Raw genomic sequence first — 90,467 nt, forward strand, 5'->3', positions numbered from 1 at the left:
GGCCGCGTTCGCCGGGTCGGCCTGGGCCCGCTTCAGGAGCAGCAGCCCGTCGACGACGTCCTCGCCGGAAGCGGTCAACCACGGCTGACGGGTACTGTCCGCCACCACCTGCGGGGTGGCCGTCCCGAGCGTGGCGACCGCCCGGTCGAAGGCGGCCGTGGCGGCGGCCTGGTAGCGGGCCTTCCTCGCCGGGTCGGTCGTCATCGCGGCCTCGCCGGTGAAGCCGATCCCGTCGGCCGTGTTGCGGACCAGGGCGTCGCCGTCTACCGGGAGGTCGGTGTCGAGCTGGACGGTGTGCTCCTGGTTCGGGTACTGCGGGGCCGTGATCACCGGGAAGGCGACCCAGCAGTACTTGTGCGGGGTGCCGTCCTTGTCCCAGTAGGTCCAGCAGAAGACGAGCAGCGGGTTGACTCCGCTGGTGCCGCCGGCGACGGCCGGGCTGGGGGCGAGGGCGACGCCGGCCATCGAGGCCAGCAGGGCGACCATGACGACGAGGCGCTGGGTGAGCTTCATGGATTCCTCCGTGAGAAGTTGTTGGGACCAGCTTCCGGACGGGGGTTCCGGTGGGCTCTCGGTGAGGTCAGGGTGGGGTGTCGTGGGGGCGACACGGCATTGCCGGGCTCCGGTGCCCGACCGGCCGACGCGGCACTTCCCCGATCCGGATGCCGGATACTGGGCAGGTGCCAGTCGTGGAAGCCACGGTCGTCGTTCCGGTACCGCCGGAGCTGGCCTTCGCCGTGTCCCAGACCACGGCACCGGTGCGCTACCGCTGGGACCGGTTCATCAGCGAGCAGCACTTCCTCGACGGGGCGACCAGACCCGACAGAGGGGTACGGACGTTCACCCGGTCGCGGCTCGGCGCGTCGATGGTCAGCGAGTACGTGTCCTACCAACCGCCGAGCCACGTGGGCATGAAGATGGTCCGCGGGCCGTGGTTCTTCGAGGTCTTCGCTGGTGGGTGGCGGTTCGCGGCGGCCGGGGAGCCGGGGCACACGCTGGCCACGTGGCGCTACAACTTCCGGTGCCGACCGGCGTTCCTCCGCCCGGTCGCCGAGCGGATCGGCACGTGGCTGCTGGGGCGGGAGATCCGTCGCCGGATCGCGGGCTACGCGCTCGGCTGCGCGGATCCGGTGGTGCTCGCCGCGGCTGGGCAGTCCCTGGGCGACGGTCCCCCGGATCCGTGACATGGCGACGGCCCCCGACCAGGGACTGGTCGGGGGCCGTCGGATGGGGACTAGTTCACGCCGAAGTAGTAGCTCACGGGTTCGGACAACGTGCCGTCCGCGGTGCGGCTGCGGACGACCAGCTCGTGGAAGTTGGATCCGGCCGGGGTCCAACTGAAGCTGGCGTTACCGTCCGGTCCGGCCTGCACCGTCACCTCCTCGCCGCCGTCGAAGCTGTACACGTACGCCGTGACGTTCGGCAGGAGCGACGTGAGGGTGAACGTGCCGGATACGCCGGCCCCGCCCGACCACTGCGACTCCGGGTACTCGGCGGAGGTCACGACCGGGAGCCCGCCCACCAGGAAGGAGTACGTCACGGACGGGGTGACCACCTCGCCCACCTGGCTGTAGACCTCCACCTGGTGCTCGCCCGGCGTCGTCGGGGTCAGCGACAGGGTGGTCACGCCGTTCGGACCGGCCTGGACGGTCTGCCAGGGCCCGTAGTCCACCCGGTACTGGTGCGACGTCACGTCGGGGCGGCCCGCCGTGATGGTGAACGTGCCGGCCTTGCCGGGCCAGCCGCTCTCGCCCTCGGTCGGATAGTCGGTCGAGGAGACCGTCGGCACCCCGGTGTTCACCGCGACCATGTACGACGTCCAGCCGGAGTGCGCGCCCGTGGCCGAGTAGCTCATCACGTGGAAGGACTGGTAGCCGGCCTGGGTGGGGGCCCAGGTCACGGTGGCGGTGCCGTCCGGGCCCGCGGCCACGGTCTGCGGGTGCGCGGGGTCGGAACCGTAGCGGTACTCCGTCACGCCCGGCATGGTGGGCGTGAAGGTGAACGTCCCCTGCTTGCCCGGGTAGCCGGTCCACACGTGCTCCGGGTAGTCCGGCGACGTGACCAACGGGCTGAGGTCGCGGACCGTGAACGTGTAGCTCTTGGCGTCCGACAGCGTCCCGTCGGCGGTACGGCTGCGCACGCTCAGCGTGTACCAGCCGCCGACCATCGGCGTGACGCTCGCCGAACCGGTCCCGTCCGGTGCCGCCGCCACCGTCTGCTCGGCACCGTTGTTCAGCGTGTACACGTAGGCCGTCACGTTCGGCATCTTCGGCTGGAACGTGAACACGCCCGTGATGCCCGGCCCGCCGGCGTTGTCGGACTCCGGATAGACCGTCGAGGTCACCTTGGGCGCGGTCGGCACGGTGAAGGCGAACGCACGCGGCGGCGAGAACACCCCGGCGGCGTTGCGGCTGCGCACGTTCAGCACGTTCTCGCCCCCGCGCACCGGGGTGACGTTGGCCTTGGTCGTGCCGGTCGGCGCGGCTGCGACGGTCTGGGCCGGGCCGTCGTTGAGCCGGTACTCGTAGTCGACGACCCCGGCCACGTCGGACCAGAACTCGAACTCGCTGGAGATGCCGACCCCGCCCTTGACCGGGTCGCGGAAGTCCTGGGACCACACGCCCGGCCGGGTCTCGGTGACATAGAAGCGGTACCCCGGGAAGTGCCCGTCCCAGGACTGGTTGCCCGCCCGGTCCACGGCCGTCACCATCAGGGTGTGCCCGGAGCCGGCGGTCGGGGTGAGCGTGACCGAGGCCGACCCGCCCGGCCCGGTGGGCAGCAGCGTGCCCGACGTCTCGGCCTGCTCGGGGAAGTAGGTCCGGTACTCGTACCGGACGATGTCGGTGTCGCCGTCCGGGGTGAACGTGAAGGTGCCCGGGATCCCGGGGCCACCGGTGCCCGGCCACTGGTCCATCGTGTACACCGTCGCGCTCTTCAGCGGCGGCTTCGGCGCGGTGTTGTCCACCGTGAAGTAGCAGGGCGAGGTCCACGCCGACTCGTCGGTACCGTCGAAGGACTGCACCGCCCAGGCATAGGTGCGCCCGTCGGTGAACGCCTCCCGCGCGAAGGTCACCCGCACCGGACTGGTACCGCTGGCGTCGCCCCACGGGTTCTCCCGCACGACGCGTTGCGCCGGGGCGTCCACCGGCCACACCGCGAACCGGCCGGTGATGGTGCCCCAGCCGCCGATGTCGGTGTCGGTCACCTTGGCCTCGAAGTCCAGGCCATAGGAGGAGATCGAGTAGTAGTCGCCCGGCGCCGCGCTCGCGCAGTGGCCGTTGTTGTTGGCCTTCCCCGCCGTCGGCGTACCCGGCGGCGTGTTGTACGCCACCTCGATGCCGACCGTCGGCGCGACGAACCGGCCCGTCCGGGGATCGCCCTCGTGCGACGTGGCGGTCCGCAACTCCAGGGTGATCTTGCCGGCACCGGACGCGACGGCCGCGCGCAACCGGTCGGAGATGTCCCAGGTGACCCGGCCGGCCGGGCAGCCCTCGGCGGCGGTCGGCGCGCCGAGGCGCTCCCGCTCGGCCGGCCGCTTCGCCCAGGTGGTCCTGGTGGAGATCGGGTCGGTGACCCACAGCTCGGTACGACGCGCCTGCTGGCAGTCGGGGACCTTGGTCTCCTCCGCGACGAGGGTCGCCGAGATGGTCCGCAGCCCGCGCAAAGCGACAAGATCATAGGTGAAGTACGACCGGGTCAGGTGATAGCCGGACGAGTCCATCCGGGCGCCGACCGGCGCGTTCCCGGTCGGGTTGTAATGACTGGTGACCGGCGTGACGGCGTCGACGTACGCCCAGGCGGCCGGCGTCACCGTCGTGGTGCGCGGCGGCGCGGGGTCCGCGGACGCAGGCCCGGCGACACCGGTCACGGCGCCAGCGACGGCGATCGCGAGCACCGTACTTCGGGTCAGCAAGGACCGACCCACCGAAAAGCGAGAGGGAGGCACAGCTTTGCTCCTAGAGCGAGCGGGGAGGGGTTGGTTCAACGACGCCGGGCGCCGGATCCGGCCACCCGCGCGGTCGGGCCCCGTTCCCCGTCCGAGCCAGTAGCCGGTCCACAGTAGATGCGGACGTCGTCACACACCAGCCGCTGACGGACGGGGCCGGTGAGGGGCGCGTCCGTGGGGAGGTGCGAGCGGAGCCTCCCACAGACGCCGGCCCGGAGTCCACAGGGAAGTGGGCCGGGCAGCGCGTCGAGCACGGCGCGCTGCCCGGTGCCGGGTGTGGTGGTCGAGCCGGTGCCCGGGGCTAGTAGATGACGTCGAAGTAGCTGTCCGCCTCATTCCAGCTGGTCGACGTGCCCGCCGGGCAGTAGGCGGTCGACTTGCCGACCGTGAGGGTCACGCCGTAACGGACCGTGTAGCCCGGCTTCGTGTCGTAGAAGCACCGCACCGCGGCCCGAACCTGTCCGATGTGGTCGGTGTAGCACCGGATGTAGAACGTGTCGTAGGTGACGTACCCCTGAACGCACCCGCTCACCGACTCCGACGGGTACGCCTGCGCCGCCGTCGCCGGCAGCGTGACCAGCCCTACCGCCGCCACGCCGCAGACCATCGCCGTCCGCAGCGCCCGCTTCGCCTTACTCGCCATCGAGTACCTCCCTGGAGGTGCGCACCCTGCGCACCGATGCGGTGATCCTCTTCGGGAGTGGTTTGGCAGCGGTATGTGACTGGTATTTCCCCTGCTCAGAGGTGGTGCGCGGGCGTGGGAGCAGGCACCACCGAACGCGGCGTTCTACATCCGGCCAAGAAGGGGAAGCACCAGGACCACGGTCGCCACCAGGCTGGCAAGGACCGCGACCCTCCAGGTGAGCCAGGCCCCGGCGGTGCCCCGCCCGTGGTGGGTGCGCCTGACCATGTGCCGGCCGGCCCTGACCGGGCAGCGCTCGGCCCACCAGTCCCCCGACCGTCCGCCGGCGAGATCGATGACCAGCGCGGCCTCCGTGTCGCTGAGGACAGGTCGGCCATCGACGCAACAACGACACGTCACGGGTACCACTCGCCACGCCGGCAGGACGTGGAACTCCCTGGTCGGACCGTCGAGGGTGATCACGACAGCCACGCGTTCTCGCAGATCAGCTCCGTGAACGCGGCCAGCATGTCGGGCTGTTCGAGGTCGACCGGCAGGTAGCCGTGCAGGACCATGAGCCGGTCGACGCCCGCCCGGTTCATGAGCGTGCGGCAACCGGGCGGGGCGTCGGGTCCCGGGGCGTAACCGGATCTGCCGTCCTCGTCGACGAACAGCACCGCGTCGACGTCGGTCGGCCCGTAGCTGTCGAGGAAGCCGATGATCCGGTTGCCGAGTTCCTTGCTCTGCGCCGGGGAAGCCTTGAACATGGGTGTCAGCCCTTCGGGGATAGAGGAGGCCGGGCTGAGCCCTGGACAAGCTCCCGGCCTTCTTGCCTTGTGTCGCGTGGTCAGTCGGTCTCGGGGGCCTCACTGTCACCGGACTCGACCGGCTCGCCGTTCGGCTGCGTGTCGAGCACGTCAGCGAACAGCCTCAAGAAGTCACTCATGTCATCACCTCCTTTGCATCGCGGTGGATTCGACGCTCAGACGCAGCACTTCGGGCTTTGATGACGGCCACGGCGTAACGGTTGGCCGATCACCTTTAGTAGCTTCCGGGATACCCTGTGCGGAGGACTAGATGGACTCGGTTGACAGCCGAGGGAGTCAACCCCTGTGGAGCCGACATGGCATTGGAAGAGTTTGGTACGGCCCTCCGCCGCATGCGCGACTCCGCTGGCCTGTCCCAGAGCCAGCTTCTCGCCAGCGGGGTGCACTACACGAAGAGCTACCTCAGCAAGGTGGAAACTGGCGCTCGGCAACCGACAGCTGACTTCGCCCGCGCCTGCGACATCGCGCTCGACGCTGGTGGAACGCTGATTCTGCTGGCCGAGTTGGCCTCGGTGGCCGCGTCGCGTGCCCAGAAGCCGCACGCCGACATTCCCGACTGGGACGAACTCCTCCAACAACTCGACCACCGATGGCATGCGCTGGTCCGGGTGGACAACACCGACGGGCCGCACTCGGCGCTGCACGGCGTGCGACAGCAGCTCAACCTGGTGGCCCGCCTACTCCAACAGGCCAACGGGGCGCGACGCCAGGAGGTACTGGCCATCGCCGCGCGGTACGCCGAGTCAGCGGCATGGCTGTGTGAGGATCTAGGAGACCTTCCCGCAGCTCGCAGCTATGTGCACCAGTCCATGGAATGGGCGCTCGAAGCTGACGACAGGCCGATGCTGGCGTGGGCCATGTTCCGCCGCGCCCAGCAGGCGACGACGACCGGCGACGCGGCATCGGTGCTCGGGCTTATCCAGGCAGTACTGCGGCAAGGCGACCTGCCTGACGCGATGCGGGCAGCAGCACTGCAACAATCCGCTGCCGGGCACGCCCTGGCCGGGAACGAACGGGCCTGCCACGCCGCATTGGATGAAGCCCACCGCTGGGCCGCGACACCGGACCACAACGGAGATGCGGGGGGCGGGCATGGCTCGTTCTGCACTCCGAGCTACCTGGAGGTGCAGCGCGGCATCACATGGTTGAGCCTTGGCAATCCCGAGCGGTCGGCCGTCTCGATCGAAGCCGCGTTGCCGGGCCTGCCGGAGTCGTACCAGCGTGACCGCGGTTTTGCCCTGGCCCGGCTCGCCGAAGGTCAGGCCGCCTCGCGCCAATGGGAACGCAGTGCCGACACTGCAATGGCGGCGCTCCAAGTCGCCCGCACCACGGGGTCGTACCGGTCAATGGCTGCCGTTCGCCGGGTCGGCCACTCGCTCGTCGAGATGCGGGGCGCCGTGCCCGAAGTTCGGGCTTTCCTTGCGGTACTCGTGGATGGAACGACCGGTGCAGGGGGCTGAGGCGATGCGGCGGGCGATCGAACTGTCAGCCCGTGGACTGGGTACGACCAGTCCGAATCCGCCAGTGGGTTGCGTAATCCTCAATGCCGACGGGGCAGTTGTCGGTGAAGGCTTCCATGTCAGGAAGGGCGAGCCGCATGCCGAGGTCCATGCCCTCCGAGCAGCTGGGGAATCCGCCCGAGGTGGCACCGCGTACGTGACGCTGGAGCCCTGCAACCATTTCGGGCGCACTCCTCCGTGCCACCAGGCACTCATCGACGCGGGTATCGAACGGGTACACATCTCCGTCATTGACCCCACGTCGCGGGGGGAAGGCGGGGCGGCACGCTTGAGGGCAGCGGGCCTGGCCATCACGATGGGATTGCTGGAAGCGGAGACGTTGGAGGTGCTGGGCCCATGGCTGCACGCCCTTCAGCACAACCGCCCGCATGTCACGTGGAGTCGCGTTGGCATGAGCCGGGCTGAGTCAGCGAAGTGGGACGCGATCCTGACCATCGACGGCAAACTGACCGAGGGGATTCCCGGTGGGCACGGGGAGGGCGTGTTCAGTCTCGACGGCATCGACACTTCACTCAAGCCTGCAGAGTTGCTGACAGCTCTTTACGCCGGTGGCGTGCGGCGTCTGCTTCTCGACGGAGACGCAGCCTTCGTGGAGCCCTTCCTGGCTGCCGGCCTGGTCGACGCCCAGACTCCCGGAACCCAGAGCTGAAGGGGTAACTAGCTGATGGGCCCTCGCATGAACCGCGCACAGCACACAAGCGTGGCCAGCTCCACCAGCTCTTCCACCACCAAGAAGATCAATTGATCTCGATCTGATGAAACTTTCCCTACGAGATCAAGGGCGACCTTCGGTCGCCGCGCCGCCCCAGGCGGCACGGCCCCGCTTGCACCTTCGGCACCGCGTAGCCGACCGCCCAGACGGCGCACGACGAAGCCCCCAGATCCGCTGTGAGTTGTAACGGCAGATCCGGGGGCTTGCTGGTTGCTGGGTGTCGCTGTCTTCTCAAAACCGACTGGGGTGGTCCCTCGCGTGCCCGCTCCGACTAGCGTCCCGACCATCGAGAGCAGCTCACGGAGTAGGGGGTCGACCGTTGTGGTTGCTGGGCCTGGCATGTTCGCCGCTGAAGTTCGGAACGCCGGCCGGCGCATGGTAATGGATCGAGGTCACCCACTGGCGATATCCGGCACGGTGGCATACTCGGTCAATGTTTAATTCGGCATTGTCCTCTTGGGAACACTATTCAGCCCTATGGTCCCCGATGCTCGCCGAGCATGACCCTCGCCACAATCTGGGCGCTGAGGTCGGGACAAGGCTGCGCCAGCTCAATCGCATCATCCAAGGCATACAGCGGGATATGGCAGTCATCCAAGGCCCCCCAGTTGTCCAAGAGGCGATGATGCAGAAACATCTTGAGCGCCACACGCGCCTAACGCGGGGCGCAATTACAATCGAAGAATATACCGAGGAGATCTTGAAGGATACGGATCCCGAAGCAGACGCGGCTTTTGCTGACGCGACTGAGTCCGTGCAGCTACTCACAGAGTCGTTCTACCTCTTTGCGTGGAGACTTGTTGTGGTCCTGACTGGAAACAAGCCAGAGTTTAAGTTTCCCATGCTTGAAAAATTCAAGGACAAGTCGCTTGGGGTCTTGATTGTCCGGAACCATTTGATCGAGCACCCGGAAACACAAGGGCAAAATTTCACCCAAGGCACGCTGATTAGCGACGACGGTCCAGTCTTGCGTACCAACACCGCAATTTTCGGCGCAGACGGCAGTGTTCGTTCCACGGGCGACACGGTCGATGTTGGGTTGTACGTCAATGCGAATCAGTTGCGGGATGAACTGGTTGGCAAGTTTGACCGCGCGGCGGCAACTTTGGAGGCGCAGAGGGCATAGCGTTTCGTGGTGCCAGAGTTGGGTTCGGGTGAGCCCGAGATCGATCAGGACGGTCCCGCGTATCGGTAGCGCGCCCAGCCGCGCGCGCGTACGAAGGAGTCGAGGACGTACCAGTGCCGCTCGGCGGCCCGGTCATCGTCGGCTTCGGCAGATGATGACCAGAACCGCCCGACCTTCGGGGGCGGATCTCCGTCGCTGAAGGTGGTAACGGTTCCCGTATTTCCGTCATACGGGCCGCCGACGTACTCGGCCTCGCACTTCTCGATCATGCCGGCCTCGTGCTTCTTCGGGGGACTTGGCTCCGTGCATCGTGCGTTCCACGTGCAACAGCGGAAGGCGATCAAGGGTGCGACGGGGTCACCAAAGGTCACTACCGAGGCGTCAGATTCATGCCCTGACCTGTGGAAATTCCGGCGGGGAAGGGGTGCGCCTGGTAGGGGTCGAACCTACGACCAACCGCTTAAAGGCGGAGGATCGCCGCGATGACCAGGGGTCACCTACTTACCAAAATGCGGGCAGACCTTCCCGGGCACCCACGGACTTGAGTTCCGCCGGCGGTAGCGGTCATAGAAACCCTTGGACCATGCGTACTGACCAGTTGTATACCAGGTCAAGTGGGGATGACGAGCCTGAAGTTCGTCCAATGCAAGTGTTCCAAGACCTGAGTACTGCCACTCAGGTGAGAATGAGATCTTGTAAAGCAAGCCTGTGCCACAAAGCTGACAAACCCCATACTTCACCTCGCCAAGGTCGCGCTCCTCATCTCCGTCGATGATGAAGTGAAACGTCTCAGCCTCAACATCGACCTTATACGGCTTACTTGGCCCAGGTTTCGCTTGGGAGATCGTGCGGTGCCGCGCCGAACTTGCTGCATCAAACAGCTCCCAGACAAACTCAATGTCTAAGCGCGAAACATCAACCTCACCCCAGCCATCGATCTCGGCGGCCGGCTGACCCAGGAGCTGTTTCACTTCGTCCTTCCACGCCCGAGTGAAGGCGTCTGGACGCAGGTGCGCGTCGTCTTGCGCCGCAAGAGTCTTCCTAAAGGCTTCTCTGACCAACGCCTGTGCAGCAGCCCTGCACATCCGGCCATCAAAGTCGTCGCCACGCGGCGCAGCGAGCCAGGCAACGAACGCACGGAGTCGGCCAACTACCTTCACTGACGGATGATCGGGAACGGGTTCATAGAGCAACTTCGACAGCATGCGGCAAGTATCTCTCACCCCGAACGCGCACAGAAGGCGTGAGGTTCGAACCCACGAAGGATTCCTATGCTGGCGTGCGAGGCCAGCCCTGACTGACCCGCTTGAGTCGATCTTTGGGGAGTCTGTGGGGAATGGGAGTGCCGCTTGGGGAGTCCCTGGGGAGTCAAACGTCGCCCAGCAACGCCCACTGTCGACCACGAATACCGTGAATACAGCCAGCTCACAGCCTTGATCCAAGGCCCTGAACTGGGAGGCGGCGGACGAGTCGGCCTGTACGCCGGGTTCTGTAGCGAGCCGAAGCCCCCTGGCGGCCATCCATCTACGCCCACCGTCACCGATGGGCTCTAGCGGTCTACCCGCGAACTCGGGCGGGCCGCCCTCAAACGCTCGCGCAGATCCGAAGATCCTTTTGACCTTGCTCCGGGTGGGGTTTACCTAGCCGCCCCGGTCACCCGGGGCGCTGGTGGGCTCTTACCCCACCGTTTCACCCTTACCTCGGCCGAAGCCGTGGCGGTCTGTTCTCTGTGGCACTGTCCCGCGGGTCACCCCGGGTTGCCGTTAACAACCACCCTGCCCTGTGGAGCCCGGACGTTCCTCGGGTCCCTCGAAAGGGACACGCGACCGCCCGGCCGACTCGTCCGCCGTACCCCTAGCCTAGTGGATATGAAGATCCCCTTGCCGAGCAGCGCCGACGTCGGGCAGATCGAGGTGTGGGTCACGTCGCGGCCGCTCAGGGAGCTGGTCAGGGCGTTCGGCGGCGCCTGGCCGACCGGTTCGCTGGCGAAGATCCTCTCCGATCTCGACGTGTTCTCCCAGGGCGTGTGGGACTTCCGCGCCGGCCAGGAGCGCCACCTCGCCCGGGCCAAGGAGTTCGACCCGGCGCTGTCCGCCCTGGTCACAGCCTCGTGCCGAGCCCTGGGCCTGGTAGACGAAGAGTCTCCCAAAAACCAGACTTACACCCACATTCTGGTACTCGGTGGCCTCATCCGGGCCTGCATCCAACGCCCGGAGTACGCGGCCCGGCTCAGCGCCCGGGTCTCCGCCGACCATGTCACCGCCCTCGGCAGCTTCCGCCCCCTGACCGACATCGAGAAGTCCCTCGGCCTCCGCCTGGGCCTGGGCACCCCGCAGACAGAGTTCGAGGCCATGGACGCCGGCATGCGCCTGGCCTTCCACCTCACCACTGCCACGGAGACCACCGCCCACGCCCACCGCTACACCGCAGCCCCACCCAGCCAGGCCCTCCCCGCACCAACGTCGTCTCCCGCGACGCAGCCAGCCCCGGCGACCCACACCATCCTCGCCGCCCCCTCCAGCACCCCCGGCCGCCGCGCCAACACCGCCGACACCTACCGCTACTGGGCCGAGAACTACTCCCCCACCGGCAGACTTCTCCTGGTGACCTCCACCGCGTACGTCCCCTTCCAGCACTGCGACGCTCTCCGCGTCCTCGGCCTGGAGTACGGCTGCGAGATCGACACCGTGGGGCTCGCGCCCACCGCGCTCCCGTTCACCCCGGCGAACTACCTCCAGGAGGTCCGCTCGGCGATCCGCTCGATGCGCGCCCTGCACGCGGTGCTGACGGGATGAACGTCCCCCTCCTCCTCACGGCCGGGCTGGCCGCCGGGGCGGTCAACGCGATCGCGGGCGGCGGTTCGCTGATCACGTTCCCCGCGCTGATCGCGGCCGGGCTGTCCCCCGTCACCGCGAACGTGTCGAACTCGATCGCGGCCACCGGCGGCTACCTAGCGAGCGTCGCCGGCAGCTGGAAGGACCTGGACCGGAAGAAGGCAGCCCGGCTCATCCCCACCGCCCTGGCCGGGGCGGCTGTCGGCTGCGCGGTGTTGCTCAACACCCCGGCGGCGGCGTTCGAGGCGGTCGTGCCGTTCCTGGTGCTGGCGGCGAGCCTGGCTCTGCTCGTACCCAAAAAGGAAGCCCGGGAGACGCACCCGGCGGTCCTGCACCTCACGGTCTTCGGGCTTTCCACCTATGCGGGGTACTTCGGCGCGGCCGTCGGCGTCATGCTCCTCGCCGGCCTGTCGCTGACCCTCGCCGACAAGCTGACCAGCATCAACGCGCTGAAGAACGTCATCTCGGCCACGACCGGCCTGGCGACGGCGGCCATCTTCGGCGTCTTCGCCTCACCCAACTGGGGCGCGGTCGCCCTCCTGCTCCCGGCCACGATCATCGGCGGCTACCTCGGCGCCCGCCTGGCCCGCAGGGTCCCGGCCAAGGTCCTCCGCGCCTGCGTCGTCCTCTTCGGCATCACGATCGCCGCCTGGCTCCTCTTCCGCTGACAACCACCCTGGGCGGACGCACAGGACATGCGACCGGACCTGGCCGCCGACCCGACGCCGACTGCGTCCACGCCCGGCGCTCACCAGGTGCCGAAGCCCACCGGAGACATGGGAAACCCGACCGCAGGGCCGGGCCGCCCCGCGGTCGGGTTAGACGCCGACCGGTCATGACCCTCACAGCTCACCCCGAGCGGCCCAGCCATGACCGGCCAAAACCTATGACCTCCGGTTCCCACCCTCCCCGTTGATCAACGCGGTCAGCGCGTCCGGCTTGGAGTCCTCCACGACCGGCCGCACATCCCCCTCGTCCGACGTGTAGTCCGTCGGATGCGTGTGGTCGATGCCGCTCGGCGTCCCCAGCGCCCGGAACAGCAACGTCGCCAGCACCACGACCAACAGGTTGGCCGCGACAGCCACCAGCCCCACGTACACCGTCATCTTGGTGTCGAAGCCGAACTTCGCCAACGGGAACGCAGACCCGCCGAAGTGCTTCTTCGTACCCGCCGCGTTCGGGATCTGGTAGAGCATCCACAGCCCGAACCCGAGCCCGACCGCCCAGCCCGCGAGCAGCGCCCACCGGTGCAACCAGCGGGTATAGAGGCCGATGGCCACGGCCGGCAGCGTCTGGAGGATGATCACGCCGCCGATGAGCTGGAGGTCGATGGAGAACTGGGGGTCGAGGAGCAGGATGCACAGGACCGCGCCGATCTTGACGACCAGCGAGGTTATCTTGCTGACGTTCGCCTCCTGCTTGGGCGTGGCCGTCCTGTGCAGGAACTCCTTGTAGATGTTGCGGGTGAACAGGTTCGCGGCCGCGATGGACATGATGGCGGCCGGGACCAGGGCGCCGATGCCGATCGCGGCGAACGCGATGCCGACGAACCAGTCGGGGAACAGCTTGTCGAACAGCTGCGGGACGATCGTGTTCGTGTCGGTGCCGATCGGGGTGACCTTGGCGGCGATGGCCATGAAGCCGAGCAGGGCGATCAGGCCGAGCAGCAGGCTGTAGGCGGGCAGGGCCGACATGTTCCGCTTGATGACGTCGCGGTTCTTGCTCGCGAGCACCCCTGTGACCGAGTGCGGATACAGGAACAGAGCCAGAGCCGAGCCGAACGCCAGGGTGACGTACTGGAGCTGGTTGTTCGCGTTCAGCAGGGTGCCGTCGGCGGGGTTCGGCGACTTGGTGAACTTGGCGTCCGCCGCGTCGAAGATGCTCCCCCAGCCGCCGAGCTTGTACGGGATGTACAGCACGGCCACGATGATCACGACGTAGATCAGGGTGTCCTTGACGAAGGCGATCAGCGCCGGAGCGCGCAGGCCCGACTTGTAGGTGTAGGCCGCCAGGATGCCGAACGCGACGATGATCGGCCAGTGCCCGGTCACGCCCATCGACTTGAGTACGGCCTCGATGCCGACGAGCTGGAGGGCGATGTAGGGCATGGTGGCGACGATGCCGGTGACCGCGATGACCAGGGCCAGCACCGGGGAGCCGAACCGGCCGCGCACGAAGTCGGCCGGGGTGACGTAGCCGTGCCGGTGCGAGACGGACCAGAGCCGGATCAGGACCAGGAACACGAGCGGATAGACCACGACGGTGTACGGGACCGCGAAGAAGCCCATCGCGCCCGCGCCGAAGACCAGGGCGGGCACCGCCACGAAGGTGTACGCCGTGTACAGGTCACCGCCGATCAGGAACCAGCTGACCCAGGAGCCGAAGTTGCGCCCGCCCAGGCCCCACTCGTCGAGGTGTTCCATGGTCTGCGGGCGGCGCCACCGGGCGGCCACGAAGCCCATGCCACTGACCAGGAGGAACAGGACGGCGAAGATGATCAGTTGTGTCCACTTGATGGTCATGATCTCTTACCCATCCGGTACACCAGGGTCGTGCCGGAGACGCCGACAATGATGAAGGCGAGCTGGAGCCAGTAGAACCGGGGAAAGCCGAAGAGGCGCGGCGAGTCCGCGTTGAAGACGAAGGTAAGCAGTGGGAGAACGATCGGGACCAGCAGCAGCCAGTTCCACGGACTTCGATCGCTGCGCCGGGGCGCGGTGTCGGGGGCGGGCATCCTGGCTCCTTGTGTGACCTGGATCATGTGCCCGCGCACAGTAACCCCTATCAGCCGTTCGGGGGAGCCCCCGACGCGCCGAACGGCTGCCTCCGCGCGCCGAACGGTCGACCCGTCACCGCGTGTATTCCGACGCGGGGTAGGAATAACCGTCGGTGACCGACGAAAAGGGGCCGCCCGTGTGGGCAGCCCCTCGCGTCGGGGTCGGTCAGAGGTGGGTCAGGTGGGACGTGTCGTTGACCAGGCGGACCGAGACGCCGCCGTCGCGCCACGAGTCGACCAGGGACACCCCGGCCGGGTCCAGGTGCAGCTGGTGCAGGAACCCGGGGCCGCCGTCGAGCGCCTCGCGCAGCGCCACCTTGATCGGGCTGACGTGGCTGACCACGACGATCGTCTTTCCGGAGTACCTGTCCCGGAGCCTGGCCACCGCGCCGCGTACCCGCTCGGCGACCTGGTCGAACGACTCACCGCCGGGCGGGGCCAGCGACGTGTCGCCCAGCCACGCGGTCAGCTCGGCCGGCCACTGGGCGGACACCTCCCCGAAGGTGAGGCCCTCCCAGGTGCCGAAGTCGCACTCGATGAGGTCGGGTTCGAGGACCGGCTTGCGGGCGTAGCGGGCCGCGATGGCCTCCGCCGTCTGCCGGGTGCGGGTCAGGGGCGAGCAGACGATGGCGGCGACGTCGTCGGCGATCAGGCCCACTCTGCCGGCTGCGGCTTTCGCCTGGGCCTGGCCCCGGTCGGTGAGGGGTACGTCGCCCCGGCCCGAGTACCGCTTCTCCGCCGTGCGGGGCGTCTCGCCGTGCCGGACCAGGATGAGCCGGGTCGGGGCCTCCGCGCGGGGCACCCAGCCTCCGGGGGCCGGCGCCTCGGCGGCCGGCGCGTCGGACTCGGTGGCCCCGTTGCGCGACACCGGCTTCCCGTCCATCGCGCTGTTCGCCAACGCGTCCGCCCGCGCGTTCTCCGCCCGCGGAATCCACTGGTACGTGACCCGCTCGAACCCCCGGGCCAACGCGGCGGCCTCCCGCGCGAGCGGCTTGAGCCCCTCGTGCTTGATCTGCCACCGCCCGGACATCTGCTCCACGACGAGCTTGGAGTCCATCCGCACGTCGACCTGCCGGGCCCCGAGCTCGCCGGCGGCCCGCAGCCCGGCGATCAGCCCGGAGTACTCGGCCACGTTGTTGGTCGCGATGCCGAGCACGTCGGCCCGTTCCGCGAGCACCGCACCGGTCGCCGGGTCGAGGACGACCGCGCCGTACCCGGCGGGTCCCGGGTTGCCCCGCGAGCCGCCGTCCGCCTCGACCACGACCCGGGCGGTCACAGGCCGGACTCGCCCGTCCGGACCAGGATCCGCCGGCACTCCTCGCACCGGACGACCTCGTCGGGCTTGGTGGCGCGGACCTCGGCGAGCGCGCCGCCGGACAGTTCCAGGCGGCAGCCCTCGCAGCGGCGCTGGCGGAGCATGGCCGCGCCGATACCGCCGCTGGAGTCGCGGATCTTCTCGTACAGGGCGAGGAAGTCGGCCGGCAGGTTCAGCACGATCGGGCCGCGGGACTCGCGGCGGCGGTCCTCCTCGGCGGCGATCTCGGCGAGGGCCTTGTCGCGGCTGGCCTCGGCGGCGTTCTTCGCGGCGGTGAGCGCCTCGACCCGGCCGGCGATGCCCGCGACGACGGCGGCGGCCGACTCGCGCTTCTCCATCAACTCCAGCTCGGAGTCCTCCAGCTCGCCCTGCCGGCGGCCGAGGGAGACGAGTTCGTGCTGGAGGGCCTCGAGTTCCTTGCCGGTGCCCTGGCCGGAGTCGAGCCGGGCCTGGTTGCGCTGGGCGCGCTGGCGGACCTGGTCGATATCGCCCTCGTACCGCTTGATGTCGCGGTCCAGGTCGTCGACCTCGGCCTGGGCGTTGGCCCGCTCGTCGACGATCTGGCGGAGGTCGTTGTCGATCTTGACCAGCTCGGCGTGCTCGGGCAGGTTCTTCCGCCGGTGCGCGAGCTGGTTGAGGGCAGTGTCGACCGCCTGCAGATCAAGCACACGGAGCTGTACGAACGGGTCGACCTTCACTGGCTGGGCTCCTCAAACGTTCCACGGGTCGGTCACGGCGTCAGACACGACGGTATCTACTCCGGCCTCATCTCGCATCCGGCGGGCCAGGTCGTCGAGCCACGGGCGCTCGGTGGCCCAGTGGGCCGCGTCCAGCAGGGCCGGGCCGCCGGCCGCCAGGTGTTCGCTGGCGGGGTGGTGGCGCAGGTCGGAGGTGAGGAAGGCGTCGACACCGGCCGAGGTGGCCGCCATCAGGTAACTGTCCCCCGCGCCGCCGGAGACCGCAACCGTGCGGACAATCCGGTCAGGGTCGCCACCGGCGCGAACGCCCCAGGAGGTGGTGGGGAGCACACAGTTGGCGTGTTCGGCGAACTCGGCGAGCGTCATGTCCTCGGACAGTTCCCCGATCCGGCCGATCCCGCGTCCCCCGCCGGCCGCCGCGCCGGTCGCCGGAACCAGGGGGCGCAGATCGGTCATGCCGAGCCGGTCGGCGAGCGCGTCGGAGACGCCGGGGTTGGCGACGTCGCCGTTGGTGTGCACGACGTGCAGGGCGACGCCGGCGCGGATCAGGTCGCGGATCATCCGGCCCTTGAAGGTGGTCGCCGCGACGCTGGACACGCCCCGGAGCAGCAGGGGGTGGTGGGCGACGATGAGCTGGGCCCCGGCGTCGATGGCCTCCGCGATGGTCTCGGGCACGCAGTCGACGGTGAGGTGGACGCGGTGCACGAAGTACTCGGGGTCGCCGACGACCAGCCCCACCCTGTCCCAGTCCTCGGCCCAGGCCGGCGGATACCACGTGTCGAGGAGTGCGAGGAGGTCCGAGAGGTTCACCGCGGCGAGGCTACCGGGTCCTCACGCCGCCGATAACGCGGCTCGCCGGGGTAGCCCCTCCAGCGCCATGTGCCAGGGGAACGCGTCGACGAGGTGCGCGCCGTGCCGAGGCTCGTGCGGCCGGTGCCCGGGGGTGTCCCACAGCACCCGCACCCCCCAGCTCTCCAGGCGGCGCAGGCTCTCCCCGAACGCGGGGTGCGCGGCGTGCGCCCGGTTGGAGAAGGGCATCGTGACGATCGGCAGCCCGAGCCCGATGGCCTCCACGATCAGGCCGAGCGCCAGGGTGTCGCAGATCCCGGCGGCCCACTTGTTGATCGTGTTGACGGTGGCGGGGGCGACGATCACCGCGTCGGGCTCGGGGAGTACGTCGGGGTCGTCGGGGTTCTTGTAGGTGCTGCGTACCGGGTGCCCGGTCTGGAGTACCAGCGCGTCGGTGTCGATGAACTTGGTGCCGTCGGGGGTGGCCACCACGCACACGTCCCAGCCGTCGGCCTGGGCCAGCTCGACGAGCCGGCCCACCCCGGCGGCGAGGGGTGAGCCGCACGCGATGACGTAGAGGGTCTTCACGCCGCCACTCCCATGTGGTCCACGAGCTCGACGAGCTGGGTGGGGACGTTGCCCCGGTTGCGTCGGACGACCTCGCTGGCGACCTCCTGGGCCTGCGGGCGGCACAGCACCTCGGAGGGGGCCAGTTCGTTGGCCTCCAGGAGCATGGTGGCCGCGCTGTCCAGGGCCCCGTACTGGGTGTGCCCCCGGGCGAGGTCGATCAGGTGGTTGGCGCGGCGCTCGGTGAGCAGCCCCTCGAACTTGGTCATGTCGATGCTGGCGTGCACCTGGGCGGCGAGCTTGCCCTCGCCCATCTCGACGGCGGCGGCGGCCCGGTGCAGCTTGACGTTGGTGGGGCCGAAGCTGGTCCAGTACCGGTTGTCGTCGTGCCCTAACAGCGCCGCGGTCTCCTCGGCCTGGTCGAGCAGTTCCTTGACGGCGGCGTTGTCCCCGAGGTGCGCGGCGGCCATGGCGCCCTGGAGGAGCAGGATGCCGAAGACGCTGAGCCGGTCCGGGGTGGCCTCCGCCTCGGTGGACGGCGCGAGGTGGTTGGCGACGGACACGTTGAGTTCGAGGGCCGGCTGGTGCCGGCCCAGTGAGCGCAACGCGTTGGCCACCCGCATGGAGGCGATGCCGGTGAGCAGCGGGTCGCCGGCGCGCTGGGCGACGTTGATGGCCCGGTCGGCGGCGAGCCAGCACAGTTCGTGCTCGCCGAGTTTGCGCAGCGCCGACGAGGAGATCATGTACACCTGGGCGAGCAGGGAGGCGGCCTGGCTCTCCTCGGCCCGGCCCCGGTACGCGCGGTCGGCGGCCTGGGCGTCGTTGATCAGGCGGGGCAGCAGCCGGGCCAGGATGCCGTACCGCACGTGCTGGAAGGTGTTCCAGGCGTGGTTGACGGACTTCTCCAGCTCGCCGACCGGTGGCGGTTCGCCGAACCCGACGGGGCTGAGGAACGGGCTGATGCTGTCGTAGCACTCCAGGGACGAGCGGATCTCCTCGACCTCGACCTGGTCGATGCAGTTGGCGCTGTCCGGCTTGCGGGCCGGGTCCTTGCCCATCAGGAGCTGGACGTCGACCTGGAGGACCTCGGCGATGTCGTACAGGACGGAGAACTTGTCCAGCCTGCGCACCCCCCGTTCCACCTTGTCGACCCAGCTCTTCGACTTGCCCAGCCGGTCCGCGAACACTTGTTGGGACAAGTTGCGGCGGAGGCGCCAGTACGCCACCCGACGTCCGATGGGCAGCTCATCCACGGCCATCTCTTTGCCTCCTCGTCCAGAGATCGCACACTGTGTCTGTTGCGCTACGCAGAGGTACAAGTAACTTCTTCATGTACCGAGTTCTATTCGGGCCAACGAGCACCCCGCGAAGAAGTGACGACGGAGGAACAGCCGCCATGACGTGGAATCCTGTGCCTAGACCGGTGATTCGGACACTTCTTCGACGCTCCGCTGTGTTATACGCCCGACATGGGTGGAATGTCCTAGCTGGGGCGTACCTGGCAGGGGACAAATTCGACTGCGGAACGACCAGCTGTCCGACCATCAACTGCCACCCCGTACACGATGACCTCGGCGCGCAACTGCGACCAACGGCCGACCCGGACCTGATCGCCACTTGGTGGTACAGGTCGCCGTACACCGTGCTGTTGCCGACCGGGCTCGGCTTCGACGTCATCGAGGTACCCGCGTACCTCGGGGCCCTCGCGGCGCGGATCCTCGACGAGCACGGACCCCGCTGCCCGATCAGCGTCTCGCCCTCCGGACGGTGGATGCTGTTCGTCGCCGAGGGCGAGCCGCTGCGCCCCGAACTGGACCGCCAGCTGGACATAGTCCGGCACGGGCAGGGCTCCTGGGTGCCGGCGCCGCCCAGTCGGTACCCATCAGGACGGGTTCGGTGGGAAGTGTCGCCGGGCACGGTGGGGTGGGCGCTGCCCGGGTCGTACCCGGTGCAGAACGCCCTCGTCGACGCACTCCAGTTGGTGGCCCCCCGCCAGGCCGCCTGATCCCTGCTCAGCACTGCTTCGTTATATCCACTACCAACAGGTACCAACAGGTTTCGGCCAGCGCCCGACAGCGGTGACCAACAAGACCCAAAGAGCCAACGCCGACCCGAACCGTGCTCTTACATCCGAACACGCGTCGACCCCGCCCCGGACGAGCCGGGACGGGGTCGACGTGGTCACGCTACGGAACGCAGAGCCCACCCGGCTGCGACGTACCGCAGTGGTTGGCCTGGAACACGTTCGAGCCGCCGCCGCTGTTGTCGACGATGTCCGCCGGCAGGTTGCCGTGCGCCACGTTCGCCTCGATCAGGTTGTGCGCGGCCGCGTTGCCCCCGACCCCCGGGAACAGCACGATGCCGCCCGGGAACGGCACGGGGCCACCCTTGTTGTCGTTGACGATGTTGGCCGACACCTTGTTGTACTGGCCGCCGATCAGCGCGATGCCGGTGCCCTGGAGCGGCGGCACGTCCCCGGCCGGCGGGCAGAACCGGTTGTTGCCGCTCACGTTGTTGGCGCTCACCTCGTCGTGGCCGAGGCCGCCCGGCTGGCCGTCGTCCACCAGCACGATGCCGGCGCAGTTGTCGACGATGTTGTTGGCCGACACCTTCACGTGGTGGGCGTGCCGGACCAGGATGCCCAGCGCGCTGCCCGAGACGTGGTTGCCGGAGACCTTGGTGCCGTACGCGTTGGCGATGTCACCCACGTACAGGCCGGCCTCCTCGTGCGAGCCGGTCACCCAGTTGCCGACGAACTCGCCGCGGGTGGACTCGAACTCGGCGATGCCGTACTCGGGGTTGTCGACCGCGTGCACGGTGCGCACGGTCAGCCGGTCGGTGAACAGCCCGAACACCCCGAACTCGAAGTCCCGGACCGTCAGGGACTCCACCGTCACGCCGTGTACCGGGTGCCCGGGCGTGCCGAGGACGCAGATGCCGGTCGGCGGGGCCTGCCCCGCGCAACCGTTCGCGCCCATCGGTGCGATGACGGTCTCCGGGCCCGCGCCCCGGATGGTGATGCCGTGCTTGGTGACCTTGACGCCCCCCGCGTACGTCCCGGGCAACAGCTGGATGGCACCACCGGGGTGCGCGGCGTCGACGGCCGCCTGGATGGACTGGCCGGGCAGGACGATCTGGCTGTCGCCGGCCATGGCGGGTGTGGCGCCGAGGGCGACGGTCGAGGCGACCACGGCCCCGACCATCAGAATTCTGGCAATGCGTTGCATTGGGCGTTACCTCCGTATAGGCGATGTTTGCCAACACATAGCCTGCCCCGGGAGGTGCATCCGTATTACCCGAATTTGCGAATTACTAGAGCTCGTCCATCGCCTTGTAGATCCGCTTCTCCGACACCGGGTACGCGGTCCCCAGGCTCTGCGCGAAATAGCTCACCCGCAGCTCCTCGATCATCCACCGGATCCTGGTCAGCTCCGCACTCGGCGGCACCTCGGTGACCAGCTGGCGGTACTCCGCCTCGACCTCCTGCACCGACGCGGTCCACTGCTTGTCCCGGGCGCCGTTCGTCGGCAGCTTGTCCAGGCGCTGCTCGATGCCCTTGAGGTAACGCGGCAGCTGCGGCACCTGCCGGCCCCCGGCCGCCGCCACGAACCCCGGGTAGATCAGCCCGGACAGCTGCCGGCGCATGTCGGCGAGCGCGGCCAGGTCGGCGGGGGCCTTCAGCCGGCCCTCGACGGTGTGCGCGATGCCCAGCACGAGCTGCACGTGGGTGATCACGTTGTACACGACGTCGGACAGCGAGGCCCGGACGTGGTCGCGGAGCTTCGTGAACCCCTCCGCCGTCCACGCGGGGCCGCCGGCCTGCTCCACGAGCGCGTCCACGGCGCAGTTGGCGCAGTCGTCGAACATCGCCGTGGCCTTGCCGCCCGGATAGCGCGACAGGGCCAGCTTCGCCTGGTTGGACAGCCGGGCCAGCACCGGCTTCACCGGCGAGGAGATCGTCAGGAGCAGCAATCGACGGGTACCGACGACCATGGCCGCCGCCGCCTCCGCCTGGTTCTCGAACACCTTCACCGACACCGAGTCGCCCGCGTCGACCAGCGCCGGGTACGCGTTCACCGGGTAGCCGCCCAGGTTGCGCTGGATCACCTGCGGCAGGTCGCCGAGGTCCCAGGATTTCAGCCCGCGCCGCTCGATCGAGCTGCCCGCCGTGGCCAGCTCCTGCTGCACCTTCGGCTTGAGCTGCTGCTGGAGGGCCACCAGGTCCTTGCCCTCGGCGAGGGTGGCGCCCTTGTCGTCCAGTACCCGATAAGTGATCTTCAGGTGGTCCGGCACCCGGGACAGGTCCCAGTCGGCGCGCCCGATCTGGTGGCCCCCGCTGTAGCGGCGCAGCTCGCGCTCCAGGCCGTCGAGCAGCGGCTCCGAGCCGGGGGTGAGCCGGTCCAGCGCGGCGGCGGCGTAGTCGGGCGCCGGCACGAAGTTGCGCCGCACGGCCTTCGGCAGCGACTTGATCAGGGCCGTGACCAGGTCCTGGCGCAGCCCGGGGATCTGCCAGTCGAAGATCCCGGGGGTCAGCGTGGACAGCCGGCCCAGCGGCACGTGCACCGTGACCCCGTCGGCGTCGGCCCCGGGCTCGAACTGGTACGTGAGCGCCAGGCCGTCCCAGACGTCCGGGTAGTCCTTCGGGTCGAGCGCGCCCTTGCCCTCGTTGATCAGCATCGCCTTGGAGAAGCTGAGCAGGTCGGGCTGCTCGCGTTTCGTCTTCTTCCACCAGGAGTCGAAGTGCCGACCGGAGACGCACTCCTTGGCGACCCGCTCGTCGTAGAACTGGAACAGGGTCTCGTCGTCCACCAGGATGTCGCGGCGGCGGGCCCGGTTCTCCAGCTCCTCGACCTCCTCGAGGAGATCGCGGTTCTCCTGGAAGAACGCGTGGTGGGTGTCCCAGTCGCCCTCGACCAGCGCGTGCCGGATGAACAGGTCCCGGGCCACCGTCGGCGCGATCCGGCCGTAGTTGACCTTGCGCTGGGCGACGATCGGCACGCCGTACAGCGTGACCTTTTCGTACGCCATCACGGCGGCCTGCTTCTTCTCCCAGTGCGGCTCGGAGTAGCTGCGCTTCACCAGGTGCGGCGCGAGGGGCTCCACCCACTCGGGCTCGATCTTCGCGTTGATCCGGCCCCAGAGCTTCGACGTCTCCACCAGCTCGGCGGACATCACCCAGCGCGGCGGGGTCTTGAACAGCGCCGAGCCCGGGAAGATCGAGAACTTCGCACCCCGCGCCCCGAGGTACTCGCGCTTGGTCGCGTCGAACAGGCCGATGTGCGACAGAAGGCCGCTGAGCAGGGCGAGATGGATGCCCTGGGCAGCGGCCGGCGCGTCGTTCAACGGGAGGTTCAGGGTCTTGGCGACCTGGCGGAGCTGGCTGTAGATGTCCTGCCACTCGCGGACGCGGAGATAGTTCAGGAACTCGGTGCGGCACATCCGGCGGAACTGGTTGCTCGACAGCTCCCGCTGCTGGTCCTGCAGGTGCTTCCACAGCGCCAGGAACGACGCGAAGTCCGAGGACTTGTCCACGAACCGGGAGTGCTTCTCCGTGGCCGCCATCTGGTGCTCGGCGGGCCGCTCGCGCGGGTCCTGGATGGACAGTGCCGCCGCGATCACCATGACCTCGCTGACACAGCCGTGCTTGTCGGCCTCGATCACCATCCGGGCCAGCCGCGGGTCCACCGGCAGCGCGGCGAGTTTGCGGCCCATCGGGGTCAACCCGTCGGAGTCGAGCGCGCCCAACTCCTCCAGCAGCTGCACGCCGTCGGCGATGTTGCGCTTGTCCGGCGGCTCCAGGAACGGGAACGCCGCGATGTCGCCCAGCCCGATCGAGGTCATCTGGAGAATCACGGACGCCAGATTGGTACGCAGGATCTCCGGGTCCGTGAACTCCGGGCGCGACTCGAAGTCCTCCTCCGAGTACAGCCGGATGCAGATGCCGTCCGAGGTGCGCCCGCAGCGGCCCTTGCGCTGGTTGGCCGACGCCTGCGACACCGCCTCGATCGGCAGCCGCTGCACCTTCAACCGGTGGCTGTACCGCGAGATCCGCGCCGTCCCCGGGTCGATCACGTACTTGATCCCCGGCACCGTCAGCGACGTCTCCGCCACGTTCGTCGCCAGGACCACCCGGCGCCCGGCGTGCGGGGCGAACACCCGGTGCTGCTCGGCCACGGACAGCCGCGCGTAGAGCGGCAGCACCTCCGTACCCCGCAGCTTGAGCTTGTTCAGCGCGTCGGCCGTGTCCCGGATCTCGCGCTCGCCGCTGAGGAACACCAGGATGTCCCCCGGCCCCTCCGACTGGAGCTCCTCCACCGCGTCGGCGATGGCCGAGGTCTGGTCGGTGTCCTCATCCTCGATCGGGTTGTACCGAACCTCCACCGGGAACGTGCGGCCCGAGACCTCCACGATCGGCGCGCCGTCGAAGTGCGCCGCGAACCGCTCCGGGTCGATCGTCGCCGAGGTGATGATCACCTTCAGGTCGGGGCGGCGCGGCAGGAGCTGCTTGACGTACCCGAGGATGAAGTCGATGTTCAGGCTGCGCTCGTGCGCCTCGTCGATGATCAGCGTGTCGTACTGCTCCAGCGCCCGGTCGTTCTGCAACTCCGCGAGCAGGATGCCGTCCGTCATCAGCTTGACCAGCGTCGTGTCCTTGACGTGGTCGGTGAACCGGACCTTGAAGCCGATCGCGTCGCCCAGCTCCACGTTCAGCTCTTCGGCGATCCGGTCCGCCACCGTCCGCGCGGCCAACCGGCGCGGCTGGGTGTGCCCGATCAGGCCCCGCACGCCCCGGCCGAGTTCCAGGCAGATCTTCGGCAGCTGGGTCGTCTTCCCCGAACCCGTCTCCCCGGCCACGATGACGACCTGGTGGTCGCGGATCGCCGCGAGCAGGTCGTCCTTCTTCTGGCTGACCGGCAGCGCCTCGGGATACGTGATCGCCGGCACCGCCGCCCGGCGCCGGGCCACCCGCTCCTCGGCCGTGGCCAGGTCGGCGGCGATCTGCGGCAGCCTCCCCTGGTCGCGGCGCGCGCCGTCGAGCCGACGCCCCAGCCTGCGCTGGTCTTTCAGCATCAGCTCGGGCAGCCGCTGGAGGAGATCGGCGAGGCGGGGTGTTTCCGGTGCTGTTCCCATGTCCGCACCAGGATAGGTGGTCGGCCGGGGCCGGATCACCGGGTTTACGCGCCGGAGCCCCCGGCGTGGCCTGAGCCACACCGGGGGCCGCGCCCCGGGCCTTCCGAGCGGCCCGGGGCGGGGGCCCGGCCCCATGGTGGTGGGCCGGGGGCCTAGCCACCCCGGGCACCCAGCCGCGCCCGGGGTGGGACCCCGGCCCAAGGGTGGCGGGCCGGGGTCGTCTCGGGTTACGCCGGCTTGGCGATGCTCAGCGTGTACGCGCCGGAGCCGGAGTAGGCGGTCACCACGTACCGGTAGTACCCGGCGGTGCCGCTGTAGCTGATCTGCTCGGCGTTCGTCGGGCCGTTGGACACCGCGACCTGCGCCCACGTGCTGCCGTTCCACTTCTGCAGCGCGAGGTCGTAGTCCGTGCCCGCCGGGCCGCGCAGGCAACTGGCGTGCGTGCCCGAACCGGCCGACTGGTAGTAGCTGTTGTTCGGCTGGATCGCCGAGCCGCCCGCCGACAGGGAACCGGAGTAGCCGGTGCAGGTGCCCGGGCCCCCGGTCGGGCCGGTCGTCGGGGTCGGGTTGCCGCCGCCGGTCACCAGGGTCAGGCCGTACGTCTGGAGGATCTCGTTGACCGGCTGGAAGAACGTCGTACCACCCGAGGAGCAGTTGCCCGAGCCGCCGGAGGTGACGCCCTGGGCTTGGCTGCCCGAGATCGCCGAGCCGCCCGAGTCACCGGGTTCGGCGCACACGTTCGTCTGGATGAGGCCCGTGATCGTGCCCTGCGGGTAGGTGACGGAGGCGTTGCGGGACTGGATCGTGCCGCAGTGCCACCCGGTCGTCGAACCCGACCGGCAGATCGAGGAGCCCACGGCCGCCTCGCTCGAACCGGCCACGGTCACGTTGCCGCCCGAGTAGTTGTTGACCAGACCGCGCGGGGTGTTGCCCGCCGCGGTCCGGACGAACGCGTAGTCGTTGCCCGGGAAGGACGAACCCGCGAACGAGCCGCTCGGCTGGGTGGTGCTCGCGCCCGTGGTGCCGCAGTGCCCGGCGGTGACGAAGCCCGTGGTCACCGAGAAGCCGACGGAACAGCGGGTGCCCGAGCCGATGTAGTACGCGTTGCCGCCCACCACGTCGATCAGCGGCCGGGGGGCCTCGGTGGTCTCCACGACCCGGACCGCCGAGGCCTCCACGCCGGCGGTCGCGACCAGCGACCGGGTGCGCGCCACGGCCGCGGGGTGCGCCTTGACGACGACGGTGTTGGTGGTGACATCGGTGTACCAGTACGGCACCTCGGTGCCCTTGAGGACCGTGCCCAGCCGGTCGCGGATCGCGTCGAGCTGCTTCTCCGTGCGGGTCACGGCCACCGGCTCACCACCGGCCGCCCGGACCTTCGCCGCCTGGGCCTCGTTGAGCACCCCGACCTGGTAGGACTTCCCGTCGGCGGAGATGTACCCGCCGCCGAAGCCGACGTCGAACTGCCGGCGCAGGGTCGCCTCGATCCGCGACGCCTTCTCCTCCAGGACGAACCGGTCCTTCACCTTGTCCGGGCTGATGCCCAGGTCACGCTGCACCGCGCCGTACACCTCGGGCGCGATCGCACCGACGCTGGACGGCTCCGCGAGGGGGACGGGGCCGGCCAACGCCGGGAGATTCAGAGCGGAGACGACTCCCACCGTCATGGCCGCGACAGCCACAACGGTCGTCACTTTGCGCTTCATCGTGTGGTACTCCTCCTTGAGGGGAAGGAGGCGACGGGCCACGGTCGAGTTCGCTGAGCTGGTCAGCCCGCCGCTTCCCAGGAAGCCGCCGTTGGCGGTGAGGCAAAGCTAACCCGCGACAGATCAACCGAGATAGATAGCAGCTAGGTCATACCACCGGCGTACCGGAAGGGCCGTAGCCCGGATTGCGGGCCAGCCACGCCTGGTACGCGGTGCTGCGCCCGGCCGCCTCCGCGTACGCCGCCGTCGCGTGCGCCACCACCCGCTCGGCGATGTCCGCGCCCGGCGAGTCGGGATGCCAGCCCAGCACGTGCCGCCAGCGCAGCGGCACCCCGGCCAGGGGCACCGCGCTCAGGCCGGGGACCACCCGGAACGTCGGCTGGCACAGCGCCACCGCGTCGCCGGCCGTCACGAGGTCGTAGGCGCCGGCGAGGTCCGTCTCGTACATCTCCTGCGGGGTGAACCCGGCACGCACGCACGCCGCCGCGAAACACTCCGAGAAACAGCCGTCGCCCGGGGTCGCCAACCAGCGCGCGTCGGCCAACTCGGACAGCTCCACCTCCGCCCAACCGGAGGCCGGGTGCGCGTCGGGCACCAGTACGAACACCGGATCCAGCGCGATGTCCCGCCAGATCAGGCCCTGGCTCGTCGGCGGGGACGCGTCCCCGCACACCCCGATCAGCGCGAAGTCCAGCTTGCGCGCGGCCACCATGCCGATCAGCTCGTCCGCCGACCAGGCCGGGTGGGTGGTGATCCGCGCCTCCGGCTGCTCGGCCGCGAGCCGGTGCACCAGGCCGCCGAGGATGGGCCCGTTGACGGCGCCGATCCGGTACCGCTCGGGCACCGTCGCACTCGCCATCCGCGCCGCGTCCTCGCGCAGACCCTCCACGGCGGGCAGCAGCACCCGGGCCCGGGAGAGCACCAGTTCGCCGAGCGCCGTGGGCCGCGCACCCTTGCGGTCACGCTCGAACAGCGCCCCGCCCAGGGTGCCCTCGATCCGGTGGAGCTGTGCGGTCAGCGCGGCCTGGGCGAGGCCGAGCACGGCCGCCGCCTTGGTCACACTGCCCGTCTCGGCGATCGCGCAGATGACCCGCAGATGCCGGAGCTCCAGGTTCATGTACTGACCCTAGGGCGAGACGTGCGTCACAGAGAAGCCTACAGAGGGTCACTAAGCTGCTGGAAGATCAACGAATCGGGGATAAATCCATGGAAATCACCTCAGAGGCGGAGCTAAGAGAGCTGCTCGGCGAGCCCCAACCGACCGCCGTGGCCAAGGAACGCACCGCGCTGCTCGACACCCACAAGGACTGGCTCGCCGCCGCCACCTTCTGCCTCGTCGCCACCTCCGACGCCGCCGGCAACTGCGACGTGTCCCCCAAGGGCGACCCCGCCGGCTTCGCGCTCGTCCTGGACGACACCACCCTCGCGCTCCCCGAGCGGCCCGGCAACCGGCGCGCCGACGGGTTCCTCAACATCCTGTCCAACCCGCACGTCGGACTTCTCTTCCTGGTACCGGGGCGCCCCGACACCCTGCGGATCAACGGCCGCGCCCGGCTGGTCCGCGAGGCGCCGTACTTCGACCGGATGGTCGTCCGGGGCCACCGGCCCGTGCTGGCCCTGGAAGTCGACATCGAACAGATCTTCTTCCACTGCCCGAAGGCGTTCCTGCGCGGGAGGATGTGGAAGCCGGCGGAGTGGGACGGCGGGGCGGCCCCGTCCTCGGCGCAGATCGCGAAGGCCATGCACCGGCAGGGACAGAGCCTGGCGGAGCTGGAGGAGTACTACGGGCCGGCGTACGCGGAACGGATCTACGACCCGAGCTAGGCCCGGAGCCTCGCGCAGGCTGGAGGCCCGGTCCCGGCTCGGGCCCGCGCACGGTGCGGCGGGGCGGCCACGATCTCGCCGCCCCGCCGTGTTCGTGCCTCAGGTCACCGGACCGGGTTCAGGCTCCGGTCCATCACCGGGTCCCAGTCGTCCAGTTCCGGGAAGTGCTCCCCCGCCAGGCTCGGCGCGGGCGCGGTGTACCCGGCCCACCGGCGCAGCGCCGCCGTCGCCGTGGCCGCCTCGTCCCCGACCAGCCGGGAGATGTTCGCCCCGTGGTTGGCGCCGGGAGCGGTGAAGCTCAGCGAGTCCTTCGTGCCCGGGCCGAGGGTGAACGGCTCCGCGCCCCACGGGTCGTTCTGCCCGTAGACGAACAGCAGCCGGCTGCCCCGCATCTGCACCCACTGGTCGATCTGGAGCATCACCCACGGCTGGAAGGACATCGGAATCGAGCGGGGTACGAGGTTGCGCGGGGTGTCCTCGAACCGGTACCGCTGCTGGCTCCTGAGGTGGTCGAGCTGGATCACCGGGTACCCGAGCTGCGTACCCGCCTGGTAGTAGTACGGGGTGAACGGGGCCAGGCCCTGGTCGGTGGTGGAGTCGAAGCCGCCCCAGTCGTCCAGCCAGGCGAAGATCTCGTCGTCGCTGGCCGTGGTCGCCGGCACCTGCGCGCACAACGACACCCCGCCGTACTGCCAGAAGCCCCACTGCGCGCTGTTCACCATGTACTCGAACCCGCGGTCCGGCCCGTCGACCACCGTGTAGGTCCGCCCGTTCGCCGCGGCCCACGCCTCCAGCCGGGGCTCCAGCGTCCCGCGCCGGCGCAACGCCTCGACCTGCACCGCGTCGAGGGCGGCCCGGCACTCGGGGGTGCCGACGTTGGCGAAGAACCGGTCGTACGCCGCGTCGCTGTCGGCCACCACGTCGTTCGGCGCGACGTAGGCCACCGTGCCGTCGACATCGTTCGGGTAGAAGTGCCGGTGGTAGACCGAGGTCATGCCGCCCTTGCTGGCGCCCGTGGAGACCCACTTCGCCTTGTACACCTTCTTCAGGGCGCTGACCAGCCGGTGGTGATCCGTCGCGGCCTGCCAGATGTCCAGTTTGGACCAGTTCGGATTGGCCGGGATCGACGGCGTGAAGAACCGCTGCTCCACGGAGACCTGGTTGCCGGCCAGCAACTGGGTGGGCTCGGACCGGAACGCGCGGCTCGACACGTTGTAGCCGGAGGTGTGCAGCACCATCGGCCGGGCGGTGTCGCGGTGCATCAGGGTGAACCGCTGCTGGTACGTGCCGAGCGAGGGGTTGTGATGGTCCACGTACTGCCGGAACGTCAGGGTGAAGAACCGGTACGGTGCGGGCACCGACTGCTCGGAGACCACGGTCAACCCGGGGATCGCCTTCAGCCGCGCCAGGATGTCACCCTCGGCGGCGGCCGCCGGTTGGGCGATGCCGACCAGGCCCGCGAGCAGGGCGGCGGCGGCGAACGAGCGCCATAGACGAGACACGCATTCCTCCCGTTCGATATGTGTCCCGCGACTGTAGCCACCGCCTCCCGGCATACGGAAGAGCTGCGGACACACTGGACACTACGAACAGGACACCCGGCGTCAGGACCTGCGCCGCCCCCGGAGCCACACGACGCACGCGACCGTGACGACGACCGCCCCCAGCGCCACCTTGAACCCCACCCGGCCGAACGCCAGGTGCGCCATCCCGTGGCTCAGCAGCCCCAGCCACCAGTCCCCGTCGCCCAGCCGGGTGTGGTCGGGCGCGATGTGCCAGCCCCGCAACGACCAGCCGACCACGACCAGGGACGCGCCACCCAGGCCCGCGAGGAGCGCGGCGAGGGTCCACCGCCGGTTCGAGGGCGGCGTACGGTCATCGATCATGCAGAGAGACTAGGAGCCAGGCACCCCGGGCGTCGTCCCCCCGGGGTGGGAACAACGCGACACCCGCCTCGTCAGAGCAGACGAGACGGGCGTAGTCCTTCGGGCGCACCCGGGCCGGTACCCGGATGAAGGTGTCGATCTAGTGGGGTATCGGCCGGGTGTCCCTCGAGTCGCCGCCCACCGGGTCGGACGTGAAGAACCGCTCCTCCGGCAACCGCGCCGGCAGCAGGCACGCCGCCACGACCGCGCCGGTCACGATGCTCGCCAACCACGCGCCACCCTTGGACAGGTGATCGGCGGCCACCGGGTCGGCGGCGTTCCACGCGAACATGTGCGTGAAGACCCAGAACACCCCGGCCAGGATCGTGGCCCCGCCGATCATCCAGAACGCCGTACCGGCCGTCCGTTGCGACTCGATGACCTCCAGCGCCGTGCTGAACACCATCGTCACCACGAACACGGCCGCGATGGCGATCAGCACGGTGTTCAGGCTCGCCGGCCCGTCGACCGCGACGCTCCGGCGGAAGGTGTGCGCGATGGGCGTGAACACCTCCGCGACCGGCTTGCCGGCCAGGATCTGCCAGAGCATCATGACGCCGAGGAAGGTGGCCGTGCCGACCATTCCCGCCAGGATCGTGCCTCGAACGACGCGCATCGCCAGCACCCCCAAAAATCCCTTTCATGGTACTGCCGGGGGCAGCTCTCGCGGGCCGAAAACCCCCGCTCAGGGACGGCGGAGGCCCTGGCCAGGGGCACGCGCTCCGGCCGGTCTCCGGGCCGGTCTCCGGACTGGTCTGCGGGTCGGTCTCCGGGCTGGACTGCTGGCCGGTCTGCGGGCCGGTCTCCGCTCGGGGTCGGCGATCCGTGCGGACCCTCGCCATACTGGGCCGGTGGGCATCGGGCTGAGTGACCGGGACCGGCAGAAGCTGGCCGCCGAGCGGGAGCGGATCGACCGCCGGCGCGCCGCCGAGGCCAGGGCCGCCGAGTTCGACGCGAAGACGGTCAAGGGGCCTGACGGGATTCCCGTCCAGTTGAGCGTGCGCCCACCGCTCCGTGGCGGTTCGGGCCTCGACATCGGCTCGGGGTCGGGCACCGCGCTCGATCTGCTGCTGTTGGCGGCCATCGCCATCTGGGCCGGGATGAACTTCCTGGCCCGACTGGGCAGCTCTACGCCGGTGGAGCTGCACGTCAGCGCCCCGGGCCGCTCCTTCCGGCGGCGCTTCGCCACCCGGGAGGCCGCCGAGGCGGAGTTCACCGCGCTGGCCCGGCGGATCTCCGAGGAAGGTGCCGCGGCGGTCCCGGACCGGGACTGACGGAAAGCCGGCATCCGCGGCTGCGCCATGCACCGCTCGGGTGGGCGGCACGAGGCTCCGATTCCCCTACCAGTCCCCTACATGCGTCAGGCCCGGTCGTGAAGACCGGGCCTGAGCGGCATCAAGATAGATCAACAACTGGGTGGGCGCGGAGGGTTTCGAACCCCCGACCCTCCGCTTGTAAGGCGGATGCTCTCCCACTGAGCTACGCGCCCCAGCCGGCGGCGGCAACAATAACCCGCCGCCGGTCGGTTCCGGAAATCCTAGGCCAGGGCCTCGAGCGCCTTGGTCCAGCCGGCCTGGTCGCGCGGCTCGCCCGGTCCGTTGACCTCGGCGAACCGGATGACGCCGCCCTTGTCGATGAGGAAGGTGCCCCGGTTGGAGAAGCCCTTCTCGTCGTTGAAGACCCCGTAGGCCTGCGCGACCGCGCCGTGCGGCCAGAAATCCGACAGCAGCGGGAAGTCGTAGCCCTGCTGCTCGGCCCAGACCTTGTGGGTGAACGGCGAGTCGACGCTGACGGTCAGGATCTGCACGTCGTCGCTGACGAAGGCGGGCAGGTTGTCCCGCACCTCGCACAGCTCACCCTGGCAGATGCCCGTGAAGGCGAGCGGGTAGAAAACGAGCAGAACGTTCTTGGTACCCCGGAAGTCGGCGAGCGCGACATCCTGGTTGTTCTGATCCTTGAGGGTGAAAACAGGCGCAGTCGTACCGGGCTGCAGGGTCACTAGCGTGGCTCCTTAACGCTGCTTCTTCGCGGAACGCGGGGCGACCAGCTTGACCGCTGCCCAGTCCTTGCCCGCGTTGATGCTGGACGTCTGTGCGAGTCCGGCCGTCGGCGCGGACTCGGAGATCTCGCCCGGCTCGACGTGACCGTCGCGCCCCGACTTCGGAGTCAGCAACCAGACGAACCCGTCGTCTGCCAGCGGGCTCAGCGCGTCCACGAGAATGTCCACCAGGTCGCCGTCGCCGTCTCGCCACCACAGCAGCGCAACGTCGACAACCTCATCGGTGTCCTCGTCGACGAGCTCGCCGCAGCGGTCGATCAGTGCGTCGCGGAGATCCTCGTCGACGTCGTCGTCGTACCCCATCTCCATTACGACCATGCCCGGCTCAATCCCGAGCCGGTCCACCAGACTCTTGATACCGTCGGCCTGGCCAGCCGTCGCGCTCACTGTCGAGTGCCTCCTCGTCGAAGTCTGCGAGCGTCCCAGCGACGCCCTCAGTGTGTAGTCCACACAGCCATACTGCCCCGGCGCAAGTGGCACGCCCTCGGAATTTGGCCAACTCGCCGGAGAATACCCGTCTGACCTCCTCAACGGGACAGCGGGCGCCCGCAGACTCCGCACGGGAGCGTAAAGCTACTGGTGAGTAGCTGTGTTGATCGTCGCGTACGTGGCCGGGTGGCGTGACGGAACACCCCCCACAGGGCAGGATGAGGAACGAAAAGCCGACTTTCTTGAACACGAAGGAACGCCCGTGGCCACCGAACGCAAGCGCCCGGTCATCAGCGACGGCCTTCCGAGCCAGCTCCCGGACATCGATCCGGCAGAGACGCTCGAGTGGATCGAGTCGCTGGACGGGGTCATCGACGAGCGAGGCCGGCAGCGCGCCCGGTACGTGATGTTGAGTCTTCTCGAACGCGCCCGTGAGCGTCAGGTCGGCGTCCCGCCGCTCACCACGACCGACTACATCAACACGATCCCGCCAGAGAGCGAGCCGTGGTTCCCGGGCGACGAGGCCCTCGAGCGTCGGATCCGCGCCTTCATCCGCTGGAACGCCGCCATGACGGTCCAGCGCGCCCAGCGCCCCGGGGTGGGTGTCGGTGGTCACATCTCCACGTACGCCAGCTCCGCCAGCCTGTACGAGGTGGGCTTCAACCACTTCTTCCGGGGCAAGAACCACCCGGGCGGCGGGGACCAGATCTTCTACCAGGGGCACGCCAGCCCCGGCATGTACGCCCGCGCCTTCCTGGAGGGCCGGCTCTCCGGGGACCAGCTCGACGGGTTCCGCCAGGAGCTGTCGCACGCGGGCGGCGGCCTGCCGTCGTACCCGCACCCCCGGCTGATGCCGGACTTCTGGGAGTTCCCGACGGTGTCGATGGGCCTCGGCTCACTCAACGCCGTGTACCAGGCGCGGTTCAACCGCTACCTGCACAACCGGGGCATCAAGGACACGTCCGACCAGCGGGTGTGGGCGTTCCTCGGCGACGGCGAGACGGACGAGCCCGAGGTGCTGGGCTCGCTCGGCATCGCGGCCCGCGAGGAGCTGGACAACCTGACCTTCGTGGTCAACTGCAACCTCCAGCGGCTCGACGGCCCGGTCCGGGGCAACGGCAAGATCATGCAGGAGCTGGAGAGCCACTTCCGCGGCGCCGGCTGGAACGTGATCAAGGTCGTCTGGGGCCGGGAGTGGGACCCGCTGCTCGCCGCCGACAGCGACGGCGCGCTGGTCAACCTCATGAACACCACGCCCGACGGTGACTACCAGACCTACAAGGCGGAGTCCGGCGCGTTCGTGCGCGAGCACTTCTTCGGCCGGGACGTCCGGACCAAGAAGATGGTCGAGCCGATGTCGGACGACGAGATCTGGGGTCTCAAGCGCGGCGGGCACGACTACCGCAAGCTGTACGCGGCGTACAAGGCGGCCACCGAGCACACCGGCCAGCCGACCGTGATCCTCGCCAAGACGATCAAGGGCTGGACGCTGGGCGGCAACTTCGAGGGCCGCAACGCCACGCACCAGATGAAGAAGCTGTCCGTCGACGACCTCAAGACGTTCCGGGACCGGCTCTACATCCCGGTGACCGACGAGCAGCTCGCCGACCCGTACGCGGCGCCGTACTTCCACCCGGGCACCGACTCCGACGAGTACGCCTACATGATGGAACGGCGCTCCCAGCTCGGCGGCAGCATGCCGAGCCGCAGCCGCAAGATCATTCCTCTGGCGCTCCCGCCGAAGGAGGTCTACGCGGACATGAAGAAGGGTTCCGGCAAGCAGAAGGTCGCCAGCACCATGGCGTTCGTCCGGCTGCTCAAGGACCTGATGAAGGACAAGAGCATCGGCAAGCGCTGGGCGCCGATCATCCCGGACGAGGCGCGCACGTTCGGCATGGACGCCATGTTCCCGACGGCGAAGATCTACTCCCCGCACGGCCAGAACTACCTGCCGGTCGACCGGGAGCTGTTCCTGTCGTACAAGGAGTCCACGGCCGGCCAGATCCTGCACGAGGGCATCAACGAGGCCGGCTCGGTGGCGTCGTTCACGGCCGCCGGCACGTCGTACTCGACGCACGGCGAGCCGATCATCCCGCTGTACATCTTCTACTCGATGTTCGGCTTCCAGCGCACCGCCGACGGCATCTGGGCGGCCGCCGACCAGATGGCCCGGGGCTTCCTGATCGGGGCCACCGCGGGGCGCACCACGCTCAACGGCGAGGGCCTGCAGCACGAGGACGGGCACTCGCTGCTGATCGCGGCGACGAACCCGGCGATCGTGTCGTACGACCCGGCGTGGGCGTACGAGATCGCGTACATCATGGAAGACGGTCTCCGCCGGATGTTCGGCGAGGCGCCCGAGGACATCATCTACTACCTGACGGTGTACAACGAGCCGACGCTGCAGGTCGCCGAGCCGGCGAACCTCGACGTCAACGGCCTGCTCAAGGGCATCTACCGCTACGCCGAGGCCGCACAGCACCCCAACCTGCCCCGGGCGAACATCCTCGCCTCGGGCACGGGCATGGGCTGGGCGGTCAAGGCGCAGCACCTCCTCGCCGAGGAGTGGGGCGTGGCCGCCGACGTCTGGTCGGTGACCTCCTGGACGGAGCTGCGCCGCGACGCCATCGAGTGCGAGGAGCACAACCTCCTGCACCCGGAGGAGCCGCCCCGCATCCCGTTCGTCACCCAGCAGCTGGCCGACGCGGCGGGCCCGAAGATCGCGGTCAGCGACTTCATGCGCGCCGTCCAGGACCTGATCTCGCGCTGGGTACCGGGCGAGTACACCTCGCTGGGCACCGACGGCTGGGGCCGCTCCGACACCCGGGGCGCGCTGCGGCGGCACTTCCACGTCGACGCCGAGTCGATCGTGGTCGCGACCCTCCAGCAGCTCGCGGCGACCGGCCAGGTGCCGGCCGACGTGGTCGCGCAGGCGGTCAAGAAGTACCAGCTGCTCGACGTGAACGCGATCGACGTGGTCGAGGCGGGCGGCGAGAGCTAGTCGTTCCATCGGGAGGGTGGGGCCGGTCACGCACCGGCCCCACCCTCCTTTTCCGACGGGTACGAGGGGTGCCCGGGTCCGACGGGTACGACCTCCCGGCACCTCCCGGGGCTCCGCCTCTTTGGGGCGCGCGGCCCCGACCTCGCCTCGGGCGTCCGGTGCGTAGCGTCCTCGGGTGCCGCCCGGAGCCCTGAGGAGCGGGACAGCGCACGGCCACCCAGGAGGCTAGGGTCGGGTGCCATGCGCCTGGTGACCTTCGACCCCGCCACCGCCACCGACCCGGAGTGGGCGGAGCTGCACGTGCTCACGTGCGAGCACCTGTCCGCCGTCGCCCCGGCCGAGCCCCCGCCGACGGCGGCGGAGCTGCGCCGGGACTTCGGGCCGCGGTCCGGCACCGTCCGGCTGTGGAACCAGGCCCTGCGCGACGCCTCCGGAAGGCTCGCCGGTTTCGCCCGGCTGACCGTCCGCGACGGCGAGGACACGGGATACCTGCACGCGCTGGTCGTCGCGGCGGCGCACCGGCGCGCCGGGCACGGCCGGTGGCTGCTGGAACAGGCCGTCGGGGAGGCCCGGTCGGCGGGCTGCCGCAACCTGGTCGGGTGGACGGCCGGGCCCGCCGGAGCGGCGTTCCTGGACGCGACCGGCGCACGGGTGACCGGCCGGTACCGCCGGTCGTTGCTCCGGTTGCCGGTCACCGCCCCGCCGCCGGCGCTCGCCCCCGGGTACCGGCTGCTGACCTGGGACGGCCCGGCCCCCGACGCGCTGATCGATTCCTACGCCGTGGCCCGGGAGGCCATCAACGACGCGCCCCACGACGCCGAGGAGGCCCCGGAACGGTTCACGGCCGCGCAGATCCGCGAGACCGAGGCCGTGTTGGCCGCGCGCGGCCAGCACCTGCGGGTCACCGTCGCGCTGGACCCCGACGACCGGGTGGTCGGCTTTACCGGGCTGTACGTCTCCCCCGAGCCCGGTTCCACGGTGTCCACCGGCGACGCGGCCGTGCTGACCGCCCACCGGGGCCGGGGCCTGGCCGGAGCGATCAAGCACGAGTCGCTGCGCCTGCTGGCCGCCGCCCGGCCGGACGTCACCGGGGTCTCCACCGGCAACGACACCCGCAACGTGGCGATGCTCGCCGTGAACGACCGGGTGGGCTTCACCGAGACCTCGACCTGGACCCAGGCGATCCTGGACCTGTGAGCCCGGGACGATCCCGGACCTGTGAACTCGGGACGATCCTGGGCCCGTGAGTCGGGACCCGTGGGCCCCGGAACTCGGATGCCCCGGACCGGACCCTCGCGTAGTTTCGGGCGGGTGACCCCGATTCTGCGTACCGCCCGGCTCGAGCTGCGGCCCTACGTGCCCGAGGACGAAGAAGGCTTCGTCCGGTTGTTCAGCGACGCGGACGTCACCCGGTGGATGGGGATCCCGAGGGACCCGCGCGAACTGTTCCGGCGCGGCTTCGCCGAGCCGCACGTGATCACGTGGGACGTCTGGGCGATCGTGGAAGGCGACGGGTACGTCGGGCACGCCGAGATCAAGCCGAGCCCCGACCCACAGGTCGACGGCCACGAGCTGGTGTACGCGCTGCTGCCGGAGGCCTGGGGCCGCGGGCTGGGCACGGAGGTCGCGGAGGCCGTCACGGCGCACGGGCTCGGCGTGCTCGGCCTGGCCGAGGTGCACGCGACCGTCGCCCCGGACAACGCGGCCTCGCTGGCCCTGCTCCGCCGCCTCGGGTACGCCGATGTCCGGGACCTGGTGGACCCCGGGGACGGCGAGGTCAGCCGCCTGCTCACCCGGCCCCGGGGCTGACCGCCCGGGGGCTCGATCCAGCGGCCCGGCGCGGGCGTGGCGCCCGGCGTGACACGGCCCGGGGCCCGGGGCCCGGCATGACGCGGCCCGGGGCGCGGGGCCCGGCGCGGGTGGCGAAGGGTTCAGAGCGCCGCCACGAAGGGTTCCACGGCCGCCCGGAACGCTGTCGGGTCGTCGTAGTGCACGACGTGGCCGGCGGCCGGGACCTCGGCGAACGCGCCGCGTGGGAGGCGGGCGGCCATCGCCTCCAGGTCCGCGCGGGAGCTGGAGCTCAGCGCGCCTCTGACCACGAGCGCCGGGCATTCCACGGCGTCGAGTTCGGCGCGCATGTCGTGCTGCCAGCTGTCGACCAGGTGCAGGAGCCGTGCCGGGTCGAAGTGCGGGCGGAACCTGCCGTCCGGGGTCTCGTCCATGATCTCGGCGAAGAACCTGCCCTGGCCCGGGTGTTTCCTGCCGAAGAAGGCCTCGACCTCCGCGCGGGACCCGAAGGAGTCCGGCCAGCTGTCGAACCAGGTCCGCCAGCCGGCCGTGCGGCCCCCGCCCCGGGCGGACATGTCGACGACCACGATGCCGCGCACCAGGTCGGGGCGGCGGCCGGCGACCTGCCAGGCGGTCATACCGCCCATCGAGTGGCCGACGAGCAGGGCGGGGCCGGTCTGTTCCAGTACCCCGACGACGTCGTTGATCCGGGTTTCCGGGTCGAACGGTCCCGGCGGTGCGGATCCGTGCCCGCGGCTGTCGAGTCCGAGCACCCGGCCGTGGCCGGTCAGCCAGTCCGCCGTGCCCGTCCACGCCCGGGCGCGGCCCATCAGGCCGTGCAGCAGCACGATGGGCGCGCCCGCCCCGCCGAACTCTCTCATAGCATACCTCGATTCGATGTACCTCGGTTCGAGGCGTCACCATAGCACCATGCTGGTCCTGACGATCCTGGGTTTCCTCGCCGAGGAACCGCTGCACGGCTACGAGCTGCGGACCCGGATCGCGGCGCTGTCCGGACACGCCCGGCCGGTCAGCGACGGCAGCCTGTATCCGGCCATCAACCGCCTGGTCGACAAGGGGCTCGTGGACCGGCGCACCGAGGCCGGGGCCGGCGCCGCGCCCCGCCAGGTCCTGGAACTCACCCCCGCCGGGCAGGCCGAACTCCTCCGCCGGCTCCGGGAACCCACCGACACCGAGATCAGTGACAGTGCCCAGTTCTTCGCGGTACTGGCGTTCCTGTCCCGCCTCCCCGACGTCGCCGACCAGCACGCGGTACTCCGTCGCCGGCTCGCGTTCCTCGAGGCGCCCCGCAGCTTCTTCCAGGACGGCAGCCGACCCGTCCGCTCCCGGGACGTCGCCGACCCCTACCGGCAGGGCATGTTCACCGTGGCGAAGGCGTCCAGCCGGGCGGAACGCGCCTGGCTGCACTCCATCCTCGACACCTGACCCCGGGCCGGCCGATCGCGCGGGTCTCCACCGAACGGGCGGTCGCCGGCACCGCAGCCGGTCACGCGGTGGGTCGGTGGGCGTGACTCGGTTAGCCCGGTCCGGCGGGTGTATCGCGGTTGGCGGGGTCCGGCGGGCGTAACTCGGTTGGCCCGGTCCGGCGGGTCGGGGAGAATCGGGCGATGGAGCCTGATGAGACCCTGACCTGCGAGGATGTCGTCCTCCGCCGGGTACGCCCCGAGTTCGCCGACGAGCTGCACGCGCTGATCGAGGACGGCCGCGAGCACATCGCGCACTGGATGCCGTGGGCCGTCGAGCAGACCTACCAGGACACCGTCGAGTTCCTGGCGCGCTCGGTGGAGAACTGGGACAGCGGCGAGAACTACAACTACTCGATCTTCGTCGACGGCCGGCTCGTCGGGGGTACCGGGCTGATGACCCGGCGGGGCCCCGGCACCCTGGAGATCGGCTACTGGCTGCACCCGGACGCCGTCGGCAAGGGCATCGTCACCCGGGCCTGCCGCGCGCAGATCGCCGCCGCGTTCGCCCTGCCCGGCATCGAACGGGTGGAGATCGTGCACGACGCGGCCAACACCCGCAGCGGCGCCGTACCGGCCCGGCTCGGCTTCACCGAGGTCGAACGGGTGCCCGCCGAGCAGCGGTCCGGGAACCACACCGGGCTGGATGTGGTCTGGCGGCTGACCCGGTCCGGAGCTACTGTGAGTTGATGACCGCCGCTCGCACTGCGGCTATCACAGCCGCTCTCGCCTCCCCGTCCCATCCAGTAGACCCGTCGCTCCGTCGCGCCGAGAACCTTCGCGAGAAGGGCAAGTCTCCGAGCCTCGAGGAGTACACGGACCGGTTACGCCCCTGGTTGGCTGAGCCCGAGCGGCTCGCGGCCAACCTGATGGCCAAGGACGCCGCCGCGCTCGCACGCCGCGGCGCATGATCGGTGGAGTGAGCGGCTGGGTCCTCGACGTGGCCGCGCTCCTCGAATTCGCCGACGCCACCTCCTACGCCACCGCCGTCACCCGGGCGGCCCGCCGGCACAGCCTGACGATGCTGGTGCCGATCGGCGTGCTCGCGGAGGTCTACGCCGCCCGCCCCCTGGAACGCAACCGCCTGCGCCTGGTGCCGGTCCGCGACGAGCAGGACATGTGGCTGCTGTCGTTGCCGAGCGAGATGCCGCCCGACCTGCTGGACCGCTACACCGTGATGGCCGACGGGGACCGGACGGCGGCACACGTGGCGTTGCTGGCGTTGCAGCGGGGCTGGCCGGTCGTCACGGACCGCGATCAGCTCTTCCAGCGGATCGTGCCCGGGGTGCAGACGATCCCGGCGTAGCGCCCCGGACCGCCACCCTGGGCAGGTGCCGCCGCGCGCCGGCCCAGGAACCGACTCGTAACCCTCTGATGCGGTTGATCTGGATTCTGCCCTGGCCCTTGATCTAAGCCGAGGTGGCCCGCTGAGGGCGGGGCTGGCAAGCGTCGGCGGGAGGAGCCTGGGCAGCGCCCTGCGCCTTCCGCCGAGGCGCCGCCAGCGTCGTCCTCAGCGGGTCGGTAATTCCACCTCAACGAATCGGCAGCTCAACCCACGACGAACCCTGGAAAGAGACAGTCGCGCCGACCGTGTCGTTCATGTCCAGGTAGAGGGAGTCCTTGCCGTCCAGGACCAGGGCCAGGCGGTGGCCCGCGGGGACGTCGTAGGCCGCTGCCGGGAAGGCCGCGTCCAGGGTCGAGGTGGCCGACAGCCAGGTCACGGGCGTGTGCGTGATCAGCCGGCCGGTGCCGAGGGAGTCCAGGTCGTAGAGGTAGGCGACGACGGTGCCGCGCGGGGCGCTGGGCGAGACGGCCAGGTGCAGGTTCGCCGTGCCGCGCACCTTGACCCCGCCGGCATACGGGTTCGACGTCCACACCCCGGCGTTGACCCTGCTCACGGCCGGGAGCCACACCGTGGGCGGCACGCCGGTGAGCGCGTCGAGGGCGCCGGAGACGAGCGCGACGCCGCCGTGGGCCGGGGTGTCGACCCGGGGCCAGGTCTGCCGGGACCAGCCGGTGGCGGGGGTGCCGCCGAGCGGGCCGGTGCCGTCCCACCAGCGGACCTCGCCGAGGCCGAGCCGGGTCACGCCGGTCCGGGTGCTGGCCCAGTCGGGGTAGGTCTCGACGGCGGAGGAGCCGTGCGGCCGGAGCACGACGCCCTGGCCGATGGCGGATCCGCTGCCGAGGTACTTGTCGAACCACTGGCGGGTGGAGTCCCACACGTGGTTGGGCAGGCCGGCGAGTCCGAGGCCCTCGACGATCGCGTGGTCGCCGGGCGCGAACTCCAGGCGCTTGGGGCCGGTGAGGCGGCCGTAGAAGTCGACGAGCTGGTTGGGCGGGAAGATCGAGTCGCCGTAGGCGTTGGCCATCAGGATCGCGGGCTGGTGGGCGTTGATCCCGTCGAGGTAGGTGGCGGCGGAGCGGACCCGGCCCCAGGACTTGATGTTCTCGATGTCGCGGTTGGCGTAGAAGTCGCCGAGGATCCCGGTCAGCTCGGCCGAGGGTTTGCCGGTGATCAGGGCGGCGAGGCCGAGGAAGCCGACGGACTGGCCGTGCCGGGTCTGCTGGTCGTAGAGGGAGTAGACGAGGTCCGACCAGCCGCTCATAGCGCTGACGGCCCTGATCCGGGGGTCGTGGCCGGCCGCGATGAGGCTGATGCCCGCGCCGTAGGAGATGCCGGCGCTGCCGATCCGGGCCGGGTCGACGGCGGGGTTCGCGACGAGCCAGTCCACGGCGGTGCGGGCGTCGGCGATGTCCTTGGGGCCGGCGGTGTCGATCTGGCCGCCGGACGCCCAGAAGCCGCGCGCGCCGTAGGAGAGCACCACGTAGCCGGCCTCGGCGAACTTCCTCGCCTGGGCCAGGTACTCCAGGTCGTTGACGCCCCAGCTGCTGATGAACACGATCGCCGGGTGCCGGCCCGGGCTGGTGGGGGCGATCACGTTGGCCTTGAGGACGACGCCGTCGCTCGCGGTCAGGTCGAAGAACGAGAATCCGGTGGTACCGGTCGCCGCGCCCGCCGGCACCGCCGCCCCGAACAGGACGAGCGTGACGAGCACGACAAGGGTCAGTAATCGACGCATTAACATCTCCCTATGTCCGCGAAGTTACCGGACAGTAACGTCTCTGTGGTCTGGCTCACAAGACCCGGGAGGAGACAACGGCACCAACATGGCAGGCTGGTGACCGTGAGTACCCCGGAACCACCACTGACCGCCACGATCCGCCAGATCGAACGCGCCGCCGGAGCCCTGGCGACCCAGAGTGTGTCGAAGATGGAGGACACCCTCGGCTGGTTCCGCGAACTGCCCGCCGACCAGCGGTCCTGGGTCATGCTCGTCGCCCAGGCCGGCGTCCGGTCGTTCCTGGAGTGGCTGCGCGGCGAGGGCACCCCCGGCGAGGTCAGCGACGAGGTGTTCGACGCCGCGCCCCGGGAACTCGCCCGGTCCATCACGCTCCAGCACACCGTCGCCCTGATCAAGGTCACGATCGACGTCGTCGAGGAGCAGGTCCCGCACCTGGCCGCCCCCGGCGAGGAGGCCGAACTGCGGATCGCGGTGCTCCGGTTCTCCCGGGAGATCGCGTTCGCCGCCGCCCGGGTGTACGCGCGCGCCGCCGAGACCCGGGGCGCCTGGGACGCGCGCCTGCAGGCCCTGCTGGTCGACGCCCTGCTGCGCGGGGACTCCTCCGACGTCCTCGCCAGCCGGGCCGCCGCGCTCGGCTGGACCGACGCCAGCCCGGTGGCCGTGGCCGTGGGCCGCTCCCCCGGCGGCGAGGCGAGCGCGGTCCTGCACGTCCTGCACCGGTACGCGCGGCGGATGGGCGTGGAGATCCTCGGCGGGGTGCACGGCGACCGGCTCGTCGTCGTCCTCGGCGGGGCCGCCGACCCGCTGGCCACGGCGGAGAAGCTGCTCGGCGGGTTCGGCGACGGTCCCGTGGTGGTAGGACCGGCCGTCGCCTCCCTGGACGAGGCCACCGAGTCGGCCCGCGCCGCGCTGTCCGGCTTCCGGGCCGCCCCCGCCTGGCCGGCCGCACCACGGCCGGTCGCGACGACCGAACTGCTCCCGGAGCGGGCGATCGCCGGCGACCCGGAGGCCCGGCGGATCCTGCGCACCGACATCTACGGCGCGCTGACCAAGGCCGGGGGCGAGCTGCTCGACACCCTCGACGCGTTCTTCGCCGTCGGCGGGGTGCTGGAGAGCGCCGCCCGGCAGCTGTTCGTGCACCCGAACACGGTCCGGTACCGCCTGCGCCGGATCGCCGAGGTGACCGGTCTGTCACCGATGAACCCGCGTGAGGCGTTCGCGCTGCGGGTCGCCCTGACCATCGGCCGGCTGGATCCGGTCGGATCGTGAGGTGTTTCACTCGGCGGTCACGAATCGGGAGGCGCGTCACACCCAACGCTCTGACCTGGTCATTTAGACTGACTCAGCTGAACGGCCGAATGTCTTTGTAGGAAACCTACAACGTTTGTCGTCAGGTTTGGTGGCGAGCGATAGGGCTCGGACCTCCTTCGATCAGCCACAGTCTTAAGTGTGCTTGCCGTACTCGCTCCCGGTCAGGGCTCACAGAAGCCCGGCTTCCTCACTCCGTGGCTCGACCTGCCCGGCGTCGAACCCCGCCTCCGGTGGTGGTCGGCGCTCGCGGGCATCGACCTCGTCCACCTCGGTACGACCGCGGACGCCGACGAGATCAAGGACACCGCCAAGACCCAGCCGCTCCTCGTGGCCGCCGCCCTGCTCGCCGCCGAGCAGCTGCCGCTGCACGACGTCGCGCTGGTCGCCGGGCACAGCGTCGGCGAGCTCGGCGCCGCCGCCCTCGCCGGGGTGCTCAGCCCCGAGGCCGCCGTGACCCTCGCCGGGGTCCGGGGCCGCGAGATGGCCGCCGCCTGCGCCGTCGAGCCCACCGGGATGGTCGCCGTGCTCGGCGGCGACCCCGACGAGGTGCTCGCCGCCATCGAGGCCGCCGGCCTCCACCCCGCCAACCGCAACGGCGCCGGCCAGATCGTCGCCGCCGGTTCCCTGGCCGGGCTGGACAAGCTCACCGACAACAAGCCGGCCGGCGCGAAGGTCGTCAAGCTGTCCGTGGCGGGGGCGTTCCACACCCCGTACATGGCACCGGCCGAGCAGGCGCTCGTCGCCCTCGCCCCCGGCATCACCGTGCACCAGCCCAGCCGGCTCGTACTCTCCAACCTCGACGGCTCGGCCGTCACCGGCGGCAACGAGCTGGTCCAGCGCCTGGTCCGCCAGGTCACCGCCCCGGTCCGCTGGGACCTGTGCATGGACACCCTCGCCGACCTGGGCGTGACCGCCGTGATCGAGCTGCCGCCGGCCGGCACGCTCGCCGGCCTGATCAAGCGCACCATCAAGGGCGTCGAGATCGTCAAGGTCAACACCCCCGACGACCTGAAGGCCGCCCGGGACCTGATCGCCCGGCACGGGGTCGCCCCGACCCACGAGCCCATCCCGCACTTCCAGGTCGCGGTGTCCCCCGCCGCCGGCAACTTCCAGCCGGCCGAGGGCCTCACGGAGGGCACCGACGTGAAGAACGGCCAGGTCATCGGCCAGGTCGAGACCCGCCAGGGTCCGATCGACGTCACCACCCACGCCGCCGGCACCCTGATCGAATGGCTCGCCAGTCCGGCGGACCCGGTCGCTCCGGGCCAGCCCCTCGCCCGGCTGCACCCGACCGGAGGTACCGCATGACCGGCTCCCGCATCGTCTCGATGGGGCACTACCAGCCCTCCAAGATCCTCACCAACGACGACCTGGCCCAGATCGTCGAGACGAACGACGAGTGGATCCAGTCCCGGGTGGGCATCAAGGAGCGCCGGATCGCCGGCTCCGAGACGGTCGCCGACATGGCCGGCTTCGCCGCCGAGAAGGCCCTGGCCAACTCCGGGCTCACCGCCGCCGACATCGACCTCGTCGTCGTGGCCACCACCTCCTCCATCGACCGGTGCCCCAACGTGGCCACCCGGGTCGCCCGCAAGCTGGGCATCGCCGCCCCGGGGGCGTACGACGTCAACACCGCCTGCTCCGGCTTCTCCTACGCCCTGGCGACCGTCGACCACGCCATCCGGGCCGGCGCCTCCAAGAACGCGATCGTGATCGGCGTCGAGAAGCTCTCCGACATCACCGACTGGACCGACCGCTCCACCGCCGTCATCTTCGGCGACGGGGCCGGCGCTGCCGTGGTGTCCGCCAGCGACGAGCCGATGATCGGCCCCGTGCTGTGGGGCTCGGACCCGGAGAAGGGCGACGCGATCGTCATCGAGGGCTGGCGCCCGTACATCCAGCAGGCCGGGCAGACCGTGTTCCGCTGGGCCACCTTCGCGCTCCCGGCGCTGGCCGCCGAGACCTGCGAGCGCGCCGGCATCAAGCCCAGCGACCTGGTGGCGTTCGTCCCGCACCAGGCCAACCTGCGCATCATCGAACCCCTCGCCCGTAAGCTGGGCGCGCCCGACCTCATCGTCGCCCGCGACGTCATCGAGTCGGGCAACACCTCGGCGGCATCGATCCCGATGGCGCTGTCCAAGCTGGTCGAACGGCGGGAGATCCCGTCGGGTGCGCCGGTGCTGCTGTTCGGGTTCGGCGGTGGTCTGACCTATGCCGGTCAGGTCGTCCGCTGCCCGTAACGGCATTTTCCACCTATGAAGGGAACCATCAGAAATGGCTCGTGAAGAGATCGTCGAAGGCCTCGCGGAGATCCTCGAAGAGGTCGCCGGCGTGAACCCCGAGGACGTCGCGGAGGAGAAGTCCTTCACCGAGGAGCTCGACGTCGACTCGCTGTCGATGGTCGAGGTCGTCGTGGCGGCCGAGGAGAAGTTCGGCGTGAAGATCCCGGACGACGAGGTGCAGAACCTCCGTACCGTGGGTGACGCCGTCTCCTTCATCGAGAAGGCACAGGCGGCCAAGTGAGCCACGCCGACGTCGTAGTCACCGGGCTCGGCGCGACCACCCCGCTGGGCGGGGACGTCGCGTCCACCTGGGCCGGGCTACTCGCCGGTCGCTCCGGCGTCGGCCCCCTCACCCAGGACTGGGCGGCCCAGCTGACCGTACGCATCGCCGCCCAACTGGCTGAGGACCCGAGCACCAAGCTCGACCGGATCAAGGCCCGCCGCATGGACCGTTCCGAGCAGGTCGCGGTCGTCGCGTCCCGCGAGGCGTGGACCGACGCGGGGCTCGACGACGTCGAGGTCGACCGCGGCCGGCTCGGAGTCGTCGTCGGCTCCGGGATCGGCGGCGCGACGACCCTGCTCGCCCAGGACGACATCCTCGAGGCCCACGGGCCCCGCAAGGTGTCCCCGCACACCATCCCCATGCTGATGCCGAACGGCCCGGCCGCCTGGGTCGGCCTGACCTTCGGCGCGCAGGCCGGCGTGCACGCCCCGACCAGCGCCTGCGCCACCGGTGCCGAGGCCATCGCCTGGGGCCTGGACATGATCCGCTCCGGCCGCGCCGACGTCGTGGTCGCCGGCGGTGTCGAGGCCGTCATCCACCCGCTGCCGATGGCCGGCTTCGGCTCGATGCGGGCCATGTCGGTCCGCAACGACGAGCCCGAGCGCGCCTCCCGCCCGTGGGACGCCGACCGCGACGGCTTCGTCCTCGGTGAGGGCGCCGGCGTCGTCATCCTGGAGCGCGCCGAGCACGCCGCCGCGCGCGGGGCGAAGGTCTACGCCCGGCTCTCCGGCTCGGGCATGACCTCCGACGGGTACGACATCGTGCAGCCCGACCCGGAGGGCGTGGGCCAGGCCCGCGCCATGACCCAGGCCATCAAGGAAGCCGGCCTGACCAAGAAGGACATCGGGCACGTCAACGCGCACGCGACGTCCACCCCGGTCGGCGACATCGCCGAGGTCAAGTCGATCGAGGCCGCCGTCGGCAGCCACCCGGTCCTGACCGCGCCCAAGTCGATGCTGGGCCACCTGCTCGGCGCCGCCGGCGCGGTGGAGTCCATCGTGACGATCCTGTCCGTGCACCACCAGCTCATCCCGCCGACGATCAACCTGGAGGTCCCGGACCCGGGGCTGACCCTGGAGGTCGTCACGGGCGAACCGCGCAAGATGCACCTGGACGCCGCGCTGAACAACTCGTTCGGCTTCGGCGGGCACAACGTCGCCCTGCTGTTCACCCGGGCTTAGGAGAAGAGCGCTGTGATGACCACGAATTCCGCTTCGACCGACGACACCGTCGTCGATCACCGGGACCCGGAGCCCCGCCTCCGGGCGCTGTTCGACGCAGGTTCCATGCGGGCCATCTCGCCCCGCGACGACTCGGGCGTGATGACCGTCCGTGGTGAGATCGACGGCCAGACCGTCATCGCGTACTGCTCCGACGCCCGGCTCATGGGCGGCGCCATGGGTACCGACGGCTGCCAGCACACCGTGGACGCCATCGACGCCGCCGTCCGCGAGCGGGTGCCGGTCATCGGCATCTGGCACTCCGGCGGCGCGCGGCTCCCCGAGGGCGTCGCGGCGCTCGACGGGGTCGGCCAGGTGTTCGCGGCCATGGTCCGGGCGTCCGGTCGGGTGCCGCAGATCTCCGTGGTGCTCGGCCCGGCGGCCGGCGGCGGGGCGTACGGCCCGGCCCTCACCGACATCGTGATCATGTCCGACCAGGGCCGGATCTTCGTGACCGGTCCCGAGGTCGTCCGCAGCGTCACCGGCGAGCAGGTCGACATGGAGCGCCTCGGCGGTCCCGAGCCGCACGGCCGGCGCTCCGGCGTCGTGCACATCACGACCAAGGACGAGGCCGGCGCCCTCACCAAGGCCCGCGAGCTGGCTAGCCTGCTCGGTCACCAGGGCCGGTTCTCCCCGGCCGACGTGAACGAGTCCCCGGAGCTCGGCGAGATCCTGCCCGAGCAGGTCAACCGGGCCTACGACGTCAAGCCCGTGGTCAAGGCCATGCTCGACACCGAGGGCCCGACCGTGGAGCTGCACGCCAAGTGGGCCCCGAACGTGGTCACCACCCTCGGCCGGTTCGCCGGTCGCACGGTCGGCGTGATCGCGAACAACCCGCTGCGGCTCGGTGGCTGCCTCGACGCGTCCAGCGCCGAGAAGGCCGCCCGGTTCGTCCGGATGTGTGACGCGCTCGGCGTGCCGCTGATCGTGCTCGTGGACGTCCCCGGCTACCTGCCGGGCGTCGGCCAGGAGTGGGACGGCGTCGTGCGGCGCGGCGCGAAGCTGCTGCACGCGTTCGCCGAGGCCGTCGTGCCCCGGATCACGCTGGTCACCCGCAAGGCGTACGGCGGCGCGTACATCGCGATGAACTCCCGCTCGCTCGGCGCGACCGCCGTGTTCGCGTGGCCGAACACCGAGATCGCCGTCATGGGCGCCTCGGCGGCGGTCAACATCCTGGCCCGCAAGAAGCTCGCGGCGGCCAAGCCGGAGGACCGCGAGGCCCTGCGCGCCCAGCTGATCGAGGAGCAGGCCCGCACGGCCGGCGGCGTCGGCCGGGCGCTGGAGATCGGCGTCGTCGACGAGGTCATCGAGCCGGCCAAGACCCGGCGCCGGATCGCGGAGGCCATGGCTGCGGCCCCGGCGGCGCGCGGCGCGCACGGGAACATCCCGCTCTAGACGCAACACGGCAAGCGCCCCCCAGCGGTCACTGGGGGGCGCTCGTCGTTTGTCACCCCAGATCAACACCACGTTTCCGGGTACTGGAAACGCGCGGCCACACCGTCAGCTGGGACGCGGCGCCCTACCCCAGGGGCAGGGGCAGCACCGGTTGTGAAGCGGACAGCCCCGGTCAGCAGCTCGACGCCGGCAGGCCCGGCACGGTGACCGGTGACTTCCCCCGGGCCGTGGCCTTGCCGGCCAGGACCGCCGCGAGGGCCTTCATCGAGGCGCGGGTGCCGCCGAACACCGCGATCAGGGTCGGCGACTTCGCGGCCCCGAGCACGTACGGGGTGTCCAGGGCGACCGTCACCGCCGCGTCCGGGGCCAGGTCGGCGGCCGTGTCCCCGTAGCCCGTGAGGTGCACGTGGGTGCCGCGCGGGCCCACCGGTACCCCCCAGGGCTTGAGCTCTTCCGTCAGCCAGGCGACGCGCTGCTCGTTGCCCGGCGAGCAGCTGATCCGCAGCGGACCGGGGACCTTCACCGGGCAGGAGCCGCGCAGGACCGTGACCGCGGCGGCGGCGGCCTTCGCGGCGACGGCCACGTGCTCCTCGGCGTTGACGGTCTCCACTGCGGGGCGCTCCGAGCCGGCGAGGCGTTTGCGGAGGGCCAGGACCCGCCCGGCGGCCTCGACCAGCCGGGCCTTCGGCAGCGCGCCGGACTTCAACCCGTCGAGCAGCCCCTGGTACGCGGCCTTCAGGTCCTCGGGCATCAGCAGCAGGTCGTTGCCCGCCACCAGCGCCTTCACGGCCAGCTCGCCGGACGGCAGCGACAGGGCCTTCATGTTCAGCGCGTCGGAGACCACCACGCCTTTGAAGCCCAGTTCGCCGCGCAGGACGTCGACGAGGACCTTGCGGGACAGCGACGACGGGACGCCCGGATCGATCGCCCGGGTGTCCAGGTGCCCCGACATGATCATCCAGGTACCGGCGGAGATCGCCTCCCGGAACGGCGCGATGTCCTGCGCGTCGAGGGTCTTCCGGTCCTGTTCCAGCACCGGCAGGCCCTCGTGGCTGTCCACGTCCGTGTGCCCGTGGCCCGGGAAGTGCTTCGGGCAGGCCGCGACGCCCACCGCCTGGAGGCCCTTGACGGCGGCGGCGACGTGCCGGCCGACCAGCCCCGGGTCCGAGCCGTAGGCGCGGGAGCCGATCACCGTGTTGCCGGGGCCGCCGAGCACGTCGGCGCTCGGCGCGAAGTCCACGTTCACGCCGACCGCGGCCAGCTCCGCGCCGGCCATCCGCCACGCCGCCCCGGTCAGCGCCGCGTCGTCGGCCGCCCCGAACGCCATGCCTGTCGGCAGCAGGGCCATGCCCTCCTTGATCCGGGTGACCACCCCGTACTCCTGGTCGATCCCGATCAGCGGCGGCAGGCCCTTCGTCGCCGCGCGCAGCCCGTCCGTGAGCTTCCTGGCCTGGGCCGGGGACTGCACGTTCGTCGTCGGGTTGGTGTCCTTCGTCGGGTCGTCGGCCGTCGCGCTGACCAGGATCAGGCCCGCCAGGTGGTACTTCGCGAGCAGCTGCGCCGGCGTGTCCACCCCGCCGATCCGCTGGTTGCCCGCCGCCGAACCGGGCGACACGGCGGTGGCGTCGTTGCCGTAGGCGTACGGCATCAGCACCGCCCCCACCAGCTGCTCGTCGGAGAGGCCGTCGGTCAACAGGGGCTCGTCCTTCTTCCCGGGCTTCGCGTCCGCACCCGGGGTGTCACAGCCGGCCAGCGCCCCGCCGGCCACAGCGAGTAGTGAGGAGGTGAGCAGGACGCGACGGGAGAGGAGTGGGCGACCTGGCGACATCATCGGGCCAGGTTAGCCAACCTGCGTCAACCACGTCATCGGCGCGCCGTCGCCCGCGTGCCGGTACGGCTCGAGCTCGGAGTCCCAGGCCGTGCCCAGGAGCTTGTCCAGGCCGTGCGCCAGGGCTTCCGTGCCGGTGGCGGCGGCCATCAGGGAACGCAGCCGGTCCTCGGTGAGGGTGATGTCACCATTCGCACTGATCGCGGCGCGGAACAACCCGCGGCTGGGCACGAACATGATCCGCTCGCCGTCGTACCCCGGACTGGGCTCTTCCGTGACCTCGAAACGGGTCATCGGCCACTGCTTGAGGGCAGCGGCGAGCTCAGCACCGGCGCCCGGGCGACCGGACCAGGTGCACTCCGCCCGCAGGGCAGGCGGATCCATCGGTTGTGCCGTCCACTCGAGTCGAACGGGTGTGCGCAAGACACGCCCGATCGCCCATTCGACGTGTGGACACACGGCGGATGGGGTCGAGTGGACATACACGACGCCTCGTGTAGGCACTGTTGACCTCCCGGGTGACCGAGGTTCGTCTTCCCCCACGGCCTCGATCAGCCAGAAATGTCGTTACCCATGATGCAGGCTGCGGCGGGTGTTGCGCCAGTGAACAGTGAAACTCACGCGAAACTTCCACCGAACCGGGAGTGTACCGGTTTGTCCGGCGTTGGCCTAGTGGCAGGGCCGTTCGACTCGCCGACCGGGCTCGGGTAGACTCTTTCCGGCTAGCGTCCGCGCTGGCTACTCATCTTTTCTCACGTCCGTCTGCAAGGAGTTCCGCGTGGCTAGCAACACGTCGAAGACCGCGCGCGCGTCAGTCCGCGCCGGCCAGGCAGGTGCCGCTGGCGGCGCTCTCAGCGTCCTTGGCGAGTTCAAGTACCTGATCCCGCTGAACGGTGGCAAGCACGTCTACGTGCGCAACCTGACCAACGGCAAGACCGTGCACGCCTCGGTCACCTCGGAGAAGTTCATCGAGGAGATCCGCGTGCTGGCCGCTGCCGGGCACGGCGCCAAGATCCGCGCCGAGCTGGCCGGGCTGGCGACCGCCTACCCGAACGACGGCTGGGAGGCCACCGAGAGCCGCCTCGCCGAGGCTGGTCTCTTCGAGGCCGCTGCCGCCTAGGTAGTTTTCGCGAGGTGCCCCGACAGCGATGCTGTCGGGCCACTTCTGTGTTCCGGGGGTGCCGATCCGCACTGTCGGGGTGCCCGGTGGATGGGGCAAGCTGACAGGATGTCGGACCTCCACGACGCGTACGCCCCGCATGTCCCCGCGCGGGACCGGCGCGGCGGCACCGCCTCCCCCGGGCTCACCGCGCTCCTCGGCGTCACCCTCGGCACCATCTTCGGCGGCTTCGGCCTCGGCGTGCTGCTCAGCGGGGCACTCCCCAACGTCGGGCACCCCACGGCGTTCCGGATCATCGTGTGCGGCGGCGGACTCCTCGTGGCCGTCGGCGGTTACGCGGTCGCGGCCCGCGCCGCCCTGCACGCCCGCCGGTTGCGCCGGCTCGGCCCCGACGTGATCACCGCCGACGCGCTCGACGACCTGCCGCCGACGCTGCGCGCCCTCGCGGGCCGCGCCCAGGCCGCCGCCGACCGGATCCGGGCCAGCCAGCCGTTCGCGGAGGGCTGGCTCCCGCTCGCCGAGGACGAGCTCGACCGGGTGGAGTGGACGACGCTCACCGAGCTCCGCGCCCTCGCCGCCCTGCCGCCGCTGCCCGACTCCCCCGGCCTGGCGGACCTGGCCGCCGACCGGGCCGCCCGGACGACCACGCTCAGCGAGCGGGTTTCGGAAATCGAGCAGCTCGCGCTCGGCACCCAACGCCTGGAACTGACCCTGCGTGACCAGGGAAAGCCCGCCCCGCCAGCCGTGCACACCACCGAACTGTCACAGGCCGTGGTCGCGGTGTCCGAGATGGAGGCCTTCATCCGGGGACGGTGAGCGGGTAATGTTCGACCACTCATCGAACAGCCCCAACACCCAGGAGGGTCATATGGCCGCAGCCAACGGCCAGCTGGTCATCGAACGGATTCTGCGCGACCGCGAGGGAATCTGGCGCCAGATCATCGAACAGCGCAAACTCAGCCACCTGACCGGCCAGATGCTGGCCAGTTCGTCGATCGCCCTCGCCGTGTACGGCGCGGTGCTCGGCTTCTCCAACGGCCCGCTCCAGGCGGTCGTCTCCCTCGTCAAGCTGCCGATCCTGTTCCTGGTGACGCTGGCGATCTGCCTGCCGACGCTGTACCTGTTCAACCTCGTCTTCGGCGCGAAGCTGTCCATCAGCCAGGCCGTCTCCCTCGTGATGACCGCGATCACCGTCATGGCGACGCTGGCGCTGGCGTTCACCCCGATCAGCCTGTTCTTCCTGATCACCGCACCGAACTACAGCTTCTTCAAACTGCTCAACGTCGCGATCCTGATGCTCTCGGCGTTCGTGGGCCTGAAGTTCCTCACCTCGGGCATGCAGGCGTTCAACCGGCACCGCGAGGCGGAGGCGCGGTTGGCGGCCATGGTGCCGGTGCAGGCCGCGGCGCCGGTCGCGGCTCCGGTCACCGTCCCGGCCGGGGCGCCGGCCGAGGTCGTCGCCGAGCCGGTCGCGGTTCCGGCCGGAGCCCCGGCCGCGCCCGCCGCGCCCGACGAGGTCTTGGCCGCGCAGGCGGCGCCCCAGGTGCTCGTGGCGCCGGTCCCGGTCAGCCCGAACGGGATGCACCCCGGAATGCCCGGGCACCCGATGATGCACCAGGGCCGGCCGATGCACCCGGGTCAGCGCCCGATGCCGCCCCAGCTTCCCCCGGGCGAGCGGCCGGCGAGCATGGGCCTGCTGTACATCTGGATCCTGCTCTTCGGGTTCGTCGGTACCCAGCTCGGCTGGACCCTGCGGCCCTTCTTCGGCGACCCGGACATGAAGTTCCAGCTGTTCCGGGGCATCGAGGGCAACTTCTACGTGGACATCGTCCGCACCCTCGGGAACCTGTTCTCCTGATCTGTCCCGCCCCGGCCACCCGCTCGAAGCAGGGGCCGGGGCGGAGGACGGGCGGAGCCGCGCGCATGGCCTGCCAGCGCGTGCCGATCGGCAGCCTCGCGGCGAACGCCTGCCAGCTGTCGGATCTAGGCCACCACCGGCACCTTGCGCGAGCCCAGTGCCCTGACGCTGCCCATGAGCTTCCGGTCGCCCAGGGTGGTCACGAAACACTGGAAGACCCGGTCCCCCTCCCGGACCTTCCCGGCTGTCGGCCCCCAGAACGTGCTCTCGATCAGCTCGGAGTCCTCGAAGGTGGGCTGGTCCCAGCCGAGGAAGTCGGTGACCGTCTTCTGGCAGCCCGGGGCGACCGCCCGGTCCCGCGCGTCGTCGTCGGCGGGTACGACCTCCTCGCGGAGGGTGTAGAGGCCAGCCAACTCGGCAGTGTGCGGGGTGGCGCAGTCGACCAGGAAGACGAAGTCGTCGGTGGTCATGTTCGCGCAGCCGATCACCACGGGGCCGGTACCGACCAGGGCGCCGCGTAGGGAACCCGTCCGGCTGACCAGGGTGGTGGCCGCCGCGCTGCCGACCTCCGCGATATCGCAACTGAACCAGCGCTTCGCCAGGTGGGAGGCGTTCTCCTCCAGGTACGACGTGGTCGCGACCTTGCCCGTCAGCAGCGGCCCACCGAGGAACTTGTCGGCCTCCGCCCGGCAGGTCTCGCCGATCTCCTTGTCCGCCTCGGCGGCCGACAGCGAACCGGAGACCCGGCCGACGAAGTAGGTCTCGACCTCGTGCGGGCCGGTGCACATCGCGTACCGGCCGCCGAATGTCTCCGGGAAGCCGGTCGCCGTGCCCGCCTCCGAGGAGTTCCGGCAGGTACCCGCGCGGGGGGTCAGGGTCGAGCCGTCACCGACCGGGCCCCGGGTACTGCCGGAGAGCTTGACGACCAGGCCGATCATCCCCGAGCAGAGGACGAGGATGACGACGACGAGGAAGATGACGGTCCGTTTGCGTTCCACGGCGCGGGAGCCTATGCGAACGCGGGCCGGCACGCAGCCCCGCCTCCGGGGCGCCCCGGCAGACCGGCGCCGCCGCGGGCACCGTCCACTGTGCTGTCCGCGCCCGGTTCACCGCAGTTCAGGGGGCAGGGACGCCCCGGCGCCGCCGACCGGGCGGATCTCGACCTGCTCCGGCGCGCCCTCGAGCAGGGGCACCGTCCGGTCGATGAACGGCCGCAGCTCCGGGCGGCTCAGGAACGCCTCGTGCTCCTCGCGGCCGGCCCACAGGTCCTGCACCCAGATCACCGCCGGATCGGTCGCGGACGCCGACACCAGGTACATCAGGCACGCGGGGTTGTCCCGCAGGAGCCTGCCCGAGGCCAGGAGCAGGTCGAGGACCTCGTCGCGGTGGCCCGGCCGCACGGTGAGCTTGTTCAGCAGCGCGTACGTCATGGTTTCGACGCTACGCCCGGGGTCGGGGGCGGAGGCGGGATTCGCGGGGGTCGGGGCGGGGGCCACTCGTCGGCGCGGTCCTCGGCGGCCCGCTGGTCCACGACCACGGCACGCGGGTCGAGCCGGGAGCGGACAACCGGGGGGTTCGATGCGTTCGCGTCCAGCCCATTGCAATGATCAGGCGGTGGTCGTTGCGTTGACCTTGAGGACCATTGCAACAATTTCAACCAACTGACCTGCAAAAATAAGCCTCTTACGCAATGAACAGCTTGAAGGATCAGCGAAGGAAACGTAGCGTTTCCCTTGTTCGAAACAACGAGTTTTTGGGAGTACGAGATGCTGAAGTTCGACACCACCGCCCCGATCGCCGCCGTCCTCGACGTTCCCGCGGGGCGGGTACTGCTCATCGCCGCCGACCGGGCCGACGCCACCGTGGAGGTGCTGCCCACCGACGCGTCGAAGGGCCGCGACGTGCGGCTGGCGGAGCGGACCACGGTCGCGTTCGTCGACGGGGAGCTGCGGATCGACGCGCCGGGGAACAACCTCGGCCCCACCGGATCCGTCGAGGTGACCGTGCAGCTGCCCGCCGGGTCGCGGGTCGGGGCGAAGCTCGCCAGTGGCGAGTTCCGGGCCGTGGGGCGGCTCGGGGAGGTCACCTTCGACGGGGCGCACGGGCCGGTCAAGGTCGACGAGGCCGCGAGTGTGCGGATCACCACCACCGCCGGTGACATCGCGGTCGGCCGCCTGGGTGGGGCCTCGGAGGTCACGACGCGCAAGGGTGACATCCACGTCGCCGAGGCGGTGCGGGGCGCGGTCGTCCTGCGCACCGACGCGGGTGCGATCTCGGTCGGCGCCGCCGCCGGGGTGTCGGCCTCGATGAACGCGGGCACGTCGTACGGGCGGATCGACAACGCGCTCTACAACAGCGAGGGCGGCGGCGCGCAGCTGGAGATCCACGCGACCACCGGGTACGGGGACATCACCGCCCGCAGCCTCTGAGGAGTGGGCGCCCCGCGCCGCGCGGTGTCCGGCGGCACCCTCCGATGACGGCCGTTCCGGTCCCGACGCGGCCGGGACCGCGTAGTGCCTGGCGGCAGCCTCCGATGATGGCTGGCCATACCCGGATTCGATGGCTGGCGCGCTCGTTCCGCAGGGGCCCGGCTCATAGCGTTTCAGTCATCCGCCGGGAACGCGCCCGGCGGTCGACGATCCTGGGAGGACCGCGATGCGGACCCGACGCACGACCCTCGCGCTGGTGGCGGCGCTGACGATCGCCGGGGTGGTGAGCGGGGGGCCCGCCACCGCGGTCGGAGCCACGGCCGGCGACGCGTCCCCGGTTGCCCGGGGCCGGTCCGGAGCCACGGCCGGCGACGCGTCCCCGGTTGCCCTGGGCCCGGCCGGAGCTGCGGCCTCGGTCGCCGGCCCGGGAGGCCCGATCGGGGACGCGGTCGCCCGGCCCGGGGGACGGATCGGGTGGCACGGCTGCCAGGTCGCCCCCGACGATGCCCTGGGCCGGTCCCTCGACGCGGCCGGCGCGCGGTGCGGCGAGCTCACGGTCCCGCTGGACCACACCCGTCCGAACGGCCCGAAGATCACCGTCGCGCTCGCCCGGACCCTGGCCACCGACCCCGCGCGCCGCCGGGGGGTGCTGTTCATCAACCCGGGCGGTCCCGGGGTGCCCGGGATGGAACAGGTGCTGCTCGGTGCGTACATGCCGGAGGTCGCCGCGCGGTACGACCTGGTGGGGATGGATCCCCGGTTCGTGGGGCGCAGCACGCCGCTCGACTGCCGGTGGGACACCGACACCCCGTTGCGTTCGGCGGGCCCCGACCGGCGGACCTTCGCGGAGAGCGTGGCCTTCGCCCGGAGCCTCGCCGCCGGCTGCGCCCGGGCGGCCCGGGAAGCCGGGAGCGCCCAGGCCGGAGGCTCCCAGCCCGGGAGTGCCGAGGCCGGGAGCTCCCAGGCCGGGAGTGCCCAGGACCGGGACCGCCTGGACCGCCTGGCGCATGCCTCCACCCGCGAGACCGCCCGCGACATGGACGCGATCCGCACCGCCCTCGGCGAGGACCGCATCTCCTACTTCGGCGTCTCCTACGGCACCTACCTCGGCTCCGTCTACCTGCAGATGTTCCCCCGCCGCGCCGACCGCTTCGTCCTGGACAGCGCGGTGGACCCGTCGGCGACCGGCCTGGGCACGTTCCCGCGCCAGGGCCCGGCGCTGACGGCCGCCCTCCGCGAGTGGGCGGCCTGGGCGGCCCGGCACGACGGCACCTACCACCTGGGGGCGAGCGCCGAGAACGTGCTGGCCACCGTGGACGGCATCCATCAGGCGTCGGCGCGGCGGGCGCTGCGGGTGGGCCGGTACCAGATAGATGTCCATGTTCTGCCGCTCGTGCTCTTCGCCCAGCTCGCCGATGACGGCGACGAGGCCCGGGCCGCGCTGGCCGCCGATGTCCGGGTGCTGGCCGACGCCGCCCGGGGCGGCACCGTGGTGCCGGGCGCGGGGCTAAACCAGCTGCTGGCGGGCGTGACCACCGGCGCGGCGCCGGCCACGGACCGGGCCGGGACGCCGGTCCTGTGCGCCGACCGCGTCCCCTCCCCCGATCCGGAGACCTATTTCCGCGACATCGAGGCACACCGGGCCGACGAGCCGCTGTTCGGCGCGCTGACCCGCAATGTCACGCCGTGCACGTTCTGGCCGGTGCGGCAGGCCGAGCGACCGACGGTCGTCCACAATGGTGTGCCGGCGCTGGTGGTGGGCGCGGCCGGCGATCCGTGGACGCCCTACCCGGGCCAGCAGGCGATGCACCGGGCGTTGTCGGGGTCGCGGATGGTCACGGTGCGGGGCGCGTTCCGGCACGGCGTCTACCTCGTCGCCGGGAACACCTGCGTCGACACGGCCGTCAGCACCTACCTGACCACCGGCGTCCTGCCGGCCACCGACCAGACCTGCTGAGTTCCCGACGGGTACCGGTGGGGTCGGCCCGGCCTCCTGGCCGTCAGTCCTCGTCCTCGGTGGGCCACTCCTCGACGCGCTCGGCGAAGGCCCACCGCAGCGCGTCGGGGAGGCCGCCACGAAGATCCGCAACGGCTTGCGGGGCACGGCCGGTGCCCGGGTACACGGTGCTGGTGTGCCAGTCGAACTGCACCAGCCGCCCGGTCGGCACCCCGGGCCGGACGAACAAGTCGGGGCCGTGCGCGTACCGCACGTCGGACTGGTCGAGCGGGAGCGGCTGGAACGGCACCGTGATCGTCACGCCGGCACTGTAACCACGACGGCTCGACGACGCCGAACGATTTCGGGCACCGGTCCCGGCCGGCCCGTCACGGAAGTTGCCCCCCGACCATCCGGAACCGGGCATGTTTTCGGGGCCGTGCGCACGCGGCCAGGGGCGCTACCAGGGGACGGCGCCTTCGTCGTCGAAGAACGCGCCGGACGGGCCGTCGTCGGGCAGGGTGGCGAGCCTGATGGCCGTGGCCGCGCCCTGCTCGGGGGTGCGGGGGCCGTGGAAGCCGGTGAAGGCGGTGGCGACCAGGCCCGGGCAGGTGGCGTTGATCAGGATGTCGGTGTCGGCGAGCTGCCGGGCGTACTGGACGGTCACGGCGTTGAGGAACGACTTCGACGGCGCGTAGGCCGCCATGACCGGGCCGATCTCGATGTCCGGGTCGGCCTGCAGGGTCACGGAGCCGACGCTGCTGGAGAGGTTGACGATCCGCGGCGAGAACGAGCGCCGCAGCAGCGGGAGCATCGCGTTCGTCACCCGGATCACCCCGAGGACGTTCGTCTCCACGACCGTGCGGACCAGGTCGAGGTCGAGCGTGGTCGGGTCCTGCGCCCAGTCCGCACCCGGCTGTCCGGAGATGCCCGCGTTGTTGACGAGTACGTCCAGCCGGCCGGCCTCCCGTTCGATCAGCTCCGTGGCCTCGGTGACGCTCCGGTCGCCGGTGACGTCCAGCGGCACGCCGAACGCGTCGGCCCCGGCGGCGCGCAGTCTCTCCACGGCGGTCCCGCGCCGGCCCGCGTCCCGCGCTCCGACGGCCACCCGGTATCCGAGGGCGCCGAGCCCGGTGGCGATCGCGTACCCGATTCCCTGGTTCGCGCCGGTGACAAGGGCGATCTTCGTTTCGTTCATGCCGTCAAGGCTCGCTCCCAGGTGGGCGCGCTGGCCAACACCGATCGGGTTCGCTGTCATACCCGGTGGGTATCACTCGCGTACGCTGTGGCCGTGGACGCCCTGGAGACCCGCGAGCTGCGGTACTTCGTGGCCGTCGCCGAGGAGCTGCACTTCGGTCGGGCCGCCGTTCGCCTCGGCATGGCCCAGCCACCGCTGTCGCGCGCGATCCAGCAGCTCGAACGGCGCCTCGGCGTCCGCCTCCTGGAACGCGACCGCCGCGGCGTCGCCCTGACCGACGCCGGACAGGTGCTGCTGTCCGAGGGCCGCGCGACCCTCGACGCGGCCACCGCCGCCGCCCGCCGTACCCGCCGCGCCGGCGGAGCCGACCACCCGGGCGGTGCGCGTACCCGGCTGGTGCTGGCGGTGAAGACCGCCGCGGTGCACGAACTGCTCCGGAGACTCCTCGGCGCCTACGCGGCCCAGCCCGACGCCGCCGAGGTCGAGGTCCTGCAGTGCCGCATGTGCGACCAGGAAGCCCGGCTGCGCGACGGCAGCGCCGACGTCGCGCTCATGCACGTGCCGTACAACTCCCTCGCCGGGTTCGACAGCGAGGAACTCCTGACCGAGCGCCAGTTCGCCGTCCTGCCCGCCGGACACCCCCTCGCCGGCTGCGAGACCCTGTCCATGGCCGACATCAGCGACCTGCCCGACCTCCCCCGGGCACGCTGGCCCAGACACGGCGTCTACCCGCCCGGGCCGGGCCCCGAGATCCACGACCAGACGCAGTTGGCCCAACTGGTCGCGCTGGGGCGCACCGTCGCGGTGGTGCCGGCGTCCGCGCGCTCCTGGCTGTGGGCCGAGCACGCCGCCGTCCCGTTGACCGACGCGCCGCCCGTCGTCACACACATCGCCTGGCCCACGCACAGCCGCTCGCCGGCTCTGGCCAGCCTGGTCAGGACCGCCGTCCAGCTCTAGTCCTGCCGGTGGAGGTCTGTCGTTCCTTCCGACAGACCTCCGTCACCGCCTGCGGCTCGGCTCGGCGCGGGCGGCTCGGCGCGGGCGGCTCGGCGCGGGCGGCTCGGCGCGGGCGGCTCGTTTGCCTTTGGCCCGAGCCACCGGATCGGGGTCAACGCGTCATGGCCTTCGCGTGGACCTCGGTCGGCGTCCCGACCGCCGCGGCCCGCTCGACCAGGACGAACGCCGCCACGATCCCGATCACGATCGACGCCACCAGCTTGTACGCGTCCACCAGCGGCACCCAGCCCTGGTCGCCCGCGCTCGCCATCGACGAGCCGGCGAGCAGGCTGAACGCGCCCCAGCCGAACATCGACCCGGCCCCGACCCAGGCCAGCGCCGCGCCGAGCGCGAACCTGCGTGCGCGCACCATCAACCACAGCCCGAGCCCGCCCGACACGGCCAGCAGCGCCTCGACGCCGCGCAGCCACTGCTGGGCGGCGGCCCGCATGTTGTCCGGCAGTCCGGCCTCCCCGCCGAACGCCCAGTACAGCGAGACGACCGCGATCATCGCGACGAGTACGAGGGCGAGCCGGGCCAGCAGCCGCTGGAGCCCGACGGTGACGCCGGGGCCGACGTCGGCACGGAGCAGGGTGCCCCACCGGTCGCGGCAGTAGAACGCGAAGGCCGCCGTGAGCGCGACGCCCTGGAGGGTGAATCCGCCGTAGACGACCAGGTAGACCCACGGGTCGAGGTCCTCGGCGGACGCCGGGGAGGTGTTGAGGTCGGTGAACGTGATCGCGAGCGGGAAGCCGATCGCGATCGGGGCGAGCAGGCCGGTGCCGACCCACATCGGGAACGCGACGAGCCACGCCGGCAGCCGCAGCCCCCAACTCTGGGCGAGGGCGAGCGCGACGAGCACGCCGACGACCTCCAGCCCACCGGTGACGGCGTTCGCGGTGATCATCGTCGGGGTGTCGAGCAGGCCCGGAGTGTTGACACCGACGTAGTTGCCGGACACCCACAGCAGCTTCAGGGTGAGGTAGGGCAACGCGCACGCCGCTGCCGTGTAGCCGAGGACGGTACGGGTTCTCATGCCCTCGATCCTTCCGGCGCGACGCCGGGTGGGCCTCCCGCCAGCGAGCGAACGGCCTCCCCCGTCCGAGGGAGCCCGGTCGCGGCTCTCCGGCCAGAGTGGCCGGTATCGATCGCTCCATGTCGGAGGGGCTCCACAGGAGCACCGCGCTTCCGAAAACGGGCACAATCCGGCCGACCCGAATCGGGTTTCCACAGGTCAGAGGGCATATGAAAGGTGGGGCGGGTGGGGCTCGAACCCACGACCAAGGGATTATGAGTCCCCTGCTCTAACCGGCTGAGCTACCGCCCCGGCCCGAACAGCCTACCCAAACCGTGTGCCCCCGTGCCCACCCAGCCCCGCGCCACCACCCCCGCGGACGTGATTTCCTCCACGGACACCGCGGCCCCCCGTTGCCAGCGGGGATGTTCGCGGCAATATAGTGATGCACATTCACAATGAATGGCACTCACCATGCCCCACCGGCACGTCGCGACCCCGGGGCGACTGCCGGCCGTCCGCCGCCAGGGAGCACCCCGGCCGACCCCGAACAGGGCCCTATTAGGACGCGCCCTGTCGAATGTCCACAGTGGGTAGCGCCGACAGAGCGCGCAGACGCTGACTCAACACGCACCGTTCTTGCACAATCACTGCAAAATATTGCTCGTTTCGCGGGTTCTATTGACAACATTCAGCATGACCGTCATCAATGTGTTATGACTTCTCCCCCTCGCAGACTCCGTCTGCTCCTCGGAGCCCTCCTCGCGGGCACCGTTCTGAGCGTGGTGCCGGTCTCCGCGGCACAGGCGGCCACCGCCGGCAACGTCACCGGGTTCACCCAGTCCGGGAACACGTACAACATCACGACCAGCAGCTCGGCGAAGGCCCGGGTGACGTTCGCGCGGGCGGACATCTTCCGGGTCGAGCTGGCGCCGTCCGGGACCTTCAGCGACCCGGCCGGGACCGACATCACGATCAAGACGAACTTCGGGTACACCGCCCCGGCGTTCACCGACGCGGGCAGCTACTACCGGGTGACCACCGGCTCGGTGAGCCTGCGGATCAACAAGTCGCCGTTGACGTTCGCCGCGTACAAAGCTGACAACACCACGTTGCTGTGGTCGGAGAGCGCTCCGCTGAGCTGGACCGGATCCCAGGCCACGCAGACCCTCAGCCAGGGCGCGAACGAGCAGTACTACGGTACCGGGCTGCGGCTCGGCGACTGGGCGCTGCGCGGGAAGACGGTACCCATCAAGATCGATAATGCGTGGAACGAGAACAACAACGCGTCCCCCGCGCCGTTCTACATGTCCACCAACGGCTACGGCGTGGTGCGCAACACCTGGTCGCCGGGCTCCTACGCGTTCACCGGGCCGAGCAACTTCACCCACAACGAGAACCGCTTCGACGCGTACTACTTCGCCGGCAGCGGCCCCGGTGACCTCAAGGGCGTCCTGAACGCCTACACCGACGTGACCGGCAAGCCGTTCCTCGCCCCGATGTGGGGCTTCGAAATGGGCAACGCCGACTGCTTCAACGCGTCGAACCCCGACTACCAGGGCGACCACAACCGGGTCGGGCACCAGACCACCCCGGACGTCGTCGCCTACGCCACGGACGCGCGGAACAAGAACATGCCCTCGGGCTGGTTCCTGCCCAACGACGGGTACGGCTGCGGGTACACCAACCTGTCGCAGTCCATCTCGGGCCTGGCGGCCAAGGGCTTCAAGACGGGGCTGTGGACCTCCACCGGCCTCAACGGCATGCCCGGTGAGATCGCGGCCGGTTCCCGCGCGGTGAAGACCGACGTGGCGTGGATCGGCGGCGGGTACAAGACCGCGTTCAACGGCGTGAACCAGGCCGTCAACGGGATCGAGAGCAACTCCGACGCGCGCCGGTTCGTCTGGACCGTGGACGGCTGGGCGGGAACGCAGCGCAACGCCGTGGTGTGGACCGGGGACACCGAGGGCAACTGGGCGAACATGCGCTGGCACGTGCCAGCCATCGCCGGGGCCGGGCTGTCCGGGCTGAACTACGCGTCCGGGGACGTCGACGGCATCTTCGAGGGCTCGGCGGCCACGTACGCCCGGGACCTGCAGTGGAAGGCGTTCACGCCCGCGCTGATGACCATGTCCGGGTGGGGGCCGACGAACCCGTCCTCCGGGTACAACGACAAGCAGCCCTGGCGGTGGGCCGAGCCGACGCTGAGCATCAACCGCAAGTACCTGCAGCTCAAGATGCGGCTGATGCCGTACATGTACACGATGAGCGCCAACGCGACCGCGACTGGTACGCCGGCCGTGCGGGCCATGGTGCTCGACTACCCGAACGACCCGGTCGCGCGGGGCAACCAGACGTCGGGGCAGTTCCTGTCCGGCGACTCGTTCCTGGTCGCGCCCGTGGTCACCAACACCTCGACCCGGGACGGCATCTACCTGCCGGCCGGCACCTGGACCGACTACTGGACCGGGACCGTCTACCAGGGACCGACGACGCTCAACGGGTACAACGCGCCGCTGGACACCCTGCCGCTGTTCGTCAAGGGCGGCGCGATCGTGCCGATGTGGCCGCAGATGAACTACACGGGCGAGAAGCCGGTCTCCACGCTGACGTACGACCTGTACCCGCGGGGGAACTCGTCCTTCACGCTCTACGAGGACGACGGCATCACCCGGGCCTACAAGACCGGCTCGTCGGCCACCCAGGCCGTGACGATGACCGCGCCCGCTTCGGGCACCGGCAACATCACCGTCGACGTGGGCGCGTCGGTCGGCTCCTACACCGGTAAGCCGTCCTCGCGGGGCTACGAGTTCACCACCCACCTCGCCGGGGCGCCCAGCTCCGTCACCCTGGGCGGGACGACGCTGGCCCAGCAGGCCTCCAAGGCCGCCTACGACAGCGCCGCCACCGGCTGGTTCTTCGACGGCAAGGTGCTGTGGACGAAGGTCGGCTCGCAGTCCGGCGCGTTCTCGGTGACGATGACCGGGGCGACCCTGCCCGGCTCGACCGTGCCGCCGACCGGGTCGCAGCCCATTCCGAAGGGCGGCTGGTCCGTGCTGTACGCCGACAGCCAGGAGACCGCCTCGGACAACAACGCCGCCACCAACGCCATCGACGGGAACTCCTCGACGATCTGGCACACCAAGTGGAACGGCGGCACGCTCCCGCACGAGATCCAGATCGACCTGGGGGCGTCGTACCCGGTCGACTCGCTCAAGATCCTGCCCCGCCAGGACGGCGGCGTGAACGGCCGGATCGGATCCTACGAGGTGTACGTGTCCACCTCGTCGACGAGCTGGGGCACGGCGGTGGCCACCGGGACGTTCGCGGACAGCGCCACCGAGAAGACGGTGACGTTCGCGGCGAAGGCCGGGCGGTACATCCGGCTGCGGGCGATCACGGAGGCCGGTAACCGGGGGCCGTGGACCTCGGTCGCCGAACTGAACGCGACGTCCGCGCCGCCGCCGGTGGCGATGGTCGGCCGGCGGGACCGGGCCGAGCTCCGGTAGTGGGGGCCCCGGCGTGGCGGAGGACCGTCACGCCGGGGCGCTCCTACTCCGTTGTGCGACCAGGGGGGTTCTTCTACTCTCCGGGGGTCTCAGCACCGCTCGCACGTACGGGGGATCCCTTTGTCCAGCAGGAAATACCGGTTGTTACCGCGCATCCCGGCCGTGGTCGGTTGTGTGGCTCTGGCCGTCGGCCTGTCCGCTCCGGCCCACGCCGCTCCGGCGCCGGCGGCGCCCGTCTTCTCGGCCGCGATGCCCGGTCCCCCGATCGCCGAGGACGGGATCATGACCGTCGGCGAGGTCCGGGTGAGCCTCACGGAGACCCCGTCCCGGACCGCCGTGTTCCATCTCGTGTTCGAGTTCGCCCCGTCGAACATGGAACCGGCCTTCCAGTTCGCGGACAACGGGGCGACGTGCCGGGTCCCGGAGGGCGGCGTGCCGGGCACGACGCTGGACTGCGCCTACACCGTGCACCTCGACGACCACGACGCCGGCACGTTCGCCCCGCGGATCAGGATCACTCCGCTCCGCGACCTCCCCACGATGGGCGGCCCGCTGCTCTGGGTCAAGATCGCCCCGGAGGGCATGGAGGACAACTACGTCCGGGGTGGCGGGATGGTGGGTCTGCGGCACCGGGCCCACCTGACCGTGGCCGTGGCGCCGGTCACCGGCCAGATCGGCGACGTCGTGGACGTGCCGTGGACGGTGACGAACGTCGGTCCGGACGAGCTGCCCGGGGTCCGGGCGGACCTGACGCTGACCGCGCCGAGTGGCACCGAGTGGACCGGGGCCGCCGCCGCCCAGTGCGACCCGCCGGTGATCCCCAAGGTCAAGTACCACTGCCACGGCTCCCCGGGCACGCTGGTGCCGGGCGGCACGATGAGCGAGACCTGGCAGCTCAGGATCACCTCCGCCACGGTGGGCACCGGCCGCGTCACCGTAGCGCTGACCGACTCCTCCGGCGAACAGATCGACGTGCGGTTCACCGACCCGACCCCGGGGCTCGACTCCACCGCGGACATCGTCGTCACTCCCCCGCCGGCCCGCCCCGGTGACCGGTACGTTCCGGTCGGCCCCGTCCGGGTGCTCGACACCCGCGACTCCGGCACCCCGGTCGCGCCCGGCGGCACCGTGACCCTTCCCGTCGCCGGCCGCACCGGGGTCCCGGCCACCGGGGTCACCTCGGTCACGATGAACGTGACGGTCACCGAACCCACCCGCGAGGGCTTCCTCACCGTCCACCCCGACGGGAAGATCCGGCCCAACGCCTCGAACCTCAACTGGGTACGGGGCCAGGTCGTGCCCAACCTCGTCGTCGTACCCGTCGTGAACGGCAAGGTGAACTTCCATAACACCAGCCCCGGCACCGTGCACCTCGTGGCGGACCTGGTCGGCTACCACACCACGGGCGCGGGCAGCAGCTTCACGCCGATCGGTCCGGTCCGCGCCCTGGACACCCGCGACTCCGGCACTCCGGTCGCACCCGGCGGCACCCTGACCCTGCCGGTCGCCGGCCGCACCGGCGTACCGGTGGACGGGGTCACCGCCGTCACCATGAACGTGACCGTCACCGAGCCGACCCGCGAGGGCTTCCTGACCGTCTACCCCGACGGGAAAGCGATGCCGAACGCCTCGAGCCTCAACTGGGTACGCGGACAGGTGGTCCCCAACCTCGTCGTCGTACCCGTCGTGAACGGCAAGGTGAACTTCCGCAACACCAGCCCCGGCACCGTGCACCTGGTGGCCGACGTCGTCGGGTACCACACCACCGAGACCGCGAGCACCTTCCAGCCCTTCGGCCCCTACCGTGCCCTCGACACCCGCGACCGGGGCGCTCCGGTCGCGCCCGGCGGCAGCGTGTCCCTGGTGGTCGGCGGCGTGGTCGCGGCCGGCGGCGTCACCGCGGTCACGATGAACGTGACGGTCGCCGAGCCGACCCGCGAGGGTTTCCTCACCGTCTACCCGGACGGGAGGACCAGGCCCAACGCCTCGAACCTCAACTGGGTACGGGGCCAGGTGGTGCCCAACCTCGTCGTCGTACCCGTCGTCAACGGGAGGATCACGTTCCACAACACCAGCGCCGGCACCGTGCACGTCATCGCCGACGTGGTGGGGTACCACACCGGCTGACCCGGAGATGCCCGGCCGCCAGTAGGCAGCCGGGCATCTCCGTTCCGGGAGGTCTAGCCCAGGTGCCACTTCTGGGCCGGGCTACCGTTACAGGTGTACAGCTGCAACGTCAGGTTCCAGTCGGACCTGCCGCCCGGCACGTCCAGGCACAGCCCCAGCGCCGAGAAGGCCTGGGTGGCCGGGTCGAACGTCCAGGTCTGCGCGGCGGAGTCGTCGCACGCGGACATCTGGATCGCCGTGCCGTTCTGCGCCACCCCCTGGCGGACGTCGAGGCACTTGCCGAGCGCCCTGAGCGTCCGGGTCTCCGGGTCGTACGCGAACGCCTGGGAGTCGTCGGTCGTGATGCAGCCCCAGGTGATCACGCCGCGCGGATCGGTGGTGTTCCCGTTCGGGATGCCGGCGCAGTTGCCGGTGCCGTTCCAGGTCAGGTTGCCGGTGCGCGGGCCGTCGACGGCGATCACCTTCGCCGGGACGACGACGCCCGCGAGCACCTTGACCTCGTCGATGTCGCCCGTCCACCGGTCGGCGTCGACACCGTTCCACTTGCCCCGGCCGACCGTGAACCTGCCGCCCGCGTTCCACACCCTGCAGGGCGCGGTGCTCTGGAGCACGTCGTCGACGTAGAGGCGCAGTTCGGCGCGGCTGGCGTCGTACACGCCGACGAGGTGCTGCCAGCGGTTCAGGTCGGCGCTGGTCAGGGGGGCCTGGCCGAGCGCGTCGGAGAGGCCCGTCGAGCTGTCGTCCGTGGTCAGGCAGGTGAACGCCCAGCTGCCCCTGCCACCGCCCAGGTTGGCGTAGCGGAGGGCGAACGCGCTGTTCTTCGTACCCTCCTGGCTGAGCACTGTCGCGTTCCAGGTGGGCATGGCCTGGAGCCGGACCCAGGCGGAGACGGAGAAGGACTGGTCGGTGTTGAGGACCGGGCCGTCCGCCGCCGCGTGCCCGGTGCCGTCGAGGTGCAGTCCGCCGTTGCTGCTGTGCCCCGGGCCCCACGTCGCGCCCTGGGTGGCGGTGAGCCGCAGGTGCCGGCTGTAGTTGGTCGAGTCGAAGGCCAGGTCGCCGGACTTCTCCTCGAACCGCCACTCGCCCACGGTGCCGGTGAGCAGCGGGTCGGCGGCGACGGCGGCCTCGTTCGGGCTGATCACCCGGTCCCAGATCCGCACGTCGGCCAGCGCGCCCTTGACGAGGTCGGCGTTCATGGCCTTGCCGAGGTACGTCGGCCCGGTCGCCTTCCAACCCGGGAACGCGCCCTGCTCGCCGTCGAGCTGGCCGTTGACGTAGAGCCGGACCTTGGCGGCCGACGCGTCGTACACGCCGGTGAGGTGGGTCCAGATGCCCTTGCGCGGGGCCTGGGCGGACTGGGCGATGGAGTACCCGGCCGGGTTGGCCTTGTCCTCCGACGGCATCGCGAACGCCCACCGGTCCGTGTTCGCCATGTACTGCAGGTAGTAGGCGCACCGGGCCGTCCCGCACTGGGACACGAACGTCCGGAAGCCGGTCGTGTCGTCCACCCGGACCCACGCCGCCACCGAGAAGCTGCGGCCGGTGTCCACGACCGCGGGGGCGCTCGCGTACTGGGAGGAGGTGCCGTCGAGGGTCAGCGCGGTGTCGCCGTCGCGGACCCGGCCGGGGGTGCCGAGGGTGCCGGCGTTGAGGGTGGCGTCGAGGACGCCCGGGTTCTGGGCGTTGGTGATGGACCGGGTGCCGGCCGCGTCGTCGAGCAGCCACTGCGCCTTGGCGGGCTGGCCCGGGTTCAGGGTGAACTGGTACTTCCGGACCGGGCTGAGCAGCCCGGCGTGGTCGACGGCCTGCACGGTGAGGGTCTGCTGGAGGAGCGAGCCCTCGGCGGGCGTCCAGGACACGGTCACCGGGTCACCCTTGCGGGCCGCCTGCGCCTCGCGGGTGAGGGAGGTGCCGAAGCCCCACTTGAAGTACTTGACGTCCGGTGAGCTCCGGAACGTGAAGTTCCCGTTCCGGCCGATCCCCCCGCAGAGCGAACAACTCTCCGGGTACTCCGCGGAGGTCACCTTCGGCACGTCCGGCGCGACGGTGTCGACCTGGAACTGGCAGTCGTTCGTGTTCGTGACCGGTCCGACGCCGCCCTTGCCGTAGTCGTTGGTCTGGGCCCGGAAGCCGTAGATCCCGTTCTCCGCCAGCGCGGGAGTGGTCCAGTGGCCGCGGGTGCCGTTGGCCACGTGGTCCTGGTAGCCGGCGACGCCCGTGCTCTCGTCGTACGCCGTGCCGTTCCACTTCACGGCCGCGAGCCACACCTGCTGGGTGTCGCCGTCGGGGTCCCAGGGCCGGGCGGACAGGGTCGGGGTCCTCGTGGGGACGACGGGCCGGTTCTCGCCGGTCGCGCAGTTGTGCCCGTCCACCTGGAGCCAGTCCGGGAGGGTCGGCGGGTCGTTGTAGTCCACGGCCAGCCGGGCGGAGCCGGCGTCGAACCGCTTCCACTGGTTGACGTCGCCCTCGTTCTCGGCCCGCAGACCCACGCCGAGGTACCAGCCGCCGCTGTCGGCGACCGCGCGCGTCCACCCGGTCACGTCGAACTCGACGTTGCCGGCGCCGTCGCAGCCGTAGTTGGAGTCCGCGCGGTGGTTGCCGGGGGCCGTGGTCGACTCGTGCCAGCGGAACTTGCTCCAGTCGTTGGTGGCCCGCCAGGTGGTGGTGGAGTAGTTCTCCGGGTTGGCCACGTTCTCGGTGCGCCACAGTTTCGCGTTGGACTTCGGGGCGCAGGTCCAGGCGTGCCGCTGGGTGATGTGGAACGACGCCCTGGTGACGTGGTGGCCCCGGATCGCGCCGGTGTCCATCTGGAACAGCGAGCGGACCTGGTACGTCGAGCTCAGGCAGTTGCCGTTGTTGTCGAAGTCGCACACCTTGCCGGAGCCGGCGTTGCCCCAGACCTTGCCGTCGCCGGTGAGGGTCAGGCCGGTGGAGTCGGGGAACTTGCTGAACACGTTGGCCCAGTTGTTGTTCCGCAGGCCACCGCCCCAGGAGGGGTCGATGAACAGCGGGTACACGGTGTCGGCGGCGTCGACCATGGCCTGGTCGGGCGTGACGGTCAGGGTGCCGTTGGCGGCCCTGACGGGCATGGTCGCCTTCTTCGGCTCCCGGGCCGTCCGGGGCGCCGCCGCCTTCAGCCCCTTGGCGGCGGGGGTGGCCTTGTCCGCCGAGTCCCACATCACCGGGGTCGGCGACGTGAACACCGGTGCGCCCTCGGCGTCCACGGCGACCAGTCCGCCGTCGGCGGCGCGGGTCGTCACGCCCTTGGTGGCCAGCCCGAAGGTGACCTCCTTCAGCGCCGGGTTGGCCGCGGCCTGGCGGCTCCTGACGACGAGTATCTCGGAGAAGCCGAGCGCGGTGGCGGTCACGGTGAGGTCGACGCCGGGCAGCACCTCGGGGTAGGTCGCGGAGTCCCCCGACAGGGTCGGCGCGGGCAGGGCGCCGCCGGGCCAGGACACGGCCAGTTCCCGGTCCCCGTCGCGCAGGGTGGCCAGCGGGCCGGTGCCGCCGCCCGAGAAGGTGACCGGCAGGGCCGACGCCTTCGGGGTGACCGTGCCGCCGGTGGCGACGAGGGTGGTGTCGACCGCCGACCACGAGCCGTCGGGGCGGTGCGACCAGCGCGGGGCGACCGACTCCTCGGTGGTGTAGCCGCCGTCGGGCTTCGCGAAGGTCTGGGCGGTCTCGGTGCGCAGCGGGAGGATCTCGACCCGCCTCCGGCAGTCCCTGGCCATGGCGGCGGCCTGGGCGGCGTCGGGCCGGGTGTCGGCGCAGGCGGGTGGGGCGGCCGCCGCCGGGGCGGCGGCGGGCGTGAGGGGGCTGAGGCCCGCGACGAGCAGGGCCGCGACGGCCCCGCTGGTCGTCAGGCGTCTGAGAGGTGCCATGGAAATTCCTTTTGATCAGGGGGTACCCGGGCCGGGGCCGCCGTCGGGTGGCGGTCCCGGCCCGGTGAGGGGTGGATCAGTGGCCCCGGGTGGGCCGTTCGGCGAGGACCGCGGCCACGAACTCGGCCGGCGGCTGGTAGCCGTGCGCGGTGACGTAGTGGTGGATCAGCGTCGGGGCGGCGTATCCGGTGCCATCGGTGGCGCCGACCCGGACCTCCGCCCTGCCCAGGAGGACGCTCGTGCCGTCGATCAGCACCCGAGTCCCCTCCGGTCGCTGCTCCGGGGCGCAGCCGGGCAGCCGGCAACTGTGGGCGCCCCGGGTCCCGACGACCTGGCGGTGCGTACACAGCCAGCCGAGTCGGGACACGAACCCGGGGTCGACCGGGCCGACCGGGAACCGGTGCTCCGGCTCCAACCAGCCGACGGTGCGCAGGTCCGCCCAGACGACCTCGCCGTCGAGGTCCTCCTCGCCCTCCTCGATCAGGTAGGCGAGGACGTCCGGGTCGAGCGGCTCGGCCGGCGGGTACGGGCCGAGGTCGGCGAAGTACGTCACTGGATCTCCCGTTGCATGCGCATGCTCTGACGGTCGCGGGCGTTGAGCATCGGCGGCTCCGGCGGGGCGGTACCCCGCTCGTGGCACGCGCACGCCGCCCAGTGCACGGTGCCCATGTTCGGCCTGAGCATGGTGGACAACCGGGTCGTGCGGTCCACGACCCACGGGTTGCGGTTGTGCTGGATGGCCTGGGGCACGATCGGGTGCAGCAGGTACGCCGGGATGCTGTCCCCCGGCCGGTAGATCGTCCTGGGCCGCACGTCCACACCCCGCTCGATCCGGTTGCCGAGCCGGTCCTCGATCGTCCGGTTGTCCCGGGCGTACACGTGCACCGTGGTGCCCTCCGGCACGATGGTGTGCGGCGCGTCGATGTCGATCGACCCGTGTCCGCTGAACACGTGCTCGCCGTCGTCCCGGCCACGGTTCGCCGGGTTGAACGGACGCGCCCCGGTCGGTACGGAGTGGTCGGCGGGTGCGCCATCGTCGGTGGGCGCCCGGCGCGAGGAGGGCGACCGGCCGCCGGCGGGGCCACCGGGTTCGCCGCCCTGGGCATAACCGCTGGCGATCTTGCCGCCCATGTACATGCCGCTGGCGACGACGCCCGCGCCGGCCACGACGGCTCCCGCCGCCGCCGCCTCGCCGACCGCCGCGACCCCGCCCACGGCCGCGGCCATGCCCAGGGAGGAACCCCCGGCCAGGGCCCCGGCGCTGGCGTTGGCCGCCGCGCCCATCATCAGCGGGATGGCCGCCGGCATGATGACCGCCACCGCGACCACCGCCACGACCGCCACCACGATGGCGGTGACCGTGAGGATCTTGCCCCAGCTCCACCGGGTACCGGCCGGGTCCGACAGCGTCGACGGGTTGTTGTTGCTGTAGACGTACGCGTTGAGCTGCTGCGGGTCCTTCTCGTTGAACTCGGGGTCCACGGAGATGAACCGGCCGGTGCCGGGGTCGTACTCGCGGGCCCCCAGGTGGGTCAGGCCGGTGTTGTCGTTGGTGCCACCGACGAAGCCCTTGTCCATCGCCGCCGGCCACGTGCCGGAGGTGGACCGGACGCCGCCGAACGGGGTGTCCCGCCGGACCGACACGGCCTGGCTGACCGCCGCGATCGAGATGCCCGCCGTGCCGTGGTGGTCGCTGGACAGCCAGGTCAGCGCGGACCCGGCCCGGACGGCCACCTGGCTGCCGGCGTGCTTGTAGTACCGGGTGCCGGTCTTCACGCCGGTGCCGGCGGTGTACCGGATCTCCTGGCCCGGCAGGTACAGCGTCGTGCCCGCCGGATCCGTGCGCAGCAACCTGCCGCCGCCCACGTCATACGTGTACTGGGTGGTCCCCGTCCCGTCGACGGCCCTGGCGAGATGGCCCTCGGCGTCCCAGGTCAGGGTCTGCGCACCCGACGCGGCCGGCCGGCTGACCGTGTTGCCGGCCTCGTCGTACCGCCACGCGCGGGTCGTCGTGCCCTCGGTGCTGCCGGTCAGCTGGTGCGTACCCGGCTTGATGGTGTAGGTCGTGCTCCTGTTGCCCGCGGCCGCGTGCTCGACGAACGACGTGCGGTTGCCCGCGAGGTCGAAGCCGAACTCGTGCCAGTACTTCGCGGGCCCGCCCAGCGCGCCGACCGTCGGGTCCGGCGCGCAGTTCCCGTCGGCCGGGGTCCAGGCGTCGGTGGTCCGGCGGAGGTGGTCCGACCGGAAACACTGGGTGTCCCCCGAGGTCAGGTCTGCCGTCCGGGTCACGTTGCCTGCGGGGTCGTAGGAGTACCGGACGTCGGCGACGTCGGTCGGCGCGGTCTGCTTGGACGTCCAGACCTGGGCCAGCCGCCGGGTGTCCGACTCGTAGGTCCGGGTGACGCCGACGACGTTGCCGTTGTTGTTCCGCAGCGTGTAGGCGCCGACCTCGCCGAACGAGGTGTAGCCGGTGGTGGTCACCAGGTCCGTCTCGGCGCTGGTGCCGTACCCCGAGCGCACGGTGGTCGACTGCCCGAGGGCGTCGTAGCCGTACTTCAGGGTCTCCTTCTTGACGTCACCGGCGACAGGCAGCTGCGCCGTGTACGGCGAACCGTCCTGGTTGTAGGTGTAGACGTAGTCGTACGTGCCGCCCACCGTGGTGCCGGGAACCGTGAACCGGACCGTGGTCGGCTGGTAGTCGGCGGTGAGGCCGACCGTCTCCTGGGCGTAGGCGTCCCCGCCGACGTACCGGACGGCCTTCGTCAACTTGCCGAGCGCGAGGGTGTCGAAGACCCACTCCGCGCGCACCGGTCCGGTGACCGACCCGTCCCGCACGCTCGTCCGGCGACCGATCGGGTCGTACGTGTACGCCAGGACGTTGCCCCGGGCGTCCTTCGTGGTCTGTTCCTGGCCGAACTCGTCGTACGTCGAGGTGGCCGTGCCCTTGTCCGGGTCGGTGATGGTCCGGACCTTGCCGTGCAGGTCGTACGTGTAGTCCCAGTGGTTGCCGCCCGGACCGGTGACCCGGGACAGCTGGCCCTTGGCGGTGTAGGCGTAGCGGGTCGCGTCGTAGCCCGCCGGGTCGGTCGAGCCGGCCGGCACGCCCGCGTGGTACTGCCGCACCTCGGCCGTCTTCCCCGCCGCGTCGAGCACCTTCGACATCACCGTGTCGCCCTCCGGCGGGGTGCTGTCGATCCGGTCCCCGCCGTAGGAGGTGCTGGTCCGCCACTTCTCGGTCCCGCCCGGGCTGCCGCCGGGCGGCGCGTTGAGCAGGGTGATGGCGGCGGTGATCCGGGCGGCGCCGTCGTAGACGGACACGTCCTGCACCGGGATGGCCTCGGTCGAGCGGATCAGGTCCGTACTCATCGACTGGGTCGACAGGTACGGCTTGCTCACCCGGGTGGCGCGGCCCGCCGTGTCGTAGAGCGTGTCGGTGACGACGGCCCTCGCCGAGCCCGCCGCGTCCGGCACCTGGTTCTGCCGGAGCCGGAGCAGCCCGTCGTGCAGCTGGTGGGACACCGCGTACCCGCCGGACGCGTTGAGCTTGCGGGTGGTGATCACGGTCGGCGCGTTGGTGCGCACCAGGTACGCGTAGGTGATGTTCGCGCTGGCGCCGCCCGCGCGGTCCCGCCCCGGCTTCCAGATCCCGACGGTCCGGCCGAGGCCGTCGTACGCGTGCTCGGTCCGGCGCTGGTTCGGGTCGGTCTCCACGAGGACGGATCCCCACCCGGGCTCGAACGTCTTCGTGGTCTTCCAGCCCAGCGGTTCCGTGGTCTCGACCTGGGTGACCGGGCCGCCGGCGGCCGGGGTGTGGACCGTCCTCGTGGGGTTGCCCCGGACGTCCGTGCGGTCCAGGCCCCGGCCGTAGGCGTCGTAGGTGCTGGTCGTGAACTGGAACGTCGGGTTGCCCCCGTTGTACGCCCTCAGCGACTCGGTCCGGGTGGCGTCGCCCTTCGTCGGGGCGGCGCCGAGGGCCCCGCCGTCGTAGAAGGTCCGGTCGTCACCGAGCACGTCGGCGTCGGTCAGGCCGCCGGCCTTCACCTTCGCGCAGGTCACGGCGTAGGAGTGCTGGCGGGACGTGGACTGGATCATCCAGGCCGCCGTGTTGCGGGCGTACTCGGCGAGGACGCACTTCTCGTCCCCGGTCACGTTGTCGTCGCCCAGGTCCTCGGTCTGCTCCGGGGCACCGTAGGCGTCGTACCTGGTCGTCTCGGTGGTGGTGCGGGCGGGCCGGCCACCGTCCAGGGCCGTCCGGGTGTACTTGCCGGCCTTGCCCGTGTACCGCGCGTGCACCGTGGAGCCGTTCACCGTCCGGGAGACCGTCGGCGGGTCCGACTGCCACAGGGCGTAGGACTCGGCGGACACCTCCGCGCCGCCCGGCCCGTTGAAGGTGACCTTCTCGCGGAGCTGGCCGGCGAACGCCTCCTCGTCGGTGATCGCCGGAGCGCCACCGGCGGCGGGCAGGGTGCCGCCCATGCCGCGGTAGTACCGGTTCTCGGCCGACGTCTGCGAACCGGGATCACCCTTGGTCTCGCGGACCGCGCCGTAGCCCCGCCACACGGACCAGGTCTTGTAGTCCTTGCCGATCAGGCCGTCGTCGTCGGTGTAGTGCCACGCGGGTTCGCCGACGTAGTCGTATTTCGTGATCTTGCGTGGGGCGCCGCCCGTGAGGTCGGTCTCGGTGACCACTCTGACCACGTACTTGTGGAAGTAGTCGAGGATCGGGGCCTTCTTGCCGTCCGGCACCCACTTCACCGGGTAGCACAGCAGGTGGTTGTCCTTCAGGTTGTTCCCGTCGGGCATCCGCGAACCGGGCACGCAGTCCTGGTCGGAGTACGTGATCTCGACCTTGCCGCCGGACTCGGTGTCGATGGCCTTGATCCGCCACCAGTTCATCGCCGCGTACTGGTCGGTGGTGGTGTCCACCCTGTTGTTCAGCTGGGTACCCGTGAACACGATGTCGGGGGTGTCCGTCGACGCGCCGACCAGGCCCTTGTGCGAGATCCGGTCCAGCCACAGGCCGGCGCGGGTGCCGTCGCCCGGGTTCGGGTAGGAGTGCGACAGGGTCCAGGACTCGACGTCGTCGGTACCGGCGAACGTGGTCACCTTGCTGAGCCGCTTGGTGGTCCAGAACGTCGGCGCGTACACCTTGCAGGGGCTCTTGTCGCAGGACTGGTCCCACGGCACGTCCGTCCAGTGCGTCGCGTCCTTCGTGCCGCAGTCGGCGGCGCACCGGTCGGCCGACTCGAACTCCACGTGCATCGGCGCGGACTCGGTCCGGTCGGTCCGGGTGCCGTAGTCGATCCGTTCCAGGTACGCCGCCCGGTCGTAGGTCACCGCGTCGGTGTCCTTGAGGTTCTTGGCGTACTTGTTCGTCTCCTTGGTGTAGGAGTACGTCATCGTGTTGCCGTGCGGGTCGACGACGTGGTCGAGGTACCAGCGCCACGCCTGGGTGCAGAACGAGTCCGCGAACGCCGTGGCGTGGCACGGCTCGCCGGGGTGGTTGCCGGCGACCGGCACCTTGAGGGTGGTGGCGGCCTTGTCGCCGAAGTAGTACCTCACGCCGTCGCCGGTGGTGACGACCCAGTACTCGCCGTTGCGCGCGCCGTTGCCGGAGCTCGTCTCCCGGGTGATCCGGGTGCCGTCCTCGCTGCGCAGGTGCCACGCCCCGGCGGAGTCCCTGAGCAGCTCACCGGCGTGCCCGGACATCGCCAGCGTCGCGTTGTCCGTGGCCCAGCACAGGTCGCCGTTCTTGACCGTGTTGTTCGCCTTCTTCGTGGCGTCGGTCGGCAGCGGGCCCATGTCCTGCTGACACGGCTGGTATTTGCGCTCGATGTAGCCGGCGTCCAGGTCGAAGCCCTCGCCCACCCAGCTCGGCTGGTTGTTCGAGGCCGCCATCCGGCCGTCGACACTGGCCGAGGAGTACGCCAGCGCCAGGGTCGGCGCGGGGCCGCCCAGGCCCGGCGGGGTCCGCAGCGGGTAGTTCCAGGAGAACTCGCCCGTGTGGGTACCCGCGCTCCACACGCCGGCCGAGGCGAGCGACGTCGCGGTGTAGTCACCGGCCGGGCTCGACGGGCCGGGGGTCACGCCGAGCAGGGCACCGCCCGCCTGGGAGCCGGTCACGGCCACCGTCGCCGACACCGTGTTGGCGCGCGCGTCGTTGGCCGACTCGAGGACGCGGCCCTGACAGCCGGGCACGTCCGGAGTGGTCAGCGCGCACTCGGGGAGGGCGGTGAGGCGCAGGCGCTGGGCCCAGTCGGCCCCGTGGGCCCCCCGGAACGCGGAGTAGTCGATGGACACCTTCGCCGGGCCGTCGCCGGCCAGGCTGGACACCCGGAACAGCAGGGCGTCGGCGCCGGCTCTCGTGCTGGCCGCGTGGTCGTAGATGCGGACCCGGAGCTTGGTGGGGGCGGCGTTCCCGGGCGCGGAAGCGGCGGCGCCGGACGCGCGGGCGGCGTCGGCGGGAGCGGCCGGGGCCGGCTCGACCCATACCGGGGAGCTACCCGCGCGCACCGCACCGGGGGCCTGACCCGCGAGACGGGACGCCGCCCCGCCGAGCTCGACGTCGACACTGGCGGCGGCGGGCCAGACCGGAGCGGAAACCTCGAGGGGGGTACCGGTGGAGGGCCTCACCGCCGCGCCCGGCTTGACCCGGACCCCGGCGACGGGCCTCTCCTTCTGCGCCTTACCCGGGGTGTACGGGGCCGCGAGGGCCGGGGGCGCACCGGTCAGGGAGGCCACGAGGGTGGCCCCCAACACGAGGGTCAACCCTCGGGACCATCGGCCGCCCCGTGGCGGTCGATGGGACAGGACAACGGGCATGGACGACACGCCTCCAGGCATGGTTGAGGGGAGCCGTCACGGAAGGTGACCGGCCGGGCGACGGTAGGACCACGGGCTGGACGGCGGCTGTACGGCCGCTGTCAGCCCAGGTCCGCCGGTCATCCGGGCATGCTGGAGGCAGGGTGGTGGCCCGTCGCGCGACATCGCGACGGGTGGGGATCAGAGCTGCTGGAACGTGATGTTAGTCACGCCGAGTGACGGTCAGTCCCGGCCCTGCCAGGTGGTCACGCACGCCTCGTTGCCCTCGACGTCGGCCAGCACCCAGAAGGCCGGCGCCTCGGCGTCCGACACCAGCCGGCCGCCCGCGTCGAGCGCGGCCCGGACCCGGCGGTCCGCCTCGTCGTGCGGCACCGTGACATCGACGTGGATCCGGTTCCGCTGCGGGCGCGGCGCGTCCATCCGCTGGAACCAGAACGTCGGCCCCGCCCGGTCCGGGTCGGACAGGCCGTCGCCGCCGGGCACCTCGTCCACATAGCCCAGAACGGCCGCCCAGAACGGCCGGACGGCGGCGATGTCCAGCGCGTCGATCGCGATCTCCAGCAGCTGCACGGGCCGGGCCGGGTCGTCGAGCCCGGGGTGGGTGGGCCAGCCGTCCGCGCCCAGGGCCCGGGTGACCGCGCCGGCCAGCTCGACCTCCCGGGTCGTGACCAGCCGGGCCCCGGGGGCGTGCAGGCTCACGGTGACCTGGTCGGGGCGCACGTCGACCCGCAGGCTGTCGTCGGCGGCGGCCCCGCACGCGGCGGCGACCCGGGCCGCGACCGTGGCCCCCTCCGCGAAGGAGGACACCCGCACCCGGGTGCGGACCTCCCCCAGGACCAGCCGCCAACCGAGACCGGTGACCGCATCGGACGCTTCCCGCCGGGTGAGACTCATCCCCCGATGCTCCCACCCACCACCGACAGAACGGAGCCGGACGGGTACCGGGGGGCCGGCGTCCCGACGCGGCCGTTGTCCGTGCGGCCGCTGTCGGCGCGGCCGTCCCGGTGCGGCCGCTGTCAGTGCGTGGCCGGGGCCAGCGCGCCGGACGTGGAGATCTCCGCGAGGGCGCGCAGGGAGCCGGTGCCCGGGACGAAGTAGCCGTCGTGGCCGGCCGCCCCGTCCACCGGCAGCGGGCGGGCGCCGAAGTCCCGGTCCGTCGGGTCGGTGTCGTGGCCGAAGCCGAGGATCGTCGTGTTCGGGATCCGGCTCACCCAGTCGTCCCCGGTCCTGCCCGCCCAGACCCGGGCGTGCCCGCCGAGGTCGGCGGCGGTGTGCGCGCCGGTGCCGGGGCTGCCGAGGAACACCAGGTCCGTGACGCTGGCCGGCAGCGCGGCGGCGGCGTGCCCGACGACCACGGAGCCGTACGAGTGCCCGACGACCGTGATCGTGGCGCCCGGGTTCGCGGCGGCCAGCCCGGCCACGTACGCCTCCAGTTCGCGGGCGCCCACGTCGGCGCGCTCGCCCCGGGCGACGGCGAGGCTGGCACCCTTCGGCGGCAGGTACCCGAGCCAGGCGATCACGGCCACCCGGGGGTCGTGCGCCTCGGCGGCCAGCCACCGCGCCCAGCGGGCCGGCGCGCGCCGGGTCACGTTGCCGAGGCCCTCGCGGAAGTTGTCCGGCGTCACGCCCGCCCCGGGTACCAGGATCGTGATCCGGCTCGCGGCCCGGACGTCCCCGACGATCTCGGTGACCGTCTCCAGGCCCGGGGACGGGTCTGCGACGGCGTGCACCGGCGGCAGGACGGCGACCATGCCGAGGAACAGGACGGCGGAGAGCGCGAGGCGTCGGATCATGGTCTAGACGCTGTCGTCCCACGGCGCGGAAACCGTCACCCGGCGGAGTGGACTTCGGCGTAGCTCCGTGGGGTGACGACCGGGCCCGACCGGGACCTACGGGGGACCCGTCAGGGTGCGGTCGGGTGGGCGATCACGACCGGGCAGTGCGCGTGGTGGGCCAGCGCGTAGCCCACCGAGCCCAGCAGGAGGCTCCGCAGCCCGCCCCGGCCCCGGGACCCCACCACGACCATCCGGGCGTCCTCCGAGGCCGCCACGAGGGCCGCCGCCACATCCTTGTCCCGGCTCGACACGGTCTCGACGGCCACGTCCGGGTACCGGCTCCGCCAGCGGGCCAGCGGGGCGTCCGGATCCCCGTGCCCGACGTGCACGGCGCGCAACCGCCGGCCGTGCAGCACGGCCTCGTAGAACGCCAGGTCGACGGCCACATCCGTCTCGGGCGCGTCGTCGACGCCCACCACGACCGGACCCTCGTGGCGTGCCGTGCCCCGGACGACGACCGCCGGGCAGTGCGCGTGCGTGGCGACCTGGGTGGCGACCGAGCCGGCGAGGAGTTCGAGGAAGCCGCCGTGGCCGCGCGCGCCGACCACGACCAGGTCCGCGGTCCGGGACCGCTCGACGAGGACGGCCGACGGCCCGCCGGGGACCACCTCCGGGACCGTCTCCAGCCCGGGCCGGGTGCGTCGGACCTGCTCGGCGAGCTCCTCCAGGAAGCCGGGTACCGGATCGAGGCCCGGGTCCGGGGCGCTCGTCGGGAACGGCGCGAGGAGCGGCGGCGACAGCATCAGGGCCGGCAGGGTCACGCAGAGCAGGTGCAGCGGCACCCGGCGGGCCACCGCCTCGTCGGCGGCGAACTCCACCGCGCCCCGGCTGCCGGTCGAGCCGTCGATCCCGACGACCACCCCGCGCGCGACCCCGTCCCCCTCGGCCATGCCCCAGGCTACCCACGACGGGTACCAGACAACCGGCGTTTTCCGGGTCTTCCCTGATGGCGGGGCCGCCGGGACGGTGTCACGATCGACGTATGGGCAAACTCCTGTTGTGGCTGGCCGTCGGTGTCGTCGGTCTGGCCCTCGCCGGCTGGCTGGCGCTCAAGCTCATCGGCGCACTGCTCGGAATCCTCGGCTACCTCATCGTCGGCGCGGCGGTCGTCGGCGGCGCGTACTACCTGTACACCCGGGCCCGCAAGGCTCTGACCTCCGGTCGCACCGCGAACCGGATCGAGGCGGCGGTCCGGACCCGCGAGGCGCGCAACCAGTAGGACGGACAGGTTCGGCCCGGACCGCCGAGGTCCGGGCCGTTCGCGTCTCCGGGTCGCCGGCTCGCGCCGGGCGGGTTTGTCGGACCCGGTCACTAGGCTCAGGCCGTGCACACCGACCCGACCGAGGACCCGCGCGCCGCCGCCATCCGCGCGACCGCCTACGACCTGGCCCGCCACCTGCTCAACCCCCAGCTCCGCAAGGCGGTGCGCGCGGCGGCCCGGGGCAGGAGGGTCCGCCTCGTGGTCGCCGGGGCCGGCGAGGCGATCGGTGACGTGATCAGCCGGATCCGCCCCGGCACCGGCCAGCACATCCTCGCCATCGAGGACCCGGCCGAGCCCCTGGGCTACCGCCTGGTGCGGGTCGGGGGCTGACACACCGGAAGGCCCGGCGGCCACCCGCGACGGGCGACCACCGGGCCTGGACCACGGGCGGCTGACGGTCCGAGCAGGGCGTCAGCCGCGACCGCTCACAGTTCGGCGAACCAGCGCACCGTCGCCGCCGTGCCCTGGATGTTCGAGCTCAGGTGCGCCGACCCGTTGTAGGCCCCCTCGGTGAAGGTGGTCAGGTGCGGGTCGACCCCGTGTCCGCGCAGGCTGGCCGCGCACCGGGCGGTGTTGGCGTTGGCCGCCTGCTCGTCCTTCACGATCTCGAACAGCCGTACCGGGGCCTTCGGGGTCCAGTCCGAGCAGACCGCGTCGGTGACCCGCAGTTCCGCCGCCAACGACGCCGGGGGGTTGCGGAGCAGGTCGAAGCCGCGCGGCTTGAGCAGGTCCTTGAGGGTCTCCGGGGTCTCCCGGAACAGCACCTGGCCGGGGACGGAGCCGTCGAACAGGGCCTCGATCTTGTGCGCGTAGCCGTCCTGGAACACCTCGGCCGGGTCGGTGTAGAAGTGCGCCCGCCGGTTGAAGGTGACCAGGAACAGCGCCGTGTAGAGCACGCTCAGCTTCGGCTCCAGTTCCTTGTTGAGCAGGGCGGGGATCTCGGCGCCCCGGAAGTCGTACGCGCCGCTGATCGGGGCGACGGCGGCGAGGCGGAACCACGGGTCGCCGCCGGCCTCCAGTTCCCGGCCGAGGCCGAGGGCGGCGGAGGCACCCTGGGAGAAGCCGGCGGCCAGTACCTGCCGCTTCAGGGCCTTGCCCTTGGTGGGTACGAACTCGCGCGCCGCCCGCAACAGGTCCAGGGAGGCGGTGGTCTCCGACGGGATGTGCATCCAGGGGTGCAGCCCGGGGCCGGTACCCATCCCGAGGTAGTCGGGGACGACGGCGGCGAACCCGGCGGCCGCGTAGGTGAGCGCCGGGGCCTGGGCCCAGCCGTCCTCGGCCGGCGCGGAGGGCGCGTCGCCCCGGTAGGTGGTGGTGCCGTGCGCGTAGGACACGGTGCGCAGTTCGCGGACGTGGTTGCGGGGCAGCGCGACGAGTCCGCTGGCCGTGGTGGGCCTACCGGCGACGTCCACGGTGCGGTAGACGAGCCGGTAGGTGTCGACGCCGTACCGGACCGCGCCCGCGTCGAACTCCGCGCCCCGCAGCTCGGCGGCGACCTCGTCGGCGGAGTGGTAGGTGCGCATGGCCGTCGCGGAGACCAGCCGGCCCCGGGTGTCGCCCGCCGCGGTGGCGGGGCCGGCGGCGGTGCCGAGCGTGCCGGCCACGAGCCCGGTGAGCAGGAGTCCGGCGGTGACCCGGCGGGCTCCTCGTCCTGAGTAGATCTTCATGTCGTCGACGCTAGTTTCGGGGCGGGCCGGCGGGAATCCTGTCCGCCCCCGTTCCGGTGGTACGGCTAGCCCTACCTACGCGGGAAGGCGGGCCCCGTGGACACGGGACCCGCCTTCTTCGTCACGCCGTGTTACGAGGCGCTGCCGTACACCGACAGCTCCGAGGTGGAGACGTAGGTGCAGCCGCCGAACGCGCCGGGGCAGGTGCCGCCGACGTCGGCGAGCTGGTTGCTCAGCATCGTGTAGCGGAGGAACTTCACGCCGGCCGCCGAGCCCGCGTTCAGCGGGACCGTCACGTTCTGGCCGCGCTGCGGGACCCCGAAGTGACCGGTCGAGGCCACCGTCCAGGTCACGCCGTCCGCCGAGGACTCCAGCTTGTAGTCGCCCACGCCCGCGCTGCCGCCGACGCCGCACGCGGCGGTCGGGTTGATGACCAGCTTGGAGATGTTGACCGCCGCCGGCAGCTTGATGATGACGAACCGCGAACGGATCGTCGTCGGGCCGGTGAAGGACGCGTCGGACACCCAGCCGGAGCCGACCGACTGGTCGATCAGCGCGACCTGGTTGCAGCCGCCGCCGAAGTTCGGGCCGTTGGAGCCCGTGATCGCGCCGCCGCCGCCGACCGACGCCCACTCGCGGGCCATGGCGAAGTTCGCCACGGTGCTCGGGGTGTTGACCGTCTTCGGGCCGGCCACCGTGTCGTAGCCGCCACCGACGGCGCTGAACTTGGTGTACGGGCCGTAGGTGACGCCGCTGATCGTGTAGGTGCCGTCCGCGGCGGTGACCGCGTTCAGGTTGCCGCCGATGGTGCCGGAGTGGCCACCGAAGGAGACGTTGACGCCCGCGACCGGCGCGCCGGTGACGTTGTCGGTCACGGTGCCGGAGACGGTGCCCTGCGCGGTGCCGGGGGCCGGCGGCAGGCTGAAGTCCTCGGTCGGAGCCGAGTCGTCACCGTCGATGGCGCCGGCGAAGTAGCCCATGCCGCGCGCCGCGAAGGTCTTCCAGATCACGTCGCGGTACTTGCCGCCGTAGACGACCGTGTCGGCGAGCAGGATCGCGTTGCGCTCGTCGAGGAACGACGGGTTGGACGGGGACAGCTCCATGGCCCGGGTCACCAGGGACTCGGACACGTCGCTGCCGACCTCGCACCGCAGGTCCCACAGGGTCTCGACCCAGATCTCGCCGTCGGCGTGCACCTCGGGGCCACCGGCGGAGATCTTGCCGAAGTCGCCGTAGGTGAAGCCGCCGGGGCCGCTGCGCGCGCCACCCGGGCAGGCCGCGTCGACGACGCCGACCTTGCAGTCGATCGGCTGGGTCCGGATGCCGTCGGTGCCGTGCCCGACGTAGTCACCGATCCGCAGGTCGGCCGCGTTCTTGCGGTCGGACTGCGAGCCCTCCTTCACGAGCAGGTCCATCGCGTACCAGTCGGACCAGGCCTCGCCCATCGAGCCGGCCTGCACCGGGCCGAGGGTCGACATGCCGTTGGCGTCCACGACGAGCCGGTTCGACAGGCCGTGGGTGTACTCGTGGTAGACGATGTCGGCCGCGTCGCCGCTGTTGCCCGACAGCCAGTTGAAGTTGCCGTCGTCGTAGAACAGGTACATCTGCATCCGCGGCGGGGTGCCGTCGACCGGGGTGTCCATGTTCGCGTTGTTGGCGTTGCCGCCCGGCAGGCCGTTGGCCGTGTTGGCCCCGTCCATGGCCTCGCCCTGGACGGCGTCGCCGTCGCGGGCGTCGAAGTTGCCGGCCTCACGGGTGAAGCCGACCGTGCCACCCTCGAGGTGGTCGTGGAACTTGCCCAGGAAGTAGGACAGCTGCACGGCGTTCTGGTTGGCGTTCGCCCGCCAGGAGCCGGGGACGGCCGGGTTCCAGGAGCACTGGTAGTGGCTGGAGCACGGCGGGCCGTCGGCCTTGATGAAGTTCTTGAAGCCGTACTCGAAGGTGCCGGCCGCGTTCGGGCCGACCTCCTCGTCCGCGTCGGCCACGTCGTTGTTGTTCAGGTCGAGGTACACGTGCGCGTACGTACCCGAAAGGTTCTTCGCGCCCGGCGCGACACCCGGCAGGGTGGTCGGCTGGGTGTCCCCGCCGCGCAGCGCGCCCGGGTGGTTGTTCCAGGTGCTGGCCTTGGCCTGGTTCGGGTCGGACTCGTGGTTGATCAGGCTCTTGCGGTAGAGCACCTGACCGGTCTCGGCGTCGAGGACGTGCAGGTAGTGCTCGTCCTTGGACGGCCGGACGGAGACCTGCCACGCGAGGCGCGGGCCGGCGGCGGTCTGGAAGACGACCTGCTGGGCGGTCGAGTCCTTGGCGACGGGCGCGTCGGCGTTGCCGCCGACGTCCTTGAGCGCCGTGCCCCGGGCGGTGGTGGCGTTCAGCTTCGGCGCGGCGAACCCGGTCGGCAGCGAGGCGACCGGGGAGCCGTCGAGGGAGATCAGCGAACCGTCCTTGGCGATGTGCGCCTTGAGACCGTTGTTGAAGACCGTGACGCCGTTGACCTTCTGCACGAAGGACAGGTGACGGGTACCGGCGATGTCGACGTACTCCTGGCGGAGCACCAGCCCGTCGATGTCGGCGTTCTTGAGCCCGAACGCGTCGGCGTGCGTGCGGACGTAGTTGATGGCGATCTGGGCCGGGTTGGCCGTGCTCGGGCCGGCGAGGTAGCCGTCGAGCTTGCTGACGGTGCGCGGCGTACCGGTCAGCGGGTCGAGGTCCACGGTGCCCTGAACGCCGAGCTCGGCCTTCAGCGCGCGCAGTCCGGGACGCGGGGCCGCGGCGAGGGCGGCGGCCTTGACCTGCAGGGTACGGCGGCTGGCCGCGGCGGTGCGCGAGTCGAAGAACCCGCCCTGGTCGCCCTTCTCGTTGTCGCCGAACGAGGACAGCGGGGCCTGCGCGCCGCGTCCGTTCAGGCCCGGGTCACCCTGCGCCACGGCAGGCGCCACGCCCACGGCGAGCACGGCGACGACGGCCGGGATCAGCCGGCCGTAGGCGAGGCGACGCCGAGGGGACGGTGAGGGTAATGCCATTGGAACCCCCTGGTTGAACAAGTAAGGGATGTCAACTCGACACCCCTGCACCCGGCAGCCTTGTGGTTCCTAACAGGAGGACACAACGGTGTTACCCGAACTGTTATTGATTCGCTTCACGCGTTTAAGGAAAAAACTAGAGACGCATCGAGGCCCGTTTCCCTATTACATCCATTGTTATATGTGAAAGGGGCGACTGGTCCGCCGCCCCTTTCACGAGGTCAGCGCCTGGCCCGCCGGGGCCGGGTCGCCGTGATGCCGTACAGGGCGGCGCCGATCGTCAGGGCGACCGCGCCGGCGAGGGCGAGGCGGCCGACGGGCGGTCCGGTGACCGGGAGGACCGGGCCCGCGGCGATGGTCAGCGGGTAGTCCTCGACCTCGCCGTAGCCGCCGAACCCGGTCGGGCCGGTGGTGGGGAGCGCCTCGGCACGTGCCCCGACCAGGGTTTCCGTGCCGATCCGGCCGCCGGCGAGCTGGTCGCCGTTGAGCCGGAGCCGCAGGTACGTCGCGCCCGGGGTCGGGGTGTCCAGGCCGCTCCAGACCAGCCGCACCGTGGACGCGCCGGCCGGCACGGGGGCGGTGGCCTGCTCGGCGGGCCCGAACGTGCCGTCGCGGTCCGCGTCGATCCAGCCGGTGAGCTGGGCGGTGCGGCCGTCACTGTTGGTGACCGGCACGTCGATGGCGTAGCCGGCCTGGCGCTCCACCAGGGACGGCAGGTCGGCGATGACCAGCGCGTCGTCGGACGGGTCGGTGAGCCCGTCGAGCAGGGCCGGCGCGTCGAGCTTCGCCGTCACGGTCGGGCCCATCCGCAGGCCGTCGACCACCTGGGCGACCGCCCCGCCCGAGGCCCGGCGGGTGCCGTAGCTGTCGGGGGCGTCGCCGAGGTCGTACGGCGGCGTCGGGGTCTCCGTCGTACAGGCCTGGTTGGCCGAGCCGGGCGGGCAGGAGGTGCCCCCGCCGGTGGCGACGACCTGGTTGCGCAGCCGGCGGTCCCCGGTCTCCGGGTTCTTCAGCCGCACGCTGTAGGTGATGGTCACGGTCGCCCCGACCGGTACGTCCCCGGTCCAGGTGATGTCGGGTGCGGTGTAGCCGGCGGTGCCCGCGTCGGCGTGCACGTCGCCGTTGTAGTCGGCGTCGTCGAGCACCCCGTTCAGGGTGTCGGTCAGCGCCGCGCCCTGGTAGGTGGCCTTGCCGGAGTTGGTGACCCGGATCGTGTACGTGACCGTCGCGCCCGGCCCGGGCACGGCGGGCGCCGCGGTCTTCACGATGTCCAGGTACGGGAGCCCCTGCTGGTTCTCCCCGCCGCACCTCGGGTCGGTGGACCCGGCCGGGCAGTTGGTACCCGTGCTGGTGGAGACGACCTTGTTGCGCAGGACCTTGTCCCCGGTCGGCGGGTCGGCGAGCGTGACGGCATAGGTCACGGTGGCCCTGGCGCCCGGCGCGAGGGTGCCCTTCCAGGTCAGCGTCCTGCCCGACATAGAGGCGGTGCCGGTGTCGGCGCCCGGTGAGCCGCTCAGCGTCCCGTCGTCGAGGATCCCGGACAGGTCGTCGCTGAACGTGGCGTCGGGGTAGCCCGCGAGGCCGTCGTTGTGCACCACGACGGTGTAGGTGACCGTGCCGCCCGGGACCGGCGCGGCCGGCGCCGACGTCTTCGTGAACGTCAGGGTCGCGACGCCCACGGTGGCCACGCAGTTCGTGGCCGCGCCGCCGGGCGGGCAGTCCGAGCCGGGCACCGAGACCGTGTTGACCAGGGACTTGTCCCCCGCGCTGGTGACGGTCACCGAGTAGGTGAGGGTCAGGGTCGCGCCGGCCGGGAGGTCGCCGGTCCAGGTGAGCAGCGGGGCCGCGTACCCGACGACGCCCGTGATCGACGCGGCCGCGTCGGCGTTGTAGGTGCCCTTGTCGGTGACGTGCGTCAGGTCGTCGGTGACGGTCAGGTTCTTCAGCGGGTACGTCCGCAGGTTGCGCACCGTCACCGTGTACGTGACCGTGTCCCCGATCCGCGCCCCGGTGGTACTCGGCGCCTTGGTCACACCGGCGTCGAATCCGGTGACCGGCGGGACCGTGGTGGTCGTGGTGCACCCGGGTTCGGTGCCGAGCACGCAGTTCGAGCCGGTCGCGATCACCGTGTTGGTGAGCATCCGGTCACCGGTCGGCGGCCCGTTCAGGATCAGCCGGTAGGACACGGTGACGGTGGCGCCGGCCGGCACGTCGCCCTGCCAGCGCAGGTCGGTCCCCGTCTTCGTGAACGTGCCGCCGCCGCTGTCGACGGGGCCGTCCCAGGTCGCGTCGTCGAGGACGCCCGTCAGGTCGTCGGTGAACGTGAAGCCCGGGTAGCCGGTCGGACCGGTGTTGCGCAGGGTCACCGTGTACGTGACCGGCTGGCCGTAGACCGGCGTGGTCGGGGTGAGCGCCTTGGCGACGGTCACCGACGGCAGCGGATCGGTGGTGGTGGAGCAGCCGGGTTCGGTACCCGTCCGGCAGGAAGTACTGGTCGACACGACCTTGTTCTTCAGGACCTCGTTGCCGGCCGGGTGGTCGTCGACCCGCACGGTGTAACGCACGGTCACCGTGGACTTCGCGGCGACGGTGCCCGCCCAGGACACGGTCGGCTTCGTGTGCGTCGCGGACGTGGCGGCCCCGGCCGGGTCGGTCACGATCGGCCCCTGCCAGGTGGCGTCGTCCTCCACGTCGGTCAGGTCGTCGGTGAACGTGAAGCCGGCGAAGTCCGCGCCGGTGGCGTTGACCAGCGTCACGGTGTACGTCACGACGTCACCCGGCCGGGGCGCGGTCGGCGACATCGTCTTCGCCATCGTCACGCCGGGGATCTCCGGGCTGGTCGTGGTGCAGCCGGGCTCGGTGCCGAGCACGCAGTCGGTGCCCGCGGCCACCACCTTGTTGGTCAGCACGCCGTCGCCGCCGGGCGGGGTCTGCACCCGCACCTGGTACGTGACGGTCACGGTCGTCCCCGCCGGCACCGGGCCGTTCCACTTCAGGGCGGGCAGGCCGGTGCTGTCGAACGTGCCGCCGCCGGTCGCGCCGGTGCCGACCCAGGTGGCGTCGTCGAGGACGCCGGTCAGGTCGTCGGTGAACCGGAAGTCCGGGTGGTCGGCGGTGCCGTCGTTGACCATCGCCACCGTGTAGGTGACCGTGTCCCCCGGCTTCGGGGCGGCCGGCAGCACCGACTTGGTGAGGGTGACCTTCGGCCCCTTCGTGGTCTCCGTGGCCGCACACGACGGCGAGCAGCCCTTGTCGACGGTGCCGGCCGGCGGCATCAGGGTCGCGGTGTTCACCAGGTCACCGGACGCGGTGGGCGGCACGGTGCCGGTCACCGTGAACGTGGCGAGTCCGCCGACCGCCAGGGTCACCGTCGTGTCGACGTCCCCGGTGCCGCCGGCCGCCCCGCACGCGTCCGGCGCGGTGGCGGCGCACTGCCAGGTGAAGCCCTCCAGGCCGGCCGGCAGGCTGTCGGTGACCCGCACGGCGCGGGCCACCGACGGGCCGGCGTTGCGGGCCGTGATCGTGTACGTGAACGCCTGGCCCGGCACGTAGTGGTCCGCCGAGCCGGTCTTCGTGACCGACAGCGCCGTCGCCGGGGCCCCGGTACCGCCGGGCAGCCCGGTCAGCCGGGACGTGTTGTTCGGGGCCACCGGGTCCGGGGTGGTCGCGTTCGCGGTGGCCACGTTGGTGAGGTCCGAGCCGTCGCCGGTGTACCCGGCGTCCAGGCGCACCGTGAACCGGTACGAGGTCGAGGTGCCCGCCGCGAGGGTCCCGATCGTGGGACAGGAGACCCCCGCCGCGCAGCCGCTGGTCGAGTTGACGAAGGTCAGCTGCGCCGGCAAAGTGTCCGCGACGACGACCTGCTGCGCGTCGGAGGGCCCCGCGTTCGCCACGGTCAGCGTGTACTCGAACGTCGTCCCCGGCGCCACCGGACCCGCGCCCGCGAACGCCTTCACGATCGACACGTCGGCCTTCGGGGCGATCGGCGGCGGGGAGACCTGGGTGGAGGTGTTGTTGCCGGGTACGGGGTCCCGGGTGTCCGAACTGGCGGTAGCCGTGTTCCGCAGATCCCCGCCCGTGTACGACGCGGCCAGCCGGACCGTGAACGTCCAGGTCCTGGAGCCGCCCGCGATCAGGGTGGCCTCGGGGCCGCAGGTGACGGTCTGGCCGACCGCCGCGCAGCCGGTACCCGACTCGAACGTCAGGCCCGTGGGCAGCGTGTCGGTGGCCTTCGCGTTGACCGCGTCCGACGGGCCCTTGTTCTCGATGGTCAGCGTGTAGGTGAACGTCTCACCGGGCGCGACCGTGGCGTTGGAGCCGAGCGCCTTCGTCATCACCAGGTCGGCCCGCGCGGCGGAGGTGCTCGACACGCTGCTGGAGCACGTCGGCGCGCAGTTCGGGTCCACGGCGGCGTCCGGTCGGGTCACGGTCGCCGTGTTGGTGATCACGCCGGTCGCGCCCGAGGGGACCGTCCCGGTCACGGTGAACGTCGCCCGGCCCGAGGCCGCGAGGGTGACCAGCGCGTCGATGTCGCCGGTGCCCGAGGCGGTCGCACAGGTGCTGCCGGCCGTCGCCGCGCAGGTCCAGGTGAACGTCTTCAGGTTCGCCGGCAGGGTGTCGCGGACCCGCGCGCCGACCGCCGGGGCGGGACCCCGGTTGGACACGTCGACCGTGTACGTCAGGGTCTGCCCCGGCACGTACGGCGCCGGGTCCATCGCCTTCGTGATCGACAGTCCGATCCGGGTGACCCACTGGAGGACGACCATGCCGCCCCCGCCGTTCGTGGCGCCGCCGCCGACCCCGACGCCCGCGACGTACTGGTCGTCGTTGGTGCCGGCCGCCGTGCCGCCCACGTTGTTCGCCGTGCTGACCCCGCCGGCCGTCGTCGTCGCGCCGGTCACGCCCGCCCCGCCGGTGTACCCGGAACCGCCGCCGCCGTCCCCGTTCACGCCCGAGTTCGAGCCCGGGCCGGGCTGGCAGGCCCCGCCGCCGCCGCCGAAGTAGCCGCCACCGCCGCCACCGCCGCCCTCGCCGTCGCCGGTCGTGACGCCGCCGGTGCCGCCCTGGTAGCGCGCGCCGGCCTGGGCCCGGGTCGAGCAGTACGCGCCGGTCGCCGCCGCGCCGCCCGCCGTCTGGGAGCCGCCCCGGCCGGAGATGCCCGGCTGGTTGTCCGCCGTGCCGCTGGCCCCGCCGCCGGCCCCGCCGTACGGGGTCTGGCCGTCCGAACCGGGCGAGATGCCGCCGCCGCCCCCGGCCACGAGCAGGGGCGTGGAGCCGTAGGGGCCGTCCCACAGGGCGCTGAGGCCACCGCC

The 90,467-nt window shown here is 71.2% G+C and carries 72 protein-coding genes, 2 tRNA genes and 1 other RNA gene (1 of these 75 running past the window's edge); 31 read left to right on the forward strand and 44 right to left on the reverse strand.

Features of this window, described 5'->3' with window-relative positions; genetic code table 11:
* Positions 1–513 carry the 5' portion of a hypothetical protein gene (locus PT931_RS32900; protein WP_456249614.1) on the reverse strand. It extends 78 nt beyond the left edge of the window, so only the first 513 of its 591 coding nucleotides appear in the window; it begins with the start codon at positions 511–513; the stop codon falls past the left edge of the window.
* Between the two features lie 167 nt (positions 514–680).
* Between PT931_RS32900 and PT931_RS32905 the strand changes: the two genes are divergently transcribed.
* Positions 681–1,184, forward strand: coding sequence for an SRPBCC family protein (locus tag PT931_RS32905; RefSeq protein WP_456249615.1), 504 nt, complete (start codon positions 681–683; stop codon positions 1,182–1,184).
* A 50-nt stretch (positions 1,185–1,234) separates the two neighbouring features.
* Here the strand turns inward: PT931_RS32905 and PT931_RS32910 are convergent, their stop codons facing one another.
* The 4 genes from PT931_RS32910 to PT931_RS32925 form a co-directional block, all read right to left on the reverse strand.
* The gene (locus tag PT931_RS32910; RefSeq protein WP_456249616.1) at positions 1,235–3,913 is read right to left on the reverse strand and encodes a hypothetical protein; all 2,679 of its coding nucleotides are present in this window, start codon (positions 3,911–3,913) and stop codon (positions 1,235–1,237) included.
* Between the two features lie 334 nt (positions 3,914–4,247).
* Positions 4,248–4,589: a hypothetical protein gene (locus tag PT931_RS32915; RefSeq protein ID WP_456249617.1), complete on the reverse strand. Its 342-nt coding sequence runs from the start codon at positions 4,587–4,589 to the stop codon at positions 4,248–4,250.
* Between the two features lie 144 nt (positions 4,590–4,733).
* Complete coding sequence (locus PT931_RS32920) at positions 4,734–5,060, reverse strand: hypothetical protein (protein ID WP_456249618.1); 327 nt, start codon at positions 5,058–5,060, stop codon at positions 4,734–4,736.
* A complete protein-coding gene (locus PT931_RS32925; protein ID WP_456249619.1) occupies positions 5,048–5,335 on the reverse strand; it encodes a hypothetical protein in 288 nt (95 codons plus the stop codon). The genes PT931_RS32920 and PT931_RS32925 overlap by 13 nt, the downstream gene beginning before the upstream one ends.
* 356 nt (positions 5,336–5,691) lie before the next feature.
* Here PT931_RS32925 and PT931_RS32930 point away from each other — a divergent pair, with 356 nt between their 5' ends.
* From PT931_RS32930 to PT931_RS32940, 3 genes are all read left to right on the forward strand, one after another.
* The gene (locus tag PT931_RS32930) at positions 5,692–6,855 is read left to right on the forward strand and encodes a helix-turn-helix domain-containing protein (RefSeq protein ID WP_456249620.1); all 1,164 of its coding nucleotides are present in this window, start codon (positions 5,692–5,694) and stop codon (positions 6,853–6,855) included.
* Between the two features lie 4 nt (positions 6,856–6,859).
* Positions 6,860–7,564 carry a bifunctional diaminohydroxyphosphoribosylaminopyrimidine deaminase/5-amino-6-(5-phosphoribosylamino)uracil reductase RibD gene (ribD, locus tag PT931_RS32935; protein ID WP_456249621.1) on the forward strand — a complete coding sequence of 235 codons (705 nt, stop codon included), beginning with the start codon at positions 6,860–6,862 and terminating at the stop codon, positions 7,562–7,564.
* A 550-nt stretch (positions 7,565–8,114) separates the two neighbouring features.
* The gene (locus PT931_RS32940; protein ID WP_456249622.1) at positions 8,115–8,753 is read left to right on the forward strand and encodes a hypothetical protein; all 639 of its coding nucleotides are present in this window, start codon (positions 8,115–8,117) and stop codon (positions 8,751–8,753) included.
* Positions 8,754–8,797: 44 nt separating this feature from the next.
* On the opposite strand, the gene PT931_RS32945 is transcribed toward PT931_RS32940, so the two are convergent.
* The 3 genes from PT931_RS32945 to rnpB all read right to left on the reverse strand — a co-directional run bounded on the left by PT931_RS32945 (position 8,798) and on the right by rnpB (position 10,595).
* The gene (locus PT931_RS32945; protein ID WP_456249623.1) at positions 8,798–9,022 is read right to left on the reverse strand and encodes a hypothetical protein; all 225 of its coding nucleotides are present in this window, start codon (positions 9,020–9,022) and stop codon (positions 8,798–8,800) included.
* 228 nt (positions 9,023–9,250) lie between these two features.
* Positions 9,251–9,958: a hypothetical protein gene (locus PT931_RS32950; protein WP_456249624.1), complete on the reverse strand. Its 708-nt coding sequence runs from the start codon at positions 9,956–9,958 to the stop codon at positions 9,251–9,253.
* A gap of 257 nt (positions 9,959–10,215) precedes the next feature.
* Positions 10,216–10,595: RNase P RNA component class A (gene rnpB, locus PT931_RS32955), an RNA gene on the reverse strand.
* 26 nt (positions 10,596–10,621) lie between these two features.
* On the opposite strand from rnpB, the gene PT931_RS32960 reads away from it, so the two are divergent.
* On the forward strand, positions 10,622–11,548 hold the full coding sequence (locus PT931_RS32960) for a hypothetical protein (protein WP_456249625.1): 927 nt from the start codon (positions 10,622–10,624) through the stop codon (positions 11,546–11,548).
* Positions 11,545–12,255: a sulfite exporter TauE/SafE family protein gene (locus PT931_RS32965; protein WP_456249626.1), complete on the forward strand. Its 711-nt coding sequence runs from the start codon at positions 11,545–11,547 to the stop codon at positions 12,253–12,255. The genes PT931_RS32960 and PT931_RS32965 overlap by 4 nt, the downstream gene beginning before the upstream one ends.
* A gap of 216 nt (positions 12,256–12,471) precedes the next feature.
* Here PT931_RS32965 and mctP read toward each other — a convergent pair whose 3' ends face one another.
* The 7 genes from mctP to PT931_RS33000 form a co-directional block, all read right to left on the reverse strand.
* Entirely contained in the window at positions 12,472–14,109 is a 1,638-nt protein-coding gene (gene mctP, locus PT931_RS32970; RefSeq protein WP_456249627.1) for a monocarboxylate uptake permease MctP, read from the reverse strand.
* Complete coding sequence (locus PT931_RS32975) at positions 14,106–14,321, reverse strand: DUF3311 domain-containing protein (RefSeq protein WP_363728717.1); 216 nt, start codon at positions 14,319–14,321, stop codon at positions 14,106–14,108. Before PT931_RS32975 ends, mctP begins: the two co-directional genes overlap by 4 nt.
* 208 nt (positions 14,322–14,529) lie before the next feature.
* The gene (locus tag PT931_RS32980) at positions 14,530–15,639 is read right to left on the reverse strand and encodes a bifunctional RNase H/acid phosphatase (protein ID WP_456249628.1); all 1,110 of its coding nucleotides are present in this window, start codon (positions 15,637–15,639) and stop codon (positions 14,530–14,532) included.
* Positions 15,636–16,376, reverse strand: a complete 741-nt coding sequence (locus PT931_RS32985; RefSeq protein WP_456249629.1) for a zinc ribbon domain-containing protein — start codon at positions 16,374–16,376, stop codon at positions 15,636–15,638. The genes PT931_RS32980 and PT931_RS32985 overlap by 4 nt, the downstream gene beginning before the upstream one ends.
* A gap of 12 nt (positions 16,377–16,388) precedes the next feature.
* Entirely contained in the window at positions 16,389–17,186 is a 798-nt protein-coding gene (locus PT931_RS32990; protein ID WP_363728720.1) for a Nif3-like dinuclear metal center hexameric protein, read from the reverse strand.
* Positions 17,187–17,207: 21 nt separating this feature from the next.
* On the reverse strand, positions 17,208–17,753 hold the full coding sequence (locus tag PT931_RS32995; RefSeq protein WP_456249630.1) for a flavoprotein: 546 nt from the start codon (positions 17,751–17,753) through the stop codon (positions 17,208–17,210).
* The gene (locus PT931_RS33000) at positions 17,750–18,985 is read right to left on the reverse strand and encodes a helix-turn-helix domain-containing protein (RefSeq protein ID WP_456249631.1); all 1,236 of its coding nucleotides are present in this window, start codon (positions 18,983–18,985) and stop codon (positions 17,750–17,752) included. Before PT931_RS33000 ends, PT931_RS32995 begins: the two co-directional genes overlap by 4 nt.
* A gap of 143 nt (positions 18,986–19,128) precedes the next feature.
* Here PT931_RS33000 and PT931_RS33005 point away from each other — a divergent pair, with 143 nt between their 5' ends.
* The gene (locus PT931_RS33005; protein ID WP_456249632.1) at positions 19,129–19,737 is read left to right on the forward strand and encodes a bifunctional DNA primase/polymerase; all 609 of its coding nucleotides are present in this window, start codon (positions 19,129–19,131) and stop codon (positions 19,735–19,737) included.
* Positions 19,738–19,918: 181 nt separating this feature from the next.
* Here PT931_RS33005 and PT931_RS33010 read toward each other — a convergent pair whose 3' ends face one another.
* The 4 genes from PT931_RS33010 to PT931_RS33025 all read right to left on the reverse strand — a co-directional run bounded on the left by PT931_RS33010 (position 19,919) and on the right by PT931_RS33025 (position 27,686).
* Positions 19,919–20,959, reverse strand: a complete 1,041-nt coding sequence (locus PT931_RS33010; protein ID WP_456249633.1) for a right-handed parallel beta-helix repeat-containing protein — start codon at positions 20,957–20,959, stop codon at positions 19,919–19,921.
* Positions 20,960–21,044: 85 nt separating this feature from the next.
* The gene (hrpA, locus tag PT931_RS33015) at positions 21,045–24,863 is read right to left on the reverse strand and encodes an ATP-dependent RNA helicase HrpA (RefSeq protein ID WP_456249634.1); all 3,819 of its coding nucleotides are present in this window, start codon (positions 24,861–24,863) and stop codon (positions 21,045–21,047) included.
* 227 nt (positions 24,864–25,090) lie between these two features.
* Positions 25,091–26,557: a S1 family peptidase gene (locus tag PT931_RS33020; protein WP_456249635.1), complete on the reverse strand. Its 1,467-nt coding sequence runs from the start codon at positions 26,555–26,557 to the stop codon at positions 25,091–25,093.
* Positions 26,558–26,717: 160 nt separating this feature from the next.
* Positions 26,718–27,686, reverse strand: coding sequence for a LysR family transcriptional regulator (locus tag PT931_RS33025; RefSeq protein WP_456249636.1), 969 nt, complete (start codon positions 27,684–27,686; stop codon positions 26,718–26,720).
* A gap of 89 nt (positions 27,687–27,775) precedes the next feature.
* Here PT931_RS33025 and PT931_RS33030 point away from each other — a divergent pair, with 89 nt between their 5' ends.
* On the forward strand, positions 27,776–28,393 hold the full coding sequence (locus PT931_RS33030; protein ID WP_456249637.1) for a pyridoxamine 5'-phosphate oxidase family protein: 618 nt from the start codon (positions 27,776–27,778) through the stop codon (positions 28,391–28,393).
* 104 nt (positions 28,394–28,497) lie between these two features.
* On the opposite strand, the gene PT931_RS33035 is transcribed toward PT931_RS33030, so the two are convergent.
* The 3 genes from PT931_RS33035 to PT931_RS33045 form a co-directional block, all read right to left on the reverse strand.
* The gene (locus tag PT931_RS33035) at positions 28,498–29,895 is read right to left on the reverse strand and encodes a S28 family serine protease (RefSeq protein ID WP_456249638.1); all 1,398 of its coding nucleotides are present in this window, start codon (positions 29,893–29,895) and stop codon (positions 28,498–28,500) included.
* A 102-nt stretch (positions 29,896–29,997) separates the two neighbouring features.
* The gene (locus PT931_RS33040) at positions 29,998–30,279 is read right to left on the reverse strand and encodes a hypothetical protein (protein ID WP_456249639.1); all 282 of its coding nucleotides are present in this window, start codon (positions 30,277–30,279) and stop codon (positions 29,998–30,000) included.
* 139 nt (positions 30,280–30,418) lie between these two features.
* Positions 30,419–30,934, reverse strand: a complete 516-nt coding sequence (locus tag PT931_RS33045) for a hypothetical protein (protein ID WP_456249640.1) — start codon at positions 30,932–30,934, stop codon at positions 30,419–30,421.
* Between the two features lie 235 nt (positions 30,935–31,169).
* Here PT931_RS33045 and PT931_RS33050 point away from each other — a divergent pair, with 235 nt between their 5' ends.
* Positions 31,170–31,592 carry a hypothetical protein gene (locus PT931_RS33050; protein WP_456249641.1) on the forward strand — a complete coding sequence of 141 codons (423 nt, stop codon included), beginning with the start codon at positions 31,170–31,172 and terminating at the stop codon, positions 31,590–31,592.
* A 143-nt stretch (positions 31,593–31,735) separates the two neighbouring features.
* On the opposite strand, the gene PT931_RS33055 is transcribed toward PT931_RS33050, so the two are convergent.
* The 3 genes from PT931_RS33055 to PT931_RS33065 all read right to left on the reverse strand — a co-directional run bounded on the left by PT931_RS33055 (position 31,736) and on the right by PT931_RS33065 (position 32,764).
* Positions 31,736–31,807 (reverse strand) — tRNA-Val (locus tag PT931_RS33055).
* 48 nt (positions 31,808–31,855) lie between these two features.
* Positions 31,856–32,317: a peroxiredoxin gene (locus PT931_RS33060; protein ID WP_456249642.1), complete on the reverse strand. Its 462-nt coding sequence runs from the start codon at positions 32,315–32,317 to the stop codon at positions 31,856–31,858.
* A 12-nt stretch (positions 32,318–32,329) separates the two neighbouring features.
* A complete protein-coding gene (locus PT931_RS33065; RefSeq protein ID WP_363728962.1) occupies positions 32,330–32,764 on the reverse strand; it encodes a DUF3052 domain-containing protein in 435 nt (144 codons plus the stop codon).
* Between the two features lie 304 nt (positions 32,765–33,068).
* Here PT931_RS33065 and aceE point away from each other — a divergent pair, with 304 nt between their 5' ends.
* The 3 genes from aceE to PT931_RS33080 all read left to right on the forward strand — a co-directional run bounded on the left by aceE (position 33,069) and on the right by PT931_RS33080 (position 37,616).
* Positions 33,069–35,807, forward strand: a complete 2,739-nt coding sequence (aceE, locus tag PT931_RS33070; protein ID WP_456249643.1) for a pyruvate dehydrogenase (acetyl-transferring), homodimeric type — start codon at positions 33,069–33,071, stop codon at positions 35,805–35,807.
* Positions 35,808–36,047: 240 nt separating this feature from the next.
* Positions 36,048–37,004, forward strand: a complete 957-nt coding sequence (locus tag PT931_RS33075) for a GNAT family N-acetyltransferase (protein WP_456249644.1) — start codon at positions 36,048–36,050, stop codon at positions 37,002–37,004.
* A 114-nt stretch (positions 37,005–37,118) separates the two neighbouring features.
* Positions 37,119–37,616, forward strand: coding sequence for a GNAT family N-acetyltransferase (locus PT931_RS33080; RefSeq protein WP_456249645.1), 498 nt, complete (start codon positions 37,119–37,121; stop codon positions 37,614–37,616).
* A gap of 122 nt (positions 37,617–37,738) precedes the next feature.
* Here PT931_RS33080 and PT931_RS33085 read toward each other — a convergent pair whose 3' ends face one another.
* The gene (locus PT931_RS33085; RefSeq protein WP_456249646.1) at positions 37,739–38,476 is read right to left on the reverse strand and encodes an alpha/beta fold hydrolase; all 738 of its coding nucleotides are present in this window, start codon (positions 38,474–38,476) and stop codon (positions 37,739–37,741) included.
* 49 nt (positions 38,477–38,525) lie between these two features.
* On the opposite strand from PT931_RS33085, the gene PT931_RS33090 reads away from it, so the two are divergent.
* From PT931_RS33090 to PT931_RS33100, 3 genes are all read left to right on the forward strand, one after another.
* Positions 38,526–39,041, forward strand: a complete 516-nt coding sequence (locus PT931_RS33090; protein ID WP_456249647.1) for a PadR family transcriptional regulator — start codon at positions 38,526–38,528, stop codon at positions 39,039–39,041.
* A 182-nt stretch (positions 39,042–39,223) separates the two neighbouring features.
* A complete protein-coding gene (locus tag PT931_RS33095; protein WP_456249648.1) occupies positions 39,224–39,769 on the forward strand; it encodes a GNAT family N-acetyltransferase in 546 nt (181 codons plus the stop codon).
* 229 nt (positions 39,770–39,998) lie between these two features.
* A complete protein-coding gene (locus tag PT931_RS33100) occupies positions 39,999–40,385 on the forward strand; it encodes a hypothetical protein (protein WP_363728737.1) in 387 nt (128 codons plus the stop codon).
* A 226-nt stretch (positions 40,386–40,611) separates the two neighbouring features.
* Here PT931_RS33100 and PT931_RS33105 read toward each other — a convergent pair whose 3' ends face one another.
* Positions 40,612–42,159 (reverse strand): CocE/NonD family hydrolase, encoded by a 1,548-nt coding sequence (locus tag PT931_RS33105; protein WP_456249649.1) that lies wholly within the window; start codon positions 42,157–42,159, stop codon positions 40,612–40,614.
* A 105-nt stretch (positions 42,160–42,264) separates the two neighbouring features.
* On the opposite strand from PT931_RS33105, the gene PT931_RS33110 reads away from it, so the two are divergent.
* From PT931_RS33110 to PT931_RS33135, 6 genes are all read left to right on the forward strand, one after another.
* The gene (locus PT931_RS33110) at positions 42,265–43,431 is read left to right on the forward strand and encodes a PucR family transcriptional regulator (protein ID WP_456249650.1); all 1,167 of its coding nucleotides are present in this window, start codon (positions 42,265–42,267) and stop codon (positions 43,429–43,431) included.
* A gap of 180 nt (positions 43,432–43,611) precedes the next feature.
* Complete coding sequence (locus tag PT931_RS33115; protein ID WP_456249651.1) at positions 43,612–44,781, forward strand: acyltransferase domain-containing protein; 1,170 nt, start codon at positions 43,612–43,614, stop codon at positions 44,779–44,781.
* A complete protein-coding gene (locus PT931_RS33120; protein ID WP_456249652.1) occupies positions 44,778–45,713 on the forward strand; it encodes a beta-ketoacyl-ACP synthase III in 936 nt (311 codons plus the stop codon). The genes PT931_RS33115 and PT931_RS33120 overlap by 4 nt, the downstream gene beginning before the upstream one ends.
* A gap of 34 nt (positions 45,714–45,747) precedes the next feature.
* Positions 45,748–45,996 (forward strand): acyl carrier protein, encoded by a 249-nt coding sequence (locus tag PT931_RS33125; protein WP_456249653.1) that lies wholly within the window; start codon positions 45,748–45,750, stop codon positions 45,994–45,996.
* On the forward strand, positions 45,993–47,219 hold the full coding sequence (gene fabF / locus PT931_RS33130; protein ID WP_456249654.1) for a beta-ketoacyl-ACP synthase II: 1,227 nt from the start codon (positions 45,993–45,995) through the stop codon (positions 47,217–47,219). Before PT931_RS33125 ends, fabF begins: the two co-directional genes overlap by 4 nt.
* Positions 47,220–47,234: 15 nt before the next feature.
* Positions 47,235–48,653 (forward strand): acyl-CoA carboxylase subunit beta, encoded by a 1,419-nt coding sequence (locus PT931_RS33135; protein ID WP_456249655.1) that lies wholly within the window; start codon positions 47,235–47,237, stop codon positions 48,651–48,653.
* A gap of 172 nt (positions 48,654–48,825) precedes the next feature.
* On the opposite strand, the gene PT931_RS33140 is transcribed toward PT931_RS33135, so the two are convergent.
* Complete coding sequence (locus PT931_RS33140) at positions 48,826–50,484, reverse strand: glycoside hydrolase family 3 protein (protein ID WP_456249656.1); 1,659 nt, start codon at positions 50,482–50,484, stop codon at positions 48,826–48,828.
* A gap of 9 nt (positions 50,485–50,493) precedes the next feature.
* Positions 50,494–50,985 (reverse strand): DUF3145 domain-containing protein, encoded by a 492-nt coding sequence (locus PT931_RS33145; RefSeq protein ID WP_197005214.1) that lies wholly within the window; start codon positions 50,983–50,985, stop codon positions 50,494–50,496.
* A 274-nt stretch (positions 50,986–51,259) separates the two neighbouring features.
* Between PT931_RS33145 and PT931_RS33150 the strand changes: the two genes are divergently transcribed.
* From PT931_RS33150 to PT931_RS33160, 3 genes are all read left to right on the forward strand, one after another.
* Positions 51,260–51,601 (forward strand): hypothetical protein, encoded by a 342-nt coding sequence (locus PT931_RS33150; RefSeq protein WP_363728745.1) that lies wholly within the window; start codon positions 51,260–51,262, stop codon positions 51,599–51,601.
* Between the two features lie 108 nt (positions 51,602–51,709).
* Positions 51,710–52,417 (forward strand): hypothetical protein, encoded by a 708-nt coding sequence (locus tag PT931_RS33155; RefSeq protein WP_456249657.1) that lies wholly within the window; start codon positions 51,710–51,712, stop codon positions 52,415–52,417.
* A 52-nt stretch (positions 52,418–52,469) separates the two neighbouring features.
* Complete coding sequence (locus tag PT931_RS33160) at positions 52,470–53,459, forward strand: hypothetical protein (RefSeq protein WP_456249658.1); 990 nt, start codon at positions 52,470–52,472, stop codon at positions 53,457–53,459.
* A 125-nt stretch (positions 53,460–53,584) separates the two neighbouring features.
* Here the strand turns inward: PT931_RS33160 and PT931_RS33165 are convergent, their stop codons facing one another.
* Both PT931_RS33165 and PT931_RS33170 read right to left on the reverse strand, forming a co-directional pair.
* Positions 53,585–54,457 (reverse strand): septum formation family protein, encoded by an 873-nt coding sequence (locus PT931_RS33165; protein WP_456249659.1) that lies wholly within the window; start codon positions 54,455–54,457, stop codon positions 53,585–53,587.
* Positions 54,458–54,565: 108 nt separating this feature from the next.
* Positions 54,566–54,889 (reverse strand): putative quinol monooxygenase, encoded by a 324-nt coding sequence (locus PT931_RS33170; RefSeq protein ID WP_456249660.1) that lies wholly within the window; start codon positions 54,887–54,889, stop codon positions 54,566–54,568.
* 336 nt (positions 54,890–55,225) lie between these two features.
* On the opposite strand from PT931_RS33170, the gene PT931_RS33175 reads away from it, so the two are divergent.
* Both PT931_RS33175 and PT931_RS33180 read left to right on the forward strand, forming a co-directional pair.
* Positions 55,226–55,888, forward strand: coding sequence for a DUF4097 family beta strand repeat-containing protein (locus tag PT931_RS33175; protein WP_456249661.1), 663 nt, complete (start codon positions 55,226–55,228; stop codon positions 55,886–55,888).
* A 226-nt stretch (positions 55,889–56,114) separates the two neighbouring features.
* Positions 56,115–57,845 carry an alpha/beta hydrolase gene (locus tag PT931_RS33180; protein ID WP_456249662.1) on the forward strand — a complete coding sequence of 577 codons (1,731 nt, stop codon included), beginning with the start codon at positions 56,115–56,117 and terminating at the stop codon, positions 57,843–57,845.
* A 43-nt stretch (positions 57,846–57,888) separates the two neighbouring features.
* Here PT931_RS33180 and PT931_RS33185 read toward each other — a convergent pair whose 3' ends face one another.
* Together PT931_RS33185 and PT931_RS33190 are read right to left on the reverse strand one after the other, a co-directional pair.
* Positions 57,889–58,146, reverse strand: coding sequence for a hypothetical protein (locus PT931_RS33185; RefSeq protein ID WP_456249663.1), 258 nt, complete (start codon positions 58,144–58,146; stop codon positions 57,889–57,891).
* Positions 58,147–58,284: 138 nt separating this feature from the next.
* Entirely contained in the window at positions 58,285–59,022 is a 738-nt protein-coding gene (locus PT931_RS33190) for an SDR family oxidoreductase (protein ID WP_456249664.1), read from the reverse strand.
* Positions 59,023–59,124: 102 nt separating this feature from the next.
* Here PT931_RS33190 and PT931_RS33195 point away from each other — a divergent pair, with 102 nt between their 5' ends.
* Positions 59,125–59,979, forward strand: a complete 855-nt coding sequence (locus PT931_RS33195) for a LysR family transcriptional regulator (RefSeq protein ID WP_456249679.1) — start codon at positions 59,125–59,127, stop codon at positions 59,977–59,979.
* Positions 59,980–60,130: 151 nt separating this feature from the next.
* Here PT931_RS33195 and PT931_RS33200 read toward each other — a convergent pair whose 3' ends face one another.
* Positions 60,131–61,054, reverse strand: a complete 924-nt coding sequence (locus PT931_RS33200; protein ID WP_456249665.1) for a hypothetical protein — start codon at positions 61,052–61,054, stop codon at positions 60,131–60,133.
* 217 nt (positions 61,055–61,271) lie between these two features.
* A tRNA-Ile gene (locus PT931_RS33205) sits at positions 61,272–61,345 on the reverse strand.
* 404 nt (positions 61,346–61,749) lie between these two features.
* Here PT931_RS33205 and PT931_RS33210 point away from each other — a divergent pair.
* Complete coding sequence (locus PT931_RS33210) at positions 61,750–64,542, forward strand: TIM-barrel domain-containing protein (RefSeq protein ID WP_456249666.1); 2,793 nt, start codon at positions 61,750–61,752, stop codon at positions 64,540–64,542.
* 174 nt (positions 64,543–64,716) lie between these two features.
* The gene (locus PT931_RS33215; RefSeq protein WP_456249667.1) at positions 64,717–66,669 is read left to right on the forward strand and encodes a hypothetical protein; all 1,953 of its coding nucleotides are present in this window, start codon (positions 64,717–64,719) and stop codon (positions 66,667–66,669) included.
* 53 nt (positions 66,670–66,722) lie between these two features.
* Here the strand turns inward: PT931_RS33215 and PT931_RS33220 are convergent, their stop codons facing one another.
* From PT931_RS33220 to PT931_RS33245, 6 genes are all read right to left on the reverse strand, one after another.
* Positions 66,723–70,550 (reverse strand): LamG-like jellyroll fold domain-containing protein, encoded by a 3,828-nt coding sequence (locus tag PT931_RS33220; protein WP_456249668.1) that lies wholly within the window; start codon positions 70,548–70,550, stop codon positions 66,723–66,725.
* 76 nt (positions 70,551–70,626) lie between these two features.
* Positions 70,627–71,103 carry a DUF7919 family protein gene (locus PT931_RS33225; protein WP_456249669.1) on the reverse strand — a complete coding sequence of 159 codons (477 nt, stop codon included), beginning with the start codon at positions 71,101–71,103 and terminating at the stop codon, positions 70,627–70,629.
* Positions 71,100–77,309, reverse strand: coding sequence for a putative adhesin (locus PT931_RS33230; RefSeq protein WP_456249680.1), 6,210 nt, complete (start codon positions 77,307–77,309; stop codon positions 71,100–71,102). Before PT931_RS33230 ends, PT931_RS33225 begins: the two co-directional genes overlap by 4 nt.
* A 285-nt stretch (positions 77,310–77,594) precedes the next feature.
* On the reverse strand, positions 77,595–78,266 hold the full coding sequence (locus PT931_RS33235) for a VOC family protein (protein WP_456249670.1): 672 nt from the start codon (positions 78,264–78,266) through the stop codon (positions 77,595–77,597).
* 122 nt (positions 78,267–78,388) lie between these two features.
* Positions 78,389–79,165: an alpha/beta hydrolase gene (locus PT931_RS33240; RefSeq protein ID WP_456249671.1), complete on the reverse strand. Its 777-nt coding sequence runs from the start codon at positions 79,163–79,165 to the stop codon at positions 78,389–78,391.
* A gap of 110 nt (positions 79,166–79,275) precedes the next feature.
* A complete protein-coding gene (locus tag PT931_RS33245) occupies positions 79,276–80,097 on the reverse strand; it encodes a universal stress protein (RefSeq protein WP_456249672.1) in 822 nt (273 codons plus the stop codon).
* 92 nt (positions 80,098–80,189) lie between these two features.
* Between PT931_RS33245 and PT931_RS33250 the strand changes: the two genes are divergently transcribed.
* Together PT931_RS33250 and PT931_RS33255 are read left to right on the forward strand one after the other, a co-directional pair.
* Positions 80,190–80,426, forward strand: a complete 237-nt coding sequence (locus tag PT931_RS33250) for a hypothetical protein (RefSeq protein ID WP_456249673.1) — start codon at positions 80,190–80,192, stop codon at positions 80,424–80,426.
* Between the two features lie 105 nt (positions 80,427–80,531).
* Positions 80,532–80,798, forward strand: coding sequence for a hypothetical protein (locus PT931_RS33255; protein WP_363728778.1), 267 nt, complete (start codon positions 80,532–80,534; stop codon positions 80,796–80,798).
* A 95-nt stretch (positions 80,799–80,893) separates the two neighbouring features.
* Here the strand turns inward: PT931_RS33255 and PT931_RS33260 are convergent, their stop codons facing one another.
* The 3 genes from PT931_RS33260 to PT931_RS33270 form a co-directional block, all read right to left on the reverse strand.
* Positions 80,894–82,135: an alpha/beta hydrolase family protein gene (locus PT931_RS33260; RefSeq protein ID WP_456249674.1), complete on the reverse strand. Its 1,242-nt coding sequence runs from the start codon at positions 82,133–82,135 to the stop codon at positions 80,894–80,896.
* 131 nt (positions 82,136–82,266) lie between these two features.
* The gene (locus tag PT931_RS33265) at positions 82,267–85,155 is read right to left on the reverse strand and encodes a M36 family metallopeptidase (protein ID WP_456249675.1); all 2,889 of its coding nucleotides are present in this window, start codon (positions 85,153–85,155) and stop codon (positions 82,267–82,269) included.
* A 221-nt stretch (positions 85,156–85,376) separates the two neighbouring features.
* The coding region (locus tag PT931_RS33270; protein ID WP_456249676.1) for a DUF7927 domain-containing protein at positions 85,377–90,467 on the reverse strand (5,091 nt) is incomplete at its 5' end.

The sequence above is a fragment of the Longispora urticae genome (genome assembly GCF_053902585.1).

What these genes read in the sequence shown, in the direction of transcription:
- PT931_RS32915 (WP_456249617.1), bottom strand. Translation starts at nt 4,589, where the DNA reads ATGGCGAGTAAGGCGAAGCGGGCGCTGCGGACGGCGATGGTCTGCGGC.
- PT931_RS32925 (WP_456249619.1), bottom strand. Translation starts at nt 5,335, where the DNA reads ATGTTCAAGGCTTCCCCGGCGCAGAGCAAGGAACTCGGCAACCGGATC.
- PT931_RS32930 (WP_456249620.1), top strand. Translation starts at nt 5,692, where the DNA reads ATGGCATTGGAAGAGTTTGGTACGGCCCTCCGCCGCATGCGCGACTCC.
- ribD (WP_456249621.1), top strand. Translation starts at nt 6,860, where the DNA reads ATGCGGCGGGCGATCGAACTGTCAGCCCGTGGACTGGGTACGACCAGT.
- PT931_RS32940 (WP_456249622.1), top strand. Translation starts at nt 8,115, where the DNA reads ATGCTCGCCGAGCATGACCCTCGCCACAATCTGGGCGCTGAGGTCGGG.
- PT931_RS32945 (WP_456249623.1), bottom strand. Translation starts at nt 9,022, where the DNA reads ATGATCGAGAAGTGCGAGGCCGAGTACGTCGGCGGCCCGTATGACGGA.
- PT931_RS32950 (WP_456249624.1), bottom strand. Translation starts at nt 9,958, where the DNA reads ATGCTGTCGAAGTTGCTCTATGAACCCGTTCCCGATCATCCGTCAGTG.
- PT931_RS32960 (WP_456249625.1), top strand. Translation starts at nt 10,622, where the DNA reads ATGAAGATCCCCTTGCCGAGCAGCGCCGACGTCGGGCAGATCGAGGTG.
- PT931_RS32965 (WP_456249626.1), top strand. Translation starts at nt 11,545, where the DNA reads ATGAACGTCCCCCTCCTCCTCACGGCCGGGCTGGCCGCCGGGGCGGTC.
- mctP (WP_456249627.1), bottom strand. Translation starts at nt 14,109, where the DNA reads ATGACCATCAAGTGGACACAACTGATCATCTTCGCCGTCCTGTTCCTC.
- PT931_RS32975 (WP_363728717.1), bottom strand. Translation starts at nt 14,321, where the DNA reads ATGCCCGCCCCCGACACCGCGCCCCGGCGCAGCGATCGAAGTCCGTGG.
- PT931_RS33005 (WP_456249632.1), top strand. Translation starts at nt 19,129, where the DNA reads ATGACGTGGAATCCTGTGCCTAGACCGGTGATTCGGACACTTCTTCGA.
- PT931_RS33010 (WP_456249633.1), bottom strand. Translation starts at nt 20,959, where the DNA reads ATGCAACGCATTGCCAGAATTCTGATGGTCGGGGCCGTGGTCGCCTCG.
- hrpA (WP_456249634.1), bottom strand. Translation starts at nt 24,863, where the DNA reads ATGGGAACAGCACCGGAAACACCCCGCCTCGCCGATCTCCTCCAGCGG.
- PT931_RS33025 (WP_456249636.1), bottom strand. Translation starts at nt 27,686, where the DNA reads ATGAACCTGGAGCTCCGGCATCTGCGGGTCATCTGCGCGATCGCCGAG.
- PT931_RS33030 (WP_456249637.1), top strand. Translation starts at nt 27,776, where the DNA reads ATGGAAATCACCTCAGAGGCGGAGCTAAGAGAGCTGCTCGGCGAGCCC.
- PT931_RS33040 (WP_456249639.1), bottom strand. Translation starts at nt 30,279, where the DNA reads ATGATCGATGACCGTACGCCGCCCTCGAACCGGCGGTGGACCCTCGCC.
- PT931_RS33045 (WP_456249640.1), bottom strand. Translation starts at nt 30,934, where the DNA reads ATGCGCGTCGTTCGAGGCACGATCCTGGCGGGAATGGTCGGCACGGCC.
- PT931_RS33075 (WP_456249644.1), top strand. Translation starts at nt 36,048, where the DNA reads ATGCGCCTGGTGACCTTCGACCCCGCCACCGCCACCGACCCGGAGTGG.
- PT931_RS33085 (WP_456249646.1), bottom strand. Translation starts at nt 38,476, where the DNA reads ATGAGAGAGTTCGGCGGGGCGGGCGCGCCCATCGTGCTGCTGCACGGC.
- PT931_RS33090 (WP_456249647.1), top strand. Translation starts at nt 38,526, where the DNA reads ATGCTGGTCCTGACGATCCTGGGTTTCCTCGCCGAGGAACCGCTGCAC.
- PT931_RS33095 (WP_456249648.1), top strand. Translation starts at nt 39,224, where the DNA reads ATGGAGCCTGATGAGACCCTGACCTGCGAGGATGTCGTCCTCCGCCGG.
- PT931_RS33105 (WP_456249649.1), bottom strand. Translation starts at nt 42,159, where the DNA reads ATGCGTCGATTACTGACCCTTGTCGTGCTCGTCACGCTCGTCCTGTTC.
- PT931_RS33120 (WP_456249652.1), top strand. Translation starts at nt 44,778, where the DNA reads ATGACCGGCTCCCGCATCGTCTCGATGGGGCACTACCAGCCCTCCAAG.
- PT931_RS33125 (WP_456249653.1), top strand. Translation starts at nt 45,748, where the DNA reads ATGGCTCGTGAAGAGATCGTCGAAGGCCTCGCGGAGATCCTCGAAGAG.
- PT931_RS33135 (WP_456249655.1), top strand. Translation starts at nt 47,235, where the DNA reads ATGACCACGAATTCCGCTTCGACCGACGACACCGTCGTCGATCACCGG.
- PT931_RS33140 (WP_456249656.1), bottom strand. Translation starts at nt 50,484, where the DNA reads ATGATGTCGCCAGGTCGCCCACTCCTCTCCCGTCGCGTCCTGCTCACC.
- PT931_RS33155 (WP_456249657.1), top strand. Translation starts at nt 51,710, where the DNA reads ATGTCGGACCTCCACGACGCGTACGCCCCGCATGTCCCCGCGCGGGAC.
- PT931_RS33160 (WP_456249658.1), top strand. Translation starts at nt 52,470, where the DNA reads ATGGCCGCAGCCAACGGCCAGCTGGTCATCGAACGGATTCTGCGCGAC.
- PT931_RS33170 (WP_456249660.1), bottom strand. Translation starts at nt 54,889, where the DNA reads ATGACGTACGCGCTGCTGAACAAGCTCACCGTGCGGCCGGGCCACCGC.
- PT931_RS33175 (WP_456249661.1), top strand. Translation starts at nt 55,226, where the DNA reads ATGCTGAAGTTCGACACCACCGCCCCGATCGCCGCCGTCCTCGACGTT.
- PT931_RS33180 (WP_456249662.1), top strand. Translation starts at nt 56,115, where the DNA reads ATGCGGACCCGACGCACGACCCTCGCGCTGGTGGCGGCGCTGACGATC.
- PT931_RS33190 (WP_456249664.1), bottom strand. Translation starts at nt 59,022, where the DNA reads ATGAACGAAACGAAGATCGCCCTTGTCACCGGCGCGAACCAGGGAATC.
- PT931_RS33200 (WP_456249665.1), bottom strand. Translation starts at nt 61,054, where the DNA reads ATGAGAACCCGTACCGTCCTCGGCTACACGGCAGCGGCGTGCGCGTTG.
- PT931_RS33210 (WP_456249666.1), top strand. Translation starts at nt 61,750, where the DNA reads ATGACTTCTCCCCCTCGCAGACTCCGTCTGCTCCTCGGAGCCCTCCTC.
- PT931_RS33220 (WP_456249668.1), bottom strand. Translation starts at nt 70,550, where the DNA reads ATGGCACCTCTCAGACGCCTGACGACCAGCGGGGCCGTCGCGGCCCTG.
- PT931_RS33235 (WP_456249670.1), bottom strand. Translation starts at nt 78,266, where the DNA reads ATGAGTCTCACCCGGCGGGAAGCGTCCGATGCGGTCACCGGTCTCGGT.
- PT931_RS33240 (WP_456249671.1), bottom strand. Translation starts at nt 79,165, where the DNA reads ATGATCCGACGCCTCGCGCTCTCCGCCGTCCTGTTCCTCGGCATGGTC.
- PT931_RS33245 (WP_456249672.1), bottom strand. Translation starts at nt 80,097, where the DNA reads ATGGCCGAGGGGGACGGGGTCGCGCGCGGGGTGGTCGTCGGGATCGAC.
- PT931_RS33250 (WP_456249673.1), top strand. Translation starts at nt 80,190, where the DNA reads ATGGGCAAACTCCTGTTGTGGCTGGCCGTCGGTGTCGTCGGTCTGGCC.
- PT931_RS33260 (WP_456249674.1), bottom strand. Translation starts at nt 82,135, where the DNA reads ATGAAGATCTACTCAGGACGAGGAGCCCGCCGGGTCACCGCCGGACTC.
- PT931_RS33265 (WP_456249675.1), bottom strand. Translation starts at nt 85,155, where the DNA reads ATGGCATTACCCTCACCGTCCCCTCGGCGTCGCCTCGCCTACGGCCGG.